General features: G+C 71.4%; 94 protein-coding genes (2 of these 94 cut by a window edge). 46 read left to right on the forward strand and 48 right to left on the reverse strand.

What is annotated here, in order from left to right; all coding sequences use genetic code 11:
- The 3 genes from AC3A57_RS02270 to AC3A57_RS02280 all read left to right on the forward strand — a co-directional run.
- Positions 1-30, forward strand: the final stretch of a protein-coding gene (locus AC3A57_RS02270) for a lauroyl acyltransferase (RefSeq protein WP_487577383.1). It extends 891 nt beyond the left edge of the window; the window shows 30 of its 921 coding nt (coding positions 892-921); the start codon falls outside the window, past its left edge; it ends in the stop codon at positions 28-30.
- A 75-nt stretch (positions 31-105) separates the two neighbouring features.
- Entirely contained in the window at positions 106-645 is a 540-nt protein-coding gene (locus AC3A57_RS02275) for a PH domain-containing protein (protein WP_487577384.1), read from the forward strand.
- A gap of 89 nt (positions 646-734) precedes the next feature.
- Positions 735-2,177, forward strand: a complete 1,443-nt coding sequence (locus tag AC3A57_RS02280) for a PH domain-containing protein (RefSeq protein ID WP_487577706.1) — start codon at positions 735-737, stop codon at positions 2,175-2,177.
- Between the two features lie 33 nt (positions 2,178-2,210).
- Here the strand turns inward: AC3A57_RS02280 and AC3A57_RS02285 are convergent, their stop codons facing one another.
- On the reverse strand, positions 2,211-3,095 hold the full coding sequence (locus AC3A57_RS02285) for a glycosyltransferase family 2 protein (protein WP_487577385.1): 885 nt from the start codon (positions 3,093-3,095) through the stop codon (positions 2,211-2,213).
- 117 nt (positions 3,096-3,212) lie between these two features.
- On the opposite strand from AC3A57_RS02285, the gene AC3A57_RS02290 reads away from it, so the two are divergent.
- Entirely contained in the window at positions 3,213-4,025 is an 813-nt protein-coding gene (locus tag AC3A57_RS02290) for a glycosyltransferase family 2 protein (RefSeq protein ID WP_487577386.1), read from the forward strand.
- A 122-nt stretch (positions 4,026-4,147) separates the two neighbouring features.
- Here AC3A57_RS02290 and AC3A57_RS02295 read toward each other — a convergent pair whose 3' ends face one another.
- Complete coding sequence (locus tag AC3A57_RS02295; protein ID WP_487577387.1) at positions 4,148-5,218, reverse strand: CDP-glycerol glycerophosphotransferase family protein; 1,071 nt, start codon at positions 5,216-5,218, stop codon at positions 4,148-4,150.
- A gap of 164 nt (positions 5,219-5,382) precedes the next feature.
- On the opposite strand from AC3A57_RS02295, the gene AC3A57_RS02300 reads away from it, so the two are divergent.
- Positions 5,383-6,189 (forward strand): glycosyltransferase family 2 protein, encoded by an 807-nt coding sequence (locus tag AC3A57_RS02300; RefSeq protein WP_221673524.1) that lies wholly within the window; start codon positions 5,383-5,385, stop codon positions 6,187-6,189.
- 138 nt (positions 6,190-6,327) lie between these two features.
- Here AC3A57_RS02300 and AC3A57_RS02305 read toward each other — a convergent pair whose 3' ends face one another.
- The 5 genes from AC3A57_RS02305 to def all read right to left on the reverse strand — a co-directional run bounded on the left by AC3A57_RS02305 (position 6,328) and on the right by def (position 13,039).
- Positions 6,328-7,599: an O-antigen ligase family protein gene (locus AC3A57_RS02305; RefSeq protein ID WP_487577388.1), complete on the reverse strand. Its 1,272-nt coding sequence runs from the start codon at positions 7,597-7,599 to the stop codon at positions 6,328-6,330.
- Between the two features lie 2 nt (positions 7,600-7,601).
- Complete coding sequence (locus AC3A57_RS02310) at positions 7,602-9,341, reverse strand: ArnT family glycosyltransferase (RefSeq protein ID WP_487577389.1); 1,740 nt, start codon at positions 9,339-9,341, stop codon at positions 7,602-7,604.
- Positions 9,342-9,512: 171 nt separating this feature from the next.
- Positions 9,513-10,820, reverse strand: coding sequence for a 16S rRNA (cytosine(967)-C(5))-methyltransferase RsmB (rsmB, locus tag AC3A57_RS02315; protein WP_487577707.1), 1,308 nt, complete (start codon positions 10,818-10,820; stop codon positions 9,513-9,515).
- A gap of 593 nt (positions 10,821-11,413) precedes the next feature.
- Positions 11,414-12,340 carry a methionyl-tRNA formyltransferase gene (fmt, locus tag AC3A57_RS02320; RefSeq protein WP_487577390.1) on the reverse strand — a complete coding sequence of 309 codons (927 nt, stop codon included), beginning with the start codon at positions 12,338-12,340 and terminating at the stop codon, positions 11,414-11,416.
- Between the two features lie 186 nt (positions 12,341-12,526).
- On the reverse strand, positions 12,527-13,039 hold the full coding sequence (gene def, locus AC3A57_RS02325; protein WP_487577391.1) for a peptide deformylase: 513 nt from the start codon (positions 13,037-13,039) through the stop codon (positions 12,527-12,529).
- Between the two features lie 158 nt (positions 13,040-13,197).
- Between def and AC3A57_RS02330 the strand changes: the two genes are divergently transcribed.
- From AC3A57_RS02330 to AC3A57_RS02385, 12 genes are all read left to right on the forward strand, one after another.
- Complete coding sequence (locus tag AC3A57_RS02330; protein ID WP_487577392.1) at positions 13,198-14,349, forward strand: LysM peptidoglycan-binding domain-containing protein; 1,152 nt, start codon at positions 13,198-13,200, stop codon at positions 14,347-14,349.
- A 95-nt stretch (positions 14,350-14,444) separates the two neighbouring features.
- Positions 14,445-15,611 (forward strand): DNA-processing protein DprA, encoded by a 1,167-nt coding sequence (gene dprA / locus AC3A57_RS02335; RefSeq protein WP_487577393.1) that lies wholly within the window; start codon positions 14,445-14,447, stop codon positions 15,609-15,611.
- Between the two features lie 91 nt (positions 15,612-15,702).
- Entirely contained in the window at positions 15,703-16,191 is a 489-nt protein-coding gene (locus tag AC3A57_RS02340; protein WP_064749151.1) for a DUF494 family protein, read from the forward strand.
- Between the two features lie 238 nt (positions 16,192-16,429).
- The gene (locus tag AC3A57_RS02345) at positions 16,430-17,236 is read left to right on the forward strand and encodes a pilin (protein WP_487577394.1); all 807 of its coding nucleotides are present in this window, start codon (positions 16,430-16,432) and stop codon (positions 17,234-17,236) included.
- A 43-nt stretch (positions 17,237-17,279) separates the two neighbouring features.
- Positions 17,280-18,248: an RDD family protein gene (locus AC3A57_RS02350; protein WP_487577395.1), complete on the forward strand. Its 969-nt coding sequence runs from the start codon at positions 17,280-17,282 to the stop codon at positions 18,246-18,248.
- Between the two features lie 243 nt (positions 18,249-18,491).
- Positions 18,492-20,987, forward strand: coding sequence for a DNA topoisomerase I (locus tag AC3A57_RS02355; RefSeq protein ID WP_487577396.1), 2,496 nt, complete (start codon positions 18,492-18,494; stop codon positions 20,985-20,987).
- A 691-nt stretch (positions 20,988-21,678) separates the two neighbouring features.
- Positions 21,679-22,689: a lytic polysaccharide monooxygenase gene (locus AC3A57_RS02360; RefSeq protein WP_487577397.1), complete on the forward strand. Its 1,011-nt coding sequence runs from the start codon at positions 21,679-21,681 to the stop codon at positions 22,687-22,689.
- 77 nt (positions 22,690-22,766) lie between these two features.
- Positions 22,767-23,333 carry an L-threonylcarbamoyladenylate synthase type 1 TsaC gene (tsaC, locus tag AC3A57_RS02365; RefSeq protein WP_487577398.1) on the forward strand — a complete coding sequence of 189 codons (567 nt, stop codon included), beginning with the start codon at positions 22,767-22,769 and terminating at the stop codon, positions 23,331-23,333.
- 71 nt (positions 23,334-23,404) lie between these two features.
- Complete coding sequence (locus tag AC3A57_RS02370) at positions 23,405-24,091, forward strand: DUF4124 domain-containing protein (protein WP_487577399.1); 687 nt, start codon at positions 23,405-23,407, stop codon at positions 24,089-24,091.
- Positions 24,091-24,747, forward strand: coding sequence for a DUF4124 domain-containing protein (locus AC3A57_RS02375; protein WP_487577400.1), 657 nt, complete (start codon positions 24,091-24,093; stop codon positions 24,745-24,747). Before AC3A57_RS02370 ends, AC3A57_RS02375 begins: the two co-directional genes overlap by 1 nt.
- A gap of 385 nt (positions 24,748-25,132) precedes the next feature.
- On the forward strand, positions 25,133-26,491 hold the full coding sequence (gene legP, locus AC3A57_RS02380; RefSeq protein WP_487577401.1) for a Dot/Icm T4SS effector Zinc-dependent metalloprotease LegP: 1,359 nt from the start codon (positions 25,133-25,135) through the stop codon (positions 26,489-26,491).
- Positions 26,492-26,512: 21 nt separating this feature from the next.
- The gene (locus AC3A57_RS02385; protein ID WP_487577402.1) at positions 26,513-27,484 is read left to right on the forward strand and encodes an ATP-grasp domain-containing protein; all 972 of its coding nucleotides are present in this window, start codon (positions 26,513-26,515) and stop codon (positions 27,482-27,484) included.
- On the opposite strand, the gene AC3A57_RS02390 is transcribed toward AC3A57_RS02385, so the two are convergent.
- The 3 genes from AC3A57_RS02390 to AC3A57_RS02400 all read right to left on the reverse strand — a co-directional run bounded on the left by AC3A57_RS02390 (position 27,468) and on the right by AC3A57_RS02400 (position 29,660).
- Positions 27,468-27,800, reverse strand: coding sequence for a YbaY family lipoprotein (locus AC3A57_RS02390; RefSeq protein WP_487577403.1), 333 nt, complete (start codon positions 27,798-27,800; stop codon positions 27,468-27,470). The genes AC3A57_RS02385 and AC3A57_RS02390 overlap by 17 nt on opposite strands.
- Before the next feature lie 124 nt (positions 27,801-27,924).
- Positions 27,925-28,851: a hypothetical protein gene (locus AC3A57_RS02395; RefSeq protein ID WP_487577404.1), complete on the reverse strand. Its 927-nt coding sequence runs from the start codon at positions 28,849-28,851 to the stop codon at positions 27,925-27,927.
- Positions 28,852-28,883: 32 nt separating this feature from the next.
- Positions 28,884-29,660: an SDR family oxidoreductase gene (locus AC3A57_RS02400; RefSeq protein ID WP_487577405.1), complete on the reverse strand. Its 777-nt coding sequence runs from the start codon at positions 29,658-29,660 to the stop codon at positions 28,884-28,886.
- A gap of 112 nt (positions 29,661-29,772) precedes the next feature.
- On the opposite strand from AC3A57_RS02400, the gene AC3A57_RS02405 reads away from it, so the two are divergent.
- The gene (locus tag AC3A57_RS02405; protein WP_487577406.1) at positions 29,773-30,000 is read left to right on the forward strand and encodes a hypothetical protein; all 228 of its coding nucleotides are present in this window, start codon (positions 29,773-29,775) and stop codon (positions 29,998-30,000) included.
- A gap of 108 nt (positions 30,001-30,108) precedes the next feature.
- On the opposite strand, the gene sppA is transcribed toward AC3A57_RS02405, so the two are convergent.
- Positions 30,109-31,995 (reverse strand): signal peptide peptidase SppA, encoded by a 1,887-nt coding sequence (gene sppA, locus AC3A57_RS02410; protein ID WP_487577407.1) that lies wholly within the window; start codon positions 31,993-31,995, stop codon positions 30,109-30,111.
- A gap of 265 nt (positions 31,996-32,260) precedes the next feature.
- Positions 32,261-33,682, reverse strand: a complete 1,422-nt coding sequence (locus AC3A57_RS02415; protein ID WP_487577408.1) for an MATE family efflux transporter — start codon at positions 33,680-33,682, stop codon at positions 32,261-32,263.
- Positions 33,683-33,802: 120 nt separating this feature from the next.
- Between AC3A57_RS02415 and AC3A57_RS02420 the strand changes: the two genes are divergently transcribed.
- Together AC3A57_RS02420 and AC3A57_RS02425 are read left to right on the forward strand one after the other, a co-directional pair.
- Positions 33,803-35,278 (forward strand): DUF3667 domain-containing protein, encoded by a 1,476-nt coding sequence (locus tag AC3A57_RS02420; RefSeq protein WP_487577409.1) that lies wholly within the window; start codon positions 33,803-33,805, stop codon positions 35,276-35,278.
- 17 nt (positions 35,279-35,295) lie between these two features.
- A complete protein-coding gene (locus AC3A57_RS02425) occupies positions 35,296-35,634 on the forward strand; it encodes a DUF4286 family protein (protein ID WP_487577410.1) in 339 nt (112 codons plus the stop codon).
- Between the two features lie 13 nt (positions 35,635-35,647).
- On the opposite strand, the gene AC3A57_RS02430 is transcribed toward AC3A57_RS02425, so the two are convergent.
- From AC3A57_RS02430 to AC3A57_RS02440, 3 genes are all read right to left on the reverse strand, one after another.
- On the reverse strand, positions 35,648-35,962 hold the full coding sequence (locus AC3A57_RS02430; protein ID WP_487577411.1) for an antibiotic biosynthesis monooxygenase family protein: 315 nt from the start codon (positions 35,960-35,962) through the stop codon (positions 35,648-35,650).
- Between the two features lie 94 nt (positions 35,963-36,056).
- Positions 36,057-36,707, reverse strand: a complete 651-nt coding sequence (locus tag AC3A57_RS02435) for a DUF3106 domain-containing protein (protein ID WP_487577412.1) — start codon at positions 36,705-36,707, stop codon at positions 36,057-36,059.
- On the reverse strand, positions 36,697-37,734 hold the full coding sequence (locus tag AC3A57_RS02440) for a hypothetical protein (protein ID WP_487577413.1): 1,038 nt from the start codon (positions 37,732-37,734) through the stop codon (positions 36,697-36,699). Before AC3A57_RS02440 ends, AC3A57_RS02435 begins: the two co-directional genes overlap by 11 nt.
- A gap of 443 nt (positions 37,735-38,177) precedes the next feature.
- Here AC3A57_RS02440 and AC3A57_RS02445 point away from each other — a divergent pair, with 443 nt between their 5' ends.
- Positions 38,178-40,424, forward strand: a complete 2,247-nt coding sequence (locus AC3A57_RS02445) for a primosomal protein N' (RefSeq protein WP_487577414.1) — start codon at positions 38,178-38,180, stop codon at positions 40,422-40,424.
- A 10-nt stretch (positions 40,425-40,434) separates the two neighbouring features.
- Here the strand turns inward: AC3A57_RS02445 and AC3A57_RS02450 are convergent, their stop codons facing one another.
- The gene (locus AC3A57_RS02450; protein ID WP_487577415.1) at positions 40,435-42,141 is read right to left on the reverse strand and encodes a VanW family protein; all 1,707 of its coding nucleotides are present in this window, start codon (positions 42,139-42,141) and stop codon (positions 40,435-40,437) included.
- Positions 42,142-42,189: 48 nt separating this feature from the next.
- A complete protein-coding gene (locus AC3A57_RS02455; protein WP_487577416.1) occupies positions 42,190-43,023 on the reverse strand; it encodes an NYN domain-containing protein in 834 nt (277 codons plus the stop codon).
- A 172-nt stretch (positions 43,024-43,195) separates the two neighbouring features.
- Between AC3A57_RS02455 and tal the strand changes: the two genes are divergently transcribed.
- Both tal and AC3A57_RS02465 read left to right on the forward strand, forming a co-directional pair.
- Complete coding sequence (gene tal / locus AC3A57_RS02460) at positions 43,196-44,146, forward strand: transaldolase (RefSeq protein WP_487577417.1); 951 nt, start codon at positions 43,196-43,198, stop codon at positions 44,144-44,146.
- 16 nt (positions 44,147-44,162) lie between these two features.
- Entirely contained in the window at positions 44,163-45,425 is a 1,263-nt protein-coding gene (locus AC3A57_RS02465; protein WP_487577418.1) for an NAD(P)/FAD-dependent oxidoreductase, read from the forward strand.
- 117 nt (positions 45,426-45,542) lie between these two features.
- Here the strand turns inward: AC3A57_RS02465 and AC3A57_RS02470 are convergent, their stop codons facing one another.
- The 13 genes from AC3A57_RS02470 to AC3A57_RS02530 form a co-directional block, all read right to left on the reverse strand.
- Positions 45,543-45,974 carry a hypothetical protein gene (locus tag AC3A57_RS02470; RefSeq protein ID WP_487577419.1) on the reverse strand — a complete coding sequence of 144 codons (432 nt, stop codon included), beginning with the start codon at positions 45,972-45,974 and terminating at the stop codon, positions 45,543-45,545.
- Positions 45,975-46,080: 106 nt separating this feature from the next.
- Positions 46,081-46,506, reverse strand: a complete 426-nt coding sequence (locus tag AC3A57_RS02475) for a hypothetical protein (protein WP_487577420.1) — start codon at positions 46,504-46,506, stop codon at positions 46,081-46,083.
- Between the two features lie 200 nt (positions 46,507-46,706).
- Positions 46,707-47,174 (reverse strand): DUF1203 domain-containing protein, encoded by a 468-nt coding sequence (locus tag AC3A57_RS02480; protein WP_487577421.1) that lies wholly within the window; start codon positions 47,172-47,174, stop codon positions 46,707-46,709.
- A 184-nt stretch (positions 47,175-47,358) separates the two neighbouring features.
- The gene (gene rpoH, locus AC3A57_RS02485) at positions 47,359-48,237 is read right to left on the reverse strand and encodes an RNA polymerase sigma factor RpoH (RefSeq protein ID WP_487577708.1); all 879 of its coding nucleotides are present in this window, start codon (positions 48,235-48,237) and stop codon (positions 47,359-47,361) included.
- Between the two features lie 300 nt (positions 48,238-48,537).
- Positions 48,538-50,760 carry a carbohydrate binding family 9 domain-containing protein gene (locus AC3A57_RS02490; protein WP_487577422.1) on the reverse strand — a complete coding sequence of 741 codons (2,223 nt, stop codon included), beginning with the start codon at positions 50,758-50,760 and terminating at the stop codon, positions 48,538-48,540.
- Positions 50,760-52,343, reverse strand: a complete 1,584-nt coding sequence (locus AC3A57_RS02495; protein WP_487577423.1) for a glycosyltransferase family 87 protein — start codon at positions 52,341-52,343, stop codon at positions 50,760-50,762. Before AC3A57_RS02495 ends, AC3A57_RS02490 begins: the two co-directional genes overlap by 1 nt.
- Before the next feature lie 98 nt (positions 52,344-52,441).
- Positions 52,442-53,200 (reverse strand): HAD family hydrolase, encoded by a 759-nt coding sequence (locus AC3A57_RS02500; protein WP_221670363.1) that lies wholly within the window; start codon positions 53,198-53,200, stop codon positions 52,442-52,444.
- A complete protein-coding gene (locus AC3A57_RS02505) occupies positions 53,197-55,275 on the reverse strand; it encodes a hypothetical protein (protein WP_487577424.1) in 2,079 nt (692 codons plus the stop codon). The genes AC3A57_RS02500 and AC3A57_RS02505 overlap by 4 nt, the downstream gene beginning before the upstream one ends.
- The gene (locus tag AC3A57_RS02510) at positions 55,272-55,859 is read right to left on the reverse strand and encodes a phosphatidylinositol-specific phospholipase C/glycerophosphodiester phosphodiesterase family protein (RefSeq protein WP_487577425.1); all 588 of its coding nucleotides are present in this window, start codon (positions 55,857-55,859) and stop codon (positions 55,272-55,274) included. The genes AC3A57_RS02505 and AC3A57_RS02510 overlap by 4 nt, the downstream gene beginning before the upstream one ends.
- Positions 55,856-56,662 (reverse strand): class I SAM-dependent methyltransferase, encoded by an 807-nt coding sequence (locus AC3A57_RS02515; RefSeq protein ID WP_487577426.1) that lies wholly within the window; start codon positions 56,660-56,662, stop codon positions 55,856-55,858. The genes AC3A57_RS02510 and AC3A57_RS02515 overlap by 4 nt, the downstream gene beginning before the upstream one ends.
- A 23-nt stretch (positions 56,663-56,685) precedes the next feature.
- Positions 56,686-57,873 (reverse strand): glycosyltransferase, encoded by a 1,188-nt coding sequence (locus AC3A57_RS02520; RefSeq protein WP_487577427.1) that lies wholly within the window; start codon positions 57,871-57,873, stop codon positions 56,686-56,688.
- Positions 57,870-59,510, reverse strand: a complete 1,641-nt coding sequence (locus AC3A57_RS02525; RefSeq protein WP_487577428.1) for an NTP transferase domain-containing protein — start codon at positions 59,508-59,510, stop codon at positions 57,870-57,872. Before AC3A57_RS02525 ends, AC3A57_RS02520 begins: the two co-directional genes overlap by 4 nt.
- 54 nt (positions 59,511-59,564) lie before the next feature.
- The gene (locus AC3A57_RS02530; protein ID WP_487577429.1) at positions 59,565-60,755 is read right to left on the reverse strand and encodes a class II aldolase/adducin family protein; all 1,191 of its coding nucleotides are present in this window, start codon (positions 60,753-60,755) and stop codon (positions 59,565-59,567) included.
- A gap of 254 nt (positions 60,756-61,009) precedes the next feature.
- Here AC3A57_RS02530 and AC3A57_RS02535 point away from each other — a divergent pair, with 254 nt between their 5' ends.
- From AC3A57_RS02535 to AC3A57_RS02565, 7 genes are all read left to right on the forward strand, one after another.
- Positions 61,010-64,348, forward strand: coding sequence for a non-ribosomal peptide synthetase (locus AC3A57_RS02535; protein ID WP_487577430.1), 3,339 nt, complete (start codon positions 61,010-61,012; stop codon positions 64,346-64,348).
- Entirely contained in the window at positions 64,345-67,683 is a 3,339-nt protein-coding gene (locus AC3A57_RS02540; protein ID WP_487577431.1) for an amino acid adenylation domain-containing protein, read from the forward strand. The genes AC3A57_RS02535 and AC3A57_RS02540 overlap by 4 nt, the downstream gene beginning before the upstream one ends.
- A gap of 29 nt (positions 67,684-67,712) precedes the next feature.
- Complete coding sequence (locus AC3A57_RS02545; protein ID WP_487577432.1) at positions 67,713-72,218, forward strand: non-ribosomal peptide synthetase; 4,506 nt, start codon at positions 67,713-67,715, stop codon at positions 72,216-72,218.
- Positions 72,215-73,558 (forward strand): MFS transporter, encoded by a 1,344-nt coding sequence (locus AC3A57_RS02550; RefSeq protein WP_487577433.1) that lies wholly within the window; start codon positions 72,215-72,217, stop codon positions 73,556-73,558. The genes AC3A57_RS02545 and AC3A57_RS02550 overlap by 4 nt, the downstream gene beginning before the upstream one ends.
- A gap of 51 nt (positions 73,559-73,609) precedes the next feature.
- Positions 73,610-73,813, forward strand: a complete 204-nt coding sequence (locus AC3A57_RS02555) for an MbtH family protein (protein WP_221670374.1) — start codon at positions 73,610-73,612, stop codon at positions 73,811-73,813.
- A 76-nt stretch (positions 73,814-73,889) separates the two neighbouring features.
- Positions 73,890-74,630 (forward strand): DUF6875 domain-containing protein, encoded by a 741-nt coding sequence (locus AC3A57_RS02560; protein ID WP_487577434.1) that lies wholly within the window; start codon positions 73,890-73,892, stop codon positions 74,628-74,630.
- 25 nt (positions 74,631-74,655) lie between these two features.
- The gene (locus tag AC3A57_RS02565) at positions 74,656-75,999 is read left to right on the forward strand and encodes an FAD-dependent oxidoreductase (protein WP_487577435.1); all 1,344 of its coding nucleotides are present in this window, start codon (positions 74,656-74,658) and stop codon (positions 75,997-75,999) included.
- A 3-nt stretch (positions 76,000-76,002) separates the two neighbouring features.
- Here AC3A57_RS02565 and pdxR read toward each other — a convergent pair whose 3' ends face one another.
- On the reverse strand, positions 76,003-77,454 hold the full coding sequence (pdxR, locus tag AC3A57_RS02570; RefSeq protein ID WP_487577436.1) for a MocR-like pyridoxine biosynthesis transcription factor PdxR: 1,452 nt from the start codon (positions 77,452-77,454) through the stop codon (positions 76,003-76,005).
- An 87-nt stretch (positions 77,455-77,541) separates the two neighbouring features.
- On the opposite strand from pdxR, the gene AC3A57_RS02575 reads away from it, so the two are divergent.
- Together AC3A57_RS02575 and AC3A57_RS02580 are read left to right on the forward strand one after the other, a co-directional pair.
- The gene (locus AC3A57_RS02575; RefSeq protein WP_487577437.1) at positions 77,542-78,237 is read left to right on the forward strand and encodes a glutathione binding-like protein; all 696 of its coding nucleotides are present in this window, start codon (positions 77,542-77,544) and stop codon (positions 78,235-78,237) included.
- 25 nt (positions 78,238-78,262) lie between these two features.
- Positions 78,263-78,736: a cupin domain-containing protein gene (locus AC3A57_RS02580; protein WP_487577438.1), complete on the forward strand. Its 474-nt coding sequence runs from the start codon at positions 78,263-78,265 to the stop codon at positions 78,734-78,736.
- 17 nt (positions 78,737-78,753) lie between these two features.
- Here the strand turns inward: AC3A57_RS02580 and AC3A57_RS02585 are convergent, their stop codons facing one another.
- On the reverse strand, positions 78,754-79,611 hold the full coding sequence (locus tag AC3A57_RS02585) for a helix-turn-helix domain-containing protein (RefSeq protein ID WP_487577439.1): 858 nt from the start codon (positions 79,609-79,611) through the stop codon (positions 78,754-78,756).
- Positions 79,612-79,756: 145 nt separating this feature from the next.
- Between AC3A57_RS02585 and AC3A57_RS02590 the strand changes: the two genes are divergently transcribed.
- Positions 79,757-80,743 (forward strand): alpha/beta fold hydrolase, encoded by a 987-nt coding sequence (locus AC3A57_RS02590; RefSeq protein ID WP_221670381.1) that lies wholly within the window; start codon positions 79,757-79,759, stop codon positions 80,741-80,743.
- 151 nt (positions 80,744-80,894) lie between these two features.
- On the opposite strand, the gene AC3A57_RS02595 is transcribed toward AC3A57_RS02590, so the two are convergent.
- On the reverse strand, positions 80,895-81,392 hold the full coding sequence (locus tag AC3A57_RS02595; RefSeq protein WP_487577440.1) for a hypothetical protein: 498 nt from the start codon (positions 81,390-81,392) through the stop codon (positions 80,895-80,897).
- 167 nt (positions 81,393-81,559) lie between these two features.
- On the opposite strand from AC3A57_RS02595, the gene AC3A57_RS02600 reads away from it, so the two are divergent.
- From AC3A57_RS02600 to AC3A57_RS02610, 3 genes are all read left to right on the forward strand, one after another.
- The gene (locus tag AC3A57_RS02600; RefSeq protein WP_487577441.1) at positions 81,560-82,267 is read left to right on the forward strand and encodes a response regulator; all 708 of its coding nucleotides are present in this window, start codon (positions 81,560-81,562) and stop codon (positions 82,265-82,267) included.
- Complete coding sequence (locus tag AC3A57_RS02605; RefSeq protein ID WP_487577442.1) at positions 82,268-83,632, forward strand: ATP-binding protein; 1,365 nt, start codon at positions 82,268-82,270, stop codon at positions 83,630-83,632. It abuts the gene before it with no gap.
- Between the two features lie 108 nt (positions 83,633-83,740).
- Positions 83,741-84,271 carry a hypothetical protein gene (locus AC3A57_RS02610; RefSeq protein ID WP_487577443.1) on the forward strand — a complete coding sequence of 177 codons (531 nt, stop codon included), beginning with the start codon at positions 83,741-83,743 and terminating at the stop codon, positions 84,269-84,271.
- Positions 84,272-84,287: 16 nt separating this feature from the next.
- Here AC3A57_RS02610 and AC3A57_RS02615 read toward each other — a convergent pair whose 3' ends face one another.
- Complete coding sequence (locus tag AC3A57_RS02615; protein ID WP_487577444.1) at positions 84,288-84,884, reverse strand: TetR/AcrR family transcriptional regulator; 597 nt, start codon at positions 84,882-84,884, stop codon at positions 84,288-84,290.
- A gap of 762 nt (positions 84,885-85,646) precedes the next feature.
- On the opposite strand from AC3A57_RS02615, the gene AC3A57_RS02620 reads away from it, so the two are divergent.
- Both AC3A57_RS02620 and AC3A57_RS02625 read left to right on the forward strand, forming a co-directional pair.
- Positions 85,647-89,663, forward strand: coding sequence for an amino acid adenylation domain-containing protein (locus AC3A57_RS02620; protein ID WP_487577445.1), 4,017 nt, complete (start codon positions 85,647-85,649; stop codon positions 89,661-89,663).
- Between the two features lie 204 nt (positions 89,664-89,867).
- On the forward strand, positions 89,868-91,133 hold the full coding sequence (locus AC3A57_RS02625; RefSeq protein WP_064746533.1) for a patatin-like phospholipase family protein: 1,266 nt from the start codon (positions 89,868-89,870) through the stop codon (positions 91,131-91,133).
- A gap of 7 nt (positions 91,134-91,140) precedes the next feature.
- Here the strand turns inward: AC3A57_RS02625 and AC3A57_RS02630 are convergent, their stop codons facing one another.
- Positions 91,141-92,799 (reverse strand): phosphoethanolamine transferase, encoded by a 1,659-nt coding sequence (locus AC3A57_RS02630; protein ID WP_336130695.1) that lies wholly within the window; start codon positions 92,797-92,799, stop codon positions 91,141-91,143.
- Positions 92,796-93,578 carry a phosphatase PAP2 family protein gene (locus tag AC3A57_RS02635; RefSeq protein WP_487577709.1) on the reverse strand — a complete coding sequence of 261 codons (783 nt, stop codon included), beginning with the start codon at positions 93,576-93,578 and terminating at the stop codon, positions 92,796-92,798. Before AC3A57_RS02635 ends, AC3A57_RS02630 begins: the two co-directional genes overlap by 4 nt.
- 312 nt (positions 93,579-93,890) lie before the next feature.
- On the opposite strand from AC3A57_RS02635, the gene AC3A57_RS02640 reads away from it, so the two are divergent.
- Positions 93,891-94,595, forward strand: a complete 705-nt coding sequence (locus tag AC3A57_RS02640) for a response regulator transcription factor (RefSeq protein WP_064746535.1) — start codon at positions 93,891-93,893, stop codon at positions 94,593-94,595.
- Entirely contained in the window at positions 94,588-95,874 is a 1,287-nt protein-coding gene (locus AC3A57_RS02645) for a sensor histidine kinase (RefSeq protein ID WP_336130693.1), read from the forward strand. Before AC3A57_RS02640 ends, AC3A57_RS02645 begins: the two co-directional genes overlap by 8 nt.
- A gap of 139 nt (positions 95,875-96,013) precedes the next feature.
- On the opposite strand, the gene AC3A57_RS02650 is transcribed toward AC3A57_RS02645, so the two are convergent.
- From AC3A57_RS02650 to AC3A57_RS02665, 4 genes are all read right to left on the reverse strand, one after another.
- Positions 96,014-96,922 (reverse strand): EcsC family protein, encoded by a 909-nt coding sequence (locus AC3A57_RS02650; protein WP_487577446.1) that lies wholly within the window; start codon positions 96,920-96,922, stop codon positions 96,014-96,016.
- A 66-nt stretch (positions 96,923-96,988) separates the two neighbouring features.
- Positions 96,989-97,384 carry a DUF3037 domain-containing protein gene (locus AC3A57_RS02655; protein ID WP_336130691.1) on the reverse strand — a complete coding sequence of 132 codons (396 nt, stop codon included), beginning with the start codon at positions 97,382-97,384 and terminating at the stop codon, positions 96,989-96,991.
- Positions 97,362-98,141 carry a HipA family kinase gene (locus tag AC3A57_RS02660; protein WP_487577447.1) on the reverse strand — a complete coding sequence of 260 codons (780 nt, stop codon included), beginning with the start codon at positions 98,139-98,141 and terminating at the stop codon, positions 97,362-97,364. The genes AC3A57_RS02655 and AC3A57_RS02660 overlap by 23 nt, the downstream gene beginning before the upstream one ends.
- A gap of 112 nt (positions 98,142-98,253) precedes the next feature.
- Positions 98,254-98,991: an FMN-dependent NADH-azoreductase gene (locus AC3A57_RS02665; RefSeq protein WP_487577448.1), complete on the reverse strand. Its 738-nt coding sequence runs from the start codon at positions 98,989-98,991 to the stop codon at positions 98,254-98,256.
- Positions 98,992-99,085: 94 nt separating this feature from the next.
- Here AC3A57_RS02665 and gcvA point away from each other — a divergent pair, with 94 nt between their 5' ends.
- The gene (gene gcvA, locus AC3A57_RS02670; protein WP_487577449.1) at positions 99,086-99,979 is read left to right on the forward strand and encodes a transcriptional regulator GcvA; all 894 of its coding nucleotides are present in this window, start codon (positions 99,086-99,088) and stop codon (positions 99,977-99,979) included.
- Between the two features lie 3 nt (positions 99,980-99,982).
- Here the strand turns inward: gcvA and AC3A57_RS02675 are convergent, their stop codons facing one another.
- Positions 99,983-100,393 (reverse strand): tautomerase family protein, encoded by a 411-nt coding sequence (locus tag AC3A57_RS02675; protein ID WP_487577450.1) that lies wholly within the window; start codon positions 100,391-100,393, stop codon positions 99,983-99,985.
- A 123-nt stretch (positions 100,394-100,516) separates the two neighbouring features.
- On the opposite strand from AC3A57_RS02675, the gene AC3A57_RS02680 reads away from it, so the two are divergent.
- Positions 100,517-101,380, forward strand: a complete 864-nt coding sequence (locus AC3A57_RS02680; RefSeq protein ID WP_487577451.1) for a LysR family transcriptional regulator — start codon at positions 100,517-100,519, stop codon at positions 101,378-101,380.
- Between the two features lie 208 nt (positions 101,381-101,588).
- On the opposite strand, the gene ung is transcribed toward AC3A57_RS02680, so the two are convergent.
- The 4 genes from ung to ftsE all read right to left on the reverse strand — a co-directional run bounded on the left by ung (position 101,589) and on the right by ftsE (position 104,981).
- A complete protein-coding gene (gene ung / locus AC3A57_RS02685; protein ID WP_487577452.1) occupies positions 101,589-102,293 on the reverse strand; it encodes a uracil-DNA glycosylase in 705 nt (234 codons plus the stop codon).
- Positions 102,290-103,147 carry a response regulator gene (locus AC3A57_RS02690; protein WP_487577453.1) on the reverse strand — a complete coding sequence of 286 codons (858 nt, stop codon included), beginning with the start codon at positions 103,145-103,147 and terminating at the stop codon, positions 102,290-102,292. The genes ung and AC3A57_RS02690 overlap by 4 nt, the downstream gene beginning before the upstream one ends.
- Positions 103,148-103,308: 161 nt before the next feature.
- Positions 103,309-104,298 (reverse strand): permease-like cell division protein FtsX, encoded by a 990-nt coding sequence (ftsX, locus tag AC3A57_RS02695; protein WP_487577454.1) that lies wholly within the window; start codon positions 104,296-104,298, stop codon positions 103,309-103,311.
- Entirely contained in the window at positions 104,295-104,981 is a 687-nt protein-coding gene (gene ftsE / locus AC3A57_RS02700) for a cell division ATP-binding protein FtsE (protein ID WP_487577455.1), read from the reverse strand. Before ftsE ends, ftsX begins: the two co-directional genes overlap by 4 nt.
- A gap of 278 nt (positions 104,982-105,259) precedes the next feature.
- On the opposite strand from ftsE, the gene AC3A57_RS02705 reads away from it, so the two are divergent.
- Entirely contained in the window at positions 105,260-105,697 is a 438-nt protein-coding gene (locus AC3A57_RS02705) for a hypothetical protein (protein WP_487577456.1), read from the forward strand.
- A gap of 209 nt (positions 105,698-105,906) precedes the next feature.
- Here AC3A57_RS02705 and rhlB read toward each other — a convergent pair whose 3' ends face one another.
- The gene (rhlB, locus tag AC3A57_RS02710) at positions 105,907-107,685 is read right to left on the reverse strand and encodes an ATP-dependent RNA helicase RhlB (protein WP_487577457.1); all 1,779 of its coding nucleotides are present in this window, start codon (positions 107,683-107,685) and stop codon (positions 105,907-105,909) included.
- A 256-nt stretch (positions 107,686-107,941) separates the two neighbouring features.
- Between rhlB and trxA the strand changes: the two genes are divergently transcribed.
- Both trxA and rho read left to right on the forward strand, forming a co-directional pair.
- Entirely contained in the window at positions 107,942-108,268 is a 327-nt protein-coding gene (trxA, locus tag AC3A57_RS02715) for a thioredoxin TrxA (RefSeq protein ID WP_487577458.1), read from the forward strand.
- A gap of 242 nt (positions 108,269-108,510) precedes the next feature.
- The gene (gene rho, locus AC3A57_RS02720; RefSeq protein ID WP_487577459.1) at positions 108,511-110,232 is read left to right on the forward strand and encodes a transcription termination factor Rho; all 1,722 of its coding nucleotides are present in this window, start codon (positions 108,511-108,513) and stop codon (positions 110,230-110,232) included.
- Positions 110,233-110,899: 667 nt separating this feature from the next.
- Here the strand turns inward: rho and AC3A57_RS02725 are convergent.
- Positions 110,900-112,705 (reverse strand): XVIPCD domain-containing protein, encoded by a 1,806-nt coding sequence (locus AC3A57_RS02725; RefSeq protein WP_487577460.1) that lies wholly within the window; start codon positions 112,703-112,705, stop codon positions 110,900-110,902.
- 299 nt (positions 112,706-113,004) lie between these two features.
- Positions 113,005-113,172, reverse strand: a complete 168-nt coding sequence (locus AC3A57_RS02730) for a hypothetical protein (RefSeq protein WP_487577461.1) — start codon at positions 113,170-113,172, stop codon at positions 113,005-113,007.
- A gap of 429 nt (positions 113,173-113,601) precedes the next feature.
- Between AC3A57_RS02730 and AC3A57_RS02735 the strand changes: the two genes are divergently transcribed.
- Positions 113,602-114,125, forward strand: partial view of a monovalent cation:proton antiporter-2 (CPA2) family protein gene (locus tag AC3A57_RS02735; protein ID WP_487577462.1) — the start only. 1,327 nt of this gene lie beyond the right edge of the window; 524 of the gene's 1,851 nt are visible here — the first part of the coding sequence; the start codon lies at positions 113,602-113,604; the stop codon falls past the right edge of the window.

Raw genomic sequence — 114,125 nt, forward strand, 5'->3', positions numbered from 1 at the left:
GGCGACGACAATCCCTACCGCTTGCGCTGAGCGCGCCGCAACGCGCACTGCGCGGCCGTCGTCGCGGCTACACTCGGCGCTTCACGCACTAGCCGCCGACCGACGATGACCGACGCGCCCGCCAGCGCCGATGCCCCTGCCCAGCCGGCGCCCGCCGCCGACGCGCCCGCCGCCGACGAGGGCTGGCAACGGCTGCCGCCGCGCGCCCAATTGCTGTGCACGATCGACGTCAGCATTTCCCTGGCGGTGGTGTTCGCGATCGCCGGGGTGGTCGCCGGGGTGCTGACCCGCGGCCTGCTGGTCGGCGCCGCCAGCGCGCTCACCGGCGCCCTGCTCGGCGCCGGCATCGGCACCTGGATCGGCCTGCGCCGTTATCGCAACACGCTGTGGCGGCTGGACGCGCACGGCTTCGCGGTGCGCCGCGGGGTCGCCTGGCAGCGCGAGACGCTGGTGCCGCTGACCCGGGTCCAGCACCTGGACCTCAAGCACGGCCCGCTGCAGCGGCTGCGCGATCTGGCCACCCTGGTCGTGCACACCGCCGGCACCCGCCACAGCGCGGTGTCGATCGACCATCTCGACGCCGCCGACGCCGAGCGCCTGCGCGAACGCCTGGGCCGCCAGCTCGACAGCGACGACGAGGCCTGATGAGCGCGCCCGAGCCTGCCGCCGCGACCGCTCCGTCGCCGCCCGTCGCGCCGCACGGCGAGGCCGCGCTGGACCGGCGCCTGCATCCGATGTCGTGGCTGTTCGTGCTGATCCAGCAGCTCAAGCAGTTCGTGGTGCCGCTGATCGCCCTGCTGGTGTTCGGCCGCGGCGACCGCAACGAGCTGTGGTCGCTGATCGGCGTCGGCGTGCTGGTCGTGGTGTCGATCTGGCGCTACCTGACCTATCGCTACGGCATCGGCGCCAACCACCTGGTGGTGCGCAGCGGGCTGTTCAACCGCAGCCTGCGCGAGATCCCGTTCGTGCGGATCCAGAACGTGGCCGTGCACCAGACCGTGCTGCACCGCGTGTTCGGGGTCGCCGAGGTGCGCCTGGAATCGGCCGGCAGCAAGGAGCCGGAGGCGCAGATGCGGGTGCTCAAGCTCGCCGACGCGCTGGCCCTGGAAGCGCTGGTGCGGCGGCGCGGCGACGCGGCCGCGCCGGACCAGGCCGAGCCGGCGGCCGAGGTCCTGCTGCGCCTGCCGCCGGCCGAGGTGCTGCGGCTTGGGCTGGTCTCCGACGGCGGCCTGGTCCTGATCGGCGCCGGCTTCGCCGCGCTGACCCAGGCCATGCCCGACTTCAATGCCAAGGTGCCGGGCCGGCTGATGCGCGAGGCGGTGCGCTGGCTGTTCGGCCGGGTCGAGTCCTATCACCTGGACGCGCTCGGCTATGTCGGTGTGGCCCTGGTCCTGGCGCTGGCCCTGGCGGTCGCGCTCAAGCTGCTGTCGGTGGCGCTGGCGGTGCTGCGCTACTACGGCTTCGAACTCAGCGAACACGGCCGCCGCCTGACCGCCGAACGCGGTCTGCTCGGGCGCTGGCGCACTACCGTGCCGCGCCGGCGCATCCAGGCCTGGACCCTGGAGGAAGGCCTGCTGCACCGCCTGTTGGCGCGGCGCCGGCTGGCGGTGGACACGGTCGGCGCCGGCGACCAGGACGACGGCCGCGCGCTCAAGGAGCTGGCGCCGATCGCGCCGCTGCCGGTCTGCGACGCCCTGGTCGACCGGCTGTTGCCGGGCGCGCAGCTGCAGCGGCTGGCGTGGCGGCCGCTGCCGGAAGCGGCCTGGTGGCGGCTGTTCCTGCCCGACCTGCCCTGGGTCGCGCTGGCGGCGTTCGCGTTGTACTGGCAGGTCGGGATCTTGAGCGCGCTGGCGCTGCTGTGGCTGCCGTGGGCGGCGTTCAAGGCCCAGCGCCGCGCGCGCCGGATCGGCTACGCGGTGGATGCGCAGTGGGTCGCGGTGCGCGAAGGCTGGTGGCGGCGCTACTGGCGTTTCGCCGAGCTCGACAAGCTGCAGGCCTTGCAGATCACCCGCTCGCCGATCGACCGCCGCTGCGGTACCGCGACCCTGTGGCTGGACACCGCCGGCGCCGGCGCGCTGGGGCCGCCGTTGCGGATCCGTTTCCTGCCCGAAGCCGAAGCGCGCCGGCTGTACGCCGAACTGGCCGCGGTGCTGGCGCGGCGCCCGCTGCGTTGGTGAGCGCGCGCCGCCGAGGCGGCCGGACGGCGGAACTCAGCCGGCCGGCTGCGGCCAGGCCGGACCGAGACCGCCGACCGCCGCCGCGTCCGGTTGCGGTTGTTGCTGCAGGCCGTGCTCGGTCCAGGTCAGGCGCCGGCGCCGGGTCTGCGCGCGCAGGGCGCGATTGAAGGCGATGCTTTCGGCGCTGGCGTAGCCGCGCGGATGGTCCAGGTGGACCACGATCGCGCGATGGCGGATGCGGATGCCGCGCACGCCGGCGTTCTCCAGCCGTTCGCCGAATTCGCGGTCCTGGCCGCCGTAGCGCATGCGCTCGTCGAAGCCGTTGACGGCCAGGATGTCGCGCTTCCAGCCCGAGGCGCCGTGGCCGTTCCAGCTCGCCCGCGCCGGGCTGACCTGGTCCAGCAACCAGGCCAGCCGCGGCGGCGCCGTCAGCTTGAGATCGCGGCGCGTGGCCGGCATGCCGTGCGCGCGCAGCCAGCGCGCATCGAAGCAACGGCCGGCGGCGATGTCGTCGCCGTCGATGCGCCGGCTCGTCTCCATCGGCAGCTTGTGGTAGCCGCCGGACAGGAACCGGCCGGGGCGGCGCAGGCGCAGATGGGTGGCGACGAAATCGGCGCGCGGGATGCAATCGCCGTCGGTGAAGATCAGATAGTCGGCGGCGCTGGCCCGGATCGCCATGTTCAGCGCCTGGCATTTGCGGAAGCCCTGGTCGGGCTGCCACAGGTGCCGCAGCGGCATCGGCACCTGCGGCCGCAGGCGCTCGATGCACTCGCGGGTTTCCTCGCCGCTGCCGTCGTCGGCGACCAGGATCTCGAAATCGCGCCGGCTCTGCGCGGCGAAGCCCAGCAGCACCTTCTCCAGCCAGGCCGGCTGGTTGTAGGTGGTGAACACGACGCTGGCGGCGGGCGATGGGGTCATGGCGGCACGTCGTCACGGAAGCGGCGGCGGAGCAATCAAGCCGCAACGCGTCCGCGCCATCATGGTCTTGCGCGTCCCGCGGTTGCGGCGCGCCCACCTTGACCTGCGAATACGACGATGCCGTTACCGGACCATGCCAGTTCTCCGCGCCGCCCGACGCTGTCGGCGACGGTGATCGCCTGCGACGAAGCCGACCGGATCGGCGATTGCCTGGCCTCGCTGGCGTTCTGCGACGAGATCCTGGTGGTCGACTCGGGCTCGCGCGACGCCACGGCCGAGATCGCGCGCGGCTTCGGCGCACGGGTGCTGCACCGGCCGTTCGACGGTTTCCGCAGCCAGAAGCAGTACGCGGTCGAACAGGCCGCGCACGACTGGGTGCTGTGCGTGGACGCCGACGAGCGCATCGACGAGCGCCTGCGCGCGGCGATCGAGCGCGCCCGCGACGGCGGCTTCGCCGCGGCGGCCGGCTACCGCTTCGCCCGCCGCTCGGAGTACTTCGGCCGCTACCTGCGCCACGGCAACGCCTACCCCGACCGCAAGCTGCGCCTGTTCGACCGCCGCCGCGGCGGCTGGCGCGGCGACCGCGAAGTGCACGAAAGCGCCAGCGTCGACGGCGCGGTCGCGACCTTGCGCGGCGACCTGCTGCACCGCCCGTTCCGCTCGTTCGAGCACCAACTGGCCAAAGGCCGGCGCTACGCGCAGATGATGGCCGAGCACGACCACGCCCGCGGCAAACGCGCCTCGCTGGCGCGCCTGGTGCTGTCGCCGGCCTGGCGCTTCTGGCGCGGCTACCTGTTGCGCGGCGGCTTCCTCGACGGCTGGCCGGGGCTGGTCTACGCCTATGTCACCGCGTATACGGCGCGGCAGAAGACGATACGGCTGTGGTTGCTGGGGAAAGGCGAGAAGCGAGTGGAGAGGAGTGAGGAGTGAGCAAAGCGAGGGCGCACGTCAGGGCTGGACGTGCACGCAGAGCAGTGAGGGACTGCATCGCTTCTGCGTTCGCTCACTCCTCGCTCCTCACTCCTATCCACTCGTCCCTCTGCCCCCGCCCTTCACCCCGTCGGTCCCCAATAGCCCAGTTCGCGGCGGATCTGCAGGCCGCGCAGCAAGGCGGTGAACGGGCGCTTGCGCAGGCGGCCGAGACGGCCGGCGAGCAGGTCGTCGGTGGCGGCGATGACCCGCTGCGAGGAGCGGCCGTCGCGGTAAGGATGGATCTGCTCGGCGTAGGCGTCGATCGCCGCCTGCAGCGACGCGTCCGGCGCGAACGCGCGCGCCAGCTGCTCCGGCAACTGCGCCGGATCGGCGAAATCCAGCATGTGCGGCTTGGGCGCGCGGTTGCGGAAGGTCACCACCGGCTTGCGCTGGACCACGAACTCCGACACCACCGAGGTGGTGTCGGCGAGCAGCACGTCGGCGGCTCGCTGGGCCGCGACCAGTTGCTCGGTCTCGACGAAATGCGCGTTCGCGCCCTGCAGGGCGCGGTAGCGCTCGAACAGTGCCGGCGCGCACTTGGGATGCAGGGTCAGCAGCCAGTAGCGCTCGCCGGCGGCGACCTGCGCGGCGATCGCCTCGAGCAGGTGCGGCGCGGCGCTGAGCCGCTCGGTGAAGGTCGAGGCGAACATCGCCACCGGCCGGCCGCCGGCGCGCGCGCGCAGTTGCGCGGCGCTGCCGTCGTCGTCGCGGAACAGCGGATCGAGCTTGGGCCAGCCGGTCTCGACCACGGCGAAATGCCCGGCCTGCTCGGCCAGGGCGCGGAACGGCGCGGTGGTCGCCGGGCCCTGGGTGCAATACAGATCGAACAGGCCGCGCACGCGGAAGTGGCCGCGCGCGTCGTCGCGCTTTTCGACGTTGAAGCCATGGAACAACTGCACCTTGGCCCCGGCGATGAACGGCGGCACCCAGTTGGCGGCGCTGAACACCGCGCGCGGCTTCAGCGCCACCGCCGCGCGCAGGCCTTCGCGCCCCGGCGCCAGCCGCCGCACCGGCGCCGGCAGGGCCGAGCCGGCGGCGCCGTCGGCGAACCAGGCATGAGCGACGTGCCCCTGCGCGTGCAACGCCTCCGCCAGCGGCTGCAGGATCGGCAGGGCGTAGCGTTCGGTGGCGAAGAGCAGGTAATCGGACATGGCGGGCGGCGGCGGGAGCGAGGAGTGAGTTTAGAGGAGTGAGCAGTGAGCGGAAGGGCAAGGGCCCTGGCCGCACCTGCTTCCGCTCACTGCTCACTCCTCTCCACTCACTCCTGGCCGAGAGTATCCTGAGTCTCCCGCTGCCTCCCCGCCGGACCGCCGTCATCGACACGCCCTCGCCCGCCGCCGAACGTCCGCGCCTGTCGGCCTGCATCATCGCTTTCGACGAGGCCGACCGGATCGGCGACTGCATCGCCTCGCTGGCGTTCTGCGACGAGGTGCTGGTGGTGGATTCGCATTCGCGCGACGCCACTGCGGCGATCGCCCAGGCGGCCGGCGCGCGCGTGTTGCAGCGGGCCTTCGACGGCTTCCGCAGCCAGAAGCAGTTCGCGATCGAACAGGCCGCGCACGACTGGGTGCTGTGCCTGGACGCGGACGAGCGGGTCAGCGAGGAACTGCGCGCGGCGATCGAGGCGGCGCGCGCGCGCGGCTTCGCCGACGCCGCCGGTTATCGCTTCGCCCGCCTGTCGGATTATTTCGGCAGGTTCCTGCGCCACGGCAACGCCTACCCCGACCGGGTGCTGCGCCTGTTCGACCGCCGCCGCGGCGGCTGGCGCGGCAAGCGCGAGGTGCACGAAGCGGCCAGCGTCGACGGCGCGGTCGCGACCCTGCGCGGCGACCTGATCCACTACCCGTATCGCTCGCTGGAACAACAGCTGGCCAAGACCGAGCGCTACGCGCGGATGATGGCCGAGCACGACTACGCCCGCGGCAAGCGCGCGACCCTGGCCAAGCTGGTGCTGGCCCCGGCCTGGCGCTTCTGGCGCGGCTATCTGCTGCGCGGCGGCTTCCTCGACGGCTGGCACGGCCTGGTCTACGCCTACGTTCGCGCCAACTACGTGCGGCAGAAGACGGTGATGCTGTGGCTGCTGCAGAACGGGCAGCCGGTGACTACGCCGCGGCGGGATTGAGGCGGGCGCGGGATACGGCGCCAGACCGTGCGGCGCGGTCGCGACGTGCGCGGGTCCGGCAGGCGTATACGCGGCGCGACCGAGACATCGCGGTCGCGGCTTACCCCGCTCCTGCAGGAGCATGCGCGGCCGCGCGTCTCAGCGCAGGGCGTCGCAGTCTTCCTCGTCCGACTCGCGCAGGGCGAAGCCGTACAGCGCGCCGACCGCGATGGCGAAGAACGACGCGATCAGCTGGTGGGCGAACATCGACTGGGTCAGGCCGCAGGCCAGGTAGACCAGGATCAACACCAATCCGGCCAGGGCCGCGCTGCGCGCGCGCCCGGCCGCGCGTTCGCGCAACCGGCGCGCGAACAGCGCCAGCGGCACCAGGTAGATCGCCAGCACCGCCAGCAGGCCGGGCGCGCCCATGGTCGCGGCCCACTCGGCCAGGTCGCTGTGGGCATGGCCGAGCTTGCAGAAACCGATCCGCGGCGCCGGCGGCCGGCATTGCGGGGTCGCCAGCACCACCTCTTCGAAACGGCCCACGCCGATGCCGCTGAGCGGATGCTCGGCGAAGGTCTCGCCGGCCAGGCGCAGCAGGGTCAGGCGCGCGCCCAGCGAAGACTCGGCATCGCCTTCGCGCAGACGGTCGACGTCGGTGCGCAGCTCGTGCATGCGGGTCTGCTCGGCCAGCGGCGCGACCCACACCGCCGCCGCCGCGGCCAGCACCAGCGCCGCCAGCATCGCCCAGCTGAGCTTGCGCGCGCGGCCGCCGCTGACCAGCAGGCCGACCAGCAGGACCAGGGCCAGGCCCGGCCAGACCCCGCGGCTGCCGCTGAGCGCGATCGCGCCGACCCCGAGCGCGCAGGCGACGGTGGTCCACAACAGTTCGCCGGAGGGACGGCAGTAGACCGCGATCACCACCACGCCGATCAGCGCGTCGGCGAACACGATCGCGTTCGCGGTCCAGCCGGCGGCGCGGTCGGCGCCGCTGCCGACCTGGATCAGCGCGATCAGGAAACCGCCCGCCAGCCCCAGCAGCGCGCCGCGCCACAGCCAGCGCCGCGACGGCCGGTAGGCGTACACCATCAGGGCGAAGAACGGCAGGGTCAGCAGGCGCAGGCGGTTGTCGATTTCGCGCCAACGCACGTCGAACTGGAACTTGGACACCACCGCCACCGCGACCACGCCCAACACCAGCCACCACAGCAGCCGCAGCGATCCGCCCAGCTCGCGCCAGCCGGCGGCCAGGCGCCCGGGCGCCAGGACCAGGGCCAACAGGGCGAACGCGGTGAACGGCGACAGGCCCCAGGGCGTGGCGACCAGCAACGCCGGCAGGCACAGCAGGCCGGCTTCCAGCGCATGCCGGGCCCAGCGCTGGCGCGGCGACTCGCTGCCGGGCCAGGACACGGCGATCGGGCCGGACGTCACGCTCAATCCGGATCGTCTTCGTGCGGTCGCACCGCCGGCGCGGCCGGGCAGTTCGCGCGGGCGGCGTAGGGCACCAGCCACCACACGCGCCGGTTGGCGCGCCCGCCCAGTTCGATCCGGCTGCGGTCGACGCAGTCGGGCAACGCCGGCTCCTGCACCAGCAGCCAGCGCCGGTCGGGCGCCTGCTTCTGCCAGGCCAGGCCGTGCTCGAGCTGCTTGGCCCAGCCCATGACGAAGCCGAAGGTGGTGGTGTCGGAGCGGCTTTGCAGCAGGTTCTGCTCCTTCCACGCGACCAGGCCCAGCTCGGCCTGCGGGCCGATGCGCTGGGCGACGTTGACCATCACCCCGCGCGCCGACGAAGAATCGTTGAGCACCGGCGTGACCAGCAGGCCGTACAGCACCCACAGCCCGCACAGGGTCGAGGCCATGGCATGGATCGGCCGGCGTCGGCCGAACCAGAGCAGCGAAGCCAGGCCCCAGGCGCCGATCGCCAGGATCGCCGCCTCCAGCTGGCGGCCGCCGTCGGTGAAGCCGCGCTCGGCGATCAGCTTGGCCTCGAACTTGGGGTCGCCGAACCACATCGACAGGCCGACCCCGAGCAGGGCGAAGGTCAGCGCCGCGGCGAAGCCCAGGGCGATGCGCCGCGGCCACCGCTTGCGCACGATGCCCGGCAGCAGCGGCGCGAACATCAGGCAGGCCATCGGCAGCGCCGGCAGGATGTAGACGTCGCGCTTGCCGTGCGGAATCGAGAAGAACACGATCACCAGCGCCCACCAGGCCAGCGGCAGCAGGTAGCGCGGATCGATCCGGCGCAGGCGCCGGCGCCAGGCCGGCAGCGCCCACGGCAGCGCCAGCATCGGCGGCAGCCACATCGACAGCATCACCCCGAGGTGGTACCAGGCCGGCTGGTGGTGGTCCCAGGAATTGGAATAGCGCCCCGCGGTCTGGCGGAACAGGATGTCGTTGAGATAGGCGCGGTAGCTGGGATCGTCGTTGGACAGCGCGGTGGTCACCATCGGCACGATCCACAGCGACACCGCAACCACGAACGCCAGCGGGCCGAGCCAGAAACGCGGGTCGCCGATGCCGGCGCGCACCGGCATCGCGGTCCAGGCCAGCAGGCCGCCGCCGTCGCGCGCGCGCAGCGGCCGCAGCAACGCGGCCAGCGCGACCGGCGCCAGCATCAGCAGGGCGATCGCGCCCACGCCCTTGGTGATCGTGCCGATGCCGGCGGCGAACCAGCCCAGCGCCCACCAGCGCCAGTTCGGCCCGGTCAGCAGATGGCGCAGCAGGCCGTAGTTGGCGAAGGTGATCCAGAACACCACCGACGGGTCGATCTGCGCCTTCTTGGCCTGGTAGGCGAAGTGCAGGGTCAGCAGCAAAGCCCAGCCGGCGTAGTAGCCCACCTGGCGGGTCCACAGCCGGCGGCCCAGATCGACCACGCACCACAGCGTGCCCATCGCCGCCAACAGCGACGGCAGCAGGAAGGCGATGCGCCAGTTCCGGGTGATCAGGAACGAGACCGCCTCGGTCCACATGAACAGCGGCGGCTTGTCCGAGTACAGCTCGGTGCCGCGGTGCGGGAACAGCCACTGGCCGCTCTCGACCATCTGCTTGGCGACCAGGGCGAAACGCGGTTCGTCGGCGGGCCAGGGGTCGCGCAGGCCCAGCCCGGCCCCGAGGACAAGCCAGGCGACGATCCAGAACAGCCAGGCTTGCTGGGAGCGGAGGGTCTTGAACATGCGCGAATGATACGAGGCCGTTCAGGCCGGGTGGAGGGGGCATGGCCGCGACGCCCGGCCGCGGCCGGCGTCGACCGGGCGGCATTATCCAGGCCCGGGCTGAGGAATTCGTTACCGCAACGTCGGAATCGTGTCGCCGGCCGGCCATCGTCGGCCGGCCGGGGCCGATCCTCAGCCGGCGCGGCGCAGGCGGGCGTAGAAGAAACCGTCGCCGCCGTCTTCGCCGGGCAGGCGCTGGCGGCCGACCTCGTGATCGTGGCCGTAGCGCGCGTCCAGCGGCTCGACCCGCGCATCGGCGGTGCGCGCCAGGAACGCGCGCACCTGGCCTTCGTTCTCGTCGTGCAGGATCGAGCAGGTCGCGTACAGCAGGCTGCCGCCCGGCGCCAGGGTGGTCCACAGCGCATCGAGCAGGCGCGCCTGCACGGCGACCAGGGCGGCCAGGTCGGTTTCGCGCCGATGCAGGACCACGTCGGGCTGGCGGCGGACGATGCCGGTGGCCGAGCACGGCGCGTCGAGCACGATCGCGTCGAAGGCCAGGCCGTCCCACCACGCCGCCGGTTCGGCGGCGTCGGCGGCGCGCAGCACGGCGCGCTCGGACAGGCCGAGTCGTCGCAGCGTGTCCTCGACCCGGCGCAACCGCGCGGCATCGATGTCGAGCGCGGTCAGGCGCAGTTGCGGGTCGCGTTCGAGCAGGTGCGCGCTCTTGCCGCCGGGGGCAGCGCAGGCGTCGAGCACGCGCGCGCCGGGCGGCGGCGCCAGCGCGTCGGCGACCTGCTGCGCCGACAGGTCCTGGACCGAGACCAGGCCGTCGTCGAAACCGGGCAGCGCCGCGACCGGCAGCGCGTGTTGCAGACGCACCGCTTCGCCGGGGCCGGCGCTGGCCTCGACCCCGGCCTCGGCCAGGCGCGCGAGATAGGCGGCGGCGGTTTCGCGCTGCGCATTGACCCGCAGCCACATCGGCGGCGGCAGCGCGCTGGCGGCGAGGATTTCGGCGTACTGCTGCGGCCAATCGCGGCGCAGGCGTCCGCGCAACCAGCTCGGCCAGTGCGAATGGGTCGGATCCAGCGCCGGCAGGCCGTCGCGCTGGGCGCGGCGCAGCAGCGCGTTGACCAGGCCGGCCTGGTGCGGATGGCCGAGCGCGCGCGCGGCCTCGACCGTCGCCGCCAGCGCGGCGTGTTCGGGCAGGCGCAGCGGGTCGAGCTGGGCCAGGCCGACGTAGAGCAGGGCGCGCAGCTCGCCGTCGCGCGCCGACGGCGGCCGCGGCATCCAGGCTTCGAGGGTGCGCTCGTAGCGCAGCGGCTGGCGCAGCACGGCGAAGCAGATCGCCTCGACCAGGGCGCGGTCGCGCGGGTCGCGCAACGCCGGCAGGCTCAGCGCCAGCTCGGCCTTGAGCGAGCGGCCGCGGTGCAGCACCGCGTCGAGCACGCGCGCGGCCAGAGCACGGGTCTGCACGCCGCTGCCGGCGTCGGCCGGCGGCAGGTCGCGGGCGGCGCCGCGGGCGGGATGGCGCTCGGCCGCGGCCGGACGCGCGCGATCGGAGCGTTCGGAGGCGGAGCGCGGGCCGCGCTGCGATCCGGGACGCGAGGCGCCGGGGCGCGGCCGATCGCGTTCGGGCCCGCTGCGGCGCGGGCGTTCGTCGCGTTCGCCGACGGCGCGCGCAGGGCGCGCACGCGGGGCATCGCCGTCGCGGCGCGGCGCAACCTCGCGGCGGCCGGCATCGCGCCGCTCGGCGCCGAATTTGCCGCCTTCGCGCCGTTCGCCGCCGCGCCGGTCGGAGGCCGGTCTGTCGGAAGCCGGTCTGTCGGAAGCCGGCCTGTCGGAAGCCGGCCGGTAGGAGCCTGGCCGATCCGCAGCGCCCGCCCTCGTCGGCGCACGGGCCGGACGCCCGGCACGCGACGATTCGCCTTCCCCCGCCGCGCCGGCGCGGCGCGCCTTGGCATAAGGATCGGGCGAAGGCAGCGGCTTGAGCGCAGGCTTGGCGGCCGGCTTGGCCGCGGCGGCCGGTTCGTCGGCGAGCGAGGGGCGACGGCCGGGCGGGCGGCGCGGCGGCTTTTCCGGATCGTGGTCTTGGCTCATCGGCTCAGCGCCAGCAGGTCGCGACGACCGTTGAGGTAGTCGGCGGCGGTGATCGCCTTGCCGCCGTCGCGTTGCAGCACGCGGATGCGCAGGACGCCCTCGCCGCAGGCGATATCGATGCCGTCGCGGCCGGCGCCGAGCACCGTGCCGGGGGCGGCAGCATGGGCCTGCGCCAGCGCCGCCGCGCCGTGCACGCGCACGCGCTCGCCGGCGATCAGCGCATCGGCCATCGGCCAGGGATTGAACGCGCGCACCTTGTTCGCCAGCGCGATCGCCGGCCGATCCCAGTCCAGCCGCGCCTCGGCCTTGTCGAGCTTGTGCGCATAGGTCACGCCCTGCTCCGGTTGCGCCCACGGCCGCGGGAACAGTTCCGCGCGGGCCAGGCCGAGGCCGTCGCCGAGCACTTCCGCGCCGAGCTCGGCCAGGCGGTCGTGCAACTGCCCGCCGGTCTCGTTGTCGCCGATCGCCAGCTTGGCCGACAGCAGCACCGGGCCGGTGTCCAGGCCTTTCTCCATCTGCATCAAGCACACGCCGGTCTCGCGGTCGCCGGCTTCGATCGCGCGCTGGATCGGCGCCGCGCCGCGCCAGCGCGGCAGCAAGGAGGCATGCACGTTCCAGCAGCCGTAGGTCGGGATGTCGAGCACCGACTGCGGCAGGATCAGACCGTAGGCGACCACGATCATCAGGTCGGGCTTGAGCGCCGCCAGCGCTTCGCGCGAAACCCGGGACTTGAAGTTCTCCGGCTGCAGCACCGGAAACCCGCGCAGCAGCGCCTCGCGCTTGACCGGCGAAATCGCCAGCTCGCGCCCGCGCCCGGCCGGCCGGTCCGGCTGCGTGTACACGCCGACGATCTCGCCCTTGAGCGCCGCGGCGCGCAGGCAGGGAACGGCGAATTCGGGAGTACCGGCGAAGATCAGGCGCATGGGGCGGGAATGGGAAGTGGGGATCGGGGAATCGGAAAGGCGCTACGGCGGCTCGAACCTCGCCGCCAAGGCGCACGCGTCGCTAATGCAAAATCGATGGAACCGAAACGAAAAAGGGAACGGAGACCCGTCGCAACGCCAAGTCGCGACGCCGATTCCCCATTCCCTATTCCCGATTCCCGGCGGTTACGCCGACAAGCGCTTCTGCTTGGCCAGCTTCTTGCGCACCATCTCGCGCTTGAGCGGGGACAGGTAATCGACGAACAGCTTGCCGTCGAGGTGGTCCATTTCGTGCTGGATGCAGACCGCGAGCAGGCCGTCGGTGCTCAGCTCGAACGGCTGGCCGTCGCGGCCGATCGCCTGCACGGTGATTTCGTTGGCGCGGGTCACGTCGGCGAAGATGCCGGGCACCGACAGGCAGCCTTCCTGGTAGACCTGCTCGCCGGACTTGGCGACGATCTGCGGGTTGACGAACACCAGCGGCCGGCTCTTATCCTCCGACACGTCGATGACCATGAAGCGCTGGTGCACGTCGACCTGGCTCGCCGCCAGGCCGATGCCCGGGCACTCGTACATGGTCTCGAACATGCTGTCGAGCAGTTGCTGGAACTCGGGCTCGGTAACGCGCGCAGGGTCGACCGCAACGGCCTTGGTGCGCAGGCGCGGGTCGGGGAACTCGAGGATGGGAAGAAGGGCCATGGCGTCGAAAAATGGGGGCGTGGGTCACATACGCAAGCTTTGGTTGCATTGTACCCCCGTTATAGGCTGCAAAGGCCTGCTAACGTTACGCAGCTTCTGGGCTATAGTCCGGGTGCCCGCTTAGGGCACCCTGAAGGGGAATCAGGTAGATGGCCGCCATGTTTAAACCGATCCGCGCGGTTTTCGCCGCCGCGTTGCTGACTGTCGCCACGTACGCCATTGCGGCGGAACTGCGCGGCGACCACCCCGACACCTACGTGGTCAAGCGGGGCGACACCCTGTGGGATATCTCGGCCCGCTTCCTGAAGCGGCCGTGGCTGTGGCCGGAAATCTGGCAGGCCAACCCGCAGATCAAGAACCCGCACCTGATCTACCCGGGCGACGTGATCTCCCTGGCGTATCTGGACCGGGTCGCGGCCCAGGTCAAGCCGGGCCCGCGCCAGGAGGCCCCGATTAGCGGCATCCCGCTGTCGGAGATCGAGCCGTTCCTGAAGAACCTGCGCGTGGTCGACCAGTTCGAGCAGCTGCCCTACGTGGTCGGCCTGGAGGAAGACCGCCTGCGCGTCAGCCAGGGCCAGGTCGCCTACATCAAGAACCTGCCCGAGCAGAGCCCCGGCACCCGCTACGCCGTGGTCCGCCCGAGCCAGCGCTACACCCGCCTGGATCGCGTGGCCTGCTGCGACATCATGCGCGCCGCCGACCTCGATTTCCGCGGCAAGCGCACGGTCGACTTCGAAGCCATCTGGACCGACGTGGTGGTGCCGGACAAGGGCCGCGAGCTGCTCGGCTACGAGCTGGTCCAGGTCGCCACCGGCACCCTCAGCCGCGGCGCCGTGGGCGGCATGCAGGCCAGCACCCTGGTGGTCGACACCACCCACCGCGAGATCCGGGTCGGCGACCGCCTGATCCCAGTCGAAGCGCAGCCCTACGACCTGCAGTTCTTCCCGCATCCGCCCAAGGCCCAGTTCGACTACGGCCGGGCCCAGGTCCTGGCGGTGGCCGACCTGGTCAAGCACGGCGGCCCGCGCGACGTGATCGCGCTGTCGGTCGGCGCCCGCGACGGCATCGACAACGGCACCGTGTTCTCGACTTGGCGCGTCGGCAGCAGCGCTCCGGACCGGGTCAAGATCGGCGCCGACCGCGCCGAGGACCTGTTCGGCAAGCACTCGCGGGTGCGCCTGCCGGACGAGTTCGCCGGCCACGCGATGGTGTTCCGCACCTTCGACAAGGTCAGCTACGCCCTGATCATGGACGGCGTGCGCCCGACCAAGGTCGGCTACGAGCTCAAGCACCCCGACTCGCCGTACTGAGTCCGGACGCCCCGCGCACGGCGCGGGGTTTTCCGACAGCATCACGCGACGGCGCCTGCGGGCGCCGTCGTCGTTTGCGGGCTAGGCTGCCGCCCATGCCCATCGCCTCCCCCGACGACCCGCACGCGCTACTGCGCCTGATCGATGCCGCCGGCGCCAGCGCGCCGCGGCGCGCCCTGCTCGACGCCCATGGCGGCCCCGCCGCCGCGCTCGCCGCCGGGCCGCGCGCCTGGCAGGCGGCGCAACTGTCGCCGGCGCAGATCCAGCGCCTGCAGGCGCCGCCGTCGCCGGCGCTGGCTTACGCCCTGGACTGGCTGCAGGCGCCCGGCCACCACCTGCTCGGCTGGCACGAGGCGGACTACCCGGCGCTGCTGCGGCGCGCGCCCAGCCCGCCGCTGGCCCTGTTCGTCGCCGGCGAGCCCGGCCTGCTCTGGCACCCGGCGGTGGCCGTGGTCGGCAGCCGCTCGCCGACCCCGGGCGGGCGCGACAACGCCGCCGACTTCGCCCGCGCCCTGGCTCGCTCCGGGCTGGCGGTCAGCAGCGGCCTGGCGGCCGGCATCGACACCGCCGCCCACCGCGCCGCGCTGGAGGCCGGCGGCCTGACCGTGGCCGTGCTCGGCACCGGCCCGGACCTGGCCTACCCGCGCAGCAACGCCGAGCTGCGCGAGCGCATCGCCGCCGCGGGCGCGGTGGTCAGCGAGCATCTGCCCGGCACCCAGGCCCGGCCGGAGCATTTCCCCAGCCGCAACCGGATCCTGGCCGGACTCAGCCTGGCGACCCTGGTGATCGAGGCCGCCGAGCGCTCCGGCGCGCTGATCACCGCGCGCCTGGCGGCCGAGTCCGGGCGCGAGGTGTTCGCGGTGCCGGGCTCGATCCACAACCCGCTGGCGCGCGGCTGCCACCGCCTGATCCGCGAGGGCGCCGGGCTGGTCGAAAGCGCGGCCGAGGTCGCCGCCGCCCTGGCCCCGCTGGCGGCCGAGCTGGCGGCCGACTTGCGCCGGCGCCTGGCCGCCCCCATACCCGGTGGCCATGAAGCCGTCACGGACCGCGCGCAGGATCCCCGCGCGGTCGCCGCGGGTTCGGAATTCGCCGACCCCGACTACCAGCGCTTGTGGCAGGCCCTGGGCCACGACCCTACCGGTATGGATCTGCTGGTCCAGCGCACCGGATTGACGGCCGCGGAACTGTCCTCCATGCTGCTGGTCATGGAGCTTGAAGGTCGCGTGTCGGCCCAGCATGGCCGTTACTTCCGCAACCGCTGAATCCGTATCGGTGTTCCTGCCGGCGGGTCATACGGTGAATCAGCAACTCCTGTGAGACCCACCGCGCCGCATGCGGCGCAGGCCGAGGGAAATGAAAGAGAGCATCCTGGACGTCCTGCTGTACCTGTTCGAGCATTACTTCACCGACGATGCGGACCTGGTCCGCGACCGCGATTCGCTCCGCAGCGGCCCCCTGTTCGACGAACTGGGCCAGGCCGGTTTCAGCCCCGCCGAGATCAACAAAGCCATCGAATGGCTGGATGCGCTGGCCCAGCAACGGCCGAGCGTCAGCCAGCCGCGCGCGGGCGGCCCGACCCGGGTCTACTTCGGCCCCGAACTCGACAAGCTCGATGTCGAGTGCCGCGGCTTCCTGCTGTTCCTGGAACAACACGGCATCCTCGATGCCGCCCAGCGCGAGCTGGTGCTCGACCGCGCCATGGCCCTGGACCAGGACGAACTCGACCTGGACGACCTCAAGTGGGTGGTGCTGATGGTGCTGTTCAACCAGCCCGGTTCCGAGGCGGCCTACGCCTGGATGGAAACCCAGATGTTCGAGGACGAGCCCGAGCCGGTGCACTGAGCGCCGGCCCGCGCGGCCTCCCTGCTGCGGCGCGACCGCCTTCGCGGTGCGCCGTCGTGCTAGTTTCTTGCGTCCGTCGCGCGCCCGGGGAGGCGCCGACGCCGCCGATCGCGCCTCGGCCCGGCCCGCTTTGCGGCGTCGGGCTGGCTGCGCCGGCGACACGTCACCAAGGACCGTCGTCCGCCCGCATCCGCCCCGCCGGCGGCCCGCGGCGGCGATCACAAGCAGGGGGAAGGCAATGAGCAACTGGTACTACCACGACCCGGCCCAGGGTCGCGTCGGCCCGATCGACGCCGACGCCGTGCGCGGCCATTACCGCGCCGGCCGGATCCGCCGCGACACCCTGATGTGGCGCGAGGGGCTGCGCGAATGGCAGCCGCTGGAGCGCTTGTCGAGCGAACTCGGCCTGGACGAGGCCATGCTCGCGTCCAATCCGCCGCCGCTGCCGCCGGACCTGCCGCCGGAACTGCCCGCCCAGCTGCAGCCGATGGCCGGCGGCGACGCCCAGGCGCCCAGCGCCGGCCACGCCTACCGCGCCCAGGCCCACCAGGCCCCAGGTCCCGGCCCGTCCCCGGCGCGCCCGCGCCCGGCCGCGCCGCCGCCGCGCCGCGGCCTGTCCGGCTGTGCGATCGTGCTGATCGTGCTCGCCGCCCTGTCCATTCCGGTGATCGGCATCCTCGCCGCGATCGCCCTGCCGGCTTACCAGGACTACACCCAACGGGCCAAGATCAGCGAGGCCCTGCTGACCTCCAGCCAGCTCAAGATCCAGGTCGCCGAATACGTCGCCGCCCACGACGCCTGCCCCGACAACGCCAGCGAAGGCTTCAAGCCGGCCGCCGCCTACGCCGGCCCGCGCGTGGCCAAGGTCGAAATCGGCGAGTTCGAGGACAGCGACCGCTGCGGCATCCAGTTGGAACTGCGCGGGGTCGGCAACGACCAGATCGACGGCAAGAAACTGTGGCAGGAATACGACCGCAGCAGCGGCGCCTGGACCTGCGGTTCCGAGATCGCAGACCGCTTCCTGCCGGCCCAGTGCCGCGGCTGAGCCGCGCCCGCCCCGCCCCACCCCGACCGATGAGATCCGCGCAATGACCCAGTGGTATTACAGCGACGCCGACCGCAACCGACATGGACCGCTCGGCGCGGACGCCATGATCGAACGGCACCGGCGTGGCGAACTGGGCGCGGACACCCTGGTCTGGCGCGACGGCCTGACCCAGTGGCGGGCCTGGCGCGAGCTGGCCGGTGAGCTGATCGCCTCGCCCGGCTTCGCCGCGCCCGCCGCGCCGGCGCCGGCCGATCCGATCGCGGCCGCACTCGAAGCGCGCCTGGACGCGGCCGACGCCGCCGCGCCGGCCTCCCAGGCCGCAGCCGCGCAGACGGCCCGGACCGGCGCCGACGGCGGCTCGCCCTACGCCGCGCCGCGCGCCGGCGTCGACGAGATCGCCGAGGTCGTGCACGGCCACGAAGTGGTCGCGGTCGGCTTCTGGAAGCGCCTGGCCGCCTACCTGATCGACTCGATGCTGATCGGCATCGCCTACTACGCGGTCAGCATGTTCCTGACCGTGTTCGTGCTGGCGCTGGGCTTCGCCTCCGAGAAGTGGATGTCCAACCCGGAAGTGGCGATGGCGCTGATGGTCGGCGGGATCTACCTGGTCATGGGAGCGCTCAGCCTGGCCTACTACGTCGGCTTCGAGTCCTCGTCGATGCAGGCCACCCTGGGCAAGCGCGCGGTCGGGATCAAGACCGTCGACCTCGACGGCCGCCGCCTGAGCCGCGGCCGCGCCTTCGGCCGCTGGCTGGCCAGCTGGCTGTCGTATGCCACCTTCGGCGTGGGCTATCTGATGATCGCCTTCACCGACCGCAAGCGCGGCCTGCACGACCTGATCGCCAAGACCCAGGTGGTCGACCGCTGGGCCTACACCGCCCAGCCCGACCTGCAGCGCCGCGACCTGGGCCCGGTGGCGATCGTGGTCCTGGTCCTGGGCGGGCTGATGTGGCTGCTCACGATCGGCTTCGTCGCCGTGCTGGCGTTGCTGCCGATGCTGTCGCGCTGAGGGGGGCGGACTATTACCTGAACGGGCCCCGAGCCGTCACGCCTCCTTGAGCCGTTTCAGTGCCAAGGTATTGGCGGTTCCGGCAGGCCGGGCTTGACAGCCCCAGCCGCCGCATGATTCCACTAGAAAAAGGAAACCTGAACGCCCGCGGCCGGCAGCTGCGGGCGTCGCCTTCTTAACCCCTTGTCTGTCAAGGCAATCGTTGTCGTGCAGCGGCCGCCCCCGCGGTCCTGCGGAGTACCCATGGCCAAGAACCTCCTCATCGTCGAGTCGCCCGCCAAGGCCAAGACGATCAACAAGTACCTCGGCAAGGACTTCACCGTCCTGGCCTCCTACGGCCATGTCCGCGACCTGGTGCCCAAGGAAGGCGCGGTCGATCCGAACAACCACTTCGCGATGGACTATGCGGTCATCGAGAAGAACGAGAAGCACGTCGACGCCATCGCCAAGGCGGCCAAGAGCGCCGACAACCTCTACCTGGCGACCGACCCGGACCGCGAAGGCGAGGCGATCAGCTGGCACATCGCCGAGATCCTGCGCGAGCGCGGCCTGCTCGAGGACAAGCCGCTGCGCCGGGTGGTGTTCACCGAGATCACCCCGCGCGCGATCAAGGAAGCGATGAACCAGCCGCGCGACATCGCCGCGCCGCTGGTCGACGCCCAGCAGGCGCGCCGCGCGCTCGACTACCTGGTCGGCTTCAACCTCTCGCCGGTGCTGTGGCGCAAGGTCCAGCGCGGCCTGTCCGCCGGCCGCGTGCAGTCGCCGGCGCTGCGCATGATCGTCGAGCGCGAGGAGGAGATCGAAGCCTTCGTCGCTCGCGAGTACTGGACCGTCGAGGCCGAGTGCGCGCATCCCACCCAGGCCTTCACCGCCAAGCTGACCAAGCTGGACGGCAAGAAGTTCGAGCAGTTCACCATCACCAACGGCGCCGACGCCGAGGCCGCGCGCGCGCGCCTGGTCAAGGCCGCCGCCGGCGCGCTGCACGTCACCGACGTGGTCAGCAAGGAACGCAAGCGCCGCCCGGCGCCGCCGTTCACCACCTCGACCCTGCAGCAGGAGGCCGCGCGCAAGCTCGGCTTCACCACCCGCAAGACCATGCAGGTGGCGCAGAAGCTGTACGAAGGCGTGGCGATCGGCGACGAGGGCACGGTCGGCCTGATCACCTACATGCGTACCGACTCGGTCAACCTGTCGCAGGACGCGCTGGGCGAGATCCGCGACGTGATCGCCCGCGACTACGGCACCCGCGCGCTGCCGGACAAGCCCAACGCCTACACCACCAAGTCCAAGAACGCCCAGGAAGCGCACGAAGCGGTGCGCCCGACCTCGGCGCTGCGCACCCCCTCGCAGGTCTCGCGCTTCCTCAGCGACGACGAGCGCAAGCTCTACGAGCTGGTGTGGAAGCGCGCGGTCGCCTCGCAGATGGTGCCGGCCACGCTCAACACCGTCTCGGTCGACCTGGCCGCGGGCAGCGAGCACAGCTTCCGCGCCTCCGGCACCACCGTGGTCGATCCGGGCTTCCTGGCCGTGTACGAGGAAGGCAAGGACGCCAAGGGCGCCGACGACGACGACGAAGGCCGCAAGCTGCCGGCGATGAAGACCGGCGACCGCGTGCCGGTGGACCGCATCCACGCCGACCAGCACTTCACCCAGCCGCCGCCGCGCTTCACCGAAGCGGCCCTGGTCAAGGCGCTGGAGGAATACGGCATCGGCCGGCCCTCGACCTACGCCTCGATCATCCAGACCCTGCTGTTCCGCAAGTACGTCGACATGGAAGGCCGCAGCTTCCGTCCCAGCGACGTCGGCCGCGCGGTGTCCAAGTTCCTCAGCAGCCACTTCACCCGCTACGTCGACTACGACTTCACCGCCAAGATGGAGGACGAGCTCGACGCCGTCTCGCGCGGCGAGGAAGAGTGGGTGCCGCTGATGGAGAAGTTCTGGGGCCCGTTCAAGGAACTGGTCGAGGAGAAGACCGAATCGGTCGACCGCTCCGAGGCCACCGGCGCGCGCGAACTCGGCACCGATCCGAAGAGCGGCAAGCCGGTCAGCGTGCGCCTGGGCCGGTTCGGGCCCTACGCCCAGATCGGCGACAAGGACACCGACGAGAAGCTGGAGTTCGCCTCGCTGCGTCCCGGCCAGTCGATGCACACCATCACCCTGGAAGAGTCGCTGGAGCTGTTCAAGCTGCCGCGCAAGCTGGGCCTGAGCAACGACGAGGAAGTCAGCGTCGGCATCGGCCGGTTCGGCCCGTTCGCCAAGCGCGGCAGCACCTACGCGTCGCTGAAGAAGGAAGACGACCCCTACACCATCGACCTGGCGCGGGCGGTGTTCCTGATCGAAGAGAAGGAAGAGATCGCCCGCAACCGGATCATCAAGCAGTTCGACGGCAGCGACATCCAGGTCCTGAACGGCCGCTTCGGCCCCTACATCAGCGACGGCAAGCTCAACGGCCGCATCCCCAAGGACCGCGAGCCGGCCTCGCTGACCCTGGAGGAAGTGACCAAGCTGCTGGAAGAGACCGGCAAGCCGATGCGCGGCCGCTTCGGCAAGAAGACCGCGGCCAAGAAGGAGCCGGCCAAGAAGGCGGCGAAGAAGGCCGCCAAGACCGTAGCCGAACCGGCGGCGAAGAAGGCCCCCGCGAAGAAGGCCGCGGCCAAGAAAGCGCCGGCCAAGAAGGCGGCGAAGAAGACCGCGAGCAAGGCGGCCAAGAAGACCGTGGCCAAGAAGGCGGCCAAGTAAGCGGCATCGCGCCGCCGCCCGCTTCGCCGCGACGGCAGCTCGCTTCGCGGCAACGACAAAGAGCGGACTTCGGTCCGCTCTTTTCGTTTGCGCGCACGCCCTTTCCCGGCACGTCATCCCCGCGCAGACGGGATCCGGGGCGGCACCGCGCCCTCCCCTCGCCACTCCGGCTCGCCGCCGCATGGCGCGGAAGCTCTGGATGCCCGCCTGCGCGGGCATGACGGTAGGCGCGGCAGGCGCGGCGATCCGTCATGCGATGGGCGCGGACGCAGCACTTCCTCACGCCGTCATCCCCGCGAACGCGAGGATCCAGGACGGCGCCGCGACATGTCCTCGCCTCACCCGCCCATCGCGTCGCGCCGCATGCCCGGCATCGACCTGGCATGGCCCAGCAGCAGTGCTCCGCCAGCGACACCGCGTCGCAGTCCCGCCCTGGTGGCGTGACTGGGTTCGCGGTTACGCGCCGGTGCCGGCGACCGTGCGCCGGCGCATGCGCGCGCAGGCGACCGCCGACACAGATTCGCATCGGGAACGGCCTCTAGGATCGCCGCTTCGAGGCTGCGGCCCCGCGGCGAACGCCGCGGCGGACCAAGACGGCCCGCGCCAGACGCGATCGCAATCGCGCACGAGTCATGCCACTGCGAGACCTGCCGGGGGGTGTCCTTCGCCTATCCCCTCGTCAGGAGTCGTCATGTCCGCCATGTCCTCGTCTTTCCGCCTGTCCCTGCTCTCCGCTGCGGCCGCGCTGTGCGCCGCCGGCCTGCCGCTGTCCGCGGCCTGGGCCCACGGCAGCTTCGTCAACCCGCAAAGCCGCATCTACAAGTGCTATCTCGGCAACAAGGAAAACCCCGCCGACCCGGCCTGCCGCGCCGCCTGGGAAGTGGCCGGCTCGCAGTTGTTCTACGACTGGAACGGCATCAACCAGGCCAACGCCAACAGCAATCACCAGGCCGTGGTGCCCGACGGCAAGCTGTGCAGCGGCGGCAACCCGACCTTCCGCGGCCTCGACGTGATCCGCAGCGACTGGCAGGCCACCACCCTGCGCTCCGGCGCCAGCTATACCTTCAGCTTCTACGCCACCGCGCCGCACGCGACCAAGGACTGGACCTTCTACGTGACCCGGCAGGGCTGGAACCCGGCCTCGCCGCTGCGCTGGGCCGACCTGCAGCAGTTCTGCAAGAGCGCGCGGGTGCCGCTGTCGAGCGGCAACAACTACCACATCACCTGCACCCTGCCGGCGCGCAGCGGCCGCCACGTGATCTACAACACTTGGCAGCGCTCGGATTCGACCGAGGCCTTCTACACCTGCATGGACGTCAACTTCACCAGCGCCCTGGCGGCGCAGGACGCGCGCTGGAAGGACGCCGGCAACCTCGCCGTGGCCAACGACTACCCGGTCGGCACCTCGGTGACCTTGCGCGTGTTCAACGCCGACGGCAGCGATGCGGAGAAGATCGAGACCGTGCTGCGCGCCGGCGAAACCTCGGTCGCGGACTGGCCGCGCCGGCTCGGCGAAGAGGTCAACCGCCGCTCGCGCTACGCGCGCATCGGCGAACCGGCCGACGGCGGCCGCTTCCAGGCCCGCTCCGGCCTGGCCGGCAACCACGTCTGGCTGGACGGCAACCGTTCGCACGCGATCGACGTGCGCCTGCCGGCCTCGGCGCGTCCGGCCGTCGGCGAGCACGCCCACCACGGCCATTGACCGGCCGCGGCGACGGCGGCGCGCGCCGCCGTCGCCGCGCGCATGCGACACTCGCGGCTGAACTTCGCGGAGCCGCCATGACCAACGCCGACCTCTCGCTCGCCACCGCCGCCGAAGCGCTGCGCCGCGGCGGGGTGGTGATCTATCCGACCGAGGCGGTGTGGGGCATCGGCTGCGATCCGCGCGACCAGGCCGCGGTGGGGCGACTGCTGGCGATCAAGCAACGCCCGCTCGACAAGGGCGTGATCCTGATCGCCGCCGAACTCGCCCAGCTCGAGGGTTGGGTCGACTGGGAGGCCTTGCCGGCGGCGCGGCGCGAGGCGGTGCTGGCCAGTTGGCCCGGCCCCAACACCTGGGCGGTGCCGGCGACCGCCGCGGTGCCGGCCTGGATCCGCGGCGTCCACGCCAGCGTCGCGGTGCGGCTGACCGCCCACCCGCAGGCGCGCGCGCTGTGCCAGGCCTGCGCGCAGCCGCTGGTCTCGACCAGCGCCAACCTCAGCGGGCAGCCGCCGGCGTTCCGCCGCGGCGAACTCGACCCGGCCCTGATCGCGCTCAGCGACGGCGTCTGCGCCGGCGAAACCGGCGGCCTGGCCGCGCCGACCCCGATCCGGGTCGCGCTCACCGGCGAAGTACTGCGCGCCTGAACCGCGCGCTCGACCGCCGCCGCACCGCGACGACGCTTTCGTCCTGCGCGCGGCTGGCGCAAGATGCGCACATGCCGCCCGGCCGCGCCTTCCGCTCTCGTTCGCTCACCGCGCTCGCGCTGTGCTGCGCCGCCGCGTCGGCCGGCGCCGCCGAGGTGACGATCTATCGCTGCACCGATGCGCAGGGCCGGCTGACCCTGCGCGATACGCCCTGCGCCGCCGGTCAGCGCCAGCAGACCCAGACCATGCTGCGTCCGGTCGACCCGCCGCCGCGCCCGCCGACGGCGGCGCAACCCGCAGCGCCGGCCCCCGCCGCGGCCGCGCCGCGACCGCGGGTGCTGGTGGTGCAACCGCCGCGGCCGATGTACGAGTGCGTCACCCCCGACGGCGAGCGCTATACCAGCGACACCTCCGAGGGCAATCCGCGCTGGCTGCCGATGTGGTCGCTGGGCTATCCGGCCTATCCCTCGCGCAATCCGCTCGGCGACCGGGTCGGCGCGCCGCCGCCGCGGCTGGGCGATCCGGATGCGCGCCTGCCGCGCCACGGCCGCGGCTACGGCGTGCTCTACGGCGGCAACACCCTGGTCCGCGACGAATGCCATGCGCTGCCGCAGCAGGACGTGTGCGCGCGCCTGCGCGACCGGCGCTATCAACTCGACCGGCGATACAACAGCGCGCTGCAGAGCGAACGCGCGCAGATCGTCGAACAACAGCGCGGCATCGACGCGCGCCTGAATACCGATTGCGGAGCGTACTGATGCGAGCGTGGTGGTCCCTGCCCGTCCTGTTGCTGGCCAGCGCCGGCGTTGCCGCCCAAGGCAAGGTCACGATCTATCGCTGCACCGACGCGCTCGGCCAGCTGACGGTGCAGAACGACACTCCCTGCCCCAAGGGCAGCCAGCAGGAGAAGCGAGTGATCGAAGGCGCGCCCAGTTCGTCCGCGCCGCCGACCTTCATCACTGCGCCGGTGGCGCCGATCCCGCAGGCCAATCCCTCGCCGCACCCGCCGGTATCCTCGCAGCTGCCGTCGGTGACCAAGCCGGCGACCAGGCCGGCCGCGCCCAAGCCGGCGCCGATCGCCGATGCCGACCGTTTGCCGCCGCCGGCGCTGTTCGAATGCCGCACCTACGACAACGGCCGCTACCTCAGCGACGACGGCAACCCGCCGCAACGCTGCGCGCCGCTGCAGACTACCGGCCTGGGAACCACCGCCAGCGGCGCCGGCGTGGCCTGCCAGATGGTGACCGACCAGTGCCAGCGCATTCCCGACCAGGGCCTGTGCGAGAACTGGAAGCAGCGCCTGCGCGAGGCCGAGTCGGCGCTGCGCTTCGGCCGCAGCGAAAGCCGCGACGCCGCGCAGGCCGAGGTCGCACGGATCCAGCGCATCGTGGTCGAAAGCACCTGCGGCCGCTGAGCCGTTCGCAGGCCGCGCCGCGACGGCGCCGCCGTTCGTCGCCGCGGGCGCGATCGCTGTCCGACCGCACCGGGAGCGCGCGTTGCTATAGCTGGAACCGCGGCGAGCAGAGCGCGGTTCGGCCTCGTCGAAGGACACGACGCGCTGCGCCACGGTGGACGACGCCCAGCTACGGGACGGCATCCCGCTAGAACGGAACGGCGACCGCGCCCGGACACCGGCGCGCGCACGCTCCGCCCCACCCGCATGAGCCGGACACCGGCGCGCGATCGCGCGGACGCCGGAGTGCGGCCCGAACGCCGCCGCCCGCGGCGACGGCCGCGTGCGCGCCTGCGCCCGCGCGCCGGTCCGCGACGCGCGCCGGCGACGCCAGGAGACAGCCCCCATGGCCACCCGCAAAGGCAACGACGACGACAACGCCCGCCCGCCCAAGCAAGGCGAATTCCGCGGCGGCGGCCCGGTCCGCACCGCGCTGATCCGCGGCGAGACCTTCCGCGCCAAGGCCGTGCAATACGTCGAGATCGACGGCATGGCGATGTTCGAAGGCGACATCGTCCTGGGCACGGTCGAGGAAGTGGAAGCCGTATCGGACATGCTGCGCGAAGAGGCCGCTACCGGCGTGGCGATGGCGGTGGCGATCAGCGGCTCGCAGTTCCGCTGGCCGGGTTGCAGGATCCCCTACACCATCGACCCGGGCTTGCCGAACCAGGCCCGCGTCACCGACGCCATCGCGCACTGGGAAGCCAACACCCGCTTCCGTTTCGTGGTGCGCACCAACGAAGCCGACTACGTCACCTTCCGTCCCGGCAGCGGCTGCTCGGCCCAAGTCGGCCGGCGCGGCGGACAGCAGTTCGTCAACCTCGCCAGCACTTGCAGCCTGGGCAACACCATCCACGAGATCGGCCACGTGGTGGGCCTGTGGCACGAGCAAAGCCGCGAGGACCGCGACTCCTTCGTGCGCATCGAATGGGCCAACATCACCGCCGGCTTCGAGCACAACTTCAACCAGCACATCAGCGACGGCGACGACATCGGCGGCTACGACTACGGCTCGATCATGCACTACCCGCGCAACGCGTTTTCGTCCAACGGCCAGGACACCATCGTGCCGATCGGCGCGGTGCCGCCGGGCACGGTGATCGGCCAGCGCAACGGCCTGTCGCCGGGCGACATCGCCGCGGTCAACTCGTTCTGCCCGCTGGTCACGATCAAGGAGAAGCTCAAGGAAGGGCCGCTGGACACGCTCAAGGAAAAGACCAAGGAAGCGCCGCTGGACACGCTTAAGGAGAAGATCAAGGAAGCGCCGTTGGATACGCTCAAGGAAAAGGTCAAGGAAGCCCCGCTGGACACCCTCAAGGAACTGCGCAAGGACGTCATCAGCGACACGATCAAGGAGCAGATCGCCGACACGCGCAAGGAAGGCGCGTTCGATCCGGGCCCGACCCTGGCCGAGAACCTGACCACGCCGGGCCGCGGCGCGGTGATCAACCCGGCCCTGCCCGGCGGCGCGCGCGGCGCGGTGCCGTTCGCGATCGCCACCGGCGCCGGCGCGCTGCCGGGCGCGGCCGGCGACGGCGGCGCGGGCGATGCGGAGATCGCCGACGCGGTCGTCGCGCTGGATGCGCAATTGCAGCAACTGGCCGAGGAACTGGCCCGCGCCGACGCCGCGCGCGCGGCGTTGCAGGCCCAGTACGACGAGACCGCCGCGCTGCTGGCGCAGATCGCCCAGTCCGGCCAGGGCTGAGCCACCGAGGGAGGCCGTGCCGTGATCCTGGTGATATCGCACGACGAGGACATCCACGCCCGGCGCGTGGTCGAACACCTGCAGTCGATGGACCAGCCGGTGCTGCTGTTCGACCTGGCCGAATTGCCGGATCGCGCCACGCTCTCGATCGAGTACGCCGCCGACGCGCGCCCGCGCATCGACTACGCCCGCGCCGGCGGCGAGCGCTACGCCCTGGACCGGGTGCGCGCGGCGTGGTGGCGCCGGCCGCAGGCGCCGGACCTGTCCCGCGTCACCGACGCCAACGCGCACCTGTTCACCGCCAACGAATGGAACGAGGCCTTGAACGGGCTGTGGCGGCTGCTCGGCGATGCGCGCTGGATGAACGATCCCGGCCGCGACGACGCCGCCTCGCGCAAGGCCGCGCAACTGCGCGTCGCCGCCGAGCTGGGGCTGAAGGTGCCGCGCACCCTGATCAGCTCCGATCCGCAACGGGTGCGCGATTTCGTCGCCGCGCGCGGCCCCGGCGCGACCGTGCACAAGACCTTTTCCTGCACCCATGCGGTGTGGCGCGAGACGCGCCGCTTCGACGACAGCGACCTGCCGCACTTGGACACGGTGCGGCTGGCGCCGGTGATCTTCCAGGAGTTCGTGCCGGCCGACGCCGACATCCGGGTCACCGCGGTCGACGGCCAGTTGTTCGCCGCGCAGATCAAGCTCGACCCGGGCAGCGCCGCGGCCGCCGCCGGCGCGGTCGACTTCCGCCCCAACCTGGGCGATGCCGAGGTGCGCGAGCACGCCCTGCCGGAGCCGCTGCGCGAACGCCTGCGCGCGCTGATGCGCAAACTGGGCCTGGTCTATGGCGCGATCGACCTGCGCCGCACGCCGGACGGCGAGTACTACTTCTTCGAGGTCAACACCGCCGGCGAGTTCTTGTTCATCGAACACCGCACCGGCCAGCCGATCGCGCGCGCGGTGGCCGACTGGCTGGCCGGGGTCAGCCGATCCGCTTGACCTGCAGGGTCAGCGCTTCGTCGCCGGCGCGCAGCGGATAGGACTGCACGGTGACGTAGTCGCCACGGCCGAGGCGGCCGTCGCCGTCGCTGTCGACGTGCACCCACCAGGTGGCGTCGGCGGCGTCGATCAGGTCGTCGGCGATCTCGACTTGCAACGGCAGCGACTGGGCGTGTTCGGGGACGGTCTGCGCCCATTCGTCGAGCACCCGCGCCGGCGCGTCCTCGAACGAAGTGTCGCGCAGCTGCACGCTGACCGCACTGCCGGCGGGCAGTTCGGCGCCGTCGGCGGCGACGATGGTCAGGGCGAGACGCATGGCCGCAGTATACGCCCGCGGCTCGCGCCGCAACGGCGCGCCGCGGCGCCGCCGCCGAACGGTCGCGCGCTGCGTCGATGCGCGGGGTTCGCCGGCCGGCCCGGGCACCGCTTCGGCCGCGGCCTCAGCAGCCGCCTCCGCCGTCCAGCGCCTGCCAGGACCCGCCCTCGCCGCCGGAACGCAGCAGTCGGTGGCTCCAGCTTTCGTACTGCCGGACCTCGAACAGAAAGTCGGGGGCGCCGTCGCGGTCGAGATCGGCGAAGTCCAGCGCTTGGTGGCGCGGCTCCATGCCCTCGCAGTCGGCGCAGGACGCGGTCCAGACCCAGGCCTTGCGGCGCCAGCCGCGATCGCCTGCCTCGCGCGCGAACAGCGCCACCGCGCCGATGCGTTCGCGCGCATCGTCCGCGCCGGCGTCGAATTCCGCGTCCAGGGTCAGCAGCGCCCAGCGGCGTTGCGGCGCGCGCGCATCGGCGACCAGCCACAACTCGCGCCGCCCCGCGGCCTCGCCGTCGCGCCGCCACTGGGCCACGGCCTGGCGCAGGCGCTGCGGCCGCTCGACCCGGTCCGGCACCGCCATCGCCATCAGTTCGGCCAGCAGTTCCTCGCGCTCGGCGAGCGTCGCCGCGCGGCGCTGCAGGCGCCGCTCCGGATTGAGATCGAAGTCGGCCAGCCAGGCGCCGTGCTCGCCCAGCGCGGGCGCCTCGTCGCCGGGCGCGAACGCGAGCCGGTCCGGCTCGCTGCAGCCCAGGTCGGAACCGGCGATACGGCGCAGCGGACGCGCCCGGCCGCGCGCCCGGCCATCGGCGTAAACGCGCAGCTCGCGGCCCAGCCAGGGCGCCGCGCCGGGATCGTCGCCGGCGTCGCCGAGCGCCAGCGAGAACGGATATTCGCCCGCATGTTGGTGGTCGGCGCCGATCCACAGCGCGGTGCCCGCCTCGGGCGCGCGCAATGCGGCCTCGCCGGCCTCGGCCGCGATTGCGGCAGCGCCGGCGCCGGTGTGGGCGAGGGTCGCGCCGGCCAGCGCCAGCGCCATCGTTGCCATCCACCGCATGTCCGCCTCCTTGCCCGCGCCCGCGGCGCGAATCAGAAACCGTAACGCTGAAAACCGCCGTCGACCGCGATGCATTCGCCGGTGATGTAGCCCGAGGCCGGCAGGCACAGGAAGGCTACCGCCGCGGCCACCTCTTCCGGCTCGCCGATCCGCCCCAGCGGCGTGCGCAGCAGCACCTCGTCCAGGTAGTCGGGATCGGCCAGCTTGTCGGAGGTGCGGCGGGTGCGGATGTACCAGGGCGCGACCGCGTTGACCCGGATCCCGTCCTCGGCCCATTCCACCGCCAGGTTGCGGGTCATCTGGTGCATCGCCGCCTTGCTCATGCCGTAGGGCGAACCGGTGCGCACATGCAGGTTGCCGGACACGCTGCCGACGTTGACGATGCTCGAGGCCGCATGCCGGGTCAGCAGCGCATGCGCGTAGCGCGACAGCTCGAAGGCCGAGAACAGGTTGATCTCGAAGATCTGTCGCCACTCGTCCTCGGTGTAGTCGTTGGTCGGCTTGCTGAGGTTGCCGCCGGCGTTGTTGATCAGGATGTGCAGGCCTTCGCCGAAGTCCTCGACCCAGTCCAGCAGTTCGCGCCGCTGCTCGTCGTCGGCGACGTCGGCGACGAAGGCGTGGATGTCGCGCTCGGGATAGTCCTCGACCAGTTCGGCGCGCGCCGATTCCAGCGCGGTGGCGTCGCGCGCGGCCAGCAGCACGTCGGCGCCGAAGCCGAGCAGCTCGCGCGCGATCGCCCGGCCGATGCCGGCGCTGCCGCCGGTCACCAGGGCCAGTTGTCCGTCCAGGCGCCAACGTTTCGGGTCCATAGCCTTCTCCAGATCTGCGCGGAATGGTTTGCGTGGAACGGCTTGCACAAAATCGGGCGCGCCGCCGGCGCGACCGGCGTAGCATAACGGCCAGCCGACCGAGGATGCCGCCATGACGCCTTGCCGCACCCTGCCTCTCGTGATCGCCGTCGCCGCGCTGGGCGCGCTGTCGGCCTGCAGCAAGCCGCAACCGCCGGAAAAAGAACGGCCGGTCGAACCGCAGGCGACCCAGCTGCGCGACGCGATCCGGCAACCGCTGGAACAGGCCAAGGGCGCCGAGGACGCGGCCGACCAGGGCGCGCAGCGCCAGCGCGACGCGATCGAAGCCGCCGGCGGCTGAGCCCGCCGAACGACGGCCTTTCCTAACGAAAACGGGCCGCCGTAGCGACCCGTTTCGGCGACGCTGCGGCGGCCCAGACCCGGCCGCCGCCGTCATCGGGCGACCGGCTTACAACTCGCAGAAGCAATACGCCAGCGACTTCACCGGCACGCCGCGGGTCGGCACTGCCGCGCTCTGCAGGAAGCGCAGGTCCGCCGCCGCCTGCGGCATAGCCTTGGCCAGCAGGCCGCGGGCGAAGTCCGATTGGCCGAGCATGGCGCTGCCGGCGCGGCTCTGGGCGAAGTTGGCGAAGAAGCGCTCGAACGGGGTCGGCATCTTCTCCACGTAGCGCACCCGATACTCGCCGGCCTTGCCGAGCTTGGCCCGCTTGGCGACGTCGTCGACCGCATCGGACAGACCGCCCAGCGCGTCGACCAGGCCGCGTTCCTTGGCCTGCGCGCCGCTCCAGACCCGGCCGCGCGCGACCGCATCGATCTCCGCCACCGGACGCTTGCGCGCGTTGGCGACGCGGCCGGTGAAATCGGCGTAGCCCTTGTTGATCACGCTCTGGATCACGCTGCCGACTTCCGGCGCCAGCGGCCGGGTGATGTCGAACGCGCCGGCCAGGCGAGTGGTGCCGACGCCGTCGGTGTGCACGCCGATCTTTTCCAGCGCGCGCGGAAAGGTCGGGATCATGCCGAAGATGCCGATCGAGCCGGTGATGGTCGAGGGATCGGCGTAGATCCGATCGGCGTTCATCGAGATCCAGTAACCGCCGGACGCGGCCAGGTCGCCCATCGACACCACCACCGGCTTGCCGGCGGCCTTCAGCGCCACCACTTCGCGGCGGATCTGCTCGGAGGCGAACACTTCGCCGCCGGGCGAATCCACCCGCAGCACCAGCGCCTTCACGTTCTCGTCCTCGCGCGCTTCGCGCAGCAGCGCCGCGGTCGATACGCCGCCGATGGTGCCCGGCGGCTGCTCGCCGCCGGTGATTTCGCCCTCCGCCACCACCACCGCCACCTGCGGACGCTGGTCGGCCGGGTTGATCACCCGATCCAGGCTGGCCACGTACGCCTCGAGGGAAATCTGCCGGAAGCCGCCTTCGGCGTCCTCGTCGGCGACGCCGCGCTTGGTCAGCAGTTCGTCGACTTCGGCGCGGGTCTTCAGACCGTCGACCAGCTTCTGCTGCAGCGCGTACTTGCCCAGGTCGCCCTGGACCGCGTCCAGCCGCTCGGGCAACTGGTCGATGCTGGCGGCGAGCTGGGCCGGGTCGAGCTTGCGCGCCTTGGCCACGTCGCCGAGGTAGCGCGACCACAGATCGTTCATCCAGAACAGGTCGGCGGTCTTGGACTCTTCCGAGGCCGCATCGAGGATGTACGGCTCGGCGGCGGACTTGAACTCGCCGACCCGGAACAGGTGCACGTCGACGCCGAGCTTGTCCTGCAGGCCTTCGCGGTAATACTGGCGATAACGGCCGAGGCCTTCCAGCAGTAAGCCGCCCATCGGGTCCAGGTACAGCTGGTTGGCCTGGGCCACCACCAGGTACTGCTTTTGGTCCATGGCTTCGGAGAAGGCGATCACTTCCTTCTTGCTCTCGCGCAGGCGCGCGACCGCGGCGGCGACCTCGCGCAGCGAGGCCATGCCCGAGGCCTGCAGCTTGTCCAGGCGCAGCACCACGCGCTCGATCCGCTTGTCGTCCTTGGCCGCGTCCAGCGCGCGCAGCAGGTCGCGCAACTGCACTTCCTCGTTGCGGTCGCCGAAGGCCTTGCCGAGCGCGCGCGAGGCCGGATCGGAGCTGTACTGCTCGACCAGGTTGGCCTCCGGCGCGATCACCAGGGTGGTGCGCTCCAGCAGCGGCTCCGGCCGGCCGCCGAACATCACCGCCAGGGCGAAAAACAGCAGCAGTCCGAAAAACACCAGGTTGAAGAACAACCGGCGGGTGAAATTCATCGCATCCCAGGCGCCGACGATCAGCCGGGCCAAAGGCCCGCGGGACGAGGCGGTATCGTTCATTTGCACAAGCTCCATGAATACGCGCCCAGCCTAACCGGGCCGGGGCCGGGTTTCACCCGCCATTCGTAACCCGGACCTTCGTTCGGGACCCGGTAATCCCGGGAATCCCGGGACTCGGGACTCGGGACTCGGGACTCGGGATTTTGCGGCACCGGCGCCGATGCCTCGTCTGCGCCCCCGTCGTCCTCGAACTTGTTCGAGCTGGATATGCTCGCTGCGCCAGCTAGCCTTCCGAGTCCCGAGTCCCGAGCCCCGAGTCCCGGCTTCACGTGCACCCCGTCTCATGCGGATCCAGCTCGTGCGGATGCTCGGCGGCGATGCGGCGGGACAGGGCGTCGGGAGCGCTGGAACGCAGCAGGCGCAGGCCCAGCAGCACCGCGGCCACGGTCAGGCCGGCGATCAGGCCGATCCACATGCCCTTGGGCCCCCAACCCAGGCCCAGGCCGAGGCCGGCGCCGACCGGCATGCCCACGCCCCAATAGGCCAGGGCGGCCAGCAGCATCGGCATGCGGGTGTCCTTGAGCCCGCGCAGGGCGCCGGCGGACAGCACCTGGACCCCGTCGGGAAACTGGAACATCGCCGCGTAGAACAGCAGCGAGGCGGCCAGGGCGGCGACCGCGGCGTCGCGGGTGTAGAAACTCACCAGCAGATCGTTGGCGCTGAGCAGAACGATGCCGGACATCAGCTGGGTGCCGATCACGATCGCGTAGCCGGCCCAGATCGCCCGCCGCACCCCGCCGACGTCGCCGCGGCCGAGCGCGTGGCCGACCCGCACCGTGGTCGCCTCGGCCAGCGCCATCGGCACCATGAAGCACAGCGCCGACAGGTTGATCGCGATCTGGTGCGCCGAGGCCTGGACCTCGCCGAGGCGGCCGATCAGCAACGCGGTGACGATGAACAAGCTGCCTTCCATCAGCACGGTCACCCCGATCGGCAGGCCGGTGGCGAGCAGGCCGCGGATGGTCGGCCAGTGCGGCCGGTCGAAGCGCGCGAACAGGCCCAGGTCGGCGAACCGGCGCGCCCGGCGCAGGACCAGGAAGAAACCGATCGCCTGCGCCCACAGCATCGCCGCCGAGGCGATGCCGAGCCCGCCGGCGCCGAGTTCGGGCAGGCCGAACTCGCCGAAGGTCAGCACGTAGCCCAGCGGCAACAGCACCAGCAGGCCGCCGGCGCTGAGCAGCATGGTCGGCAAGGTCCAATGCAGGCCCTCGCTGAGGTAGCGCATGCAGAAGAACAGGGTCAGCGCCGGCACGCCCCAACGGATGCCGTGCAGGAAGGCCTGCGCACCGGGAATGATTTCCGGCGCGATGCCCATCGCGCCGAGCGCGTAGGGAATCGCGGTCAGGAACGCGAACAGGAACACGCTCAACAGCGCCGCCAGCCACATCGCCTGGCGGAACAGCGCGCCGATCTCGCTGCGGCGGCCGGCGCCTTCCAACTGCGACACCGACGGCGGCACCGACAGCAGGGTGCCGATCGGCACCATCATCGGCAGCCACCACAGCGCGGTGCCGATGGTGACCGAGGCCAGGGTGGTGGTGCCGTGGTGGCCGGCCAGGGTGTTGTCGACGAAGCCGATCAGGCCGGTCGAGACATGGCCGGCGACCAGCGGCGCGGCCAGAACCACGGTGGTGCGGATCTCGCCGGGCAGGCCGGAGCGCGAGACGGAGGGGGATGACGCGGACATCGGGGAACCCAACAGCACGACTGCGGCCGCGCATCCGGTCGAGGGCGCTGGCGCCGGGTCGCGGCGGAGGGCTATCTTACCCGCTCGAAAGTGAAGGCTGGGGAGCCTCGTTCGTCACTCATGAGCGCAAGCGCAGGTTCCGTCCACGGCCATGGCGATCTCAGCCATTGCGAGAACTGTCACGCCGAATTGCATGGCGAGTTCTGTCACGCCTGCGGGCAGTCGGTGCACAACCCGATCCGCCACGTCGGCCACGCCCTGGAAGAGGTGTTCGAGTCGTTCTGGCACCTGGACGGGCGCATTTTCCGAACCTTGCGCGACCTGCTGTCGCCGGGCCGTGCCGCGGCCGACTACATCCGCGGCCACCGCATGCGCTACGTGCCGCCGCTGCGGCTGTTCGTGGTGCTGTCGGTGCTGACCTTCTTCGTCGCCAAGTTCGCGATCCACTTCGACGATAACCAGAGCCTGATCAGCTTCAACGACGTCCAGGGCCCTACCGTGCGCCTGGGCAACGTCAAGAAGCAGTTCCGCGAGGCCGACTCGGTGCTCGAGGTCGAGGCCTTGCGCACGCGCATGGTCAAGGAACTGGAACTGGCCCGGCAGTCGGTGCCGGAGGCGGCGCGCAGCCCGATCCAGAAGTCGATCGAGGGCGTGCAGCGCCAGGCCGACAAGCGCATCGAAGCGCTGCGCGCGCTGCAGAGGCTCGACGACGCCGAGGTCGCCAAGCAAAAAGCCCAGGGCCAGCGCGAAGGCGGCGCCGCGGCCGCCGGCTCGGTGCAGGCGGCCGAAACCATGGGCGCAGTCGAGCAATGGCGCAACCGCCAGATCGCGCCCCTGCAGGCGCAGCTGAGCAAGCTCGCGCCGGGCTCGCCGCAGGCCTTCGAACTGGCCAAGCAGATCCGCCGGACCAATGCCGAAGCCGGCTGCCGCGTCGCCGCCCTGCAGCAGGCGCATGCGGAGGTCAGCGAAGGCCGGGCGGCGCGCAAATCCGACCGCGACCGCTACGGCGACGCCGACTGCGACGACATCCACGATCCGCTGAGCTTCAACGGCAAGCCCTGGGACGCGCAGACCAACCCGCTGGTGTCGCCTTACCTGCCCAAGTTCGCCAACGACTGGCTCAACCGCCAGGTCGGCATCGGCCAGACCAACATCAGCCGGCTCAGCAAGGAGCCCTGGCGCTACATGAACACCCTGATCGGCGCGATTCCGTCGGCGCTGTTCCTGATGGTGCCGATGTTCGCGCTGCTGCTGAAGCTGGCCTACCTGGGTTCGGGCCGCGGCTATCTCGAGCATCTGGTGGTCGCGCTGTACAGCCACGCCTACCTGTGCCTGGTGTTCCTGGCGATGTTCCTGCTGACCCTGCTGGGCGGCGCGATCGCGCCGCACTGGCCCGCGTTCGGCATCGTCGGCGGCACCGCGATCGGCCTGCTCTGGCTGTGGATGCCGATCTACCTGCTGATCATGCAAAAGCGCGTGTACGGCAACGGCTGGCTGCTGACCCTGGTGCGCTACAGCGTGATCGGTTCGCTGTACTTCGTGATGCTGAGCATCGCCGCCGTCGCCCTGGCGGTGACCACGATCGTGCGGATGTGAGCGCGAACCGAACCGCCATGAGCGCGAACCAGGCCGAGGTCGTGTACGAAGTCTCGCTCGAGGTCGATGCGGCGATCGAAGCCGAGTACCTGGCCTGGCTGCGCGCGCACATCGACGAGATCTGCGCCCTGCCGGGGTTTCTCGGCGCGCAATGGTTGCGGGTCGAGGAACCGGCCGCCGCGGCAGGCCGCTTCGGCCTGTGCGTGCAGTACCGCCTGCGCGATCGCGCGGCGCTTGAGGACTACCTGCGCGAGCACGCGCCGCGCCTGCGCGCGGACGGCGTCGCCCGCTTCGGCGGACGCTTCCAGGCCAGCCGGCGGATTTTGCAGCCGCTGGTCCTGCGGCCGCTGGCTTGACCCCGGACCGCGCTCAGGCCGCCGGCTTGCGCGCGGCCACGCCGCCGACCCGGTAGTGGCGCATCTCTTCGATCGCGCCGATGTAGCCGCGGATCGCGGCCAGGAAGTCGGCGAAGCCGGCGCTCTTGCGGAAGCCTTGCAGGTGGCCGTCGACGCTGTCCCATTCGATCCGCAGCAGGTAGCACGCGGGTTCGTCGACGCAACGCGACAGCTCGTAGGCCAGGCAGTGCGGCGAGGCGTCCAGCACCTGCGCGGCGCGCGCATAGTCGCGCTCGAACGCCTCGCCGGCGTCGCCCGGCAGGCGGTAACGGATGTACTCGACGATCATGCGCGTAGCCAGGTGGCCGACGGAGCGCCGACTCTAGCCCGCGGCCGCGACGACGGCCGTCGCAGTCTGTAGCGGCGCCGACCCGGTCACGGTTTCAGCGCTGCAGGGCGTCCTGCAGCCAGGCGCCGCGGCTGGCCGCCGGCGCCGCCAGCAGTTCGCCGCGCAACCTGGCGCGTTCCTGCGGCGGCGTGCGCTGGACCAGCACCGCCAGATCCTTGCGCTGCTGCGCGCTCAGGCCGTGCAGCGCGGCCAGCAAGGTGGCGTGCTGGGGCGCCGGCAGCTGCGCCAGCAACGGCTGCAGGGCGGGATAGTCGGCGCCCAGTTGCGGGCCGAGCAGCCAACCGTGGCGTTCGCTGCCGTCGAGCGCGTCGAAGCGGGCGCGCAGCGCCTGCTGCTGCTCCGGCGGCAGCGCGGCGTAGCGCGCGGCGGCGGCCTGGACCTCGGCCCGGTCGCCGGCGCTCAGGCTCTGCCAGGCCCGGTAGCGCTCGCGTACCGCGCCGCGTTCGCCGGCCGGACGCTGCTCCCATTGCGCCGCGCGCTGGCCGAACTGGCGCCGCTCGTTCTCGCTCCAGCCGTCCCAGCGCGCGCCCTGCGCCTGCAGGCGGGCGCGGGCCTCGGCCGGCAACCGCGACAGGGTCTGTTCCAGATCCGGCGGCAAGGCCGCGGCGGCGCCGGCCAGGGCGATGACGACCAGTCCCAGGACGGCCCGCGGCGGCCAGCGGCGGGAGCTGCGGTCACGGCGCATCGGCGCTCTCCAGGTCCTGGGTTTCGCTGCCGGTGGCGGGCGCCGCCGGCGTCGACGACGGGTCGGCGGCGGCCGGGTCGGGCGAGGGCTCGGCCGGTACGATCCGGCCGGCGTCCAGCGCCGCCAGCCAGCTGTGGAAGGCCAGATCCGCCGCGGCGGCTTCGCCGGCCGGGTCGGCGATCAGTTCGAAATCGCGATGGGCGATCAGCCCGGATTCGCGCTGGTAGCGTTCGGCCGGGGCCGAGGCGGCAGGCAGCGGCTCGATCTCGATCCGGTCCGAACCGGCCAGCCAGCGACCGGCCGGGCCCTCGCTCCAGAAGGTCGCCGCGAACGCCAGCGCGCAGGCGGCCAGGCCGCTCCACAGCAGCGGCATGAGCCAGCGCGGGCGGGCCGGCGCGACAGCGGCGGCGCGGCGTCCGGTCGGGGCGGTCGCGGCCGGCTCGCCGCCCAGCGCCGTTTCGCGCGCCTGGCTCAGCCGTTGCAGGCGCTGCGCCGGCAAGGTCTTGATCCGGCGGTGGACCTGTTCGCGCAGCTGCTGCCAGGCCAGCGGGTCGGCGCGGCCGTCGGCATGGCGCGGCAGGGCGCGTTGCAGGGCCAGGCGGTAGCTCGGCGCGGCCACCCCCAGGGCTGCCGCGGCCTCGTTCTCGTCCAGCCCAGCGGCCAGGCGCAGCAGCAGCGCCGCGCGCGGTCCGCTGCCGAGCTCGGCCAGCCGGTCGGTGGCTTCGACCGCGATCGCCACCGGGGTGCGGTGGCGCAGGCCCGGCTGGGTCAGCAGCAGCGACCAGAACCGGCTCGGCCATTCGCCCAGCGCCGCTTGCGCGGCGATCGGGCGGAACTGGGCCATCGCCGCGGCCAGCGCGGCATCGCCGGCGGCGGCGTCGCCGGCCTGCAACTCGGCCAGCACCGCGCCGCGCCGTTCGACGCCGCGCAGGAAGGCGGACAGGGCGGCCGACGGGCCGGAGCGCGGGCCCGAACCGGGGCCGGCGGCGGTCGCGGCGGGGGCCGCGGCGGGGGACTTCGAACTCATCGGAACGGCTTCACCATACGCTGCATCATAGCGAGGCAGGGCGCGCACAAAACGCTTGACAAGCGCCCGATCCGGCGTCGCGCAAAGCCTGGCGCGGCTCGCGGCCCAAATGCGGTTGTGCACAGCAGTAATGGAATCGTCACGAAGCCACACTTTGCCCGGTACGGAACCCGCATTACAGCGATGTTTCACACCTAAGCCAATGATTCAAAAGAAAATAACCGCGGTGGCTATTTTTTCACCAACCTAACCCTTCCCTGTATTTGCATGCACTCGAAGACCCCCGCGGGCCCGCCATGCACAGATTTATCCACAGACTGTGTGGATAAGGGAAAAACCCCTTGGCACACCATCACTTGCGTGATTTTTGTCACGTAACCGGGAGCAATGGTCCGCAACTGCTTCGCCTGCCGCCGGCGCGGCGCTGTCGCTAGACTGGACCGATGCCCGAAGCCCTGTTTCCGCCGCCGCAGACCGTCTGGCGCGTCGCCCTGCCCCTGCCTTTGCCGCGCCTGTTCGACTACCTGCCGCCGGCCGGCGAGAGCGGACAGGACCCGGTCGGCTGCCGGGTGCAGGTGCCGTTCGGGCGGCGCGAACTGGTCGGGGTGGTCGCCGAGGTCGGCGCGCCCGAGTTCGATGGCGACGGCGCGGCGCTCAAGACCGCGCTGGCCCGGCTCGACCCGGCGCCGCTGCTGCAGGGCGAACTGCTCGAGTCGCTGCGCTGGCTGGCGCGCTACACCCACGCCCCGCTGGGCGAGGTCCTGGCCACCGCCCTGCCCGGGCCGCTGCGCCACGGCGAGCCGCTGCCGGACACCCATGCCTGGGCCTGGTGCGCGACCGCGGCCGGGGCCGCCGAGCGCGAGCGGCTGCGCGCCGGCAAGCCACGCCGGTTGGCCGATCTGCTGCACGATCACGGCACGCTCGACGAAGATCGCCTCGACAACCTGTTCGATGGCTGGCGCGAGGCGGCCCGCAGCCTGGCCAGGCGCGGTCATGCCGAGCGCATCGCGGTCCCCGCCGCGGCGCAGGCGCCGCAGCCGCAACCCGGCCCGGCGCTCAACGACGAACAACAGGCCGCGGTCGACGCGGTGCTGGCCGCCGAGGGCTTCAACGCCCTGCTCCTGGACGGCGTCACCGGCAGCGGCAAGACCGAGGTCTACCTGCACGCCATCGCCGACTGCCTGGCGCGCGGCAAGCAGGCCCTGGTGCTGGTGCCGGAGATCGGCCTGACCCCGCAGACCCTGGCGCGCTTCCGCGCCCGACTCGGCGTGCCGGTGCACGCGCTGCATTCCGGGCTCGGCGACGGCGAACGCGCCCGCACCTGGGCCGCGTTCGCGCGCGGCGAGGCGCGGGTCGCGGTCGGCACCCGTTCGGCGGTGTTCCTGCCCCTGTCCGAGCCGGGCCTGATCGTGATCGACGAGGAACACGACGCCAGCTTCAAGCAGCAGGACGGGATCCGTTACCACGCCCGCGACTTCGCCCTGGTCCGGGCCAAGGCCCTGGACGTGCCGGTGCTGCTGGGCAGCGCGACCCCGTCGCTGGAGTCGCTGCGCAACACCCAGGCCGGCCGCTACGGCCACCTGCGCCTGCAGCGCCGCGCCGGCCAGGCGCAGGCGCCGCGGGTGCGGGTGGTCGACGTGCGCAAGCGCCCGCTCGAAGCCGGCCTGTCGCCGGAGCTGTTCGAACGCATCCACGCCGAACTGCGCGCCGGCGGCCAGGTGCTGGTGTTCAAGAACCGCCGCGGCTATGCGCCGGTGCTGCTGTGCCACGACTGCGGCTGGAGCGCGCACTGCCCGCGCTGCAGCACCCCGCTCAAGGGCACGCCGATGACCGTGCACGGCGGCGGCCGGCGCCTGCAATGCCACCACTGCGGCACCCGCCGGCCGGCGCCCGACGCCTGCCCCGACTGCGGCGGCCTGGCCCTGCAGTCGCAGGGCGCCGGCACCGAACGGATCGAGGAATCGCTGGCCGCGCGCCTGTCCGACTTTCCGGTGCTGCGGATCGACCGCGGCAGCACCCAGAAGCGCGATGCGCTGGAAAAACTGCTGGCGCAGTTCGGCACCGCGCCGGGCGTGCTGGTCGGCACCCAGATGCTGGCCAAGGGCCACGACCTGCCCAACCTGACCCTGGTCGCGGTGGTCGGCATCGACGAAGGCTTGTTCAGCGCCGACTTCCGCGCCCCGGAAAAACTCGCCCAGCTGCTGATCCAGGTGGCCGGCCGCGCCGGCCGCGCGAACAAGCCCGGCGAAGTGCTGCTGCAGACCCACCACCCCGACCACCCGCTGCTGCACACGCTTTTGTCGGGCGGCTACGCCGCTTTCGCCGAGACCGAACTGGCCCAGCGCGAGGCCGCCGAGTTCCCGCCGTTCGCGCACATGGCGCTGATCCGCGCCGAAGCGCAGCAGGTCGAACTGGCCAATGCGTTCCTGGCGATGGCGCGGCGCGAACTCGAGCGCGCCGCCGCCGCGCGCCGCGGCGACGGCGACGCGCACGCGCTGGAGATCAACGGCCCGGTGCCGGCGCCGATGCCGCGCCGCGCCGGCTATCTGCGCGCGCAGCTGATCCTGTCGGCGCCGCAGCGGCCCAGCCTGCACGCCGCGCTCGACGCGGCGCTGCCGGCGATCCACGCCGCGCCGGAAACGCGCAAGGTGCGCTGGTCGCTGGACGTGGATCCGGCCGACCTGTACTGAGCGGCGCCGCTCAGGCCAGGGCGTCGCGCACCGCGCTGCGCAGGCCGTCGACGTCGCCGGCCTCCACCCGCCGCCAGGACAAGGCTTCGCCGAGCCCGCAAGCCGGCGTCGCGACCACCGCAATGCCGCTGGCGATCGCGCTCAGCAAGGCCCGCGGCTGGTGTTCGACCCAGGCCGGCAAGGCCACCGCATCGGCTTCGCTCAAGCCCTGCGCATAGCTGGCGACGCGGCGCAGGCGGGCGCGCCCCGGATCGAGACCGCGCTCGCTGTCGCCCGGCGGCAGCAGGATCTCGACCTCGTCCCCGCCCAGCGCTTCGAGCAGTTCGTGGATGCCCTTGCGCGCCAGCGCCGAGCCGGCGAACAACACCCGCGGCGGCGCGCCGACCGCGCGCGGCGCACGCTGCGACGCCGGCGGCAATACCCAAGGCAGGGCGCGCGCGCGCGCGCCGGCCAGTTGCAGCACCTGCGCATGCGGACTCAGCCAGGCCTGCGCGCCGAGCAGGCCCTGCCACTCGTCTTCGATCAGCTGCGGATCGGCGCGGAAATCGCGCAGCGAAGCGCATTGCGGCCGGCGCCGCACCGCGCGGTCGAGTTCGTCCTGCAAGGCCGCCATCGGCAATGCGGTCATCAGCACCGCATAACGGCGCCCGGCCAGTTCGCCGTCGCGCCACAGGAACGGCAGCAGACTCTGCGGCAGCACCAACTCGACGTCGCGCGCCTGCAGGCGCCGGGCCAGATCGCGCGCATGCCCCTGCAATTGCGCCAGCCGCACTTGCGGCAAGGCCTGGCCGCGCCGGCGCCGATAGCGCCAGGCCAGCGACTGCGCGACGCGCCGGTGCGCGGCCTGCGCCGGCAGCGCCGCGCCGCCGGCGCCGAACACGCGGTCGCCTTCGCCGCGCTGGTCCTGCAGATGTTGGCGGAACTCCGGCCAGGCCTCCTCGATCCACCAGGTCCGGCGCAGACCGCGCGCGGACGGTCCGGTGTGGCGATGGCACTCGGTCTGGCCGCAGCTGCCGCAATCGTTGATCGGCGAAGTCGCGCGCCGCGACGACGGCGCCAGCGGCAGGGCGGGCTGCAACTGCGCCCGGGCGCGGATGCGCAAGCGCAACCGCTGCGCATCCATCGCAACTTCCAGGCGCCAAGCGAACGGCGCACGCAGGCGCAGGTCGAGGTAATTCCAGAACACGGTCGCGTCGCGATCCTGCTCGGCCAGCGACCCCGGCAGCGTGCGCGAATGGCGGTGCCGTTCGACCACCTCCAGGCCGGCGCGCACCGCGCTGTCGTACAAGGCGTTGGACAACTGGCACAGGCCGCCGCCGATCGCCGGAATCACGCAGCCCTCGCGCAGCTCGCGGCCGCTGACGTAGCCGCGCGAGCGGGTCGCGCGGCCGACCTGCTTCCAGAAACCGAACACCGCCCCGGCCGGCACCTCGATGCCGTCGAGCCGACGCAATGCCACGCGCAGGTTCTGCAGTTTGCCGGCGACCAGCACCGGGTCGGCCTCGTCGCGCGGCCACAGCGCGCCGTCGAACTCGGCCAACACCGGCGCGTCGCGCAACGCGGGCGACGGCGCATGCGCGCGCGGGCGCTGCGGATCGCATGCATCGCGCCAGAACCGGATCGTGCGCAGGCCCCAGGCCTTGCAGGCGAACAGCAAGGCCTGGCGACGGGTCGGCAGGTCGCTGCGGGCGGGCGGCGGAAGCGTGGCCGTGCTCATTTCGTCCTTGAAGAGATGTCGATCCTGGGCGCTGCCGTCCGGCGTCGCTTACTTGGCCTTGAGCCTGGGTTTGCCGGCCGCGGGCGCTGCCGGCGCGGGCTTGGCGACGGGCGCGGCGGCGGGTTGGGGCGGCGATTTGGCCGCGCCCTTGCCCTTGGGCTTGTCGCGCACCCACACGATCTGGTTGTCGCGGCGCAGCTCGAACAGGCCGCTGGCCTCGATCAGGTCGCTGAGCTTGCGATAGCCGTAATTGCGCGAGTCGAACGAAGCCTGGTTGCCGATCTGGTGGCCGACCGCGCCCAGGTGCGACCAGCCGTCGTCGCCGGCGACCGCATCGACCGCGCGCCGCAGCATCCGCACCAAGCGGGTGTCGCTGCGCAGATCGCCGGCGCTGCGCGGCGGCGTGGCCGGGGCCTCGTCGGCCGGCGCGTCGGTGCCGGCCGGCTGGCCCAGCGCTTCGAGATAGGTGAACTTGGAGCAGGCGTTGACGAACGGCTCCGGCGTCTTCTGCTCGCCGAAGCCGTAGACCTTGGCGCCTTCGGTCAGCAGCCGCATCACCAGCGGGGTGAAGTCGGCGTCGCTGGAGACGATCGCGAACCCGTCCAGGTTGCGCGCGTACAGCAGGTCCATGGCGTCGATCACCAGCGCCATGTCGGAGGCGTTCTTGCCCTTGCTGTAGGCGAACTGCTGCATCGGCCGGATCGCGTACTCGTGCAGCACCGCTTCCCAGCCCTTCAGGCTCTGGCTTTTCCAGTTGCCGTAGGCGCGGCGCACGTTGGCCACGCCGTAACGGGCCACCTCGGCCAGGATCGCCTCGATCTTCGCCGCCGGCGCGTTGTCGGCGTCGATCAGCAACGCGATGCGTTTTTCCTCAGCCGCCATGCCCGCTTCTCCTCGCGTCCGGTCCGGCCGCTCCGGCCGGTCCCGCTGCGGCCAGCCTAGCGCAACCGCGGTTGCGGCACGACCGTCGCCGCGCGCCGCTCAGGGCGCGCTCATGACGCCGCCATCGCGATCGGCGAAAATGGCCGCGAACCCAACGACGAAACCTATCCCCATGACCCAGCTCGAACAACTGCGCGCGCTGTCCGCGGTAGTCGCCGACACCGGCGACATCGAGGCGATCGCCCGCTTCCGTCCGCTCGACGCCACCACCAACCCCTCGCTGCTGCTCAAGGCCGCGTCCCTGCCCGCCTACGCGCCGCTGATCGAGTCGGCGCTGGCCGCCGCCCAGGGCGGGAACATCGCCGACCGGGTAGGCGACGCCGGCCTGCGCCTGGCGGTGGCGATCGGCGGCGAGATCCTCAAACTGATCCCCGGCCGCGTCTCGACCGAAGTCGACGCGCGCCTGAGCTTCGATACCGACGCCACCCTGGCCCAGGCCCGGCGCATCGTCGAACTGTACGAACGCGCCGGCATCGGCCGCGAGCGCCTGCTGATCAAGATCGCCTCGACCTGGGAAGGCATCCGCGCCGCCGAGCGGCTCGAACGCGAAGGCATCCACTGCAATCTGACCCTGCTGTTCTCCTTCGCCCAGGCGGTGGCCTGCGCCGAGGCCGGGGTCTATCTGATCTCGCCCTTCGTCGGCCGCATCCTCGACTGGCACCTGGCCAACGGCGCGGCCAAGCCGGCCACGCCGCAGGACGACCCCGGCGTGCAGTCGGTGGCCCGGATCTGGAACTACTACAAGCGCCACGGCTACGCCACGGTGGTGATGGGCGCCAGCTTCCGCAACACCGGACAAGTCCTGGCCCTGGCCGGCTGCGACCGCCTGACCATCTCGCCGGAGCTGTTGGCCGAACTCGACGCCGGCGCGGGCGAAGTGCCGCGCGCGCTGATCGACGACGGCGCCCGCGCCGCGCCGGAGCCGGCGCTCGGCGAGGCCGCCTTCCGCTGGCAGCACAACGAGGATGCGATGGCGACCGACAAGCTCGCCGACGGCATCCGCCGTTTCGCCGCCGACCAGCGCAAGCTGGAAGACCTGCTCGCGCAACGCCTGCGCGGCTGACGGAGACCCAACGGCCATGAGCGATTCGCGCAAACACGTCGTCATCGTTGGCGGCGGGTTCGGCGGATTGTGGGCGACGCGCGCGCTGGCCAGCGCCGGCGTGCGCATTACCCTGATCGACCGCCGCAACCATCATCTGTTCCAACCCCTGCTGTACCAGGTCGCCACCGCCGGCCTGTCGGCGCCCGACATCGCCGCGCCGCTGCGCCACATCCTGCGCAAGCAGGCCAACGTCGAAGTGCGGCTGGGCGAAGTCGTCGCCCTCGACGCCGGCGCGCGCCAGCTGCGCCTGGCCGACGGCGAGGCGATCGGCTACGACTACCTGCTGCTCGCCAGCGGCGCCACCCACGCCTACTTCGGCCACGACGAATGGGCGGCGAACGCGCCCGGGCTGAAGACCCTCGACGACGCGCTGCTGATCCGGCGCCGGGTGCTGCTCGCGTTCGAACGCGCCGAGGCCGCGCAGACCGAGGCCGAACGCGCCTCCTGGCTGCATTTCGCCGTGGTCGGCGGCGGCCCGACCGGGGTCGAGCTGGCCGGCACCCTGGCCGAGATCGCCCGCCACACCTTGCGCCGCGAGTTCCGTCGGATCGATCCGGCGCAGGCCAAGGTGCGCTTGATCGAGGCCGGGCCGCGGGTGCTGGCGAACTTCCCCGAGTCGCTGTCGGCCAAGGCGCGCGCGCAGCTGGAACGCCTGGGCGTGGAAGTCGTCACCGGCATGCCGGTCGCGGCGATCGACGGCGACGGCTACCGGCTCGGCGAGGAGACCGTCGCCGCGCGCACCGTGCTGTGGGCGGCCGGCGTCGCCGCCTCGCCGCTGGGCGCGATGCTCGACGCGCCGCGCGACCGCGCCGGGCGGGTGCAGGTGCAGCCCGATCTCAGCGTGCCCGGCCACCCGGAGATCTTCGTCGCCGGCGACCTGGCCAGCCTGCAGCAAGCCAATGGCCGGCCGGTGCCGGGCGTGGCGCCGGCGGCCAAGCAGATGGGCAGCTACGTCGCCCGCGCGATCCGCGCCCGTCTGCGCGGCGAGACGATCGCGCCGTTCGGCTACGTCGACTACGGCAACCTGGCCACCATCGGCCGCCGCGCCGCGGTGGTCGACCTGCGCGGCCTGCGCTTCTCCGGGTTCATGGCCTGGGCGTTCTGGCTGGCCGCCCACGTGTTCTTCCTGATCGGCTTCCGCAACCGCTTGCTGGTGATGCTCAACTGGTCGTGGGCGTATTTCACCTATCAGCGCCACGCCCGGATCATCTTCGGCGGCAAGCCCGATCCGTCCTGAGCCGGACGCTCGGTCCGGTACCGGCGCCGCGATCGGCCGGCAGCCAAAACGAAGGGCGCCGCAAGGCGCCCCTCGTCCTCGCCCGCCGGCCTCGCAGCCCGCGCGGCCGGGCGCCGATCAGGTGAACCCGTCGTAGTAGAACGCGGTGGCCTGCACCTGCCGCACCGCGCCGGTGTCCAGGTCGGTGATGGTCACCTGCAAGGTGGCCTGGCCGTCGCCGTAAACGTCGGTATAGATGAGCTTCTCGCAGTAGGGCGCATTGCCGCAGCCGGCCGGCACGGTGTTGTTCTCCAGGTCGCGCCAGGCGTAGGCGTAGTTGCCCGCGCCGACCCCGGTCACCTGGAACAGCGCGGTGCTCGGATTGTTCGCCGAGCCCGGCCGCCAGATCGAGCTGCAACTGCCGACTTCGGGCACGTCGAAGGCGTAGGTGTCGACGAAGCAGGTCACCGCCGCGTTGCTGACGTCGCCGGCGCGCGCCGGTTGCGTCGCTGCGCCCACGGCGAGCAGCGATAAGGCTGCGCCCAACACCCAGGTCTTGCTGGTTTGCATAAACCCCTCCATTGGTTTGCGTGCGTGGAAGGTTTTCCACGCGATCGGCGGAACGTCGCCGCGACGGCGCGTTCCCGGTTCGGTCGAAGCGGTCGTCCGTGCCGGCTTAATGCCAGCCGTCGTAGTAGTACGCGACCGCGCTCACCGTGCGCACCGCGCCGGTATCCAGGTCGGTGACCGTCGCCGCCAGGCGCGCTTCGCCGTCGCCGTTGGTCTCGGTGGCGATGCGGACGTTGCAGCTGCGGGTATTGCCGCAGGCCGGCGCCGGGCCGCCGCTTTCCAGGTTGCTCCAGCTGTAGCCGTAGTTGCCGGCCTGCAGGCCGGTCACTTCGAAATGGGCGATGGTCGGGTTGTTGGCCCGGTTCGGCGTCCAGGTAGCGACGCAGACGTTCGCCCGCAGGGTGTCCAAAGCGAAGGTATCGACGTAGCAGCTCAACACCGCGGCGTTGACGTCGCCGGCCCGCGCCGGTGCGTGCGACAGCGCCATCAACGCGGCGAACCCGGCCGCGACCAGCATCTTCTTGGCGTGCATGTACCCCTCCATTGGGTAAGTGCGCCGGCTCCGGACGGAGCCGGCGGCGCAGTCTGGTCGCCGCATTCGCGGCCCGGCAAGCGCGCGCGCGGGGGCCTGCGACGCCGCTTCCAGTTCTCAACCGGCGCTGCGCGCGCCGGCGCATCGCCGGCGCCACCGGGAATGGCGCCGATCCGCCAGCGCAACGCGCGTAGCCGCGCTCAGGCGCGGTCGATCGCGCACAGGAAGCAACCGTACCGCGCGTTGTGGGCGGCGACCCGCACGATCGCCGGATCGGCGAACAGTTCCTGCACCGCTTGCTCGCCTTGCGCGCCGTCGGTTACCCGGGCCTCGCGCAGCCAGCCCTGGCCGTCGTAAGCGCGCAGCGACAGGTAGCGGGTCAGCAGCACCGGCGGCCATCGATCCTGGTACGTCTGCGCCCGGCTCGCGGCCTCGCGCACGAAGATCGGACCGCTGGCGCGGTACGGGCCCTGGGCCTGGTGTTCGTGGGTCAGCAGCAACACGGTTTCGCCCACCGCCGCATCGACCAGGGACACGCGGCAGGGATAGCCGCGCGGCGAATCGGCGACCACGCGGCGCATGTCGTGCGCCGCCAGGTCGGCGTCGTCGAGCGCGAACAACGCGGCATAGGGTTGCGGCGACAGGCCGGCGATGCGGTAGGAAATCATGGCGGAACTCTCGCTAGAAGGAGAGCGCAGGCTAGTCCCGCCGCGCGGCCGCCGATATCCGCGGCTTGCGCCGGGCTGTGTTCCGACGCCGCGCGCGCAAACGCGAACGGCCCGGTTGCCCGGACCGTTCGTGGGACGCTGGATTTGTCGCGGCGCTCGGGCCGAAACACTCAGGCCGAAACGCTCAGGCTGAGAACAGGCCGCGCATCTTCTTCAACGCATTGGCTTCGATCTGGCGGATGCGCTCGGCGCTGACGCCGTACTCGTCGGCCAGTTCCTGCAAGGTGATCTTGCTGTCGGCATCCAGCCAGCGGCGCTTGACGATGTCGCGCGAACGCGCATCCAGGCCGGCCAGGCCTTCGCGCAGCAGGGCCAGCTGGCTGTCCTCTTCGTCTTCGCGCTCGTAGGACTGCGACGGATCTTCGTCGGCGGCGCGCAGGTAGGCGGCCGGCGACGGCGGCGCGTGATCGTCGTCCTCGTCGGACGGCGCATCGAAGCCGATGTCGCGACCGGACAGGCGCGACTCCATCTCCAGCACTTCGCGTTCGGAGACGTTGAGGTCCTTGGCGACCAGGCGCACTTCCTCGGCGTTCATCCAACCCAGGCGCGACTTGCTCCTGCGCAGGTTGAAGAACAGCTTGCGCTGCGCCTTGGTCGTGGCGACCTTGACGATGCGCCAGTTCTTGAGGATGAACTCGTGCATCTCGGCACGGATCCAGTGCACCGCGAACGACACCAGGCGCACGCCCTGGTCCGGATCGAAGCGCTTCACCGCCTTCATCAGGCCGATGTTGCCTTCCTGGATCAGGTCGCCGATCTGCAGGCCGTAGCCGTTGTAGCCGCGGGCCACGTGGACCACGAAGCGCAGGTGCGAGTGAACGAGTTCGCGGGCCGCGTCGAGGTCTTCCCCTTCGCGGTAACGACGGGCCAAGGCCTGCTCGTCTTCGGCGGAGAGCACCGGAATCTGGTGCACGGCACCGATGTACGCGTCCAGCGAACCGAGCGCGCTGGGCACAGGCAGGTTGTTGGCGACTAGAGCGGTGGATTGGGCGATAGCGGTCATGGGGGTCATCTTAGCAGTCGGGTTATACGACTGCTAAAGGCGGGGGAAGTTCCGCAGTGTTGCGGGATTGGAACGAGGAAACGGGCGCGCCGTCGCAGGAGGGGCTCCGGCCGGCCCAGCGGGCGCCGGGCCGAAATGCTTTGATATCAATCACTTGCAAAAGAAGCCGTGAAGGCCGGGCCGGTCGCGAGCGGGCCAGGCACGCAGTATCCGCCGGCCAGGCCGGCCGGCGGCTGAATCCTCTCCCGGCCCGCCCACGGCCGGCACGCACCGCAGGCGGCCCGGCGCGGCCGGTCGCCCTCAGAAGTTGAACAGGTAGCTGAACTTCATGAAGAGCTGCTTGCCGCTGTGCAGGTCCAGGTCGCGGGTGCGGGCGACGAAGGCCGGGTTCTCGTTGATCCGCAGGTTCTGCTGCTGGTCGGTGTAGCCCAGGTAGAAGGCGGTGCCGGGGTTGGGCGAGTAGCTGACCAGCAAGTCGGTGACCAGCTTCTTGTCGCGCGGGATCAGGAACAGGTTCGTGTCCGAGTCCAGCGCCTTGTAGTCGAAGATCACGTGCGCGGCCCAGAAGCGGCTGAACTGGTATTTGATCTTGGTGAAGGACTGAGTGCTGCGGAACACCTTGGAGTCCGAATCGCGGCCGACGATCGAGTGGCGCGTGCGCAGTTCGTCCCAGATGAAGGACTGGTCGATGCGCAACTGGGCGAACGGGCTGAGGGTGAACTTGAGCTTGAACAGCCGTTCGTCGGCCAGGAACGGATCCAGCCCCGGCGCCGGCAGATGGTTGACCGTCTCGCGCTGGGTGTAGCTGACTTCGCCGCCGAGCCACTTGAACCACTCGCTGCTGACGCCGACCTTGAAGCCGTCCATGTAGAAATCGCGGCCGCCGAAGTACTCGTAGCCGCGGATCAGATTGCCTTCGATCTTGGTCAGGCGCAGGCCGTTGACCACGAAGCCCGGCTCCACGCTCCAGTCCTGGGTGTCGCCGTTCTGGTCCCAGGTGCGGTAGGCGGTCAGGGTCGGGCCCATGTTGACCAGCCACGGCGCGTCGGGGAACTGCTTGAGATAGCCCGACTTCTGGTACAGCTGCTTGATGCCCACGCGCGGCACGAAGCCGAGCTCGGCCTCGAAGTCGTCGGAGATGTCGATGTACTGGCCATCGAAGGTGAAGTCGCGGCCGCCGCGGATCGCCTGGGCGAACAGCAGGTCGCCGTCGCGGCGCACATCGCCCTCCTCGCGCGACTTGCTCTTGATCGCCTGGGCGTTGAGCAGCCAGTTGTCGTTGAGCTTCATCCGCGAGTCCAGGCCGAACACCCGGTTGTACTGGTCGCCGACGCTGCGGTCGGAGGCCAGGAAGCCGACGTTGGACTGCTCGCCGACGTCGCGCTGCAGGCGCGCCACGCCGATCTTGCCGGTCTTGCCGTAATCCTTGCCCGACAGCAGCAGGCCGGCGGACTCGTCGTCCATCAGCAGCCCGCCCAAGGCCCAGCGGCCGAGCCGGCCGGTGACGCGCGCGCCGTACTGCGGATTGACCACCCGGCGCGAGTAGAACAGCGACACCGGCAGGCCGAAGATGCCGCTGTTCTCGAGGAAGAACGGCCGCTTCTCGACGAAGCTCTGCTCGAAGCGCTCGTTGACGATCACCTGCGGCTCGTCGGTCTCGACTTCGCTGAAGTCGGGATTGACGGTCAGGTCGACCGCGATCGAATCCTTGACCACGAACTTGGCGTCGACGCCGACCTCGCTGCGGCGGTGGCCGCGCATCGACGGCCGGCCGGCCGAATCCACGCCCAAGGTCTCGGCGTCGCGGTAGGTGACGTGCGGAATCAGCTGGATGTTGCGGCTGGGCTGGATCTCGTCGGCGATGCGCGCGGCGGCGAACTGCTGGACGAAGCCCTCCTTGCGCTCGGTGATGTAGGGCCAGTACACGAACTCGTTGGTGCGCGGGATGATGCGGTTGATCGCGATGCCCCAGTTCTGCGCGTCGCCGCGTTCGAAGCGCAGGCTCTTGAACGGGATCTGCATCACCGCGACGTAGCCGTCGTCGGTCAGGCGGCCGTCGGACACCCATTGGGTGTCGAAATTGAAGTCGTAGCCCAGGCCCTCGGTGTAGCGGCTGTCCATCTGCGCGCCGTAAGGATTGACCGTGAACACGAACGCGCGCTGCTTGTCGCGGTAGGTGTCGAGCATCAGCTGCACGCCGTCGTCGCCGAACACCGCGTCGCGGCGGGCGATGCGCGCGCGCACCTGCTTGGGGTCGTCCTTGCACACGAACACCACGTACAGATGGTGGTCGTCGTAAGACAGGTAGGCGCGCGTGTCCAGCGAGGACGGCACGCCGTCGCCCGGCTTGTTCTGGCGGAAGTCCTTGACCTCCACGCCGGCGTCGGACGGCACGCCGCCGATGTAGTCCTGCAGCCGCGGCGCGTGCTCGGCGCGCGGGATGTTCAGCACATCGTCGGCCAGGGCCGGGAACGCGCTGCCGAGCAGCGCCAACAGGGTGGTGCACAAAGTAACGCGACGCATCAGTGTTCCGCCTTGGTCGTCAGAGAAATCGGGAGATCCCGGACATCGCCGTCCATGGCGGCGGATACCGGTCGTTGGGAATCGTCGGCGCGCCAGAAGCGCGCGCTGGGCGAGCGCAGGCCGGGCCGGCGCAGCACCGGCCACAGGCACAGGCCGATCGCGATCGCCTGCACGACGGTGGCCAGGGCGATGCGCGCGGGCACCTCCGGCAGCGGCACGCCGCCGACCGGCAGCACCGCGGTGCAGGCCAGCCAGCCCAGCGCCAGCAGCGCCGCGCTGCGCGGGCTGGGCAGGCAGGCCGCGGCGATCAGGCTCCACAGCCAGATCGGCGCGAACAGGCCGCTGTGGTCGGGTACGAAGGGGCTGCGGAACACCGCCAGCCCGAGCAGTGCGATCCAGACCGCGGCGCGTTCCAGCCGCGACATCGCGTCGTGGCGCAGGCCGGCGACGATCGCCGCGACCACCACCGCGCCGGTCCAGACCCAGGCCACCGCGCCCATCGTCGCCCGGTCCATTCCCTGCGCGCCGAGGATCTTGGCCTTCAGCACCAGTCCCGGTATCGACTGGTTGATCGCGCTGACCCACTCCAGGCCTTCGATCTCCAGGAACGCCCAAGCCTCGCCGTTGGCGATGCGCGGCGCCTGGTAGTGCAGGAAGGCTTCGAACGGCTGCGGTCCCAGCCACAGATAGGCCAGCACGGTGTAGAGCGCGGCGAACGCGCCGGTCCAGGCCGCGGCGGCCCAGCGCCGCCGCGCCAGCAGATACACGCCGAGCAGGCCGGGGAACAGCTTGATCGCGGCGAAACCCAGCAACAGGCCGCCGCTGAGGTTGCGGCCGCGCTCGAACTGGATCATCGCCAGCACCGACAGCGCGATCGCGGCGAGCTGGAAGTTGCCGACCTGCAAGGTCACCACCACCGGGCTGGTCAGCATCACCGCCGGAATCAGCAACCAGATGCGGCGACCGACGCCTCCGCCGATCCAGCGCCCCGCCGCCCACAGGCCGGCCAGCACGATCGCGCCCTCGATCGCGAACCACAGCGCGCGCAGCGAGTAGAAGTCGCCGCCCAGCGCCAGGCCCAGCCGCGGCAGCAGCAGGAACTGCGGCAGGTACAGGTACTCGTCGAGCTTGAAGCGGCCCATCGTGCCGCTGTAGAGCATCGGGTCGTACAGGTTGGCCGCGCCTTCGCGCGACAGTTCGGCCGCCTGCCAATAGCCCGAATAGCAGCTATGGCCGACATAGAACGGATCGAACCAGAACGCCGAGAATTGCGCCTGCTCGGCGTCGGCCAGGTACAAGGCGACGCCGCTCAGCCGCAACACCGCCAGCGCCGCCAGCGCCGCCAGCGCGAGCGCGGCCAGCGGACGATGCGAGAACAACCGGTCCCACTGCACGGGCAAGCGCCTCGCCAGCGGCAGGCAGGCGGCCGCCAGCGCGTCCGCCGCCAACGGCGCCGCCAGGCTCAGGTCCAGGCCGAAACCGGCCAGGGCCGCGGCGAGCAAGGGCGCGGGCAAGGCCAGCGCGAGCGCGGCGACCGCCCAGCGCCCGGCGCCGGGCGGCTGCGTATAGGTACTCGTTTGCATCGACGAACTCCTTATCTTCCCGGTCCCCGCCGGGTCGCTGCAGCGGCGCCCCCGCGCCGCTGCGGTGTGTCCTGTGGCCGCCTGCGCGGCGCGCTCGATCAGCTCTTGCCCACTCCGTCGACCTTGCCGGAGAAGAAGTAGCGGTGCAGCTCGGTGAAATCGTCGAACTCGACATCGCAGCCGGTGGTGGCGCCGTCGCGGCCGCGGTCCACCCGCAACAGCGTGCTGAGGCCGAAGTTGCGCGCGCCGGCGACGTCGTTGACCGGATGGTCGCCGATCATCCAGATCCGGCTCGGGTCCAGTCCCAGCTTGTCGATCGCCAGGCGGAACGGCGCCTCCTCGGGCTTGTCCGCACCGGCCTCTTCGGAGGTGACGACGTAATCGAAGCAGTCGTCCAGGCCGAAGTAGATGATCTTGCGGAACTGAATCTGCGAGGTCAGGTCGGTGATGATCGCCGTGCCGATGCCGTTGCGGCGCAACGCGAGCAGGAAATCGCGCACCCCCGGGAACAGCTCGCAATGCGACAGGAAAGTGCGCCAGTAGGTCTGCTCCAGATCCAGGGTGATCACCAGCTGGGTCTTGCGCCCGAGGATCTCGATGCCGCGCTGGAAGTACAGCAGCCGGCTGTGCGAGCTGGCGGTCTTGCCGAGCTGGCGCTTGACCTCCTCGCGGGCGCGCGCGAACGCGCCGCGCACCTCGTCCGGGTCGACTCCGAGCAGGCGCACCGCCTTGCGCTCGGTCGCCGCCAGCGCCTGCGCGTGCGGGTGCTCGTAGGCGTACAGGGTGTTGTCGGTGTCGAAGATGATCGCCTGCGGCGCGCGCATCACCTTCTGCGAGTTGTGGATTCTCAGGCTCATCGTATCCGGCTCTTCAGCGATTCCTCGATCTGGATCAGCACCAGCAATTGCATGATCCCGCTCATGCCGTCCTCCCAGCGCGGCTGGATGTCCAGCATTTCCTCCAGGCCCGGCACCAGCGCGCGCGCGGCCATGGCGATGTCTTCTGCGGCGACATCGCCTTCGATGCTCATTTCGATCTCGCCGCCGTCCTCGGCGGTCTGCACGTCCAGGTGCAGGCCGCAGATGCCGATCAGGATCCGCGCCATGCGCTCGTGCGAGGTGCCGTTGCGGATCAGCGCGACCAGCTTCAGCCGCACCCGGTCGGGCGAGGGCGCGGTGGCCAGTTGCTGCGCGTTGACCGGCATCAGCCGCAGCACCAGTCCGGCGGCGGCGCGCTGCGGATGGATGTGCTGGCGCGAGTCGAGCATGCGCCGCTCGATCGAGTTCAGCACCTGCTGCAGGGCGTGGCCGCGCTGGCCGACGTCGCGATGGATCTTCCAGGCCCGGCGCAGGTCTTCGTCGATGTCCAGGAACACCGCCACGTCGAAGCGCTCGCGCAAGCGCTGCATGTGCAGCGCGTGCAGGCCCGAGGCGATGACCACGTCGTTCTTGTCGATCCGGGTCGGCGCGGTGAAGCGGCCGGCGCCGTGGTCGTAGTGGCGGCACAGGATCGGTTTGCCGTCCATCAGCGCCAGCACGTCGTTGTTGAAGCGCTGCAGGTCGTTGGCGCGCGGGTCCAGGTGGGTCAGTCCCTTCCACATCGGTTCATAGCGGTCCCAGACGTGGTAGTCGTCGCCGGACACGTGCACCACCGAGTGCTCGCCGAAGATCCCGGCCAGGGCGCGGCTGAGGGTGTCCTTGCCCGAGCCCGAGTCGCCGGCGATGCCGAGCGTCACCGGCTTCTGCGCGATCCGGTAGTAGTCGTTGCGGGCGATCCGCTCGCGCAGCATCTGCACCAGCAGCACCAAGCCGGCGGCGACCAGGCCGGTGTAGCCCAGCGAGTGCAGGTGCGGGGTGATGCGCGCGGCCACGGCGGAGATCCCTGCCGACGGGTCCCAGCCCAGCCAGGGCGCGGCCGCGCCGCTGGAATCGAGCAGGTGCATGCCGATCAGCAGGGCCGAGAACGCCGCGGTCAACACCCGCGCGCTGCGGTCGCTGTGCAGTTGGTGGGCGACCAGGAACGGCACCAGCCACAGGTACCAGCCCGGCGGCGCCGGCGTCGCCAGCACCACCAGGAAGAACGACAGACCGATCGCCGCGACCAGCAGGTCGAAGTTGATCCGGCGCAGCCGCCACAGGCCGTAGGCGGCGAGCAGGTACAGCAGCGGGGTCAGGTACAGGCGCAGGTCCTGGCCCAGCGGCAGGGCCAGGTCGAACACCCGCAGCGACTCCGGCGTGCCCATCACCATGCGCACGAAGCCGGGCGATCCCAGCCACGGCAGCAGCAGCGCCGCCGCGCTGGCGCCGCCGGCCAGCGCGAACGGCCGCAACAGCCCGCGCAGGCGCTTGTTGCGCCACAGGTAGATGGCGAAGAACGGCGCCGCCAGCAGCATGCTGAGCTTGGCCGCGATCGCCAGCGCCAGCGCCGCGCCGGCGGCGCCGGCGCGGTAGCGGCGCAGCAACGCCAGCGACGCCAGCAGCAGGGCGATCGGCACGATGTCGGTCTGCCCGTTCCAGTAGGTCACGTAGAGCACGATCGGCGACCACCAGTACAGCCACAGCAACGGGCGCGGCCGTTCCGGCCACAGCCGCGCCAGCAGCGCCAGCGCGCACAGGTCGGCGCCGAGCAGGCCGAGGCGGAAGCCCAGGCCGCCGGCATAGGCCGAACCCAGGATCGCGTCGGCCGACACGCCGAGCGCGGTGCCGGGCAGGTGCGCGAGCAGCATGACCGGACCGTAGGGATAGGCCATCGCCTCGCCGCCATCGGCCAGGAACGCCGACCACGGGTCCCAGGCCGGCTGCAGCAGGGCGTGGCGCACGAACGGCACGAACCAGTCCTGCTGGATCTGCGGCACCAGCACGGCCGCCAGCGCCAGCTTGAACGCCAGCCCCCATCGGAACACCGGGTCGTGCCAGATCCGCTGCGCGTTCATCGCCAAAGATCCGGTTCCTTGGTGCAGACCGCGTCGGCGACGATGCCTTCGCGCGCCAGCAAGGCGCGCAGCGCCGGGATCTCGCTCGCCGCTTCGCGCCCCTGCAGCTCCGGCGACACCAGGCACAGGCGCAGGCCGGCCTGGCGCAAGCGCGCGGCTTGTTCGCCGTCGAGCGGGAAGCGGCTGAAACAGTCGACCCAAACCCAGTCGATACGCCCGGCCAGGCTCAGCGCGGTGTCGATCGATTCGAACTCCGACACCCGCACCGCGCAGCGGCGCTCGCCTTGGCGGGCGCTGCGGATCAGGAACGGAAACGACTGGTCGAGGAAGAAGTAGTCGTCGATGCCGTGCGCGCGCATCAGCGCGGTCAGCCGGTCCTCAAGCCCCTCTTCCTTGACGTTGAGGATCAGCAGGCGATGTCGGTACCCGGCCAGCCAGTCCTCGAAGCGCTCGCCGTCGGCGAAGGCGTCGTGGTGCACGATCAGCTCGTCGCCGCGGCTGCGCAGGTCCAGCTCGACGCCGAGCTCGGGCGCGGTCGCGCGCAGCTCGGCCAGGGTGTTGCGGCGGTGGCGCACCAGGATCATGCGTTCGCCACCTTGCGCAGCACGATCGAGCGCCCCATCGCGAACAGCGACGGCAGCAGTTTGACCAGAAGCCGGTCGGTGGCGTCGATGGCCTTGAGCGCGAACGCCGGCAACTCGACCGTCTTGGCCTGCACCACCACCCCACCGGAGACCAGGAACACGAAACACTCGTTGAGCTCGTTGCGCTCGATGCTCAGGCCCGGCAGGCGACGGCGGAACTCGGCCTCGTCGCGGAACAGCAGCTGCGGAATCGCGCAGTTGGCCGACCAGGGGTCGCGCGGGTCGTTGGCCACCACCTCGCGGTCGAACACGTCGACGTCGTAGGACCAGCCTTCGTGGCGCATCGCCCGCAGCGCCAGGCGCAGCAGGAAGCAGGTATTGAGCTCCTGGATCAGGATCAGCCCGCCCGGCGCCAGCTTGCGCTGGATGCCTTCGAAGAACCGCACCGGATTGGGCAGGTGGTGGATCATGTGGCTGAACACCGCCACGTCGATCGATCCGTCCGCATGCGGCGGGTCCATCGCGTCGGCGACGTCGTCGACCCAGGGCCGCGGCTCGACGTCGGTGATGCGGAAGTTGTCGTGACGGATGAACTCCTTGCTCAGCCCCGAACCGGCGCCGAACTCGACCACCCGCTGGCCCGGCTGGATGTAGGCGTTCATCCACTCGTAGCGCTTGCGCAGCAGGAACTCCAGATTGCGCGGGCGATGCTTGAGGAAGAACTCGCGCGCGCGGCCGACATCGCCCTCGTTGGCGAAGCGGTTTTCCTCGTGGGTCGGGAAATAGGTGCTGGGCAGGAACATGTCGGTGTCCGATGGCGTGAGGGTCAGCGCGCGCCGAGTCCGCGGCGCAGGCGCCAGCTGAAGTCGACGGTGCGGCGGATGAAGCGCAGCTTGGCGCGCCAGTTGACGTTCCAGTGCGAGCGGCCGTGCGCGCGCGGACCGAACCGCACCGGGAAGCGGCGCACGTCCAGGCCGCTGAGCCGGGCCTGGTGGTAGGCGTACAGGTCCAGGGCGAAGTCGTGCGGCGGCTCGCGCCAGTTGAGGAAGAATTCGCGCGGGAACAGGGTCGGCTGGGCGTTGATGTCCCACATCGGCCGGCCCAGCAGCGCGGTCTCGAACAGCGACATGCCGACGGTGAAGGCGACGTCGCCGGCGGGCCGGCCGTAGCGGCGGCCCTTGACGAAGCACTCGTCCGCATCCGGCGCGAACAACTCCAGTCCGCGCAGCGCATCGACCGGATCGGTCTGCAGGTCGGCGTGGGTCCAGCCCAGCACCTCGCCCTGGGCCGCGCGCAGCCCGGCGAGGATGCCGTAGCCGTAGCCCTGGTTGCGCTCCACGCGCAGGCTGCAGATCCGGCTCTGCCCGGCCAGCAGCGCGGCCAGCACCGCCGGCGAATCGTCGCTGGAGCCGTTGTCGACCAGGATCACTTCGCAGCGCGGATCGAGGAAGCTATCGCGCAGGCGCTGCACCAGCAAGGGCAGATTCGCCGCCTCGTTGTAGCAGGGAATCACCAGCGACAGCCGCGGCCGTGCGGCGCCGGCGGGCGCGTTCGCGGCGTGCTCCGACGAGCGCGTGGCAGCGCCCGACGACCTGGCACCGTCTTGGGCGAAGGCGAACCACTTCATGCCGATGAAGGTGGCGGCGGTGGACACGCAGGTGGCGACCACGAACGACGCAGCGATGCCGGCTTCGCTGCGCCCCAGCCAGGCCAGCATCAGCGCGTTGACGCCGACATGGGCGCCCAGGGCGGCCGCATAGACGACGACGAAGCGCAGCACTTCGCCCTGCCGCGACGGCGCGGCGATGTTGAAGGTGAACATGCGGTTGGCGAAGAAACTGAACACCGTGCCGGCGACGAAGCCCAGCGCCAGCGCCGGGTGCGGCGACGCGCCGAACAGCATCAGCCCGCGATAGATCGAGAAGGTGATCGCCGCCGAGGTGCCGCCGACCAGGACGAAGCGCAGCAGTTCGCCGCGCAGGCGGCCGAACCCGGCGGCGGCGGTCGCGTTCACCACGAGGCGCGCTCCGGCTGGCGCATGCGGTAGCGGCTTTCCAGCCCGGCGCGCGCGTCCTCGGCCACGCGCGGGTCGCGCTCGAGCCGGTAGGGATGCGCCGGCCACTTGTGGAAGCAGGACTGCCAGTACTCGTAGGTGCGCAGATCCTCGGGCGTTCCCCAGCACAGATAGTGCGAGACCTCGAACACCCGGCAGTCCAGGCCCAGCGCCAGCGCGTCGTTGATGCACTCGTCGACGTAGAACTCGCCGTTGACCCGGCCGTCGCGGGCGATCATCGCCTGCGCGGCGGCGACGAAGTCGCCGGCGCGACGGAAACTGAAGGTACCGAGCACGATCGGGTCGCGCGCCGGATCGGCCAGCGGCCGCTTGACCGATACCGCGCGCACCCGGCCGCCGGCTTCGTCGACCCAGCCGTAGTGCTGCGGCCGCCGCGCCGCGCCGGGATAGCCGCGCGCGACCCAGACCAGCACGTCGGCGCCGCCGTCCTCGTCGAGCAGACCGGCCAGGACCCGCGGGTCGAACAGCGCGCCGTTGTCGCAGGCGCCGATGGTCAGGGGCTGCTGCGGATCGATGCCGTCGAGCCCTTCCAGGCAGGTCCGCGCCTGGCCGTCGGTGACCCGCTCCAGGTCGACCAGGGCGCAATCGGGAAAGCGCGCGCGCAGCGTGTCGGCGACGAGCGCGTGGCCCGGCAGGTCGCGGCGCTGCACGAACACCCGCCGCGCCGGTTCGGGCAGATCGCGCGCGGCCTGCACCACCATCGCCTCGCCGGAGACTTCGATCAACGGCTTGGGCCGGTCGTAGCCTTCCTGGGCGAACCGCGAACCCAGCCCGGCCATCGGCACCATCACCGCGCCGCGCTGGCGCGGCGCCGGCTCGCGCCCCGGGTCGCCGAGGCGGCGGAACGCATCGGACCAGTAGCGGTACTCCTCCAGGTCCTGCGGCGTGCCCCACTGCATGAAGTGGTTGAGTTCGTACACGGCGATGCGCCGGCCGTCTTCGAGCAGCGGCTTGTAGGCCAGGCTGACGTAACGCTCGCCGCCCAGTTCCAGGTCCGGCCGCGCCATCGTCCGCTCGAACGCGTCGCGCATCAGCGCGCCGGAAGCGAAGTAGTAGCTGCCGCTGGAGGCGAATTCGCTCTGCGGACGATCGGTGTAGGGGCGCTTCTCCTGGATATCCAGCACCCGGCCGCGCTCGCTGCGCACATAGGCGTAGTTGGTCGAGCCCATCATGTGCGGGTGGAAACCGGTGTAGCACGGGATCGCGCCGTCGCAGCCGCTGGCGGCGACGAAGTCCTTGAAGTCGGCGTAGTCCCAGCTGCAGGAGAAATCGCAGTAGTTGACCAAGGTCGGTTCGGCCGGATCGAGCGCGTCGATCGCCTGCAGCACCGCGTTGACCGGGCCGAGCTTGTGCGGATCGATCGCGACGATGCGGCCGGTCGGGCAATGCTCGCGCAGGATCGCGGCCATCCGGTACGCGGACTCGTCGAGGTGGTCGCGGTTGCACACGAACACGAACTGCGTCTCGCCCGGGAACAGGTCGACGACATGGCCGATGATCGGCTTGCCGTCGACTTCGATCAGCGGCTTGGGCACGCGGTAGCCGGCGCGGCGAAAGCGCTCTCCGAATCCCGACATGGGTACGACGATCTGCATGCTGTCCTTCCGTGGAGAGTCCGTATCTAAATCCGTTCAGTTCATCGAACGCGCCAAAGCGCGTCGGTAGGCCTCTGCGTCCCAATCGACCAGGGCGGCGACCTCGTCCGCGCCCAGCCGCGCCAGCGGTTCGTCGCCGTTCAGGCGCAAGGCCAGCAGCGCCAGGCAATGCAGCATCGCCTGCGCGCCGGCCGACAATCCCGGCGCGACCAGCACGCCGGCGTCCTCGACCAGGGCGAACGCCGGCATCGTCCCGCGCTCGCTCAGGCAGCGCTCCAGCGCCTGCGACAAACGCTCGCCGGCGCCGACCTGGGCCGCGCACGCGCCGAGAAACACCGCGTGATCGGGATACAGCACGCCGTCAGCCGCGATCGCGCGCGCGACCGCGTCGCTGGCCAGCGCATGCACCAACGGGTCGGCGGGCGACTGCCAGGACAGATCATTGGCAGCGCGCAGTCGCTCAGGCTGCGATGGCGGCGCGGCGCGCGCATTGCGCATCAGCCGGCGCTCGACCTCGTCCAGGCGCGCGGCGACCTGCGCGCAATCCTCGCCGGCGACGACCAGCCCGTGGTTGGCCAACACCAATACGTCCGGAACCTCGGGGGCGCGCGCGTCGATGGCATCGGCGACCGCGCAGGTCAAGGGATGTCCGGGCCGCCGGTAAGGCACCCACGCCCAATTCATCTCGCCCAAACGTTCCTGCAAACGTTTTCTCGCATCCGCGCGCACCGCCCAGGCCAGCGTGTTCACCGAATGCACATGCGCGACGACGCGCTGCGGCAGCAAGGCGTGCAACGAGGTTTCGATCGACGGCCGCAGCGGCAAGCCGCGCGCGATCTCGCCGATCCGAGCCTCGGCGTCGTCGTGCCGCAACGCAGCACGCACCTGCGACAACGGCAGACGCACGAATAGTTCGCGCTCGCGCGCCTGCGCGAGCCACGTACCGGAAGCCTTCACCCACAACTCGTCGTCGCGCTTGAGCGAGGTATTGCCGCCGCCTCCCTGAACAAGCAAAGGCTCAGCACCAATACGCGCCGAAAACGCGATTAGATCGGTTAAAAACTCTGCATTGGCCACGGCGGTCACCCTGCGGGCGCTGTGCTCGCGTGGTGTGTTTCGTGTTGCCAGAACTGCCTTTCCATGCATTGCCCCCCGGCTGTGAAACTCCTGGAAACTCCCTCTACGCAGCGGAATTCGAGAACCGGACATCCCGTCCGGCGGATACATCGCTGCGTTGGTCCGTCTTCACGTCGATCTCCCCGCCAGGCACTGGACGACCCGGCAATCGATGTGGTCCGCTTTGCGCCCGGATCCCGTTATGTGGATAGGATAGAGATCAGGGGGCACCGCCGACGGCATGCCAAGGATGCAAGCGACTGGGGGTCGCGCGCAACTGCATCTCAAGGTTTGCGAGCGCTGGATGCCATAAGGGAGCCGACGGGACTGGTCGGCCGAATGGAGTCGTCACAAGGAAGGGGTTGATGAACGAGATCGATGACCGCATCGCGGGGCTGTCCCCGGCGAAGCGAGAGCTATTGCGCCAAATCGCCGCGCGCCAGCGCGCCGGCCAGAACAAGATCACCGCACGCAGCCGGCCCGAGCGCATCCCGCTCAGCTTCGGCCAGCGCCGGCTATGGTGGCTGGACCAGTTCACGCCCGGCCTGACCGCGTACAACCTGCCGGTCGCGTTGTGGCTGCACGGCGAGCTCGATGGCGAGGCGATGCGCGCATCGCTGCAGGATCTGCTCGATCGCCACGAAGTGCTGCGCACGGTGTACCGCACCCACGAGGGCGATCCGTACCAGCACATCGCCGAACGCGTCGAACTGCCCTGGCGCACGAGTTCGCTCGCGCATCTGGACGGCGCCGAGCGCCATCCCGCCGCGCTGCAGATCGCGCGCGAAGAACTCGGCCGGCCGTTCGACCTGTCGCGCGACGCGATGCTGCGCGCGCAATTGGTCGAACTGGCGCCGCAGTCGCATCTGCTGGTGCTCACGTTCCATCACATCGCCATCGACGGCTGGTCGATCGGCCGCCTGCTCGACGAACTGCAGAGCCTGTACAACGCGCGCCGCGACGGCCGCGAGGCCGCGCTGGAGCCGTTGGAGCTGCAACTGGCCGACGTCGCGCTGTGGCAGAACGAGACCTTCGGCGGCGACGGCCTGCAGGGCCAGCTCGACTATTGGCAGCAGCGCCTGGAAGGCGCCGCCTCGTCGCTGGACCTGCCCGCCGATCGGCCGCGCCCGGCCGCGCAGAGCTTCCGCGGCGCGCTGCACCGACGCGATATTCCCGATGCGATCAACCAGCGCGTCGAGCGCTTCGCGCGCGAGCGCAAGGCGACCGTGTCGATGGTCTACATGGCCGCGTACCAGGCGCTGCTGTCGCGCTACACCGGCCAGGACGACATCACCGTGGCGATGGGCGTGGCCGGCCGCCAGCGAGTCGAGCTGGAACCGGTGGTCGGCTTCTTCGTCAACACCCTGGCGCTGCGCACGCGCCTGGACGGCGAGCCCAGCTTCGCCGACCTGGTCGACCGGGTCGGCGACGGCATGCTCGGCGCGATGGACAACGCCGACGCGCCGCTGGACCGGGTGCTGGAGCTGCTGCGCCTGCCGCGTTCGAGCAGCCACACCCCGTTCGCGCAGGCGATGTACTTCTTCCAGAACTACCCCGAGCATCCGATCGAACTGCGCGGACTGCGCGCCGATCCGGTGCACACGGTCGAACTGATGCCGGGCACCGCCCAGGGCGACCTGAGCCTGTTCGTGACCCAGGACGCGCGCCGCGAGCTGGTGTTCGAGTACAGCACCGATCTGTTCGACGACGCGCGCATCGAACGCCTCTGCGGCCACCTGCTCAATCTGCTCGATCATGCGCTGGAAGCGCCGGACACGCCGGTGCATGCGCTGCGCCTGATCGGCGAGCAAGAGCGCGACGAACTGGCGCGCTGGAACGACACCGGGCGCGAACTGCCGGCCGACCCGACCCTGGCCGCGCTGGTGCAGGCCCAGGTCGAGCGTTCGCCGGACGCGGTCGCGCTGCGCTTCGGCGCGCGCGAGCTGAGCTATCGCGAACTCGACCGCCGCGCCAATGCGCTGGCCCACGAGCTGCGCGCGGCCGGCGTCGTCGCCGGTTCGCTGGTCGGCCTGTACGTCGACCGCACGCCGGAGATGCTGATCGGCCTGCTCGGCATCCTCAAGGCCGGCGGCGCCTATGTGCCGCTGGATCCGACCTACCCGGCCGACCGCTTGAGCTACATGCTCGAGACCTCGACCGCGCGGGTGCTGGTGACCCAGCGCGAACTCGCCGCGACGCCGCCGGGCGGGGTCGAAACCGTGGTGCTGGCCGATGCGGACGCGACGCTGGACGAACGCGCCGAGCGTCCGCCGGCCGACGGCGCCTCGCCGCAGGACCTGGCCTACGTGATCTTCACTTCCGGTTCGACCGGCAAGCCCAAGGGCGTGGAGATCCGCAACCGGTCCGCGGTCAACCTGCTGCGCTCGGTCGCGCGCGAACCCGGCCTCGCCGCCGGCCAAACCCTGTGCGCGATCAGCACGCTGTCGTTCGACATCGCCCTGTTCGAACTGGTGCTGCCGCTGACCGTCGGCGCCACCATCGTGCTGGTCGACCGCGACACCGCGCGCGACGGCCTGAGCCTGCGCCGCCTGGTCGAATCCGCGCGCCTGGACGTGATGCAGGCGACCCCGGCGACCTGGCGCATGCTGCTGGAGGTCGGTTGGCGCGGCGACGACGCGCTGAAGATCATCTCCACCGGCGAAGCGCTGCCGCGCGAACTCGCCGACCGCCTGCTGCCGTGCTGCGGCGAGCTGTGGAACCTGTATGGCCCGACCGAAACCACGGTGTACTCGGCGCTGTGCCGGGTGTTCCCGGGCGAAGGCCCGATCCTGGTCGGCAAGCCGGTCGACAACACCCAGATCCACATCGTCGACGCGCGCATGAACCTGCAGCCGGTGGGCGTGCCGGGCGAGTTGCTGATCGGCGGCGACGGCCTCGCCGCGGGCTATCGCGGCCGGCCCGACCTGACCGAGGAGAAGTTCATCGCCGACCCGTTCTCGGCGGCGCCCGGCGCGCGCCTGTACCGCACCGGCGACCTGGCGCTGTGGCGCCGCGACGGCACCATCGAGGTGATCGGCCGCATCGATCACCAGATCAAGCTGCGCGGTTTCCGCATCGAACTGGGCGAGATCGAATCGGTGCTGGCGCAGCGCGCGGACGTCGCCCAGGCGGTCGTGCACTGCCGCGAGGACCGTCCCGGCGACAAACGCCTGGTCGCCTATGTCACCGCCGACGGCGCCGCACCGGGCCCGGCCGAGCTGCGCGACCACCTCAAGGTCGCCCTGCCCGACTACATGGTGCCGAGCGCGTTCGTGATCCTGCAGCAGTTCCCGCTGACCCCGAACGGCAAGGTCGACCGGCGCGCCCTGCCGATGCCGGAAGACGTCGCCAGCAACGACGACGAAGCCGGCGGCGAGCCGCGCACGCCCGAGGAACAGACCCTGGTCGAACTGTGGCAGCAGTTGCTCAACGTGCGCCGGGTGCGGGTTCGCGACAACTTCTTCGACCTCGGCGGCCATTCGCTGCTCGCCACCCGCTTGCTGGCGCGCATCGACCAGAGCTTCGGCGTCGAGCTGCCGCTGCGCGCGCTGTTCGAGGCGCCGACCCTGGAGCAGTTGGCCGCACGCGTGGCGGTGGCGCGCGACGACTTCGCCGACGAAGACCTCGACGCCCTGCTCGCCAGCCTGGAAGGGCTGAGCGACGAAGAAGCCGCGGCGCAGCTGGACGGCGGAGCGCGGCCGTGAACGAGCACGACCCCCGCCTGGCAGGCCTGTCGCCGGAAAAGCGCGCGCTGGCGTTGCAGCAGCTCGGCCGGCGCCAGGCGGCCGCGCGCAACGCGCTGGTCCGCCGCGAGCGGCCGGCGCGGCTGCCGCTGTCGTTCGCCCAGCAGCGCCTGTGGATCCTGGATCAGTTCGAACCGGGATCGGCGGTGTACAACGTGCCGATGAGCCTGTGGGTCGAGGGTCGCCTCGACCGCGAGGCCCTGCAGCGCGCGCTCGACGAGATCGTGCGCCGGCACGAAAGCCTGCGCACGGTGATCCGCGCCGACGACGACGGCCCCTACCAGCAGGTGCTGGATCCGGCGCCGGTACCGCTGGCGCAGGACGACCTGCGCGCGCTGCCGGCGGCGCAGCGCGAGGCCGCCGCGTTCGCGCGCGGCCGCGCCGAAGCCGCACGCGCCTTCGATCTGGCCCGCGGGCCGATGTTCCGCGCCACCCTGATCCAGGTCGAAGACCGGCGCCGGCTGCTGGTGCTCAATGCCCACCACATCGTCGTCGACGGCTGGTCGCTGGGCATCCTGCTCGGCGAACTGCAGCAGCTGTACGCGGCGTTTTCGCGCCACGCGGCCTCGCCGCTGGCCGAGCCGGCGCTGCAGTACGCCGACTACGCCCTGTGGCAGCGCGAAGAACTCGAGCGCGGCAAGCTGCAGCCGCAGCTCGACTATTGGACCCAGCGCCTGTCCGGGCGCCTGCCGGTGCTGGAACTGCCCGGCGACCGGCCGCGGCCGGCGCGCCAGGACCATGCCGGCGCGGCCTTGCGCGAGGTGGTGCCGGCCGAACTGTACGAACAGGTCAAGCAACTGGCGCGCGAGCACGGCGCGACCCCGTTCATGACCGTGCTGGCCGCGTTCCAGACCCTGCTGATGCGCTACAGCGGCCAGACCGACCAGATCTGCGGGGTCGGCCTGGCCAATCGCGGCCGGGCCGAACTGGAGCCTATGATCGGCTTCTTCATCAACACCCTGGCACTGCGCCACGACCTGTCCGGCGACCCCAGCTTCGCCGAACTGCTGGCGCGGGTGAAGGACGGCACGATCGGCGCGTTCTCGCACCAGGACCTGCCGATCGAGCGCCTGATCGAATCGCTCGACCTGGACCGCGCGCTCAGCCACACCCCGCTGTTCCAGGTGATGCTGTTCTTCCAGAACTTTCCCGCCGGCGGCGCGGCGGATGCGGAACTGGAGCTGCGCCCGGTCAGCTTCGACGCGGTCAACCAGGGCACCTCGCGCACCGACCTGTCGCTGTTCGCCAGCGAGGACGCCGGCGAACTGCGGTTGTTCTTCGAATACGCCACCGCGCTGTTCGACCGGGCCACGGTCGCCGCGTTCGCCCGCCACCTGGTGCAGTTGCTGCGCTCGGCGGTGGCCGATCCGCAGCGCCGGCTCAGCGAGCTGGAGATTCTCGAACCCGGCGAGCGCGAACAGCTGCTGTACGCCAACAACGACACCGCGCTGGCGCTGCCGCAGCAGGCGCTGCACGCGGCATTCGAGGCCCAGGCCGCGCAACATCCGCAGGCGATCGCGGTCGAGCAGGGCCAGGCCCGGCTGAGCTACGCCGAGCTCGACGCCCAGGCCGACGCGGTGGCGCGCGCGTTGGCCGCGCGCGGCGTCGGCCGTGGCGACCTGGTCGGCCTGCTGGTCGAACGCACTCCGCGCATGCTCGCGGCGCTGCTCGGCACGCTCAAGGCCGGCGCCGCCTACGTGCCGATGGATCCGGCCTATCCGGCCGAGCGCCTGGGCTTCATGCTCGAAGACGCGGCGATGCGGCTGGTGCTGGGCGAACGCGCCCTGCTCGCCGCGCTGCCGGCCGCGCAGGCGGCGCTGGCGCTGGAAGACGCGCTGGCCGAACCCGGCCAGGGCCGGGTCGCGGCGACGCCGCAGGCCGACGATCTGGCCTATGTCATCTTCACTTCCGGCTCGACCGGCCGGCCCAAGGGCGTGCAGATCGCCCACCGCGCCGCGCTCAACTTCCTCGCCTCGGTCGCGCGCGAGCCCGGCCTGGGCCGCGACGACGCGCTGTGCGCGGTGACCACGCTGTCGTTCGATATCGCCGTGCTGGAGCTGCTGCTGCCGCTCAGCGTCGGCGCGCGCATCGTCCTCGCCGACCGCGATACCGCCGCCGACGGCGCCGCCCTGGCGCGCCTGCTGCAAAGCTCGTGCAGCACGCTCATGCAGGCCACGCCGGCGACCTGGCGCATGCTGCTCGACGCCGGCTGGCGCGCGCCGCCCGGCCTGCGCCTGCTATGCGGCGGCGAAGCGCTGCCGCGCGAGCTGGCCGACCGCCTGCTCGCCGACGGCGCGCAGCTGTGGAACCTGTACGGTCCGACCGAAACCACGGTGTGGTCGGCCTTGGAACGGGTCCGTGCGGACGGTGCCATCTGCATCGGCCGGCCGATGGCCAACACCCAGATCTACGTGGTCGACCGCGCGTTGCGGCCGGTGCCGGCCGGGGTACCGGGCGAGCTGCTGATCGGCGGCCTCGGCGTGGCCCGCGGCTATCTGGGACGGCCGCAGCTGACCGCGGAGAAATTCGTTCCCGATCCGTTCGGCGCCACGCCCGGCGCGCGCCTGTACCGCACCGGCGACCTCGCCCGCTGGCGCCGCGACGGCCGCCTGGAAGTGCTCGGCCGGATCGACCATCAGATCAAGCTGCGCGGCTTCCGCATCGAACTGGGCGAGATCGAGTCGGTGCTGGCCGAGCATCCGTCGGTGCATCAAGCCGTGGCGGTCTGCCGCGAGGATCGCCCCGGCGATCAGCGCCTGGTCGCCTACGCGGTCGCCCGCGCCGGCCACAGCATCGACGTCGAACAACTGCGCGCGCTGGCCAAGCGCCGCCTGCCCGACTACATGCTGCCCAGCGCCTGGGTCGCGTTGCAGGCGATGCCGCTGACCCCGAACGGCAAGGTCGACCGGCGCGCGCTGCCGGCGCCCGACGCGCAGGCCGAAGCGGCCGGCGGCGAACGCTACGCCGCGCCGCGCAACGCCGAGGAACAAACCCTGGCCGCGCTGTGGGCGGAAACGCTGGGCCGCGAGCGGGTCGGCATCGACGACGATTTCTTCGCCCTCGGCGGCCATTCGCTGCTGGCCACCCGCCTGCTCAGCCGGATCAACCAGAGTTTCGCCGTGCAGGCGACGCTGCGCGCTCTGTTCGAGGCGCCGACCGTCGCCGGCTTCGCCGCCTGGCTGGCCGAGCACCGCATAGGCGGCCTCGACGACGAGGCGCTGGCCGGCATGCTCGACCAGCTCGAAGGCCTGTCGGACGACGAAATCCAGGCCCTGCTCGCCGGCGCCGGCGCCTGACTCCACGGCATTCAAGGACGAATCCACGCATGACTTCCATCCATCCTCCCGCCGACGCCCTGGCCGATCGCCTGGCCCGGTTGAGCCCGCAGCAACGCGAGCTGCTGCAACGCCAACTCGCCGCGCGCAGCGGCGCGACGCCGCCGCGCGAGGAGGCGATCGCCCGCCGCAGCGTCGCCGGCCAGCCGCTGCCGCTGTCGGCCGCGCAACAGCGGATGTGGTTCTTCGAACGCTTCCAGCCCGGCACCGGCGCTTACCACGTCTACGGCCACTACCGCCTGCGCGGCGCGCTCGATGCGCAGGCGCTGCAGCGCGCGTTCGCCGGCATCGTGCGCCGCCACGACGCGCTGCGCACCGGCTTCGGCGAAGTCGCCGGCGAACCGCGCCAGACCGTCGTCGCGCAGGTCGATTTCGCCCTCGAACACAGCGACCTGAGCGGCCTGCCGGAGGAGCGGCGCGAGGCCGAGGTGCAACGCCGGGTCGACGCGGAAAGCGAGCGCCCGTTCGACCTGACCCGGCCGCCGCTGTTGCGCGCCGGCCTGCTGCGCCTGGCCGACGACCACCACGTGCTGACCGTGGTGATGCACCACATCGTCTCCGATGCCTGGTCGTTCGGCGTGCTGCACGCCGAGCTGGCCGCCGCCTATGCGGCCGAACTCGACGGCGGCGACGCCGCCCTGGCCGAGCTGCCCCTGCAGTTCGGCGACTACGTGCTGTGGCAGCGCGATGCGGCGCAGACGCAACGAGTGGAGACCCAGCTCGACTACTGGCGCGGCGCCCTGGACGGCGTCGGCGGCCTGCTCGACCTGCCCAGCGACCGGCCGCGTTCGCCGACCCCGCTCGGCCGCGGCGCGCGCCTGCCCCTGCACCTGCCGCCGGAACTCGGCGCCGCGGTCGAGGCTTATGCGCGCCAGCACGGCGCCACGCCGTTCATGCTGTTGCTGGCGGTGTTCCAGGCCCTGCTCGGCCGCCACGCCGGCCAGGACGAAGTGGTGGTCGGCTCGCCCGTGGCCGGCCGCGAGCGCGACGAAACCGGGCCGCTGATCGGCCTGTTCGTCAACACCGTCGCCCTGCGCGGCGACCTGCGCGGCGAGCCGAGCCTGCGCGAGTTGCTGGCGCGCACCCGCGGCCAGGTGCTGGACGCGCTGGAGCACGCGCAGGCGCCGCTGGAACGGGTGGTCGACGAGCTGCGGATCGAACGCGTGCCCGGGCGCACGCCGCTGTTCCAGACCATGTTCGTGCTGCAGAACGGCAACGGCGCGCCGCTGCAGCTGCAGGGGCTGGACGCGTACTGGATCGAATCGCAGGTGCAGAGCGCGCGCTTCGAGCTGACCTTGTCGCTGGGCGACGCCGGCGACGGCCTGCGCGGCGTGCTCGACTACGACACCGAGCTGTTCGACGCCGACACCGCCGAGCGCCTGCTGCGCCAATACCAGACCCTGCTGCGCAATGCCCTGGCCGAACCGGAGCGGCCGTTGGCACGGCTGAGCCTGCTCGACGACGAGCAACGCGCGCAGTTGCTGAGGCTCGGCGACGGCGGCGAGGCCGAGGACCCGGCCGACGCCCACCTGTACGCGCTGATCGCCGCGCAAGCGGCGCGCACGCCCGAAGCCGCGGCCCTGGTCGAACCGGGCCGCGAGTTGAGCTACGCCGAACTGATCGCGCGCGCCAACGGCCTGGGGCGGCGGCTGCAGACGCTGGGCATCGGCGCGGAAGCGCGGGTCGCGGTACTCGCCGACCGTTCGGCCGAAGCCATCGTCGGCGTGCTCGGCGTGCTCGCCGCCGGCGCGGCCTACCTGCCGCTGGACCCGGGCCACCCCGACGACCGCCTGAATTTCCTGCTCGCCGATGCCGGCGCGCAGGCGCTGATCGTGCCGCCTACGCAGCGCGGCCGCGCCCAGGCGTTGGCGCCGGCGATACCGCTGCTGCACAGCGACGAAACCGAACCCAGCGCGCAACCGCCGGCGGTCGAACGCCGCGCCGATCATGCCGCCTACGTGGTCTATACCTCCGGCTCGACCGGCCAGCCCAAGGGCGTGGTGATCGAACACCGCGGCGCGGTCAACCTGACCCGCGGCTTCATCGCCCGCCACGATTTCGACCGCCAGCGGCTGCTGATGATTCCGCCGCTGGTGTTCGACGCCTCGGTCGGGGACCTGTTCCCGGCCCTGGCCAGCGGCTCGGCCCTGGTCCTGCATCCGGCGCCGACCGAACTGGGGCCGTTCGAACTGGAACGTTTCTGCGACCAGCACCGGGTCAGCGCGATCGACGCGCCGGCAGCGCTGTGGCGGCGCTGGTCGGAAGGCTGGGCCGCGGCCAAGCGCGAGCGTCCGTTGCTGCCGCAGCTGCGGCTGATGATGATCGGCGGCGAAAGCGTGCCGGTCGAACAGGTGCACCGCTTCGCCGCGATCACCGAAGGCCGCGCGGTGCTGTGCAACCACTACGGCCCGACCGAGGCCTCGGTCTGCGCGACCCTGCTGGCGACCCGCGACGGCAGCGAGCTGAGCGCGCAGGAACTGCCGATCGGCCGGCCGTTGCCGGGCGTACGCTGTTACGTGCTCGACCGCCACGGCGCGCTGGCGCCGCGCGGCGCGGTCGGCGAGCTGTGCATCGGCGGCCTCGGCGTGGCGCGCGAGTACCTCGGCCAGCCCGAGCTGAGCGCCCAGGCCTTCCCGCCCGACCCTTACGCGGCCTCGGACGGCGCGCGCCTGTACCGCACCGGCGACCTGGCGCGCTGGGACCGCGACGGCCACCTGCAGTTCCTCGGCCGCCGCGATCACCAGATCAAACTGCGCGGCTTCCGCATCGAGCTGGGCGAAATAGAGTCGGCGCTGGAGGCGCACGAGCTGGTCGAAACCGCGGTGGTGCTGCTGCGCGAAGACCGCCCCGGCGAACGCCGCCTGGTCGCCTACGTGGTCGGCGCCGACGGGCTCGACCCCGGCCGGCTGCGCGAGCATCTGGCCCAGCGCCTGCCCGAGGCCTTGCTGCCGGCGCAGTACCTGCGCCTGCCGGCGATGCCGCTGACCGGCAACGGCAAGATCGACCGCAAGGCGCTGCCGGCGCCGAGCGCGCAGGCCGCGCTCGAGCGCAGCCTGCGCGCACCGGCCAGCGACACCGAGCGCGCGGTGCTGGCGGTATGGCGCGAGGTGCTGGGCCGCGACGGACTCAGCACCGACGACGATTTCTTCGCCAGCGGCGGCGATTCGCTGCTGACCCTGCCGCTGGTGTTCAAGCTGCATGCCGCGCTCGGCGTCGAGCTGCCGCTGGCGGCGGTGTTCGCCGCGCCGACCATCGCCGGCCAGGCGCGCAAGATCGACGAGTTGCGCGCCGGCGGCGGCGAAGACGACTTCGATCTGGCGGCCGAAGTGGTGCTGGAAGACGAGATCGACCCGCGCCTGGCGCCGCTGCCGGCCGCGCCGCGCGGCGCGCCGGCTTCGGTCCTGATCACCGGCGCCACCGGCTTCCTCGGCGCCTACCTGGCGCGCGAGTTGCTCGATGCCACCGACGCCGAGTTGTTGTGCCTGGTGCGCGCGGCCTCGGCCGGGGAAGGCCTGCGCCGGATCCGCGCCAACCTCGACAGCTACGGCCTGTGGCGCGACGCCGACGCGGCGCGGCTGGTGCCGGTGCTCGGCGACCTGGCCTCGCCGCGGCTGGGCCTGGGCGAGGCCGCGTTCGACGCGATCGCCCGGCGCGCCGAAGCGATCTTCCACAACGGCGGCCAGGTCAATTTCCTCGCCCCCTACCAACACCTGCGCGCGGCCAACGTCGAAGGCACGCGCGAAGTGTTGCGCCTGGCCACCCGCCACCGGGTCAAGCCGGTGCATCTGGTATCCACGCTGGGCGTGTGCCTGATCGGCTCCAACCTCGAACGCACCGTGCTCGAGTCTGACCCGCCGCCGCCGGCCGAGGAACAGTACGGCGGCTACAACCAGAGCAAATGGGTCGGCGAACAGCTGGCGCTGCGCGCGCGCGAACGCGGCCTGCCGGTGGCGATCTACCGCCCGGCGCGGATCACCGGCGACAGCCGCAGCGGGGTCAGCAACCTGGGCGACTACTTCAACGCCTGGCTCAAGGGCTGCGTGCAGCTCGGCGCCGCGCCGCACCTGCCCGACGAGGCCTTCGACATGGCCCCGGTCGACTACGTCGGCCGCTCGATCGTGCGCATCGCCCTGGGCGCCGGCGACGCCAACGGCAACTTCCACTTCTACAACCGCGTCCGGCTGCCGATTCCGCTGGCGGTGTCGCGCTTGCGCGCGGCCGGCCACGCGCTGGAGGAAGTCGATTACCCGCGCTGGCGCGAGCGCCTGCTGGCCGAGGCCGCGGTCTCGCGCGACAACGCCCTGGCCGCGTTCGCCGGGCTGTTCCCGCAGAATCCCGATCCGCGCGAGCCGATCTTCGACTGCAGCGCCACCGCCGCCGCGGTGGCGCCGCTGGGGCTGGTGTGTCCGCCGGCCGACGCGGCGCTGTTCGACCGTTACCTGGGCTTCCTGCAGCAACGCGGCTTCCTGGTCCAGGCCGCGGAGGCGACCGCATGAGCCGCTGGTCCGGCCTGCGCGATTTCCTGCTGATCTGGTCCGGCCAGCTGATCTCCGGGGTCGGCTCGCGCCTGACCAGCTTCGCCCTGGGCGTGTGGGTGCTGCAGACCACCGGCTCGACCACCCGCTTCGCCCTGATCTTCGTCGCCATGGCGGTGCCGGCCTTGCTGATCGCGCCGTTCGCCGGCGCCCTGGTCGACCGCTGGAACCGCCGCCGCACCATGATCGTGTGCGAAGCGATCGCCGCGGCGACGATGCTGGCGATGGCGGCGCTGCTGGCCGCAGGCCAACTGGCGATGGCGCACATCTACGTCGGCGTGGCGGTGACCGCGCTGACCAACGCCTTCCTGCAGCCGGCCTATCAGGCCAGCATTCCTTTGCTGGCCAACCAGGAGCAGCTGACCCGGGTCAACGGCATGGTCCAGACCGGCTTCGCGGTGGCCCAGGTCGGCGGGCCCTTGCTGGCCGGCGTGCTGGTCAGCTCGATCTCGATGCCGGGCGTGCTGCTGGTCGATGCGCTGACCTTCTGCGCCGGCGTGGTCGCCTTGTGGCTGGCGCGGGTGCCGCAGCCGCAACGCAGCGAGGACGAGCAGGAACCGAGCCTGTGGCGCGAGGCGGCGACCGGCTTGCGCTACGTGCGCGAGCGGCGCGGGCTGCTCGGCCTGCTGATCGTGCTCGGAATCAGCAACTTCATGTTCGGACTGGCCAGCATCGCGATCACCCCGCTGATCCTGTCGGTGGCCGACCCCGGCCTGCTCGGCGTGCAGATGGCGATCGGCGGCGCCGGCCTGCTGATCGGCGGCCTCGCGGTCAGCACCTGGGGCGGGCCGCGCCGGCGCATCGTCGGCGTACTCGGCTATTCGATGCTGGCCGGGCTGTTCCTGGCCGTGCACGGCCTGTGGCCGTCGTTCGCGCTGCTGGCCGCGGCAGGGTTCGCCTTCTTCCTCAGCGTGCCGGTGATCGGCGCCAGCAACGCCGCACTGTGGCAGAGCAAGGTACCGGCCGATCTGCAGGGGCGCTGCTTCGCGATCCAGCGTGTCCTGTCGGAAGCGGCGATGCCGTTGGCTTACTGCCTGGCCGGACCGCTCGCCGAGCGGGTGTTCGAACCGTGGATGAGCGCCGATGGCCTGTTGGCCGGTTCGCTCGGCGTTGTCCTCGGAACCGGTCCCGGCCGCGGCCTGGGCCTGATGTTCGTGGTGTTGGGCGTATCGATGATGCTGACCGCGGCGCTGGCCTGGTCGGTGCGCGCGATCCGCCGGGTCGAGGACGACCTGCCGGACGCGCCGGTCGCAGCGGCGCAGACGCGAACGGCGGATAACACGATGGAGTGCGCGGCCTGAGGCGCGACCGTGCGCGCCGGGGGCCGGATTGGAGACGACAAGGAGCAGGTCATGCGAGAGGAAACGAACGACACGGAGCGGTACCGCGTGGTGGTCAACCACGAACAGCAATACTCGCTGTTGCGCGAAGGCGATGCGCTTCCGGCCGGCTGGCGCGATGCCGGCGCCGGCGGCGGCAAGGAGCAATGCCTCGCCCTGATCGGCGAGCGATGGAACGACATGCGCCCGCGCAGCCTGCGCGGCGACGCGAACTGAGTTCAGTATCCGCAGGGACGAAACGGCAATGATTCCAGACAACGACGCGGTACCGATGATCGAATCGGACCGACTCATGATGCAGGGACGAGCCTGCGTCGAACGCCCGATCGCGACGGTACGCGGCGGGCTGGTGCAGGCTTCGGTGGTGGAGCGCGAACAGGCCGCGGACGCGCCGCTCGCGGTCACCGTGGCCTGGGTGCGCAACTTCCTCGCCCGCCCGCACGCCGACGTCGGCCGGGCCGGACCGGTGTGTCCGTTCACGCCGGCGGCGCTGGCGCTGGACACGATCTGGCTGGCCGAGGTCTGCGACCGCGACGTCAGCGTCCAGCGCATCGTCGACCTGATCGGCGAGTACCGCGACCTGTTCGGCGAGATCGAACCGCGCAACGGACAGGCCGCGATCAACAAGACCGTGCTGGTGGTGTTTCCCCACCTGGGCGCGGACGCGGCCGGCTTCATCGACGACGTGCAGCGCGAGCTCAAGCCCAGCTTCGTCGACCTCGGCCTGATGCTGGGCGAGTTCCACGCCGCCAACGAAAGCCCCGGCCTGCGCAATCCGGCCTTCCGCCCGCTGCGCAGCCCGGTGCCGATGCTGGCGATCCGGCACATGGTCGAAACCGACCTGCCGTTCCTGCGCCGCGACCTCGACACCCCGCAGATCCGCGCCCAGTACCTGCGCTCCTACCTGCGCCGCCTCGGCGGCACGGTGCGGCGCAACTACTTCGATCAGGCGGTGGCGGCCTTGGTCGAGGCCGAGATCGAGCTCAAGGCCGCGCGCGCCGACGCGCCGCGCGCCGCGACGGCCAACGCCTGAGCCCGGGACGCGCATGAACCCTACGATGACTCAGCAAGAACAGGCCGCGCGCGAGCGCGTGGCGATCGTCGGCGGCGGCCTGGCCGGCTCGCTGCTGGCGCTGGCGCTGGCCCAGCGCGGGGTCGGCGTCGACGTCTACGAACGCCGACCCGATCCGCGCGCGGGCCGCGCCGAGGGCGGGCGTTCGATCAATCTCGGCCTGTCCAAGCGCGGCATCCAGGCGCTGACCGAGGTCGGCCTGATCGACGAGGTCATGCCGCTGGCGGTGACCATGAGCGGACGGGTGATCCACGCGCCCGACGGCAGCACCCGCTTCCAGCCCTACGGCAAGGACCGCGGCGAAGTGCTGCATTCGATCGACCGCAACGAACTCAACCGGCTGCTGCTCGACCACGCCGAACGCCATCCGCAGGTGCGCCTGCATTTCGAACACCGGCTGAGCGGGATCGACAAGCCGGCGCGCGAGCTGGAGTTCGAGCACGGCGGCGTGCGCGTGCAGGCGCATCCGGCCTGGGTGGTCGGCGCCGACGGCGCGTTCTCGCGCACCCGCCCGGAGATGCAGCGCGGCGAGCGCGCCGACTACCACCAGGAATACCTGGAGTGGGGCTATAAGGAGCTGAGCCTGGCGCCGAACCCGGACGGCAGTTCGCGGATCGAATTGAAGGCGCTGCACGTGTGGCCGCGAGTGCACGGCTTCTTCGTCTCCCATCCCAACCGCGACGGCTCGCACACCCTGACCCTGTTCCTGCCGCACCAGGGTCCGGACAGCTTCGACAGCACGCGCAGCCCGGAGCAAGTGCGGGCGCTGTTCGACAAGTATTTTCCGGACCTGATCCCGTTGCTGCCGAACCTGGTCGAGGACTGGGCCAGCCATCCGACCGGCTCGCTGATCACCACCCGCACCGCGCCGTGGAGCGCGGACGACTGGATCGTGCTGGTCGGCGACGCCTGCCACGCGGTGTATCCGTTCTACGGCCAGGGCATGAACTCGGCGTTCGAGGACTGCTCGGCGCTGATGGCGGCGCTGGCGGCGCATCCGCGCGACCGCCGCGCCGCCTTCGCCGCCTACGAGGCCGCGCGCCGGCCGCATACCGACACCCTGGCCGAGCTGTCCAAGGCCAACTTCGTCGAGCTCAAGCAGAAAGTGCAGTCGTTCTGGTTCCTGGCCCGCAAGCGCATCGACGTGGCCCTGAACCGGCTGCTGCCGCGCACTTGGCTGCCGCTGTACACGATGATCGCGCACACCACGATGCCCTACGGCGACGCCCTGGCGCGCTCGCGCCGGCAGGAGAAGATCGTGCTCGGCGCGGTGTCGGCGACGGCGCTGGCCGCGCTCGGCGCCGGCGCCTGGCTGCTGCGCGCGCTGTAGCGGCTACATCGATCCGAGCGCGGCGCGGAACCGGCCCAGCGCCGCGGAAATCTCCTCGGCGTCGACGATGCCGTAGCCGAAGGCGATCGCCGGCTGCGCCGGCGGGCTCAGCGCGTACTCGGCGATCGACTGCGCGCCCGGCAGATGGCGCTGCAGGCGGGCGAAGATCGCCGGCGCCAGCCCCGGCTCGCGGATCCGCGCCGCCAGGTGCAGGCCGGCCTCGGACGGTATCGGCTCCAGCCACGGCGCCAATTCGCCGCGCAGCCCGGCGAGCAAGGCCTCGCGGCGTCCGGCGTAGATCGGCCGCATGCGCCGCACGTGCCGGGCCAGATGGCCGTCGCGGATGAACGCCGCCAGCACCGACTGGGTGATGGTGTCGCTGTGCGAATCGGCGCAGTGCTTGACCGCGATCAAGGCGTCGCGGGCCCAGCCGGGAGCGACGATGAAGCCCTTGCGCAGCGACGGGAACAGGCTCTTGGAGAAGGTGCCGACGTAGAACACCAGGGCGTCGCGGTCCAGGGTCTGCAGCGCGTCGAGCGGACGCTGGCCGAAGCGGAACTCGCCGTCGTAGTCGTCCTCGATCACCAGCGCGTTGCGGCTGCGGGCGAAGTCGAGCAAGGCGCGGCGCCGGCGCATCGACAAGGCGACGCCGGTCGGCGACTGGTGCGAAGGCGTCACGCTGATCACCCCGACATCGTCCGGCAGCGCGTCCACGCACAGGCCTTCGGCATCGACCGGCATCGGCACCAGTTGCGCGCCGGCGGCGGCGAAGGCGGCGCGTACCGGCGGATAGCCCGGCTCCTCGACCGCGACCCGGGTGCGTCCCGGCGTCACCAGCAGGCGCGCGAGCAGGTCGAAGGCCTGCTGCGCGCCCGAAGTCACGATCACGTCGTCGGCGGCGCAGGCGACCGCGCGCGCGAACGCCACATGCCGGGCGATGGCTTCGCGCAGCGCCGGGATGCCTTCGGAGGGCGGATAGGCGAACGGCGTGCGCGACCACTGGCGCAGGCTCTGCGCCGACAGCCGGCGCCAGATCTCGTGCGGAAAATGCCGGTGGTCGGGAATGCCGAGGCGGAAGCAGCGCTCGGGCAGTTCGCGCGGCGGCCCCGGACGCAGGAACGGGGTCTGCCACAGGGGATTCAGGCGCGCATCGCCGGCCCCGACCGGGCGCGGCGCGACCCGGCGCTCGCGGCGCGCGATCACGTCGGCGACCACCGCCTTGGCGCCCTTGCGCGGCAGCGCATAGCCTTCGGCGATCAACAGGTCGTAGACCGTCATCACCGTGTTGCGCGCCACCCCCAGCGCCTGCGCGACCTGGCGCGTGGCCGGCAGCTGCGCGCCGGCGGCGTAGCGGCCGTCGAGGATCGCCGAACGCAGCTGATGGTGCAGCTCGTGGGTCAGGGTGCCGCGGCCGCGCTCCGGCAGCGCCACGGGGAAAGGAAAAACTGGCTCCATGGAATCTTCCCGGTATGGCCCATGCAGGGCGCCAGGGTACGCCTATGCTGGATCCAGCCACGCGGCCCATCCGTCATGGAGCATCCGATGATCGACCTGTACTACACCGCCACGCCCAACGGCCTGAAACTGCGCCTGTTCTTCGAGGAAACCGGCCTGGCGCACCGCGTGGTGCCGGTGCGGCTGTCGGCCGGCGACCAATTCAAGCCCGAGTTCCTGGCGCTGTCGCCGAACAACAAGATCCCGGCGATCCTCGATCACGCCCCGCTCGACGGCGGCGCGCCGATACCGGTGTTCGAATCCGGCGCGATCTTGCTGTATCTGGCCGAGAAGACCGGTCTGCTGTATCCGACGCAGCCGCGGCTGCGCCTGGAGGTCAGCCAGTGGCTGTTCTGGCAGATGGCCGGGCTGGGGCCGATGTCGGGCCAGGCCGGGCATTTCCGCGTCCACGCCGAAGAGCCGCTGCCTTACGCGATCGAGCGCTACACCTGCGAAGTGCGGCGCTTGCATGGCGTGCTCGACCGGCGCCTGCAGGACCGCCGCTTCCTGGTCGGCGACCGGTACTCGATCGCCGATGTCGCCTGCTATCCGTGGATCGTGCCGCATGCCGGCCTCGGCCAGGACCTGGCCACCACGCCGAACCTGCAACGCTGGTTCGACGAGATCGCCGCGCGGCCGGCGACCCGGCGCGCCTACGACGGGGTCGAGCCGGCGTATGCGCAGACGCTGTCGTCTCAGGCGCGGCGGGTCTTGTTCGGCGGCGCGGCCGAACCGGCGCGCTGACCGGAACGCCCGCGGCGAGCCGAGCATGCCTCACGATCCCGGCCCATGGTTGCGATTGGGGCCGGCGCGCATCGCCGCCGCCGCGGCCGTGCCGTGGATTCCTTCGGCCGCGCCCGGCGCGTGGGCCAAACCGCTGCGCTTCCTCGCCGGCGACCGCGGCTACGTCGAACTGCTGCGGATGGAGCCGGGCGCGATCATGCCGCTGCATCGCCACAGCGACGAAGCCCACAGCTACCAGCTCGGCGGTGTTCGCCAGTTGTGCGGCGGCGAGACCGTCGGCCCGGGCGATTACGTCTATGAGCCGCCCGGCCACATCGACTGGTGGAAGATCGTCGGCGACGAACCCATGACCGCGCTGATCGTGACGATGGGCGCGGTCGAGTTCCTCGGTCCCGGCGGCGGCCTGCGCGGCCGCGCCGATGCCGCCAGCCGGCGCGAAGCCTATCGGCGCCATTGCGTCGAACACGGCCTGACCCTGCTCGACCTGGACGAAGCCTGAGCCGCGCGCGGCCGCGCTCAGCCGGCCGCTTCGGCCGCCAATCGCCGGCACAGCGCCGCGGTGGCCTCGTCGACCGGAAAGCAGCACTCCACGTGCAGTTCGTCCAGAGTCACGTCGCGCGGGGTGCCGAAGGTGGTGATGGTGGAGAAGAAACGCAGCTCGTGGCCGCCGCGCTGCAGGATGGTGGTCAGCAGCGGCGACGGCGCCGCGTCGAACTGGCGCCGGCGCCAGTGCGCGGGCACGTCCGGATAGGCCAGCGCCTCGGCCAGCAGGGCGCGCGCGACCGCATCGCCGGGCGCGGCGGCCACCGCGGTGTGCAGGTGGCGGATCAGCGTGCCGGCCACCTCGTCCCAGTTCGCCACCGCCGGGCGCAGGTCCTGCGGATCGAAGAACTGGCGGATCATGTTGGCGTGCTTCATCGGCCGGCCGCCGAGGACGAAGCCGTTGACCCGCGCCGCGGCGGCGTTGGCCATCAGCACGTCCCAGTGCCGGTTCAATACGAAGGCCGGGTACGGCTCCTGCTGGGCCAGGATGAATTCGATCGCGCGGCGGATCTGCGCCAGCTCGGGCGTGGCCAACGCCGACTCGGGGTACTTCGGCGCGAAGCCGGCCGCGACCAGCAAGGCGTTGCGCTCGCGCAGCGGCAGTTCCAGCGCATCGGCCAGCTTGATCACCAACTCGCGGCTGGGCTGGGCCTTGCCGGTTTCCACGCAGCTCAGGTGGCGTGCCGACACGCCCGCGTCCAGGGCCAGATCGAGCTGGCTCCAGCGCCGCGCCGCGCGCCATTCGCGCAGCAGCACGCCGACCTCGGGCGCATCGGGCAGCGACGGGGGCTTGGACGAGACGGACCGGGATTCGGCGGACAGGGCGTGCATGGCCGGCATCATAGGCCCAGGCGCGGCAGCGAAACCATGACCTGCCAGGTCATGCCGCCATCACCTGCCGCGTCATTGTCGCCACGATCGGCGGCGCCAATCATTTGCCGCAACGCAACGCCCCCCACGGGCATCGGAGATGGCAATGAACCGCAGAACCTTTCTTGGACTCGGACTGGGCGCGGCCGGCACCGGCCTGCTCGCCGGCTGCGCCGGCGGCGCGCTGGTTTCCGCACCGGCTTCGCTGAGCGCCGCCAAGGCCTGGGACGCCGCCGGCTTCCACGCCGCGCGCCGCTACCTGCCCAGCGCGTTCGGCGAGATCGCGGTGGTCGAACGCGGCCGCGGCCCGGCCGCGCTGTTCCTGCACGGCTTCCCGCTCAACAGCTTCCAGTGGCGCGGGGTGATGGCGGCGCTGGAAGGCCAGCGCCGCTGCATCGCCGCCGACTTCCTCGGCCTGGGCTACACCCGCGTCGCCGAAGGCCAGAGCGTGGCGCCGGCGGCGCAGGTCGAGATGCTGGCCTTCGTGCTCGACACGCTCGGCGTCGACAGCGTCGACCTGGTCGCCAACGACAGCGGCGGCGCGGTAGCGCAGCTGTTCCTGCTGAAGTATCCGCAGCGCGTGCGCAGCCTGCTGCTGACCAACTGCGATGTGGAGCCCGACAGCCCGCCGCCGGCGTTGATGCCGGTGATCGAGGCCGCGCGCCGCGGCCGCTTCGCCGAAGACACCTTCCCGCCGCAGCTGGCCGACAAGAATTTCGCCCGCTCGGCCAAGGGCATCGGCGGACAGTGCTACACCTACCGACATCAGCCCAGCGACGAAGCCATCGAGACCTACTTCACCCCGCTGGTCGAATCGGCGCGGCGCAAGCAGCTCACCGACGCCTACGCGCTGGCGCTGGATCCCAACCCCCTGGCCGGGATCGAAGCGGGGCTGCGGCGCAGCCAGGTGCCGATGCGGGTGGTCTGGGGCACCGGCGACGACATCTTCTCCCCGGCCAGCCCGGATTATCTGGACCGGGTGTTCCCGAACTCGCGCGGCGTGCGCCGGGTCGAGGGCGCCAAGCTGTTCTATCCCGAGGAGTTTCCGCAGTTGGTGGCGGAAGAGGCGTTGCGCTTGTGGGAATCGGTTTGACGATCCCTGGCCGCGGACACGACGGGATGCATGCCGTCCCCTCGCGCGAGGGGACGGCGGCAATAGAGCCCTAGGCTCCCGCTTTCGCGGGAACGACAGGCTTAGGAGCGGGCTGTTTCGCTCCGCGCCGGCCGGCACCGGCTTGCGTGGCTCAACGCCGCTGCGGACACGTAAACGGGGGCGTACGCAAGATCCGCTCGACCCCGGTCTGCAGCAACGCCGCATCCGCAGCCGCATCTCCGTCGATTGCCTGACGCAGTCGTTTTTTCAACCGGTCCGCACCCGGGTAATTCGTGCCGAGATAGAGCACGTTATCGATGCCGACCGGCAGTTCGGACTCGACCTCATCGGCCAGGATCAGATAGTAGTGACCCGGATCCAGGTAGAGGCGGCAACATACGTCGTAGCCTGAATATCGGATCGACTCCACCCGTGCCTGCCCGTCGCCGCGCAAGCGCTCGACGATTTCGATCCCGCCGCGCAGCGTATAGCCACCCTCGGCGGACTCCTCCATCTCGACCGAGCGCAGGCGCACCACCCATGCCTGCGCCGCCTCGCGCATACGACTTTCGTCGATAGGCCGCGCGCATTCGCAGGCGGCCGCCGGCTTCCAGGCCATTGCAACTGACATCAGTAACGCCACCAACATGACGCATCTCATGTGCATGTCGCGCGCTCCGGGTTCACGATTCTATCCGTGACGATACCGCACCGCTGCGTTGCCTGACGCGCGGCACAACGACGGTTGTGTTTGTTTGTATCGCCCAAACGTGCTGTATCCGCCGGCGCTACCATGCCGGCTCGCATGAGGTGGCCATGAACAAGGTCCTGCTGATCGAGGACGACGCCCGACTGGCCGGGCTGATCTCCGAGTATCTGCTTCGCTACGATTTCAAAACCTCGGTGGTGTTGCGCGGCGACCAGGCGCTCAACGCGATCGAAGACGGTCCGCCCGACGTGATCGTGCTCGACCTGATGTTGCCCGGCATGGACGGCCTCGACGTCTGCCGGCAGATCCGCAAGCGGTCGGCGGTGCCGATCGTCATGCTGACTGCGCGCGCGGACCTGTTCGACCAGGTCACCGGCCTGGAAGTCGGCGCCGACGATTACGTGCTCAAGCCGGTCGAGCCGCGCCTGCTGTTGGCGCGGTTGCGCGCGGTGTTGCGCCGCAGCCAGAGCGCTCCGGCCGCCATCGCGGCGACGCCGTCCAGCCTGCTCCAGTACGGCGGCCTGCAGATCGACCTGACCGCGCGCCAGGTGCGCTGGCGCGGCGAGGAGATCGACCTGAAGACCGCCGACTACAACCTGTTCGTGATCCTGGCCCAGGCCGCCGGCCGCGTGCTCAACCGCGACGAACTGTTGCGGCGCTGGCGCGGGATCGGCTTCGACGGCGTCGACCGCACCGTCGACGTCAGCATCTCGCGCCTGCGCCGGCATTTCGGCGACGACGCGCAGGAACCGCGCAAGATCAAGACCGTGTGGGGCCGCGGCTATCTGTTCAGCCCGATCGCCTGGGAGGATTGAATGCTGCCGATGCTGGTGCGGCTGTACCTGACGGTCGCCGGCCTGCTGCTGTGCTCGCTGCTGCTGGTGCAGCAGGCCTTTCCGCACCTGTTTCCGGAGCCCTACGCGCAATCGGCGCGGCAGGATTTCGCCGGCGAGCTGCGCCTGCTGCGCGACCGCCTCGACGGCGCCGTCGGGGCCGAACTGATCCGGCGCCTGGACGAGCTCAACCGCGGCCTGCCCGAACGCTACCGCCTGCTCGATCCGGCCGAGGTCGAGGCGCTGTCGGTGTCGGTGCGCGCCCAGCTCGGCGCCGACGGCAGCGCCGGCGACCACCTCGGCAGCGACCAGCACCGGGTCTATCTGCGCCTGGACGACGGCCAGGTGGTGCAGATCGGCTACGTCGAAGACGATTATCCGGCGCGCTACCTGGCCTACGTCACCGTGCTGGCGCTGATGCTGCTGGCTCTGTTGCTGTGGCTGCAGCCGCTGTGGGGCGACCTGGAGCGCCTGCGCGAGGTCGCCGAGCGCTTCGGCGACGGCGACCTGGAAGCGCGCGCGCCGCTGCGCGGCGGCTCCTCGATCCGCCAGTTGTGCGTCTACTTCAACAACATGGCCGACCAGATCGGCCGCCTGATCCAGTCCCAGCGCGACCTGGTCAACGCCGCCTCGCACGAGCTGCGCACGCCGATCACCCGGCTCGAGTTCGGCCTGGCCAACCTGTCCGACTCGCTCGACGACCGGGTCGCGCGCGCGCGCGTGCACGCGCTGCGCTGCGACGTGGAAGAGCTGGACCTGCTGGTCGGCGAACTGCTGACCCTGGGCATGCTGGAACGCAACGGCGCCCGCGCGCTGCTGGAACAGGTCGAAGCCGGCGCCTTCCTGCGCGCCTCGGCCGGTCTGGCGGCGGAGGAGCTGCGCACCCGCGGCACCGCGATCGACTGGCTGCTGTCGCCGGCGCTGGCCGAGATCGTGGTCGAACCGCGCAGCTTCGCCCGCGCCTTCTCCAACCTGATGCGCAACGCCCTGCGCTACGCCGACGGACTGATCCGGGTGGTGCTGGAACCCGACGGCGCGGGCTGGCGCCTGATCGTCGAAGACGACGGGGTCGGCATTCCGGTCGAGGACCGCGACCGGGTGTTCGAGCCGTTCTACCGGCTGGACCGCAGCCGCGACCGCGCCACCGGCGGCTTCGGCCTCGGCCTGAGCATCGTCCGCCAGGTGATCGACCGCCACGGCGGCGAGATCCGGGTCGAGGCCTCGAACCTGGGCGGCGCGCGCTTCGTGATCCGCCTGCCCGGGCACCGCCCCGGCGAGCTGCGCGCCGCCACGGCCGAGCGCGACGGCGACGGCGAGACGCTCGACCAAGCCTTCCATCTGCAATGAGCCGGGCTGCAGTGAACCGGGCTGAAGTGAACCGGGATTGACCCGTTTCGCCGGGGCAACACGTTAGCTGTTGCAGGCCGCCCCCACGAACCGGCCGCAGGAGCCCGCATGCATACGGACATGAACGCGTACACGCCGGAAACGCCCGGCGCGGAATATCCATCTCGGCCCCGATCGTCCCCCCGCCCCGAGCTCTACCCCGACGCCGCGACGGCCGGCGACGACGTCGAAGCCCGCGCGCTGGACCTGGCCAACCAGGCCATCGCCCACCAGGCCAGCGGCGAGTCCGGCGAGGCCGCGCGGCATTGGCGCGAGGCGATCGCGCTGGCCGACCACGGCCTGCCCGGCGATCCGCTGCGCTACTGGCTGCGCAGCGGCCTGGCCGAAGCCTGCTTCCGGCTCGGCGACGATGCCGCCTGCATCGCCGCCGCGGCCGTGGCGCGGGCCTGGGCGCGCCAGCAGCAGGCGCCGTCGACCGCGCTGTGGCTGGGCCAGGCGCTGTTCCGCAGCGGCCGCGTCGACGAAGCCCTGGACGCGCTCGGCGAAGCCCAGGCGCTGGCCGGCGCCGCCTTCGCCGGCGCGCTCGACGAGCGCCACCGCGAGGCGATCCTGGCTCGGATGGCGACACTGGCCGCCTGAACGACCGCGGCCGCGCTCAGAACCGCGCCCACCACTGCACCGAGCGCTCGAAGTAACCGCACAGGATCTGCGCCAGGCGGCGCCGGTCCTGGACCTGGCCGCTGGCGATCGCGCGGTCGACCGCGCTGTGCATGGCATTGAAGAAGATCACCGCGGTCAGGCGCGGGTCCGGCGCCGCCCAGACCCGCGCCGCGATGCCGCCCTCGAGCAATTCGACCAGTTGATCGATCGCCGGGTTGTCCTGCATCGCATGGCGGTCGTGATGGCCCGGGCCGTGGAACAGCGCATCGTGCAGCGCGACCCGGTCCAGGTAGCCGTCGACCGCGCCCTGCACCCAGGCGCGCAGCCGGCCGCCCCAGTCGCCGGGGCGGCAGCGATCCATGGCCCGCGCCAGTTCGTCTAGGAAGCCGGCGACGAAGCGCTGCTGCAGGGCCAGCAGCAGTTGTTCGCGGCTGGCGTAGCGGTCGCGCAGCGCGGCCGGCTCCAGGCCGGCGGCCAGCGCGACCTCGGCCAGGCCCAGGCGCGCCGGGCCGCAGGCCAGCAACAGCCGCTCGGCGTGGTCGAGCACGGCCTGGTCCGCCGGCGCGGCGGACGCGTTCGGTACGACGCCCATCGGCGCTCCATATAGATGAGAATCGTTCTCATCATAGTCCATTCCCGGCGGCGGCGCCGGTGCCGGCCGGCCGCGGCCGCGACGGCGCGACCGGCGTCGACGCGTGCGGAACGCGACCCCCGCCGCGCCGGTTCCGCGGCCTGCGCCGGATGCGTTGCGCGAACTGCGCCGCGTTCGCGGATTTTCCGCCGCGGAAAATTCCTTGTCCGACGGCCGAAATAAAACCGCGCCCGTCACGTCGCGAGCGTGAATCCATTCCGCTGTCGCCGCGCGCCGCGAAGGATTTTTTTCCGCAACGAAAAACCTGCGCGAAAACCCTTGCAGACAGCCGTTTGGCGCAGTGGCCGTTGTAGAAAAAACTTCACATGGCGGTCTTGTGATCCGGCTCTCACCGCCGGCTTCGTAAATACTCGACTTGTGATCCGTCTCTCACCCGTCTTGATAGACATGAAATCCAGGCTCATGGATATTGAATCCGCAGGCGAACGTCGGATCGAACGTACGCACGCCTGCGTTGAACGCCACGCATAACAACTCGGGCCCCGCGTATGCGCAAGCGGCACTGCCGACGCAGCGGGCTCTGCCCCGGCGCTGTGCGCCGCGGCCATGACGGTATTTGCTTCTTAGCGGACACGGAGAGGGGGCCACTCGTAACGAGCTGGCCGCAGGATCGCGCGCGTCGAAATCCTCGCGTCGTCGGGCCCCGCGCCCGTCGGCCGCAGGCGGCGTGCGGCCGGGCGGCCGCCTCAAAGGATGCGCATCATGACCGAATCCAACGCCAACGCCCTGCCCCTGACCACCGCCCAGCGCGGCTTGTGGGTCGGGCAGAAGATCGCCTCGCTCGAAGCGACCTTGAACATCGCCGAGGCGGTGGAAATCCACGGACCGGTCGAGCCGACGCTGTTCCTGCGCGCCATGCGCCGCTTCACCGAAGAAGCCGAAACCACCCGCGTGCGCATCGTCGAGCGCGACGGCCTTCCGTACCAGATCGTGCGCGAGGCCACGGTGGCGCAGTTCCCGTACCTGGATTTCAGCGCCGAAGCCGATCCGCGCGCGGCCGCCGAACGCTGGATGCACGCCGACATCGTCAAGCCGGTGGATCTGGCCCACGACCCGTTGTGGGTCGGGGCCTTGTTCAAGTACGCCGACGATCTGTACTGCTGGTACCAGCGCGCCCATCACACCGTCTACGACGGCTTCAGCGGCGGCATGGCGGCCAAGCGGCTCAACGAGCTGTACCTGGCCTATCGCGACGGCGTCGAGCCGCCGCCCAGCGGCTACGGCAGCCTGGCCTCGCTGGTGGAAACCGAAGCGGCGTATCGCGAATCCGAGCGCTACCGCCGCGATCGCGAGTACTGGCTGGAACAACTCGCCGATCTGCCCGAGGCGGTGACCCTGGCGCGCCGCCGGGTGCGCAACAACGGCGGCCTGCGCCGCGCCAGCGGCCAGGTCGGCAACGACGTGCGCGAACGTCTGGCCGAGATCGCGCGCGACTGCGGCGTCAGTCTGCCGCAGGTGCTGATCGCGCTGGTCGCCGCGTACTACCACCGCGCCACCGGCGCCGAAGACCTGGTGATCGGCATGCCGGTCACCGGCCGGGTCAATCACGCCATGCGCAGCACGCCCGGCATGGCCGCCAATGTGGTCGCGATCCGGCTCAAGATGCATGCCGGCATGAGCATGCCGGAGCTGTTCGCTCAGGTCTCGCGCGTGGTCCGGCAGGCCCTGCGCCATCAGCAGTACCGCTACGAGGAGCTGCGCCGCGATCTGGGCCTGCTCAACCCCGACCAGCACATGGCCTGGCTCGGCGTGAACATCGAGCCTTACGACTACAACAACTTCCTCGGCCACCGCGGCAGCGCGCGCAATCTGCACAACGGCAGCGCCGAGGACTTGACCGTCTTCGTGTTCGACCGCCTCGACGGCCAGGGCCTGAGCCTGGACCTGGACGCCAATCCGACTCTGTATCCGGAGGCCGAACTCAACGAGCATCTGCGCCGGCTGCTGCGCCTGATCGACGCCGTGCAGGCCGAACCGGGCCTGCGCCTGGGCGAGATCGACGTGCTCGGCGACGACGAGCGCGCGCGCCTGCTGCAGCGCTGGAACGACACCGCAGCGCCGCTGGCCGAGGCCACCGCGCTGGACCAGTTCGAGCGCCAGGCGGCGCTGACGCCGGACGCGGTCGCGGTGGTGTCCGGCGACGCGGCGCTGAGCTATCGCGAACTCGATGCCTTGAGCACGCGCCTGGCGCGGCGCCTGATCGCTCGCGGCGTGCGTCCCGGCGACCTGGTCGCGCTGGCCCTGCCGCGCGACGAGCGCCTGCTCGCCGCTCCCTACGCAGTGTGGAAGGCCGGTGCGGCCTATCTGCCGCTGGATCCGGAAGCGCCGCGCGAGCGCGTCCTCCAGACCCTGGAAGACGCCGCGCCGCGGTTGCTGCTGACCGCCGCCGCCTTCGCCGACGCGTTCGACGGCTGCGCGGTGGCGCGGCTTTCGATGGACGAGGCATGGACGGATGACGCGTCGATCGACGGGCCGGCCGGCAACCCGGCGGCCCTGCCGCGCGCCGCCGCCGACGCCTGCGCCTACGTCATCTACACCTCCGGCTCGACCGGCCGGCCCAAGGGCGTGGAGGTCGAGCAGCGCAACCTGAGCAACTTCCTCGCCGCGACCCAGCGCCTGTTCGCGCCCGGCCCGGGCGAACGCTTCCTGGCCCAGACCACGATCGCCTTCGACATCGCCTGCTTCGAACTGTTCCTGCCGCTCAGCGTCGGCGCGCGGGTGGTGATGACCGGCGCCGAGACGGTACGCGACCCGATCGCCCTGGCGCGCCTGATCGAAGAGCAGGCGCTGGACTACGTGCAGGCCACGCCCTCGCTGTGGCGCATGCTGCTGGCCAATCCGCGCCTGCGCCTGGACGGCGTGCATGCCTTGTCGACCGGCGAAGCCCTGCCGCCGGATCTGGCCCAGCGGTTGGTCGCCAGCGCGGCCAAGGTCACCAACCTCTACGGCCCGACCGAAACCACGGTCTGGGCCAGCGCGGTCGAGCTCGGCGCGGACGATGTCGCCGACGGCGCGCCGCCGTCGATCGGCCGGCCCCTGCTCAACACCCGCGTCTACCTGCTCGACGCCGCGCTCAACCCGGTGCCCACCGGCAGCGTCGGCGAGCTCTACGTCGCCGGCGCCTGCGTCGCCCGCGGCTATCTGCGCCGGCCGGCGCTGAGCGCCGAGCGTTTCCTCGCCGATCCCTTCGTCGCCGGCGAACGCATGTACCGCACCGGCGACCTGGCGCGCTGGCGCGACGACGGCGCGATCGAGTACCTCGGCCGCGCCGACCAGCAGGTCAAGATCCGCGGCCACCGAGTCGAACTGGGCGAGATCGAAGCCCAGCTCGCCGCCGAAGAGGGGGTCGCCGACGTCGCCGTCGCCCTGCACACCGATGCGCTGGGCCACGGGCTGCTCGCCGCCTACGTGGTGCCGGCCGCCGGCCGCGGCGTCGACGCCGCGGCGCTGCGCAGCGGCCTGGCGCGGCGCCTGCCCGAGCACATGGTGCCTTCGGCCTATGTCGAGCTCGAGCGCCTGCCGCTGACCGCCAGCGGCAAGCTCGACCGCAAGGCGCTGGCGCCGCCCGAACGCAGCCGCCGCACCGCCTATGCGCCGCCGCGCAACGAGACCGAGCGCAAGTTGGCCGCGCTGTGGCAGCAGATCTTCGGCCTGCCGCAGGTCGGCATCCACGACAATTTCTTCGAACTCGGCGGCGATTCGCTGACCGCGGCCGAAATGGTCGCCGCCTTCCCGCAGCACTTCGGCAGCGAGCTCGCGCTGGGCGCGCTGTTCGAAGGCTCGACCATCGCCGGCCTGGCCGCGCACCTGGAGCGCAATGGCGGCGAGAACGACCCGCTCGGCGCGCTGCTGGCGCTGCGCCCGTCCGGCGGCGCGCGGCCGCTGTTCTGCATCCACCCGGTGACCGGGCTGAGCTGGGCCTATGCGGCGCTGCTGCGCCACCTCGACGAGCACCTGCCGGTGTACGCGCTGCAGTCGCGCGGCCTGCGCGGCGGCGCCAGCCTGCCGGCCAGCATCGAGGAGATCGCCGCCGACTACGTCGTCCAGATCCGCCGGGTGCAGCCGCACGGCCCCTACCGGTTGCTCGGCTGGTCGCTGGGCGGCCTGGTCGGCCACGCGGTCGCGGCGCTGCTGCAGCAGCTCGGCGAACGGGTCGAACTGCTGGCGATGATGGACTCCTACCCCTTCGTCGCCGATGCGGCCGAAGCCGGCGGCGAGGCGCAGCAGGTCTTGGCGGTGCTGAAGTTCCTCGGTTTCCACCAGCAGGCGCGCGACAACCCGCCGCAGGACATGCGCGCCCTGGCCGACCTGCTGTGCCGCGAGTACGAGGTGTTCTCGATCCCGCTGGTGCAGGAAATCATGAAGGCCGATGCGCGCCTGATCGAGAACGTCAGCGCGATCACCCGCAACAACCTGGCCCTGGCGCGCCGCTACCGGCCGGCCCCGGTCGCCGCCGACATGGTGTTCTTCAACGCCGGCCGCAAGGAACGCGTCGACCTGGACGGCCTGCTGCACTACCACGCCGGCGCCTGGCAGCCGGTGATCGACGGCCGGATCGAGGTGCACGACATCGACTGCGACCATCAGTCGATGCTGGAACCGCACGCCGCGGCCCAGATCGTGCGGGTCCTGCGCGAGCGCCTGGAGCCGCGCAGCGAACCCGTGCCGGTCCCCCCGCCGCAGCTGCACCCGGCGGAGTTCGCGATCGCATTCTCGTAGGGCGCGGCCATTGCCGGACGCTTAGGGGAAAGCAAGGGCAAATCCCCCCTGCCCCCCTTTTTCAAAGGGGGGAACGGCATGAGGGCTACGCGGCGACGGCGACGGCGACTGCAACGGGCATCCTGCGGTCCTAACCATCGCGACCGGCAACGCGCACAATAGGCGGCTCCGCGATCGCTCGCGCCGCAGGGACCGCCATCGCCGATGAAGAGCAGCGACGTCGAACTCGAACGCCTGCGCGTGCAGCGCGAGGCCAGGCGCGCCGAGCGCGCCGCCGACCCGGCCCATGCCGAGCAGCGCGAGGGCCGCGCGCTGTGCCTGTCCGGCGGCGGCTATCGCGCCGCGCTGTTCCACCTCGGCGCCTTGCTGCGCCTGCACGAGACCGGGCTGCTCGCCGGGACGACCATGTTCAGCTCGGTCTCCGGCGGCAGCATCGTCTCCGCCTGGCTGGCCTGCCGTTATCTGGATACCCGCCGCGAAGACGAATCCTTCGCCGCCTGGAACGACCGGATCGATTTTCGCGCCGTGGTGGTCGAACCGTTCCGCGACGTCGTCGCGCGCGACATCCGCACCCTGCCGGTGCTCGCCACCGTCGCCTACAACTGGCTCTGGCCCTCGCACCGCATCGCCCTGCTCGAGCGCCGCTATGCCCAGGTGTTCGGCGAACGCAGCCTGGACCGGCTGCCCGAAACGCCGGCGTTCGTGTTCTGCGCCACCGACCTGACCTTCGGCGTCAATTGGGAATTCTCCCGGCGCCGGGTCGGCGACTACCTGGCCGGCTACCTGCGCGACGGCGCGCGCCGGGTCGGCCTGGCCTGCGCGGTCGCGGCCTCGTCGTGTTTTCCGCCGGTGTTCGGCCCGGTGCGTTTCGACACCGCGCCCGGCGACTACCAGCGCGGCGACTACCGCGGCGACGACGGCGAAGCGCTGCGGCAGCGGATCGAACTCAGCGACGGCGGCGTGTACGACAACCTCGCCACCGAACCGACCCTGCGCCGCTACCGCGAAGTGCTGGTGTCCGACGCCGGCGGCCCGTTCGTGTTCGAGAGCCGGCGCTGGTGGCTGCGCCAGCTGATGCGCTACACCCAGGTGATCGGCAACCAGGCCGAGGCACTGCGCAAGCGGCTGTTCTTCGGCCAGGCCGCAACCGGCTCGCTGATCGGCGTGTACTGGGGCCTCAGCGGCGGCCGCGACGGCGGCGCCGACGGCTACAGCCCGGCCCTGGTCGCCGAAGTCATCGGCCGCATCCGCACCGACCTGGACCGCTTCCTCGACGTCGAGTTCGAGGTGCTGGTCAACCACGGCTATTTTTCCAGCCTCGACGCGATGACCCGGCACAACGGCTGGCCGGCCTCGCCGGCCGCGGCCTGGCCTTATCCGCAACGCGCCGACGAAGGCCGCGTGCGGCATTGGCTGCGCCACAGCCACAAGCGCGTGCTGCACCCGCGCTGGTGGGGCGGCGGCGAATGAACGCCGCTCAAGCCGGAGCGCAGGGCGCGAACAGGTCGAGTTCGCGCGCGTAGACCGAAGTCCGGACCTGCATCAGCCCGAGCACCGAGTGGAACAGGTTGTCGTGGCTGGCCGGCCGCAGCGCTTCGCGGCGCAGGCAGCGCAGGTCGAGCCCGCGCGAGGCGGCGAAACCGGGCGAGAACCACATCGTCATCGGCACCCGGGTCTGGGTCTGCGGCGCGATCGCATACGGCACGCCGTGCAGGTACAGGCCGTTCTCGCCCAGCGACTCGCCGTGGTCGGACACGTAGATCAGCGCGCTGTCGCGGCTGCCGTCCTCGGCCAGGGCGCGGATGCTGCGGGCGAGGAACGCGTCGGTGGCCAGGATCGCGTTGTCGTAGGCGTTGACGATCTGCTCGCGGCTGCAGCGGCCGAGCTCGTTGGTGTCGCAGGTCGGGACGAAGCGGCGCAGCTGCGCCGGATAGCGGCGGAAGTAGCTGGGCCCGTGGTTGCCGAGCTGATGCAGCACCACCACCGCATCGCCCGGCTGCGCGGCCAGGCGCTCGCGCAGGCCGCGCAGCATCACCAGGTCCGAGCAGCCCTCGGCATTGCAGTAGGCCGGATCGCTGTCGTGCTCGAAAGACTCGAACGCCAGTCCCTTGCACACGTTCTTGCAGCCGGTCTGATTGTCGCGCCACAGGGTGTGGATGCCGGCGTACTCGAGCACGTTGAGCAGCGATTCGCTGCCCTGGATCCGGCCCTTGTCGTAGTTGCGCCGGCCGAACGGCGAGAACATGCACGGCACCGAGACTTCGGTGCTGCTGCCGCAGGCGACGACGTCGGTGAAGTTGACCGGGCCGATCCGGGCCAGTTCCGGGGTGGTCTGGCGGGCGTAGCCGTTGAGCCCCCAGTTCTGCGCGCGCACGGTCTCGCCGACCACGATCACCAGCAGCCGCGGCTTGCCGCCGGCCGGACGCGCGGCGATGCGGGCGTCGGTGCCGATCGGCGCGCGGCCGCGCACCTTGGAAGCCGAGTCGTCGAACGCGACCCGGGTCAGCGACACCAGGTAGTTGGCCGGGGTCACCAGGTGGCGCATTTCCTTGTGGTTGCGCATCAGCGCCGAGATGTCCTGGAACGCGCCCAGCAAGGCCAGCATCGCCAGCACCAGCGCCGCGGCCACCGCGACCAGGCGGCGCCACAGCGCCTGCGTCCACGGCCGCTCGACCACCCGCACCCGCCACAGCAAAAGCGCCGGCAGCACGCCGAACGCCAGCAGCGGCGGCAACAGTCCCAGGCTGAGCAGCTCGCCGGACTCGCGGCCGTCGGACTGCAGCACGTTGCGGATCATGCCGGTGTCCAGATAGACCCCGTACTGGCTCATGAAATGCGCCGCCGCGGCGGTGACCAGCAGCAGCACGGTCAACAGCGGCTTGAGCGTCCAGCGATTGAGCACGCTGGCCAACAAGGCGAAGTTGATCGCCACCACCGCCAGGCCGATGCAGGCGCCGACCCACAGCCCGCGCGCACCGTCGAGCGCGCCCGCGGCGGCGGCGGCGCGCCAGAACGCAGCGTTGGCGCAGCCGGCGAAAAACAGGCTGGCCAGCAGGGCCACGGTTTCGACGCTGGCCTGCGGCCGGTAGCCGATCCAGGCGGGCCAACGCGGCACGGAACGGGCGACGATGCTCATCGACCGACGCTCCGCGAACGCGGACCGATCGCCGCGGCCGGCGCCGGCCGCGCCATCGTCGCCAGATACAGGGCGAGCGATGCGAACCACGCTATCGCCAGACTCCACACGTCGTGGGACAGAAAGTGGGCGCCACGCAATTGCTGGCCGAAGCCGAACAACAGGCCGGAGCCGAGTCCGATCGCCAGGCCCAGCCAACGCCGGCGCGGCCGCACGGCGAGGAAGAAGAAATACAGCGCGACCCAGGCATAGCCGGCGCTGGCATGGCCGGCGGGAAAGCAGCGCCCGCGGCCGAGTCCCGCCGGACGCGCCGCCAGCCAGCCGACGAAGGGATGTCCGCCGCCGTAGCGCTGCAGATCCCATGGGCAGTCCATCCCGGTCAGTTGCTTGAGTCCGGACACCAGTCCGACCGAGATCAACACCGCCAGCAACAGATAGCCCAGCGGGCGCCGCCACTCGTTCCGCCCCGGACGCAGGCGCGCGCCCAGCCACAAGGCCAGCACGCCCAGCCACGCCGCCGCGCTGGCGTCGCGGCCGAAACGGTGGATCAGGTGCTCGGTGAGGTAGGCGTTCTGCCAGGCCCAGCGCGCGCCTTGCCAGGCGTACAGCCGGTCCGCCCACCAGAAATCGCCGCCGGCGGCCATCGTCGCCAGGCTCGCTACCAGCAACGCCACCGCCGGCCAGGCCGCATGCAGGAGCAGGAAGCGCCGCGACGCTCCGGCCGCGCTGCGGGCCGGCCCGGCGACAGGATTCAGTGGAACGGTCGTAGTTTCGATCATCGGCAAGGGCGGCAGTCCGGACAGCGCGTCCGGCCCGGAGCGGGGATGCGGCATGATCGAAACCGCCCTGTCGGAGAGCGGTCGGAGCGAAGTTCCGCCGGCGTTAAACCGGCCAGCCGCGGCAGCGCCGGCCGGCTGCGGGGTACCCGGCCCGATCGCTTTCGACGCTATTCCGACAGCCGCCGGGCGATGCTGGCGGACTGCCCCGCGACCGCCCGCGGCCCCGGCTCGCGCATCCACGCGCCGGCTCGGGCACACTCGGGGCGGGCAACCTCGGATCGGGCCGCCTCGGGCGGCGGGAGAACCCGGCGCATGCGCCTGCTGGTGGTGGAAGACAATCGCAACCTGGTCGCCAACCTCTTCGACTATTTCGAAGCGCGCGGCTACACCCTCGACGCCGCGCCCGACGGTCCGACCGGCCTGCATCTGGCGGTCACCCAGCGCTACGACGCGATCGTGCTGGACTGGATGCTGCCGCGCCTGGACGGCCGCGAGGTGCTGCGCTGCCTGCGCGAGGAGGCCGGTTCGGACGTGCCGGTGCTGATGCTGACCGCGCGCGACGAACTGCCCGACAAGATCGCCGGTTTCCGCGCCGGCGCCGACGATTACCTGACCAAGCCCTTCGCCCTGCCCGAGCTGGAAGTGCGGCTGGAAGCGCTGGCCGCGCGCGCCGCCGGCCGCGGCCGGCACAAGCTGCTGCAGGTCGCCGACCTCAAGCTCGATCTGACCACCTTGGAAGCCAGCCGCGGCGGCCGCCCGCTGCACCTCTATCCGGCCTGCCGCAAGCTGCTGGAAGTGCTGATGCAGTCCAGCCCCGCCGCGGTCACCCGCGAGCGCCTGGAGCATGCGCTGTGGGGCGACCACCCGCCCGACGGCGACATGCTGCGCTCGCACGTGTACGAACTGCGGCGCGCGGTCGACGGCCCGTTCCCGGTCAAGCTGATCCAGACTCTGCCTCGGGTCGGCTATCGCCTTGCCGCACCGGCGCAGAGCGCAGCGGCGGACCGCGATGACTGAGCCAGCCGCAGCGCCGCGGCGGCGCAGCAGTCTGAGCCGGCGCATCCTGCTCGGCTTGCTCGGCTATGCCCTGCTGGTCTTGGCGGCGGTGGTGATCGTGCAGGGGGTCGTGGTCAACGAGCACGCCGAGCGCATGGTGTGGGCGTCGTTGATGAATACCGAGCTCGAGCATTTCGTCGAGCGCAGCCGCAACGAACCGGGCTACCGCTGGACCGACACCAAGTCGCTGAGCCTGTACGACAGCGCGACCCGGCCGGCGCCGCCGGCGCTGCGCGCGCTCGGCCCGGGCATGCACGACGACATCGAATCCGACGGCATCGAGCACGTGGTGCTGGTGCGCGACGTCGACGGCCGCCGCCTGACCCTGTCGCTCGACATCGAGGACATGGAGCACCTGGAGTTCGATCTGGCCCTGACCATCGCCGGCTCGGCCATCACCACCCTGCTGACCCTGTGCCTGGTGATCGCCTGGGGCGTGCGCCGGCTGGTGCGGCCGCTGACCCTGCTCGCGCAGCGCATCGGCGGCCTGCAGCCCGACCGCGCCGGGCAACGGATCGAGCTGCCCGACTCGGCCAGCTCGGAGCTGGTGGTGATCGCCGACGCGGTCAACGACTACGTCGCCCGCAACGATCGCTTCGTCGAGCGCGAACGCGCCTTCATCGACAGCGCCAGCCACGAGCTGCGCACGCCGATCGCGGTGATCGCCGGCTCCACCGAGCTGGCGCTGGCCCAACCCGATCTGCCCTCCGGCGCGCGCCAGCACCTGGCCCGCATCCACCGCACCGCACGCGACGTCGAGCAACTGGTGTCGTTGTTGCTGGTGCTGGCCAAGGATCCGCAGCGCCTGGCCGCGAGCAGCGACCGAGTCGCGCTGGACCAGTTGCTGCCGGAGATCGTCGAAGACCACCGCCATCTGTGCCGCGACAAAGACCTGCGTCTGGCGTTGGCGCCGCTGCCGCCGTGCGAGATCGTCGCGCCGCTGCCGATCGTGCAGGCGGCGATCGGCAATCTGTTGCGCAATGCGATCGAGAACAGCGACCGCGGCGAGATCGCGGTCCGGCTCGACCCCGACGCCACGGTGGTGATCGAGGACCCGGGCCACGGCATGAGCCCGGAGGAGATCAGCGCGCTCTACGCCCGGGTCGCCCGCGACGGCCGCGAGGGCGGCGGGATCGGCCTGGACCTGATCTCGCGGCTGTGCGAACACCTGGGCTGGCGGCTGCGCTTCGATCCGGCCGAACGCGGCGCGCGCACGACGCTGAGTTTGCGGCCGGGGTGAGCGGCGCTTTCCGGCCAGTTCCGGTTCGCTGGAACCGGCCTGCCCTCATCCGGCCCTTCGGGCCGCCTTCTTCCGCAAGCGGGAGAAGGGAGCGGACCCGGCATTCACGCAAGCGGGAGGGGGTTGGGGTGAGGGGACCTCACTGGCCCGCCGCATCGTCCCCTCGCGGCGGCGGCAACGCCGCCGCCGGCTTCGCCGGCGCCTGCAGCGGCAGCGGATCGCTGCGCTGGCGCTGGTAGGCGCGTGCGACCCGCTCGGCGCCGTACTTGCGCTCCAGGCGCTTGACGATGAAATGGCCGCGCGCCATGTCCTGGTAGTGATTGGTGAACAACACGTTCATCGTCGCCGCGGTGGCCGCGCCGATCACCGGCACCAACTGCGCGGCGGTCTTTTCGCCGACCACCACGCCGAAGCGGGTCGCGACCACGTCGACCAGCTTGCTCATCCAGGCGGTGGCCTGCTTCTTGGCGTAAGCGTGGGTGGCGTGCTGGGCGCCGCGCCGGCTGGCCAGGCCGGCCAGTTCCTGCCGGCCGACCTCGGCCAGCGCGGTGCGCACTGCGTAATAGCCCGAAGCGGAGGCATCGTCCTCGTCGCTGCCGCCGCCGAAGGCGAACACTTCCACGCAGGCCGCCTGCACTTCGGGATCGGCCAGGGAAAAGCCTTCGGCGCGGGCGATGTCGGCGACCGCGCGCATCATCACCACGGTCGATACCGGCAGCTCCGCGGCCAGGCCGGCGGCGCCGAAGAAGCCGCCGAGCGCGCCGACCGCGCCGGCGGCGAACTTGTGGCTCTTGGTCGAGGAAGCCTTGTTGGGCTGGTCCTTGACCGTCCACAGCGCCGCCGCGGCGGCCTTGTGCAAGGCGCCGTGGACGATGCTCTGGATCCTGCGGTTGACGAAGCCCGGCAGCTTGGACAGGCCGAACTCGATCGGCGCGCCGGCCAACGCGGTCATCCGCGCGGTCAGCGACGGCGTTTCCAGCAGCGCCACCGCGCGCGCCAGATCGGCCGCGTCGGCGGTGTCGTCGAGCCTGTCGTGGTCCTGCCGCATCCTGCCGTTCTCCCGGGTCGGCCGCGTCGTGCGGCGGCACGAACATAAGACCGCCGCGGCCGCGCTTCAAGTGCGCGGCGTGCGCACCATGCGTTCGAGCAGGTGCTCGACGATGTCCGCGGCCTGCAGGCAGCGGCCGGTATGCACCGCCGACATCTGGATGATCGAGCTGCGCTTGGCGGTCAGCCAGTGGAAGCGCGCGCGCGCCGGCAACTGGCCGATCGGGCCGGCGTCGCGGCCGCCGCGGCAAATGCGCTCGATCGCCTGCAGGTGCAGGCGCACCGCCTCGACGTCGACGCCGGGGTCGAGCGCGCGCAGCCGCGCCTCGTCGAGCTCGATGCCGGCCGCGAGCAGGCCGGCCGCCGGGCACGACACCAGCACACCGACGTTGACGAATTCCTCGCGCTCGACCCGCGGCACCACGCGGATCACCGCATAGTCATACAGCGAGCGAGCGGGCATGGATCGCCTCCTCGACGAATGCGCGCGGCGCCTGCACGCGGCGCTGGAGATAGTCGGCGTAGGCGCGGCGATGGGCCCGGGCGTCGGCGAAGCCTGGCTCGTCCTCGAGCCAGGCGTCCGGCAGCAAGGCCACCACCTCGTCGATCAGCGCCGGGGTGAGCTTCGGCGCGAGCTCGGCGTCGGCCTCGGCCAGGGCGGCTGCGAACGGCAGCAGCACGTGGTCCTTGATCGGCGCGAAACGGCTGGCGGCGGCGCCGGCGGCGTTGGCCCAGTCGTGGTGGAAGTACAGCGCCGCGCCGTGATCGATCAGGGTCAGGCGGCGATGCCACAGCAGCATGTTGGTGTTGCGCGCGGTGCGGTCGACGTTGGTGGTCAGGGCGTCGAACCAGACGATGCGCGAGGCCAGCGCGGCCGCCGGCGCATCGACCAGCGGGTCGTAGTTGACCGAGCCGGGCAGGTAGTCGAGAGCCAGGTTGAGCCCGGCGCTCTCGCGGATCAGGTGCTGGATCTCCGGATCGGGCTCGGTCCGCGCCAGTTCCGGGTCGAGTTCGGCGAGCACGATCTCCGGCACCGGCAGATCCAGCCGGCGCGCGATCTCGCCGGCGACGATCTCGGCGATCAGCGCCTTGCGGCCCTGGCCGGCGCCGCGGAACTTCATCACGTACAGGCCGTCGTCGTCGGCCTCGACCACGGCCGGCAGCGAGCCGCCTTCGCGCAGCGGGGTAACGTAGCGGGTGGCGGAAACGGTTCTGAGCACGGCGGGACGGCGGCGGACGAGCGCGGGTTCGGCCGCCCACCTTAGGGCGGGCCGGCGCAAACGCCAAGCCCGCCGCGCCCACGCCGCCGCGTCGGACGCGCCGGGCGAAGGCTCAGGCCGCCGCGGCCGGCGCGTGCTGGCGGATCAGCCGCTCGACCAAGGCATCGACTTCGGCCTCGGCGCGCTCGATCGACGCCCGCAGTCCTTCGCCGCCGAATTCGTCGTACTCGATCGCCGCGCCGTGATGGTCGACGATGCCGATGTAGCGCATCGGCGTGCGCACGCCGGGCTCGACGTGGTTGATCGCCTCCAGCCGTTCGCCGGCGCCGTAGCCGACGTCGCCGCGCGAGCTCAGCAGCACCAGGCTCTTGCCTGCGCCGGCCAGCATCGGCCAGTACGGTTCGCCCTGGCGCTGGCGGTCGAAGCCGAAGGTGCGGCCGACCCGCACCACGTTGTCGATCCAGGCCTTGAACTGGGCCGGCATGCCGAAGTTGTACATCGGCACGCCGGCGACGATCACGTCGGCGGCGATCAACTCGTCGACCAGGGCGTCGCTCTCGGCCAGGGTCTCGTGCATCCACGGCAGGCGCTGGTCCTGCGGGGTGAAGGCGGCATGGATCCAGGCGCCGGTGACCGGCGACGGCGGAGCGGTACCGAGGTCGCGGTAGACGACCTCGTCGCCGGGGCGGCTTTCGCGCCAGCGGCGCACGAAGCGCTCGCTTAGGCGGCGGCTGTGCGAGCCGTAGCGGCTGCGTTCGGAGGTATCGGAGCGGGCGCTGGAATCCAGGTGCAGCAGGCGGGTCATGGCGACGGTCTCGGGTTCGGTGATGGATGAGCCCAGTTGGCGCATTCGCGGGCCCATCCGGGCTGGAAGCCATGTTGAATCCGCCCTGCCGAGGCGACAAACTCCGATTTCTCAGCTAACGCATTAGTTTTACTCATCCATGAGCCGCCCCCGCCTGCCCCCGCTCGGCGCCCTGCGCGCGTTCGAAGCCGCCGCCCGCCTGGCCAGCTTCAAGCGCGCCGCCGACGAGCTGTCGGTGACCCCGACCGCGATCAGCCACCAGGTCCGCCTGCTCGAAGAGCAACTGGGCGTACGCCTGTTCGAACGCCAGACCCGGCGCGTGGCCCTGACCGCCGAGGCGGCCCTGCTCTATCCGGTGCTGCGCGACGGCTTCGACGCCTTCGCCGAGGCGGTCGCGGCGATCGCGGCGCGGCGGCAACGGCGCGCGCTGACCCTGTCGGCGACGCTGTCGTTCACCGCCAAATGGCTGGTGCCGAAGGTGGCCTCGTTCCGCGCCGCGCAACCGCAGCTGGACCTGCGCCTGCACGCCTCCGACGATCCGGTCGATCTGGCCGCCGGAGTCGCCGACGCGGCGATCCGCTACGGCCGCGGCCCCTACCCCGGTCTGGTCGCCGAACGCCTGATCGAGAACCGTTTCGCCCCGGTATGCAATCCGCGCCTGGGCTTGCGCCGGCCACGGGACTTGCGCGAGCACGCGCTGCTGCATTCGGAATGGCGCCACCCCACCGCCGACACGCCGACCTGGCGCAACTGGTGCGCGCTGGCCGGCGTCGAAGGCCTGGACGTGGAGGCGGGGCTGCGCTTCACCGACGAGAGCCATGCGATCCAGGCCGCGATCGCCGGCCACGGCGTGGCCCTGCTCAGCCTGGCCCTGGTCGCCGACGACCTGGCCGCCGGCACACTGGTGCAACCCTTCGAACCCGAGTTGGCGCTGCAAGGCTATCCGCACTGGCTGGTGTACCCGCAAGGGGCGCCGCGCGCGGAGGTGCTGGCGTTGCGCGACTGGCTGCGCGCGCAGGCCGCGCCGGCCTGAGGCTCAGCTTGCGGCGGCCAGGCGCGCGGCCTGGTAACGCTGCTCCTGGCTCAGCCCGCCGTAGCCGTAGGCGGCCGCGCGCGCATCGATGATGTGGATGTAGGACGTATCGTGCGCGTCGCCGAGCAGGGCCGACAAACCGGCGTGCATGCGCTGCAGATAGCGCGCCTTCTCGGCCTTGGTGTTGGTCTCGTCGGTGATGCTGATGTCCAGGTGATAGGCGCTGCGCTGGTGTTCGAGCAGGCTGCGTCCGTCGATGAACCAGTGCCCGGGTTGGACGAACTGGATCGCGACGGCGACCAGCTCGCGCGGCTTGCCGAGCACCTCGACGGTGAGGTCGGCGACCAGGGCGGCGGCGGCTCGCGCCAGTTCGGCGTCGGGCGCGGCGGAAATCTGCAGGGCGATGTGCGGCATGAGCGTTCTCCGTGGCGGGCCGGGTTCGACCCGGGAATGTCGCCAGGTTAGGCTTGCGCCATCCATCGGCAAAGCGGGAAGATCGGACGGCAACCATCGGCTTTACCGATGTAAGGACGGATCATGGCCGGCTTCGACCTGGAACAGCTCAAGGCCTTCGTCGCGGTCGCCGACGCCGGCAGCATCTCCGCCGGCGCGGCGCGGGTGTTCCGCTCCCAATCGGCGGTCAGCGAGCAACTGCAGAAGCTCGAACGCGCCGCCGGCGCGGCGCTGCTGTTGCGCTCGCGCCAGGGCGTGGCGCCCACCGCAGCCGGCCAGCGCCTGCTCGGCCATGCCCGGCAATTGCTCGCGCTGGGCGAGCTGGCCCTGCACGACGTACGCCGCGAGCTGCGCCGCACCGAACTGCGCCTGGGCATCAGCGACTACTACCGTCCCGACGAGATCGCCGGGTTGCTGCGGCATCTCACCCGCCACTGCCCGCAGCTGCGGCTGCAGGTCGCGCTGGGCACCAGCGCGGCGATCGCCCGCGGCCATGCCGAAGGCGCTTACGACGCGGCGCTGGTCATGCAGGTCGATACGGCCGGCGCGGCGCGCGCCGGCGACGGCGCGCTGCCGCTGCGGCGCGAGGCCCTGGCCTGGGTCGCCGCCGCGGGCCTGGACCTGCGCGGCGAGGATCAGTTGCCGCTGGTGCTGCTGCCGCCGGAGTGCAGCCTGCATCGACTGGCGATGGAACGGCTGCGCAAGCATCGCAGCGCCTACCGCCTGGCCCACCAGGCCAGCGGCGTCGCCGGCCTGCAGGCGGCGCTGCGCGCCGGACTCGGCCTGGGCTGCCTCAATGCCTCGGCGGTCGGCGACGGCCTGGCGGTGGCGCATTCGCCGCGCCTGCCCGCGCTGCCGGACTGCAGTTTCCGCCTGATCCTGCCGCCGCCGGGCGCCAATGCCGCGCTGCGCGAAGCCGGCGCCGCCCTGCACGCGTACTTCGCGTAGCCCCCCAATGCAGGAACGGCGTCAGCCGCGACAGCCGATGCGACGCAAGAACGCGTGCCAACCGGAGCAGTGAAACCCCGGGATCGCAACGAACAGCGCCGAACGCCCGGGCTCCGCCGACAACGCTCGCGCGCACCGCTGCGCCGGTCGCGGCTTACGCCGCTCTACAAAGAGCGCGAGCGATGCCGGCGCGACGCAAGGCGCGGCACTACAGCTGCTCGCGCGGCGGCAAGGTCCAGTCGATCGGCGCCTGCCCCTGCCGGGCCAGATACTCGTTGGCGGCGGAGAAATGGCCGCAGCCGATGAAGCCGCGGTGCGCCGACAACGGCGAGGGATGCGGCGCCTTGAGCACGCGATGGCGGCGCGGGTCGATGACCTTGCCCTTGGCCTGGGCGTAGCTGCCCCAGAGCAGGAACACCAGCCCTTCGCGTTCGCGGTTGAGCACGTCGACGACGTGATCGGTGAAGCCTTCCCAGCCCTTGCCCTGGTGCGCGCCGGCGCGGCCTTCCTCGACCGTCAGCACCGCATTTAGCAGCAGCACGCCGCGCCGCGCCCACGGCAGCAGGCAGCCGTGATCGGGCCGGGCGATGCCCAGATCGCGCTGGATCTCCTTGAAGATGTTGTCCAGCGACGGCGGCACCGCTACGCCCGGCTGCACCGAGAAGCACAGCCCGTGCGCTTGGCCGTAGCCGTGGTACGGGTCCTGCCCCAGCACCACCACCTTGACCTGCTCGAACGGGGTGGCGTCGAAGGCGGAGAAGATCTGCGGCCCGGGCGGGAAGATCCGCGCGCCGGCGTTCTTGCGTTCGCGCAGGAAGCGCGACAGCGACTGCATGTCTTCGCGCCCGAACCAGTCGCCGATGCGCGCCTTCCACGACGGCTCGAGCTTGATGTCGCGATCGCCGTCGCTCATGCCGGCAGCACCGCGCTGGGCTCGGACAGCCGCGACAGGCGCAGCTGGAACAGGGTCTTGGTCACCAGCAGGCGTTCTTCGATCGGCTTGAGCACCAGGTCGTTGGCGCCGGCGCGCAACAATTCGCTCTGATTGTCGCGGTTGGCGTCGCCGGTCATCACCAGCACCGGCAGGCGGCGCTTGCCGTAGCCGAAATCGCCGCGCAGGCGCGCCAGCAGGTCCTTGCCGCCGAGCTCGCCCTTCAGATAGACGTCGGTCAGCACCAGGTCGGCGCCGGCGTCGCCGCCGTCGCGGCCGCTGGCGCGATGCGCTTCCAGGTGCTCCAGCGCCTCTTCCACGCCGATGAAGTGCAGCACCTGCAGCGAATGGCGCTCGAGCATGCGCTTGGTCGCCACCGCCACCACCCGGCTGTCCTCGACGTAGAGCACCCGCGCGCCGGGGATCGGCTGCGGCTGCACGTAGCCGCGGATGAACGCGGCCAGCGCGGCCGGGCCGAGCGACTTGTCGAAGTAGTCGGTGACGTCTTCGGTGAAGCGCCGCGCCTCCAGGTGCGACTGAGCGTCGCTGGAGACCACGATCACCGGCACGTAGGCCTGGCCGGCGGCTTCGCGCACCGCGCGCGCCAGGGCGATGCCGTCGCCGTCGGGCAGCACCAGGGCGGTGGTGACCAGGTCGACCTCGCCGTGATCCAGCGCCAGCTTGGCCTCGATGATGTTGCCGCACTGGACCAGGCGCAGGTTGGGCAGCTCGCGCAACAGCACGTCGGCGATCAGCTTGCGCACCAGCTTGGAGCCGTCGACCACCATCACCCGCGGGGCGGCGCTGTCGAAATGTCGCAGATTCTGGCTTTGCATGGCGTCGATGATTACCGGGTCGGCGACGCGCGTCCGGCGCCGGCGGGCGCCGATGCGCGGCGCGCAGGCGGGGGAACCCGGATTCTAGGCGCAAGCGGTCGCAGATTCCGAGTCTTGCGCATCAGGTCCGCGCGCCTCGCGCTCGGCGCACGGGCGCCGGCTCAACCGCGACCGGCCCGCGCCTGGCGCAGGTGGTGGCCGGTGACCAGGCCGGCGCCGAGCCAGCCCAGCGCGGCCGAGCCGGCCAGGATCGCCAGCGCCTGCAGCGGACCGAAGCCCTCCAGCACGAACCGGCTGCCGTAGCTGGCGGCGAGCGCGCCCAGCGGCTCGCGCAGGCTGCGGTCGGCGACGGTCAGCAGCGCCAGCGCGACCGCGCCGGCGGCCAGGCCGTAGCAGGCGCCCAGGTACAGGAACGGCCGGCGGATGAAACCGTCGGTGGCGCCGAGCAGTTGCAGCACGCCGATCTCCTCGCGCCGCGACTGGATGTCCAGGCGCACGGTGTTGCCGACCACCAGCAACGCGCCCAGGCCGAGCCCGAGCGCCAGCATCCAGGCCAGGCGGCCGCCGAAGCGCAGCCAGCCGTCCAGGCGCTGGCGCCAGCCGGCGTCGTGCTGGACCAGGTCGGCCTCGGCCAATGCGCCCAGCGACTGAGCCAAGGCCAGTTCGTCGCCCTTGGGCGTCACCACCAGCAGGCTCGGCAGCGGATTGCCCTCGATCGCGCTGAGGGTATCGCCGAGGCCGCTCTTCTCGCGCAGCTCGGCCAGGCCCTGCTCGGGCGTGCGCAACTCGACCGCGCCGACCTCGGGCCGCGCGCGCAGCTCCGCGGCCAGGGCGTGGGCGCGCTCGAGCGCGATCTCCGGCTTGAGGAACAGGCTGATCTGGCGCGAACGCTGCACGTCGCCGGCGAAGCGCTCGATATTGCTCAGCGCCGCCCACAGCCCCAGCGGCAGGGCCAGCGCCACCGCCATCACCCCGATCGTCAGCAGCGCCGCCCAGGGCTTGCGCAGCAGCCGGCCGAGGCTGGCGACCAGGCTGTGCAGGTGATGCTCGAACCACGGCCCCAATCCGGAGCGCGCGGCGACGGCGATGGCGTCGTCGTAGTCGGGGGCGCCGGCGCGCGGCTCGCGGCGGTCCTGCGGCATTGCGTTCATTCGGCCAGATCCTCGGGCGCGATGTCGTCGACCAGGCGGCCCTGATTCAGCACCAGCACGCGCTTGCGCATGCGCTTGACCAGGGCCAGGTCGTGGCTGGCGACCAGCACGCTGGTGCCGCGCTCGGGCAGCGACTGGAACAGGGCCATGATTTCCGCCGACAGGGTCGGGTCGAGATTGCCGGTGGGTTCGTCGGCGACCAGCAGGCGCGGCTCGCCGACGATCGCGCGGGCGATGCCGACGCGTTGCTGCTCGCCGGCCGACAACTGGCCCGGCAAGGCTTCGGCGCGCGCGCCCAGGCCGACTTTCTCCAGCGTGGCGCGCACGCGCCGGCCGATGTCGGGCCGGCGCAGGCCGCGCAGCAGCAAAGGCAGGGCGACGTTGTCGGCGACGCTGCGGTCGGCGAGCAGGCGGTGGTCCTGGAACACCACCCCGATCTCGCGCCGGTGCAGGGCGATGCGCCGGCCGCCGACCTTGTGCAGGCTGCGCTCGCCGAACAGCACCGTGCCGCGGCTGGGGCGTTCGCTGAGATGGATCAGCTTGAGCAAGGTGCTCTTGCCGGCGCCGGAGTGGCCGGTGAGGAACAGCATCTCGCCGGGCGCCACCTCGAAGCTGACTTCGCTGAGAGCCTGGTGGCCGCTGTCGTAGCGTTTGCTGACGTTGTCGAAGCGCAGGACGGTCATGGCGGAAGTATCGCAGAGCGAATCGCCGGCTTCATCACGTTTCGGCGTTCGGGTTTGGCCTATGGTCGCGCTGCGGTCGACGCGGCATCGTCGACGTGCCCGACGACACAGACCGACCGTTCAGGCCGGCACGGATCGCGCGACCGCAGGCCAGCGTCCGCCGCACGGCGCCCTGGCGCAGCGACACCCCTGGCGACGCTTCCCAGTCCGACATCGCACGCGCCGCGCCGGCCGACCGGCGACGGCGGACCGCCTTCGTCCACGACTAGGAGCCCACCATGCACACTCTTCCGGCCTCGCTGGCGCTCGCCGGCCTGTTCGCGCTCGGCCTGTACGCCCACGACGCCCGCGCCGAGCAGTACGACCCGCCGCTGAACATCGGCACCCTGGCCTGCCCGGCCGGTTCCACCGGCTACGGCAATGCGCGCTTCATCGTGTTTCCCTCATTCGGCAGCGCGCCGCCGAATTGGCGCATGACGATCTGGTGCAGCGCCGGCGGCAGCGGCCGCCGCGGCCATTTCGAACCCGGCGGCGGCGGCGTGTTCAGCGCCTGGCCCTATGCCGGCGGCGCGTTCGGCATCGGCTGGCCGGCCTCGCCGAACCACGGCAACCAGTACCAGTCGCTCGACATCGACAGCGACGGCGACCTGGACGTGTTCCAGTTGGTGGAAACGGCGGCCAACACCTGGTCGGTGTACCTCAGCCGCAGGTTGTAGGCGGCCGCGCTGCAGGCCGCCGCCGTACCGGCACGTCCGCCAGGACGGCCGTGCGCGGGGCGTGCGCGGGCGATGCTCGCCCAGGCCCGGCGCTGCGGGCGCGCGGACGGCGAGCGCCCGGCCCGTCGGCGGCTGGGGTTCGCGGGCGCGGGCCGGCCCGCGCGGGCGAAGCGACGGCGGCCGGCTCGCGAGCCGGCCGCCGGGACGCGTCAGTGCTGGCTACGCGGCGGACGCGCGACCAGCGACTTGAGCTTGCGGCCGATGCGGCCGAGCAACGAGGGCTTGCCCTCGGCCGACACGGCCGCAGCGGCGGGCGCCGGCTTGGCGGCCGGCTTCGCAGCCGCGGCCGGGACCGGGCGGGTCGCGCCGGTCGGCGCGGCAGCGGCAGGAGCGGCAGCGCCCTCGGCGCCTTCGATGCGGCGGCCGCCGCGACGACGGCGGCGCTTGCGCGGCGCGCGCTCGCCTTCGACGGCCGGCGCGGAGGCCGAGGCGGGCGCAGCGCCTTCCGCACGCGGGGCGCGCGGCGGACGCGGCGCGGCCGCTTCGCCGCCCGCGGCCACGGCGGCGGCGGGAGCGCCGTCTTCGCTGCGCGGACGCTCGCGGCGCGGCGCGCCGTCGCGACGGCCTTCGCTGCGGCCGCCGCGGCCCGAGCCGGAGCCCGAACCGCCGCTGCGGCTGCGGCCGCCGCCGCGGCGCTGTTCGTCGGCGGCGCGCTGCTCGCGCGCCTCCTTGAAGATCGCGCCGATGCTCTCGTTGTCCTCGTCGGACTCGCCTTCCGCGCCGGCGGGGAGCGCGCGCGGCGCGCGCGGCAGCGCGACCAGCATTTCCGGGGTCACGTGCTCGCCCGGAATCTTCTGCTCGATGTAGGCCTCGATGTCGGGCAGCGAGATGCCGTAGCGCTCGCAGGCGAAGCTGATCGCGTCGCCCTCGGCGCCCAGGCGCGCGGTGCGGCCGATGCGGTGGACGTAGTCTTCGGCATCGAACGGCAGGTCGTAGTTGTAGACGTGGCTGACGCCATCGATGTGCAGGCCGCGCGCGGCCACGTCGGTGGCGACCAGGATCTCCAGTTGGCCGGCCTGGAACTTGCGCAGCAACGACTCGCGCTTCTTCTGCGGCACGTCGCCGGACAGCACGCCGACGCGGTAGCCGGCCTTCTCCAGGCTGCGCGCGACGCGCTCGACGAACGCCTTGGTGTTGACGAACACCATCGTGCGCGCGCCTTCGCTGCGCGACAGCAAGCCCAGCAGCAGCGGGATCTTCTCTTCGTCGGCCGGGTAGTAGATCTTCTGGCGGACCCGCGCGGCGGTGACGGTCTCGGCTTCGACGACGAGCTTTTCCGGCTCGTTCATGTGCTCGTAGGCCAGCTCCAGCACGCGGTGGCTGAGGGTGGCCGAGAACAGCAGGGTCTGGCGGGTGGTGCGCTCGGGCATGCGCCGCAGCAGGAAGCGGATGTCCTTGATGAAGCCCAGGTCGAACATCCGGTCGGCTTCGTCGAGCACGCACATCTCGCAGGCGTGCAGCGACACCACCTTGTGCTGCTTGACGTAGTCGATCAGCCGGCCCGGGGTGGCGATGATGATGTCGGCGCCCTTCTGCAGCAGCTCGCGCTGCTTGTCGTAGTCGACGCCGCCGTAGACCAGGGCGAACTTCAGGCCCAGGTCGGAGCCGAACTTGACCGCGTCCTTGTGGATCTGGATCGCCAGTTCGCGGGTCGGGGCCAGGATCAGCGCGCGCGGGTCTTCCGGCTTGCGCTCGGCCAGGGCCGGGCGGGTCAGCAGGCGGTTCATCACCGCGACCAGGAAGGCCAGGGTCTTGCCGGTGCCGGTCTGGGCCTGGCCGGCGACGTCGCGCCCGGTCAGGGCGATCGGCAGGGTCAGCGCCTGGATCGGCGTGCAGCGCGAGAATCCGGCGGCCTCCAGCCCGGCCAGCAGGCTCGGGTGCAGATCGAACGAGGAAAACGTTACATCGGTTAAAGGCTTGTCGCTCATGCGTTTCAGAAGTCCGCGCCGTTCGGGCGCCGTAGGTTGTCGCTTGCGTGGGTGGCGTCGGCGAAGCAGACTGCCGGGGCCGAGCCGGCGCCCTGAGTCTGGACTCCGCGGCGGGCTCGATGAGGCCGTGGCGCAGCCCTTGAAGGTGCCGCGAAACGCCCCAGTTTAACGTAAGCCCCCACCCGGCATGGCCTTCCGGGTGTTCCATTCAAGATTCATCTGTACCGTACGGTCCAGTATCCCGTAGGAGACCCCCGTGAGCGAAAAAATTCTGCATGTCGGCGATTCCGACTTCGACGCCGCCGTGCTGCAGTCGTCCGAACCCGTCCTGGTCGATTTCTGGGCCGAATGGTGCGGTCCGTGCAAGATGATCGCTCCGGCCCTGGACGAGCTGGCCGCGGCCTATGAAGGCAAGGTCAAGATCGCCAAGGTCAACGTCGACCACAACCGCACCACGGCGATGAAGTACCACGTGCGCTCGATCCCGATGCTGCTGTTGTTCAAGGACGGCCAGGTCCAGGCGACCCAGGTCGGCGCGGTCGGCAAGGCCCAGCTCAGCCAGATGATCGACAAGGCGCTCTGACGCGCCCGTCTCGCGCCCGCCACGCCGCGGGCGCTAGACGCTCCGGGCCTTGCCCGGCAACGTGAACGGCATCGCTCGGGAAGCTTGCCGCCACGCAGCGGCAGTGCTAGTTTCGCAGTACCCGGCGTCGGACTCCGCGTCCCCGCGCCGCACCCCGTCTGACATACCCATCTATCCACCTACGTCCCTGACGTCCCGCTCGCCTCTACGCGAGCGCTCGCCGCTTAGCGAGGAACCTCCGCTTGTCCGATAAGACCCCCGACGCTGGCGATACCGCCGAAAAGCGCGTGCGCAAGCCGCGCGCCAGCAAAGCCGCCGAAGCCGCTCCGGCCGTGGTCGGCGACGCCAGCCCCCTGATTCCGGCCCCCGCCCCCGCCGAAGCGGCGGCGCCCAAGCCCGCCCCGGCCCCCAGCGCCAGCGAGTCCGCACCGGCCGCCGCTTCCGGCGCCGAGAGCGCCGCGCCGCAGCAGGGCAACGAAGGCGGCGGCAACCCGCAGTCGCAGCAGGCCCAGGGCCAGCGCGAAGGCGGCTTCGACAACAACCGCGGCAACCGCCGCGACCGCTTCCGCAACCGCCGCGATCGCGATCGCGACCGCAACAACCGCCCGCAGCAGCGCGGCGGCGGCGACGACTACGGCGACAACGGCAACGGCGAGAACTTCGTTCCGCGCCCGCACCCGCAGGTGCCGGAAGGCTTCCCGCAGTACTCGCTGGGCGACCTCAAGCGCATGCCCGCGCCGCGCCTGCTGGAGATCGCCGAGCAGCTGAGCATCACCGACGGCGTCGCCCGCGCGCGCAAGCAGGACGTGATCTTCGCCCTGCTCAAGGTGCTGACCCGCCACGGCGAAGGCGTCGCCGCCGACGGCGTGCTGGAAATCCTGCCCGACGGCTTCGGCTTCCTGCGCGCCGCCGAGGCCAGCTACCTGGCCGGTCCGGACGACACCTACATCTCGCCCAGCCAGATCCGCCGCTTCAACCTGCGCACCGGCGACCACCTGTCCGGCCGCATCCGCTTCCCCAAGGACGGCGAACGCTACTTCGCCCTCTCGGTGGTCGACAGCATCAACGGCGAACCGCTGGAAGCGTCCAAGAACAAGGTCCTGTTCGAGAACCTGACCCCGCTGTTCCCGCGGCGCAAGTTCAAGCTCGAACGCGGCGACGGCTCGACCGAAGACATCACCGGCCGCATCCTCGACCTGATGGCGCCGCAGGGCAAAGGCCAGCGCGCGCTGATCGTCTCGCCGCCCAAGGCCGGCAAGACCATGCTGATGCAGCAGGTCGCCACCGCGATCACCCACAACCATCCCGACGTGCACCTGATCGTGCTGCTGGTCGACGAGCGTCCGGAAGAAGTGACCGAAATGCAGCGCACCGTGCGCGGCGAAGTGGTCTCCTCGACCTTCGACGAACCGGCCGCGCGCCACGTCCAGGTCGCCGAGATGGTGATCGAGCGCGCCAAGCGCCTGGTCGAACACAAGAAGGACGTGGTGATCCTGCTCGACTCGATCACCCGCCTGGCCCGCGCCTACAACAACGTGGTGCCGTCCTCGGGCAAGGTTCTCACCGGCGGCGTCGACGCCAACGCCCTGCACCGTCCGAAGCGCTTCTTCGGCGCCGCGCGCAACGTCGAGGAAGGCGGCTCGCTGACCATCATCGCCACCGCGCTGATCGACACCGGCTCGAAGATGGACGAGGTGATCTACGAAGAGTTCAAGGGCACCGGCAACAGCGAAGTGCACCTGGACCGCCGCATCGCCGAGAAGCGCGTCTACCCGGCGATCAACATCAACCGCTCGGGCACCCGCCGCGAAGACCTGCTGATCGAGCCGGAGCTGCTGCAGAAGATCTGGATCCTGCGCAAGCTGCTGCACGGCATGGACGAAATCGGCGCGATGGAGTTCCTGCTCGACAAGATGAAGAACACCAAGTCGAACGACGAGTTCTTCAGCTCGATGAAGCGCTGAGCGCGGCGCATCGCAGCGATACGCAAACGCCCCGCATCGCGGGGCGTTTGCGTTTGCGCCTCAGAGGGTAGGAGCGGCGTCCCACAGGGATTTCCTTTGGTCACAAGCCACGACCACGGGACGCGCAGAAGATCCAAGGCCGACGCCATCGATCGAAGGCCAAGCCATCGCCTGTAGGAGCGGCGCCCCACAGGGATTTCCTTTGGTCACAAGCCGCGACCGCGTTCTTGCGGTCTCGCGGCGTCTGTCGTTCGAAGGCTTCCAAAGCCTCAGAAGCAAAGCTTCCGTCCGCAAGCGGCCGGGTCACTTTCTTTGTCCAAGGCGACAAAGTCCCAAGGGATTTGCTGCGGTCAAAAGTAACCAAAGAAAACGCCATGGCTGCTTCGAGTCAAAAGCCACTATGGGACGAGGCCTGCACGGGGCTGCTCCGCACAGGCCATCCCTGGCCTGGCTGCGCACGGGCCGCATCCCTGCGGCCCGCCCTCCGGGGCTTCAGGGCGTTCCCTCGAGGTCGAAGCGGCGCCAAGCTGTTCACGGCAACGGCCGGCGTGGCACCGTTGCGTTGGGGTAAGGGCGGCACCCACAGGGGTTTGCTTCAGTCACAAGCCGCGACCGCGACACCGCGACGTCCGGCGCGGGCTTGGCCGCGCCGGACGCCGATCGCGCTTTACAAGCCGCGGCCGCCGGCCAGTTGGGCCTGCGGGTTCTGAGTCTCCGCCGTCGCCATCTGCCGCGCGACCAGCTGGCTGCTGGCTTCCACGCTCTGGTGGGCCGCCGCCGATACGTCGATCGCGACCATCCGCCGGCTCGGCGACTGCGGGTCGCCCTGCACCGCGAACAGGCGGCTGCCGTCCTTGCTCGCCACCAGGTGGTCGATCTGGCTCAGCCCGCCGTCGCGCATGGCCGGAATCAGCGCCGCGGCGAGGTTCTTCTGCTGCTGCTCGCCGAGCTTGCCCAGATCGCGGTTTAGCTCGCCGCCCTGGACCTTGCCGAGCAGGTCCTTGTACAGACCGTTCATCGCGTGCGCGCCGCTGCTGAGGATGCCGGCCATGCGCAGGCCTTCGTCGAACGCGCCGCCGAGGCGGTTGCCGTTGTGGTTGGCGGTTTCGCGCATTTCCGGCGGCAGCAGGTAGGTGCCGCGCTCGCGTTGGCCGTCGCGGTCGCCGAGGTAGCGCTTGACGTCCTTGAGCTCGAGATCGAAGAACTCCTTGGACGAATTCTTCGCCGCCTGGGCCAACAGCATCTGCTGCTGCGCGCTGAGCTTCTCCAGCCCCTGGCCAGTGGCCAGCGCGTCGACCAGCGACTCGGGCTGGACCTTCTGCTTGAGGAAGGACAGGAAGCGCTCGCGCGTCTGCGGGTTCTCGCCCATGCCGTCGAGGATCCGGGTCGCGGTCGACAAGGCGTTGCCGGCGTCGGTCGGCATGCCCTCGATCTGGCGCATCACCGCGCTGATCGCGCGCTTGGGCTCCATGCCCTGGGCGAACGGGAAGCGCTCGCGGAACTCGTCCCAGCGCGGCGCCAGCAAAGCTTCGCGGGCGCGCTTGATCAGCTCGAACGCGCCGGCGGCGAAAGCGACGATGGCCATCCCGACCGGAGCGATGCCGATCAGGCTGCCGACCAGGCCGGCGTTGCGCGCGCCGAGCAGCACCGCGGTGTTGCCGACGCTGCCGGCGAGCTTGAAGCCGCCGCTGAGCATGTCGAAGGCGGCGTCGACGCGCTGGTCGGTGTCGAGCGGACGGCCGCTGACCGGATCGCGGCCGTTGAACACGCGACCGGCGTTCTGGCCCAGGTCGCGCACGTCGTGGCCGACATCCTTGATCGCGGTGTAGCGCTCGAGGATCTTCGCCGCCTGGCGCTCGCGCCCGGTGCGGTTGGCGAACTCCATCAGCGCGCTCATCGCCGCGGCGTCGATCGGCTTGCCGGACGCGCGCGCGGCGGTGCCGGCCTGGATCGCGCCGTCGATCGCATCGAGCGTGTCGGCGACGTCGCCGTGGCCGCCGCTGCGGGCGAGCTGGCGCAGTTCGTGCAGCGGCGCGTCGACCGGCGCCTGCGGCTCGGTGTCGCGTTGCGCCGACCAGCGCTTGGCGTAGCCGACCACCGATTGCTGCAAGTCCGCCGGCACGTCCAGCGCATAGCCGTGGAACGGCGGCGCGACGCGGCCGTCGGCGCGGGTTTCGCCCGGATGCAGTTTCCAGGTCAATGCGGCCTGGGCCAGCGCGCCGCCGGGGCCGCCGACCTCGGCCACGGTCGCTTCCAAGGTATCTTCATCGACTACTTGGCCGTTGCGCTGCAAAGCGTCGGCGACGACCGCGCGCAGCACGCTGTCGCGCGACCACTCGTCGTCGGCCGGCAACAACACGGTGTAGTCCTGGACGCGCTCCTGCGCGTTGCCCTGGCCGGCGTAACGCCGCAGGGCCGCAGTGGTGGTTTGGTCCCGGTTCCCCGCCGAGATCGAATCGACTGCTGCATTCATTGCGTTGCCTCCTTGTCCCCGTTACGAAGTCGTCATGACCCCCTGTCGCGCCGGCGGCACGGCCGCGGGCGGACCCGCATGATGCCCCCGACCCGCCGCCGGGGCAATTCGCTACCGAATGGTGACAGTCGAAAAACGCGCCCTGTGCCCGGTTTCGCGCGGGTTTTCCGCCCTCGGCGACACACGGGGAACGGATGAACGGGCGATATCGCATCCTTGCGCGGCCCACGACGGCCGCGAAAACGTCCGTACGGCGGCTTGACGACGCGGTCCGCAGGCCGGGCCCGCGCCGCCGCGGCTCAGCCCTGCGCCGGCCGCGCAGCCGCCGAAACCGGCACGGCCGCGGCCAGCGCATCGCAGCCCGCCGCCTGCGCGGCGGCGCGGCCATCGCCGGGCAGGCCATCGACCAGGGTCGGAGCGCAGGCGCTGCACAGCAGCGTCAGCAATACGAGCAGCAATCCCTTCATGCACAACCTCCTTGTGGACGACGACGGAAACAGCGGATCGACGCCGGTGCGGACCGGTTTGGAAAGCGGCCGGCCTGGCGTCCGTCATTGTCCGTCCAGCCCGTCGCGCAGGCCGCGACGCGGCCGCTGCGGCGATCGCCGGATGCGGGGTTTGCGCCGGCGCGCACGCGCGGCGGCGACCGGCGTCGCGGCGGTACGCTGGAGGAGGCCTGTTGGCGCATGCCTGTCGGAGCGCGCCTGTTGCAGCGCTCCTTTGCAGCGCGCCGCCAGAGCGCGCGTGCGGGAGTGCGCGGTTGAAATCGCTGTTCCCGGCATCCATAGCAAAGCGCCGGCGTCATCCGCCGGCGCGACACTGCGTTCACTCGCACGATGCCGCGCCGCACCGCCGCAGCCCGGCGCATCGCGTCATAATCCCAGCCGGAGGTGCTCATGCACGGTGGCGGTCTCGAACTCGCGTTGTTGTTCCTGCTGGCCGCGGTCGTGGCGGTGCCGGTATTCCGCAAATTCGGCCTCGGCGCGGTGCTGGGCTACTTGGCCGCGGGCGTGGTGCTGGGGCCGTACGGGGTCAAGGTGATCCGCGACGCCGAGCCGGTGCTGGCCGCCTCGGAAATCGGCGTGGTCATGATGCTGTTCGTGATCGGCCTGGAACTGTCCCCGGCGCGGTTGCGGGTGATGCGCAAGCCGGTGTTCGGCGCAGGCGGCCTGCAGGTGCTGCTCAGCGGCATCGCCCTGGGCGCGCTGGCGCTGTTCGGCGCGCCGCTGGCCGACGTGCCGGTGGGCTGGAAGGCGGCGACGGTGATCGGCCTGGGCCTGGCGCTGTCCTCGACCGCGGTCTGCCTGCAGTTGCTGTCCGAACGCAAGGGGCTGGCCACCGATTACGGCCGGCTCGCGTTCGCGATCCTGCTGTTCCAGGACCTGGCCGCGATCCCGCTGCTGGCGGCGATTCCGCTGCT

The sequence above is a fragment of the Lysobacter sp. Soil_C_15 genome, assembly GCF_057657315.1.

Bases quoted from the DNA above. Each gene is read 5' to 3' on its own strand.
- AC3A57_RS02610 (WP_487577443.1), top strand. From the start codon at position 83,741: ATGCATACGGACATGAACGCGTACACGCCGGAAACGCCCGGCGCGGAA.
- AC3A57_RS02370 (WP_487577399.1), top strand. From the start codon at position 23,405: ATGCCGCCCGGCCGCGCCTTCCGCTCTCGTTCGCTCACCGCGCTCGCG.
- AC3A57_RS02620 (WP_487577445.1), top strand. From the start codon at position 85,647: ATGACCGAATCCAACGCCAACGCCCTGCCCCTGACCACCGCCCAGCGC.
- AC3A57_RS02525 (WP_487577428.1), bottom strand. From the start codon at position 59,510: ATGTCGGGATTCGGAGAGCGCTTTCGCCGCGCCGGCTACCGCGTGCCC.
- AC3A57_RS02565 (WP_487577435.1), top strand. From the start codon at position 74,656: ATGACTCAGCAAGAACAGGCCGCGCGCGAGCGCGTGGCGATCGTCGGC.
- AC3A57_RS02375 (WP_487577400.1), top strand. From the start codon at position 24,091: ATGCGAGCGTGGTGGTCCCTGCCCGTCCTGTTGCTGGCCAGCGCCGGC.
- AC3A57_RS02340 (WP_064749151.1), top strand. From the start codon at position 15,703: ATGAAAGAGAGCATCCTGGACGTCCTGCTGTACCTGTTCGAGCATTAC.
- ftsX (WP_487577454.1), bottom strand. From the start codon at position 104,298: ATGAACGCAATGCCGCAGGACCGCCGCGAGCCGCGCGCCGGCGCCCCC.
- AC3A57_RS02730 (WP_487577461.1), bottom strand. From the start codon at position 113,172: ATGAAGGGATTGCTGCTCGTATTGCTGACGCTGCTGTGCAGCGCCTGC.
- AC3A57_RS02455 (WP_487577416.1), bottom strand. From the start codon at position 43,023: ATGGCGGCTGAGGAAAAACGCATCGCGTTGCTGATCGACGCCGACAAC.
- AC3A57_RS02295 (WP_487577387.1), bottom strand. From the start codon at position 5,218: ATGTCCGATTACCTGCTCTTCGCCACCGAACGCTACGCCCTGCCGATC.
- AC3A57_RS02470 (WP_487577419.1), bottom strand. From the start codon at position 45,974: ATGCAAACCAGCAAGACCTGGGTGTTGGGCGCAGCCTTATCGCTGCTC.
- AC3A57_RS02515 (WP_487577426.1), bottom strand. From the start codon at position 56,662: ATGTTCCTGCCCAGCACCTATTTCCCGACCCACGAGGAAAACCGCTTC.
- ftsE (WP_487577455.1), bottom strand. From the start codon at position 104,981: ATGACCGTCCTGCGCTTCGACAACGTCAGCAAACGCTACGACAGCGGC.
- AC3A57_RS02560 (WP_487577434.1), top strand. From the start codon at position 73,890: ATGATGCAGGGACGAGCCTGCGTCGAACGCCCGATCGCGACGGTACGC.
- AC3A57_RS02390 (WP_487577403.1), bottom strand. From the start codon at position 27,800: ATGCGTCTCGCCCTGACCATCGTCGCCGCCGACGGCGCCGAACTGCCC.
- rpoH (WP_487577708.1), bottom strand. From the start codon at position 48,237: ATGACCGCTATCGCCCAATCCACCGCTCTAGTCGCCAACAACCTGCCT.
- AC3A57_RS02425 (WP_487577410.1), top strand. From the start codon at position 35,296: ATGAGCGCGAACCAGGCCGAGGTCGTGTACGAAGTCTCGCTCGAGGTC.
- AC3A57_RS02550 (WP_487577433.1), top strand. From the start codon at position 72,215: ATGAGCCGCTGGTCCGGCCTGCGCGATTTCCTGCTGATCTGGTCCGGC.
- tal (WP_487577417.1), top strand. From the start codon at position 43,196: ATGACCCAGCTCGAACAACTGCGCGCGCTGTCCGCGGTAGTCGCCGAC.
- def (WP_487577391.1), bottom strand. From the start codon at position 13,039: ATGGCCCTTCTTCCCATCCTCGAGTTCCCCGACCCGCGCCTGCGCACC.
- AC3A57_RS02350 (WP_487577395.1), top strand. From the start codon at position 17,280: ATGACCCAGTGGTATTACAGCGACGCCGACCGCAACCGACATGGACCG.
- legP (WP_487577401.1), top strand. From the start codon at position 25,133: ATGGCCACCCGCAAAGGCAACGACGACGACAACGCCCGCCCGCCCAAG.
- AC3A57_RS02650 (WP_487577446.1), bottom strand. From the start codon at position 96,922: ATGCGGCAGGACCACGACAGGCTCGACGACACCGCCGACGCGGCCGAT.
- AC3A57_RS02420 (WP_487577409.1), top strand. From the start codon at position 33,803: ATGAGCGCAAGCGCAGGTTCCGTCCACGGCCATGGCGATCTCAGCCAT.
- AC3A57_RS02640 (WP_064746535.1), top strand. From the start codon at position 93,891: ATGCGCCTGCTGGTGGTGGAAGACAATCGCAACCTGGTCGCCAACCTC.
- AC3A57_RS02585 (WP_487577439.1), bottom strand. From the start codon at position 79,611: ATGCACGCCCTGTCCGCCGAATCCCGGTCCGTCTCGTCCAAGCCCCCG.
- fmt (WP_487577390.1), bottom strand. From the start codon at position 12,340: ATGCGCCTGATCTTCGCCGGTACTCCCGAATTCGCCGTTCCCTGCCTG.
- rhlB (WP_487577457.1), bottom strand. From the start codon at position 107,685: ATGAGCGACAAGCCTTTAACCGATGTAACGTTTTCCTCGTTCGATCTG.
- ung (WP_487577452.1), bottom strand. From the start codon at position 102,293: ATGAGCGACGGCGATCGCGACATCAAGCTCGAGCCGTCGTGGAAGGCG.
- AC3A57_RS02415 (WP_487577408.1), bottom strand. From the start codon at position 33,682: ATGTCCGCGTCATCCCCCTCCGTCTCGCGCTCCGGCCTGCCCGGCGAG.
- AC3A57_RS02605 (WP_487577442.1), top strand. From the start codon at position 82,268: ATGCTGCCGATGCTGGTGCGGCTGTACCTGACGGTCGCCGGCCTGCTG.
- AC3A57_RS02505 (WP_487577424.1), bottom strand. From the start codon at position 55,275: ATGAACGCGCAGCGGATCTGGCACGACCCGGTGTTCCGATGGGGGCTG.
- AC3A57_RS02655 (WP_336130691.1), bottom strand. From the start codon at position 97,384: ATGCCCGCTCGCTCGCTGTATGACTATGCGGTGATCCGCGTGGTGCCG.
- AC3A57_RS02310 (WP_487577389.1), bottom strand. From the start codon at position 9,341: ATGTTCAAGACCCTCCGCTCCCAGCAAGCCTGGCTGTTCTGGATCGTC.
- AC3A57_RS02345 (WP_487577394.1), top strand. From the start codon at position 16,430: ATGAGCAACTGGTACTACCACGACCCGGCCCAGGGTCGCGTCGGCCCG.
- AC3A57_RS02530 (WP_487577429.1), bottom strand. From the start codon at position 60,755: ATGTATCCGCCGGACGGGATGTCCGGTTCTCGAATTCCGCTGCGTAGA.
- AC3A57_RS02680 (WP_487577451.1), top strand. From the start codon at position 100,517: ATGGCCGGCTTCGACCTGGAACAGCTCAAGGCCTTCGTCGCGGTCGCC.
- AC3A57_RS02645 (WP_336130693.1), top strand. From the start codon at position 94,588: ATGACTGAGCCAGCCGCAGCGCCGCGGCGGCGCAGCAGTCTGAGCCGG.
- AC3A57_RS02545 (WP_487577432.1), top strand. From the start codon at position 67,713: ATGACTTCCATCCATCCTCCCGCCGACGCCCTGGCCGATCGCCTGGCC.
- AC3A57_RS02510 (WP_487577425.1), bottom strand. From the start codon at position 55,859: ATGATCCTGGTGCGCCACCGCCGCAACACCCTGGCCGAGCTGCGCGCG.
- AC3A57_RS02445 (WP_487577414.1), top strand. From the start codon at position 38,178: ATGCCCGAAGCCCTGTTTCCGCCGCCGCAGACCGTCTGGCGCGTCGCC.
- AC3A57_RS02500 (WP_221670363.1), bottom strand. From the start codon at position 53,200: ATGAGCCTGAGAATCCACAACTCGCAGAAGGTGATGCGCGCGCCGCAG.
- AC3A57_RS02290 (WP_487577386.1), top strand. From the start codon at position 3,213: ATGCCGTTACCGGACCATGCCAGTTCTCCGCGCCGCCCGACGCTGTCG.
- AC3A57_RS02435 (WP_487577412.1), bottom strand. From the start codon at position 36,707: ATGCGCCGTGACCGCAGCTCCCGCCGCTGGCCGCCGCGGGCCGTCCTG.
- AC3A57_RS02580 (WP_487577438.1), top strand. From the start codon at position 78,263: ATGCCTCACGATCCCGGCCCATGGTTGCGATTGGGGCCGGCGCGCATC.
- AC3A57_RS02635 (WP_487577709.1), bottom strand. From the start codon at position 93,578: ATGATCGAAACTACGACCGTTCCACTGAATCCTGTCGCCGGGCCGGCC.
- AC3A57_RS02535 (WP_487577430.1), top strand. From the start codon at position 61,010: ATGAACGAGATCGATGACCGCATCGCGGGGCTGTCCCCGGCGAAGCGA.
- AC3A57_RS02600 (WP_487577441.1), top strand. From the start codon at position 81,560: ATGAACAAGGTCCTGCTGATCGAGGACGACGCCCGACTGGCCGGGCTG.
- AC3A57_RS02590 (WP_221670381.1), top strand. From the start codon at position 79,757: ATGAACCGCAGAACCTTTCTTGGACTCGGACTGGGCGCGGCCGGCACC.
- tsaC (WP_487577398.1), top strand. From the start codon at position 22,767: ATGACCAACGCCGACCTCTCGCTCGCCACCGCCGCCGAAGCGCTGCGC.
- sppA (WP_487577407.1), bottom strand. From the start codon at position 31,995: ATGAACGATACCGCCTCGTCCCGCGGGCCTTTGGCCCGGCTGATCGTC.
- AC3A57_RS02440 (WP_487577413.1), bottom strand. From the start codon at position 37,734: ATGAGTTCGAAGTCCCCCGCCGCGGCCCCCGCCGCGACCGCCGCCGGC.
- AC3A57_RS02480 (WP_487577421.1), bottom strand. From the start codon at position 47,174: ATGATTTCCTACCGCATCGCCGGCCTGTCGCCGCAACCCTATGCCGCG.
- AC3A57_RS02575 (WP_487577437.1), top strand. From the start codon at position 77,542: ATGATCGACCTGTACTACACCGCCACGCCCAACGGCCTGAAACTGCGC.
- dprA (WP_487577393.1), top strand. From the start codon at position 14,445: ATGCCCATCGCCTCCCCCGACGACCCGCACGCGCTACTGCGCCTGATC.
- AC3A57_RS02625 (WP_064746533.1), top strand. From the start codon at position 89,868: ATGAAGAGCAGCGACGTCGAACTCGAACGCCTGCGCGTGCAGCGCGAG.
- AC3A57_RS02330 (WP_487577392.1), top strand. From the start codon at position 13,198: ATGTTTAAACCGATCCGCGCGGTTTTCGCCGCCGCGTTGCTGACTGTC.
- pdxR (WP_487577436.1), bottom strand. From the start codon at position 77,454: ATGGAGCCAGTTTTTCCTTTCCCCGTGGCGCTGCCGGAGCGCGGCCGC.
- AC3A57_RS02430 (WP_487577411.1), bottom strand. From the start codon at position 35,962: ATGATCGTCGAGTACATCCGTTACCGCCTGCCGGGCGACGCCGGCGAG.
- AC3A57_RS02555 (WP_221670374.1), top strand. From the start codon at position 73,610: ATGCGAGAGGAAACGAACGACACGGAGCGGTACCGCGTGGTGGTCAAC.
- AC3A57_RS02355 (WP_487577396.1), top strand. From the start codon at position 18,492: ATGGCCAAGAACCTCCTCATCGTCGAGTCGCCCGCCAAGGCCAAGACG.
- AC3A57_RS02280 (WP_487577706.1), top strand. From the start codon at position 735: ATGTCGTGGCTGTTCGTGCTGATCCAGCAGCTCAAGCAGTTCGTGGTG.
- AC3A57_RS02665 (WP_487577448.1), bottom strand. From the start codon at position 98,991: ATGCGCCAACTGGGCTCATCCATCACCGAACCCGAGACCGTCGCCATG.
- AC3A57_RS02630 (WP_336130695.1), bottom strand. From the start codon at position 92,799: ATGAGCATCGTCGCCCGTTCCGTGCCGCGTTGGCCCGCCTGGATCGGC.
- AC3A57_RS02275 (WP_487577384.1), top strand. From the start codon at position 106: ATGACCGACGCGCCCGCCAGCGCCGATGCCCCTGCCCAGCCGGCGCCC.
- gcvA (WP_487577449.1), top strand. From the start codon at position 99,086: ATGAGCCGCCCCCGCCTGCCCCCGCTCGGCGCCCTGCGCGCGTTCGAA.
- AC3A57_RS02595 (WP_487577440.1), bottom strand. From the start codon at position 81,392: ATGTTGGTGGCGTTACTGATGTCAGTTGCAATGGCCTGGAAGCCGGCG.
- AC3A57_RS02360 (WP_487577397.1), top strand. From the start codon at position 21,679: ATGTCCGCCATGTCCTCGTCTTTCCGCCTGTCCCTGCTCTCCGCTGCG.
- AC3A57_RS02285 (WP_487577385.1), bottom strand. From the start codon at position 3,095: ATGACCCCATCGCCCGCCGCCAGCGTCGTGTTCACCACCTACAACCAG.
- AC3A57_RS02490 (WP_487577422.1), bottom strand. From the start codon at position 50,760: ATGCGTCGCGTTACTTTGTGCACCACCCTGTTGGCGCTGCTCGGCAGC.
- AC3A57_RS02495 (WP_487577423.1), bottom strand. From the start codon at position 52,343: ATGCAAACGAGTACCTATACGCAGCCGCCCGGCGCCGGGCGCTGGGCG.
- AC3A57_RS02675 (WP_487577450.1), bottom strand. From the start codon at position 100,393: ATGCCGCACATCGCCCTGCAGATTTCCGCCGCGCCCGACGCCGAACTG.
- AC3A57_RS02465 (WP_487577418.1), top strand. From the start codon at position 44,163: ATGAGCGATTCGCGCAAACACGTCGTCATCGTTGGCGGCGGGTTCGGC.
- AC3A57_RS02395 (WP_487577404.1), bottom strand. From the start codon at position 28,851: ATGCGGTGGATGGCAACGATGGCGCTGGCGCTGGCCGGCGCGACCCTC.
- AC3A57_RS02725 (WP_487577460.1), bottom strand. From the start codon at position 112,705: ATGAATGCAGCAGTCGATTCGATCTCGGCGGGGAACCGGGACCAAACC.
- AC3A57_RS02615 (WP_487577444.1), bottom strand. From the start codon at position 84,884: ATGGGCGTCGTACCGAACGCGTCCGCCGCGCCGGCGGACCAGGCCGTG.
- AC3A57_RS02400 (WP_487577405.1), bottom strand. From the start codon at position 29,660: ATGGACCCGAAACGTTGGCGCCTGGACGGACAACTGGCCCTGGTGACC.
- AC3A57_RS02475 (WP_487577420.1), bottom strand. From the start codon at position 46,506: ATGCACGCCAAGAAGATGCTGGTCGCGGCCGGGTTCGCCGCGTTGATG.
- AC3A57_RS02450 (WP_487577415.1), bottom strand. From the start codon at position 42,141: ATGAGCACGGCCACGCTTCCGCCGCCCGCCCGCAGCGACCTGCCGACC.
- AC3A57_RS02690 (WP_487577453.1), bottom strand. From the start codon at position 103,147: ATGCAAAGCCAGAATCTGCGACATTTCGACAGCGCCGCCCCGCGGGTG.
- AC3A57_RS02405 (WP_487577406.1), top strand. From the start codon at position 29,773: ATGACGCCTTGCCGCACCCTGCCTCTCGTGATCGCCGTCGCCGCGCTG.
- AC3A57_RS02705 (WP_487577456.1), top strand. From the start codon at position 105,260: ATGCACACTCTTCCGGCCTCGCTGGCGCTCGCCGGCCTGTTCGCGCTC.